Source organism: Lactococcus petauri (assembly GCF_023499275.1).
Classification (GTDB): Bacteria; Bacillota; Bacilli; order Lactobacillales; family Streptococcaceae; genus Lactococcus; species Lactococcus petauri.
In genome coordinates, this window is sequence record NZ_CP094882.1 from 1,267,760 (window position 1) to 1,383,102 (window position 115,343).

Here is a 115,343-nt window from a genome sequence, read left to right on the forward strand (position 1 = left end):
TGTCTTTGCTTGTTGCTCGCATTTTCGCGAAAATCGTGGGTATGAAGTTCAAGCAGTCCCTTTTCTTGTGCTTTCCCAACTATCGATTGGTTGAGTGAGTCGAACATATTTGGAAAAATGGTTAAAATATCAACTTTCATCCTAATCGTCCAAACCTTCCATAATTTCTACATCCACCCTTTTAGCTTGAAGATCAACATTCAATACAACAGGTGGAATATAAGGAAGAAGCAAGTCACGCTTGCCTTTACGTTTGACGACCCACACATCATTTGCACCTGGTTGAAGAATTTCGCTAACCTGTCCAATTAATTGATCATTTTCATATACATCTAAACCAATAATTTCATGATAATAAAATTCGCCTTCGTCCAAATCCTTCAACTTGTCCTCAGCTATTTTTAAAGTGAATTCCTTAAAGCCTTCAACATCATTAATATGATAAAAGCCATCAAATTTGACGATATAAAAATTCTTTTGTTTTCTAGATGATTTAACTTTCAAATCTTGGACATAATTTCCTTTTTTGTCAAAAAGAGCCAAAATTGTGTTTTTTGCAAAACGTTCTTCAGCAAAATCGGTAACTGAAATCACACGAACTTCTCCTTGAAGCCCTTGTGTGTTCACTATTGTGCCTACATTGTAAAATTTTGTCATACAGATATTTTACCATAATTCACGTATTATTTCCCTATATGCTTCTGTAAGTGTTTCTTCCTTTAAAAAAAGTTAGTTTTGAGGTAATTAACTTTTAATTAAAGTAAAAACCGATTTGATAAATCCTCAAATCGGTATAAAATTTTTAATTTTTTTCGCGCTTCGCACCATACAAAGAATAGATCACAATACCTAACAAAATCCAGATAAAACAGTATAGTTTCGCAAGTGAATCAAGATTTTCAAATACAATAATTGATCCTATCGCGCCCAGAGCTGGTAAAATCGGGTAAAATGGCATTTTGTAACTTGCTTGTGGTAAGTCTTTACCCTCACGCGGACGTAAAGCAAACATCCCGATCGAAACAAAGACAAAAGCAATCAATGTACCTGCGGAAATCAATTGTGCCAGGAAGGTAAATGGGAAAAATGCCCCAATAATTATTGCAACCGTAGTTAAAACAACCAAAGCATTGGTTGGATTCTCACGCTTGTCTACATCTCCCAATACTTTTGGAAGCATTCCGTCACGACCAAAAGCATAAATCAGTCGAGAACCCGCTAAAATCATTCCTAGTAAAGCAATAAACATTCCGGCATCAGCAACTATTGAAATCACTTGTGAAACCAAAGGAAAACCTGCTTCTGATAAAGCCCAAGATACAGGAGCTGCATTATTTGCATACTCAGTATAAGGATGCATGCCGACAAGAACAAGCGTGACTGCTGAAAACAGAACCACGGCAATGATGAGCGAGCCTACAATACCTAAAGGCATTGTACGTTTGGGGTTTTTAGCTTCAGCTGAATTAGCCGCAATCGAATCAAAGCCAATATAAGCAAGGAAAATCATTGAAACACCCGATAAAATTCCCGATAAACCTCCAAAGCCTGTAGTAGGATTGTGCTTAGGTATAAACGGTGTATAATTTTGGGGTTTAATCACTGTTAAACCTACAACAATAAATGTGATAATGGCAATAATTTTTAACACAACTAAGATTTGCGCAATTATTCCAGCATCATTAGAGCCCCGCCATACAAGAAGAGCGGCAATTAAAATAACAATTAAAGAAATAATATCAACGATACCACCATTAGTGCCAAGTGGATTAGCTAAAGCCGCAGGTAAATGTATATTAGAGGTTGCTAGAATATGCTGGAATGTAGCCGAGAAGCCCGAGCCTACAAAGGCTACGGCAATAAAGTATTCTGCAAGTAAGGCCCAACCCGCAATCCAGCCAAATCCCTCACCAAAGAGCACTGAAATCCATGAGTAGGCTGAGCCAGCAAAGGGCATAACACTGGCCATTTCAGCATAGGCCAATGCGACCATACCAGCAACAACTGCAGCAATCAAAAATGAAAATACAACAGCTGGTCCTGCAAATTGTGCAGCAACAATTCCTGGTAAAGTAAAGATTGAAGTAGAAATAATCGTTCCCACTCCTAAAGCCAAGAAGTCTTTAACCCCCAATGTTTTTTCTAATCTACTGTCCTTTTTACTGTAGGTTTCAAATTTTGCTTTTGTCGAAAATCCCAAATTTCTTTTTCTCCCTTCTTCTTATAGCTTATTTTTCCATGGATATAAGCTATAATTTAAAATATTAAAAATTTTAATTAGGTAAAATTGTACCATTTTATTTAAAATTATACAAACAATTATTGTGTTTTTTATTTTAAGTTGATGAATGAAAAATATTTTATATATATATTAGTTTGTTTATGATAGTATATAATTGTGGAATTTTTTAATAATATATTGGTTATTAAGAGACAATTGCAGATAGTTTATTGGAGGTTTTATGAATTTTTATGATATTGGTTTCTTGAAAACACAAGCGGGCTTAACAGATTACCTATGGTATATTTTCATTTTTGGTTCACTCATACTACTTATCGTTGTTTTTTCGTTATATTTGAAGCATCGAATCAAGACGAAATATCGAGATCTTAGTCTCATTTTTTTCTTGTTCCTCATCCTTTCTCTTGGAATACAGTATTCAAATTATCAGGTTAATCAGTCACGGCATTCTCAATCCTCTCAAATGGTCAATTTTGTTGAGCAATTTGCAGATAATATGAAGGTTGAGCAAAAAGACATTCTGGTAAGTTCAACTCAACTTACTGATGGAATCATTGTAAAAGTAAAAGATGATTTTTACACGGTCAATCTCAATGCCGATCAGCAATCCTATACTATCACCGAAACCCATCTGCTCAATAATAAAATCAATGTTATTTCTAAATAATAAGAAAGGTTAGCTATGCAATTATACAGTCCAATAATAATCAAATTTGCCCTCGGAATTGTTTGTTTAATTATCCAAATTAACATCATGGGAAAAGGTAATCTTGCACCCTCATCAGCAATGGATCAAGTTCAAAATTATGTCCTAGGTGGGATAATTGGAGGTGTCATTTATAATGATTCTATAACCGTCTTGCAATTTGTCCTTGTCTTAATCATCTGGACTCTTCTTGTACTTCTCCTAAAATTTGCTAAAGAACATAATCGTTATATTAAAGTCATCGTAGACGGAAAGCCACTTACTTTAATTCAAGATGGAAAAATAAAAGTTACGGAGTGTTTGAAAAATGGGATTTCTGCAAATGAACTTATGTTTAAGCTACGCTCTAATGGAATTTATGAAGTTCAAAATGTAAAGCGCGCAATTTTAGAGCAAAATGGTCAATTAACAATTATCGAATTTGGAGGAGAAAACATTAAATACCCGATTATTGTAGACGGACAAGCCAACTATGATGTTTTAGACATTATAAATAAAAACGAAGAGTGGCTTGAAACTAAAATCGTTGAAAACGGCTTTAATAAAATTACTGAAGTCTATCTAGGAGAATATATTTCGGGCGAATTAAAACTCTACGGCTATCATGATTAAACTCCACTCATATTAAAAAAGGATAATGAATAAATTTATTTATTTTTCTTTTCCAGTAATGTAAAACAAAAGCTCAAGAAAATAATAATTTTCTTGGGCTTTTACTTATACTTTTTTTGAATCGCGTTTAGTTTTTCTTTCGACTTAGGCATAAATCATGAATATAGTGCAAGGCATTATGCTTTATCGTCAATATTTGTCACATGGAATGTAAATCAGTTCGTAAACAACTTTGTGGTAATTTTTGCATGATTCTTGCACTCCAAAATGCTCGTTTATACGGCGTTCCAACTCCCGTTCACTGCATTCATCCTCAAAATACGCGTGGAAAAAGGCTTTTGAAATCATTTCTGTTTTTTCAAAAGTAAATTGTTGCACAAAAAATTCTTTCTTCTCTTTTTGAAGAAAGTTTTTGTAGTCTGCCATCCATTTTAACTCTGGGTTCACTTCTTGATCATAAGGAGAAAATAAGCTGTCCTCATCCTTAACCAATCGGAAGATAAGGCACCACTTTTGACTGAGTTGACACAATTTTTTTATCTTTTCAGGATGGTTCAAAGCAGGATTCATTGCGGAAAAAACAACTTGAAATTTTTTATTTGTTTTAATCATCGCCTCTTGGCTAATCCTAAGGAAATCGATATGCTCTGATTTTCTTTTCTCTCTTGCCAGTTCTAACATCTTTGGTGAAATATCCGCTAAAGTATATTTCTTAACTTGGTCCTGAAATACGGACAAGTAACGCCCGCTTCCTCCTGCAATATCTAAAAGTGTTTGACAAGGTAGAATTTTCTCTTGTACAAGGAACTTTCCTAACTCTTGAGCAATCGGGAAAGGCGATTCCTGTTGTATTTCTTCATATTCTTCAGCAAAACCATCCCAAAAATAGACGAGCTCTTGTTCTTCTTCAGTCAATTTCCTTTTTCCTCCTGATATGCATTTCTTGCTTATACAAGTTGTTCTTGATTTTCTTGTTAATTCTAAAACATTTTAGAATTATTGTACTATATCTCCCTGTATAACCATAGAAAAAAACCACCCAAAGAGTGATTTTTTATAAGAATTGTATTAATCTTTTGTTTTACCCAAGAAGAATGATACAACGGCTACCACAATAACGGCACCGATGATTGAGGGAATCAAAGCCATACCGGCCAATGAAGGCCCCCAGCTTCCGAGGAGGGCTTGACCCACAGCAGAACCAACTAAACCGGCTAAGATGTTAGCAATCCATCCCATAGATTTACCTTTACTTGTGATTGCTCCTGCTATCACCCCAATAATTGCACCAACAATAAGTGACCAAATCATAAAAATACCTCTTTCCTTTAAAATAATATTATAATTTCATAACAATTTCATTCTAACAAAATCATAATATTCAAGCAAACAACTTGTTTATTATTTTTAGGTAAGCTTAAGCTAGAGGTTAAATTGTTATATCATGTCACTAATTATTTACTCTGTTTCAGTGCTTCTTTAAAGATTTCAACATTTTCTTTAAAAATGTATTTACTCAATTGTTTACTTAGCATTGGACTAACATTACGATAAGCCATAGATGGTGTATTAGGGACACAATAGTAATAAATGCCTTTTTCTTTATAGATTGAGTCCTTCATTGTTGTGAAATGGTTCCCTTCAATAGTATTCCCCGCATCAGCTGCCGTATCTATGATGAAACTTCCTCTCTTCAGTTGTTTTTGATCCTCTAAGGATAAAATGGGGGCATTACCCGCTCCAACTTCGATACCATTGATGATAATATCGTAAGCGCAAAAAGTTTCCTTAAAAACCGGAAGTGTCCGTCGGTAGAACATTTTTACATTTGAAGAAAATTTTGAAACTGCATGAAAGGCGCCTTGTGAGACATTTCCTGAGCCAAGAACTGCTATTCTAGTGCTTTCATCTGGTAAAATGCCAAACTTCAGCAGAGCATCTAAAGTACCAGCATAACCAGCAAAAAAACTATTACGTTCCATAATACCTGATGGTATCTGTGTTTCGATGACTTTATCCTTATAATAAATAGCAGGGAAATTATTATCTAAATCAACAACAATAAGCTCTTTAGGAATGGCTTGTTCTTTCATAAAAGACTTACCAGAGCCATAAGGATGGGTCCAACCGATGATGATTTGGCCCTTTTTAATATAGTCATAGTCACTTGGCTGGATAAGTTTCAATGAAAAAATCGCTTCAGACTGTTTGAAGACTTCTTCTCTTGAAAGGATTTTACACCCTGCTTTTTCATATTCAACATCTTCAATATCTAAAAACTCTCCAAATCCAGTTTCAATCAGCAATTGATTATCAAAATCTGTAATGTCTTGTGGTAATAGTGGAACGCGACGTTCTCCTGGGAAATTTGCCTTAATAAAACCTAAAATCATAATTTTCTCCTTCTTTCTATTTTTTGAGATACAAATTGTATTATTTACCAATTTTGTATCCCCTTTCATTATTCTATCACTTTTATTTTTTAAATCCTATCAATATCTTTCTGAATTTTCGGAATATTACTCCATAAGTCAGATATATGTGCAATCTAAGCTCTTATTTTTTTGGAATAATGAAAAAATAATAAACCAATCATTTGAATCCGCTTTCCAGATGTGTTAGTTTAAGAATAGAAATGTATGTCAGCACATACTAGAAAAGAGGTATTTTATGATTTGGTCACTTATTGTCGGAGCCATCATTGGCTTAATTGCAGGAGTCATCACTAAAGGAGGCTCCATGGGCTGGATTGCCAACATCTTAGCCGGTTTAGTCGGTTCTGCTGTGGGTCAAGCCCTCCTCGGAAGCTGGGGGCCTTCATTGGCCGGTATGGCTTTGATTCCCTCAATCATCGGTGCCGTTATTGTGGTGGCCGTTGTATCCTTTGTTTTATCAAAAATGAGTCATTAATTTTTTCGTTAAAGCATCTAGAAAGGAGGCCTTGTGTCATCTGGAAAGAAATTTATTCTCATCGTATTTGATCTCCTCCTACTTTCTCTTGTAGTTCCTTCAGCTTGGGATTACTACAATTTAGTGGAGTATGGCGATATGACAAGTGCTTCAAGTCAAGTCGTCTATATCGGTGAATACGTACCTGTCTATCTATTCTGGGGAAATGCTATCTTGGCTGTTATTTTAATAATTGCCTTACTCATCATCGCATTTTATCCTCGTACCTATATTGATATTGAACTACCTACTCATGGTGGAAAACTCACTTTAAAACGTTCAGCTATTGAAGGACTTGTCCGTGAGAAAGTTCTCGAAAATGACTTTCTCAAATCTCCGCGCATTAATGTGACACTCTATAAAAAGAAAATAGACATTGATGTGAAGGGGGAAATCATTCCTCGGGTCGAAATTGCTGAAAAATCACGATTGCTCGAACAAGAGATTATTGATAGCTTAAAACTTTTCTTTGGTGTAGATCAACCTGTAAAAATAAAAGTTGAAGTAAATGCATTAAATAAAGAAACAAACAATAAACGCTCTCGCGTTGTATAGGAGGTGTCAATGGATTATCTGGAAAGATATCGATATCCAATTATTGGTGGCATTATCGGTGGTATAGCTGCCATTGCCATCTTCACTATTGGTTTTTGGAAAATGGTTCTACTGTTGATATTAATTGGCTTTGGTGTAATAGCAGGCTTATTTCTACAAAAGACTGGAATCATTGAACACTTAAAAAATCGGAAATAACTTAAAAATAAGGAGAATTAAATGGTACAAGAAAACATGAAACCCTTTGGAACAATGGCCGAAACTGAGCATACTGCTTCTAAGAATCACGAAAATACTCAGGATATCAAAGGAGAATTAACTTACGAAGACAAAGTAGTCCAAAAAATTGTAGGATTAGCTTTAGAAACCGTGGATGGCTTACTGGCTGTTGAAGGTGGCTTCTTCTCTAACTTAACTGGAAAACTTGTAAATACGGATGACGTAACTTCTGGAGTTGATGTTGAAGTGGGCAAAACACAAGTTGCAGTAGATTTGAAAGTTATCACAGAATACCGTAAAAATGTTCCAGAAATTTATAACCGCATCAAGGATGTTATCCGTAATGAAGTTGCAAACATGACGGACCTAGATGTTGTAGAAGTTAATGTAACAGTTACAGACATTAAGACAAAAGAACAACAAAAAGATGACGAAGTAACTGTCCAAGATCGTGTGGTTGACGCAGCGCAAACGACAGGAAAATTTACCTCAAAACAAGTCGATAAAGTAAAAGATAAAGTTGACGACATGACGCCTGAAAATGGGAGAGTAGAGTAAGTATTTCCGCTTCTTTCTTAAAATCTAACTTCTAAGTTGGCCTCTATGATAGGGGCCTTTTGGCTATCATATCTTGTTTTACTTTTGGAAGTGACTCTTTTTGGAGGAAAGTCAATGTTTAAATATAAAATCCTTAAAGCTTTAGAAGTTGCTGCTTCTAAAATAGCTCCCCTTGAAAGTGAAGAGGATAATACCTTATTTTACTTTTATCAACCTGACCGTCAATTTTTCAAACATCTAAATAATCAATATCAACAGGATCTCTCTTCTTTGTTTTATGATAAAAAAGAGGCTAACTATTTCTTTAATAAGGGAGAGAATGGAAATGGATATATCACTTTACTTCTTCTCTATCCAAGAGAGAGGGAGGAAGCTGAATTTGAGCATATGGTTGACTCTCTACTTATTTTAAAGCGTGAACATTCAGTAATAATCATTACTGAAGATAAAGAAGACTTCGTCTTAGAATTCCTTAAAGACTGCCAGAAGGAATTAAAAACCGAAGAAATTTTGGTTGGCTTGATTAATGCAGCTCTTGCTAAAATGACCGCAGATGCGCAAAAAATTAGGGATGAAATTATAAAACTAGAGACCTCGATTAATGATAATGGTCCTACACGCTCACTCTTCAGTCAATTACTTCAACTCAAAAAATATTTAATCAGTTTATCCCTAACCTATGATAGTGATGACAAAATAATAGAATTTTTTAAGCGTGAAAAAAATACTATGAGTTTAGACGAAAATGGACATAGCGGCATTATAAAACTTGAGGAAAATTTAGACAGTTTAAAAAAGCTTACTCAAGCCTATAATAAATATCTTGCTAGCTTAGATACAATGGTCAACAATCTAAGTTCCTTCCGTCTCAATACCATAATGAAAACTCTCACCGAAATTTCTATCGTTTTGACTATACCAACCATGATTTATGGCTTTTGGGGCATAAATCTTAAACTTCCCTTTGAAGAATTCTCCTTTGGTTTCCTATTGGTTTTGGCGATTTCGCTCGCCCTTAGTGGTGGTGTCTGGTATTGGTTGAGAAAAATAAAACTTTTATAAAAAGAAAAACATCCAACTTTAGGATGTTTTTTATTTCAAGTGAAAATATTTATTAAGCTTTTGCATATTTTGCAGATTCTTGGCCAGCTTGACGGCCAAAGATAATGATATCAGCGACTGCATTTCCTCCGATACGATTACCACCGTGCAAACCACCTGTAACTTCACCAGCGGCATATAAACCTTTTATTGGTTGACCATCTTCTTTTAGAACTTGTGTTTGTGTATTAATTTTGACACCAGCCATAGTGTGATGAATTCCTGGTGCAACTTTAATAGCATAAACCTTTCCAGAAATATCATTGGTCATCCCTGTTGTACGTCCAAATTCTGAATCCTTTTTATCGGCCACTGCTTTGTTCCATTTAGTCACTGTTGCATTAAGTTCTTCTGGTTTTATATCAAGTTTTTTCGCAAGTTCCTCAACATTATCTGCCTCAACAACCATATTTTTAGAAATATATTGATCTACAGCTTTAACTTTATCCTTTGTTCCTTCACCAAAAATGGCATAGGCATATTTGCCATCTTGTTTGAGCTCCGCTGCGGAAACTTTATCACGTGTATCCATTTCATTAAAGAAACGATTACCTTCTTTGTTTACGAGAATAGCTCCCTCACCACGAATTGACTCAGATACAAGATATCCTGTTTTTTGGAAAACAGTAGGGTGAATTTGAATTTTATCCATATCAACCAAAGCACCTCCAAGAGCGGAAATCATTTCAATCCCATCCCCAGTAGAACCAGCTGCATTAGTTGTGACATAGTCTTTCAAGTCAGGACGATATTTAGCAATCATTTTCTGATTGGCCCCAAATCCACCTGTTGTTACAACGACAGCTTTTGAGTCAACTTGTTTTGTTTCACCTTCGATTTTAACTTCGACACCTGAGACTTTTCCGTCTTTTTCATTTATTTTTGTCACATCACTATTAACAAAAACTGGAATATCACGTTTAGATATATTTTCTTCTAATCCTTTAACAAGATAAGCTCCGACAGCTGAACCATCATGTGGACGGTGTGTTCTAGAAACACTCATCCCACCTGTAGTCGTTAAATTATCAAGGACTATATCATTCTGTGCTAACCAATCTACTGCTGCTGCAGAATGATCGACAAAGTAACGAAGGAGTTCTTTATCATTTGTTCCTCCACCACCTTTAAGTGTTTCTTCATAAAATTTATCATTTGAGTCTGTAACACCTTGTGCTTTTTCGACAGATGTTTCCGAAGCGTTCAATCCAGCAGATGCTTTGGAAGTGTTTCCGCCAGCCATCGGCATTTTCTCAAGAATAACAGGATTCATTCCCGCATCCTTCGCCTCGATAGCTGCTGTCATCCCTGCACCACCAGAACCAACGATGATGACATCATAGCTTTTTTTCAAGCTTGACGGTTCTGCATAAGTCATAGTTTTGCTGGCGCCTGTTTTAGCATCAGTCTTTTCTGATGAACTAGAAGACGTACTTTTATTTTGAGCATTTCCTCCACATGCCGTCAATGAAAGGCCAACAATGGCAAGCAATCCTAATTTTGTCCAAATTTTCATAATCTCTCCTTGTGTTTGTATTCACATGAACAAATAGAATTCTACCATGTCCTATCTGGTTTGTCAAGTTTATATTAAAAAGTGTACAAAATATAAGAAATGTCTTTTTAAAATATTTATCAAAAAAAGTTCACATTTTTATGTGAACTTTTGACTATCTACAAATCATCAAAATCTAGATGATTTTTTCTACTTTAGTTATCTCTAACTCACTTGGAGTCACTCTGTCCATTTCAAGAATCCTTATCTGTAAATTATTCAAAACTTTAATACTCCCTACGTCAAATTCTTCTCTATTTTCCAGATAAGCATTAATAATATAACCACTGATAGTATTGCTTGCCGAAGGATTATCGAAATCAGTATCAAACTTATCTTCAATTTCAGATAAAGGAGTTTTCCCTTTGACATGATAAATTCCTGGTTCAACTTCGACAATATTTTCTTCTTCATGATCTTGCTCGTCTTGAATATCACCCACAAGTTCTTCCAGAATATCTTCAATCGTTACTAAACCGCTGGTTCCACCATATTCATCAGACAAAATTGCGAAATGTTTGTGTTCACTTTGCATTTGTGAAAGCAAGATTTTGACTGGGATAGTATCGATAAAGACAATGGGTTCCTGAGCAATCGTACGCACTTTTTGCATTGGCGACACAAGATACTCCTTAATAAGAGCTTGGAGAGTCACATATCCTAAGATATTGTCCTTAGATTTGCCAATGACTGGGAAACGCGTGTGTCCTTTTTCAATTGCAAACTCTAGCGCTTCTTTAATTGTTTTATCTGAAGCAATTGTTTCCATATCGAGACGAGGGACCATAATTTCTTTGGCTAATAAATCATCAAATTCAAAAACTTTGTTGAGATACTCGTATTCTTTTTCGTTAATTTCACCTTTAGCAAAGCTTTGGTTGGCTATCAAAAGGAGTTCTTCTTCCGAATGTGTTTCTTCTCCTTCTGATGCCAGGCTAAGATTAAAGAGTTTCCCAATAGAGCTTGCGGAAACATTCAACAGCCAGACAAAGGGATATGTAAGCTTGTAAAAATAGTGCAAAGGTCTTACGACTGCTAAAACAACAGCTTCTGTCTTCGAAATACTGAGTGATTTCGGAATCAATTCACCAATCACGACGTGAACAAAAGTAATCAGCAAGAAAGCTAAAACAATTGAAAAGCTTTCTGCAATCGTATTAGGCAGTGGAAAATAATGAATCAAAGGCGCAAGTAAGGCGTGAATTGTGCTTTCTCCGACCCAACCAATAGCCAAAGAAGTCAATGTAATCCCTAGCTGACAGGCGCTCAAGTATGAATCCAAATGCTCCACAACAACAATAGCTAATTTTGCTTGTTTGTTGCCCTCAGCTGCCAGTGTTTCTAAACGACTTTTACGTATTTTCACCAAAGAAAACTCAGATGCAACAAAGAAAGCTGTAAAAGCAATCATTAATACTATTATTATAAGATTTACCGTCAATAGATTATCCCCTTTATTTTTTAATCATTCTTAAAAATTCTCTCTTCTCTATTATAGCAAAAACTTTACCGGTCCTCATTGCGACACTGCTTGTTTAATAAAAAAGCACTAGAATTCTAGATGCTTTTTATTATACGCTCGTATTATCTCTGACTCTCAGACTTAACTTGACTACTTTTCACTTTTTGTAGCCAATCAAGTCGAAAGTTTTCTCTTTGGATGGCAAAATCTAAAACTAAAAAATGTCCATCTTTTTCTTTAGGATCATCTCCTCCAAAGATATGTGCTTGACGTTGCAGAAGATAATTCAGTTTTTTCTTATGTACTTCTATTTCTTCATTAATTAAGTCAATAATTCGGACATCGTCGTCATTCTTCAAAAAGTACAACCTTAACATAAATTCGTCCTTTTGAACAGCATAGAGTTCAGCAGGCGCTTGAATCCATTGGTCAAACATTTCACGCCCCTTATCTGTGATGTAGTACTTTTTTTTCTTTAATTTGGCACCAACAATTTCGACATCAAAATCGACTGCTTCAGCCTCAAAAAGTTTTCTTAAGGTCGGATAAATTTGTCCCGTATTTGCTTGCCAAAATTCGCCCACTTCGCTTTCGAAATTTTTCTTTAAATCATATCCTGTTAATGGTTCATGCTTCAACAAACCCAAAATAATATAAGACAATTTATCTTCACTGGCCATTTTATTTCTCCCTTATTCCATAATAACCCAATTTTTGAAAATTGTAAATGTAAACTCTATTATAACGGAATAATATTGAAATAAACACTCTCAGGCTATAAATGAAAAAAAGATGAATGAACTCATCTTTCTATTTCTTATTTGTTTACTTTTTGGTAGTTTTCATCAAAATACTTACCTTCACGAATATCATTTGGCAAACCTTCATATGGTGCTTGGGCAATGACATCTTCGTTGTCTGTTCCAGCATTAGCAATATACGTGATTGTAGCAAATTCTGGGACTAGGTATTTTGGATAAGTTTCGTATTTTTCACGTGATTCATGCATCACATCAATAAAGTCATTTTGGAAACATACCGTAATTTCTGGATGTTCGTGTACCCATTTTGGGAAGAAAATCATACCGTGCATTTTTTCTTCATTTGGCATGAAGTCTAAAGCAACATCTGTTCCTGTTGGTTCGGTCCAAGCAACTTTATAAATACCTTCTGTAAGCATCACGATGTCAACTTCTTGTTCTTTTACCCAACGACCAGCAACCATTCCGCCATGAATACGGTAATCGATTGTTTTCTCATTTTTAATATAAATTTCGTATTCCCAACCATTGTCATAGGTATAAATCATATGTGAGCCGATAAAGTCTTTTAATGTAGAGTATTTTTTCATTTTTAGTCCTTCTTTCTATATATGTAAATTAAACATGTTTTATTTACATATATAGATTACTCCTTTATTTAAAAATTGTCAAATAAAAAAATGCCGATTTTTAAATCAGCATTTTTATTTATAATTTTCTTTTTTTAGCAAAGTCTTCAATCATAACTTTCCGTACTTCTCGAGGCAAAAATTTTCGGATATCTTCTTCGTGGTAGCCGACTTGCAAATGGCTATTGTCTATGATTAATGGCTGACGAAGTAGTAGGGGGTTATCAACGATTGCTTGAATCAGTTCTTGAATCGTTAAAGAATAAAAATCATCTTTTAAATTTTGGATGGCTTTTCCTCTACGTGTAATAATATCATCAGACCCTTCTTCCGTTAAAGAAAAGATTGCAAGAACTTCTTCTTTTGTAAGTGTATCTTTGGTGAGATTGATTTCTTGGAACTCTAAGTGATGATCCATAAGCCATTTTCTTACCTTTTGTGATGATGAGTTGGCCGCCGCCGTATATAGCTTAATCATAGTTTATCCCTCTTATTCCCATTTTCAGAACCTTTTAGCGATTTTTCAAAGTCGTATCTTTAATATACTATTCTTTTCTTATTTGTGAGTTAACTGTTCCTTAAACCAAATTTAAAATTGTCTAGTTTTTTGCCACAAATCCAAGATATTAAATAAAAAAGCACAGATTTATGACCTGCGCTCTTTTATTTAATATCTTATTGATCCACCAAAAGGCGAACTTTTTTACCCTCAACGGGCACAAAGTAAACGACTGTACGAATTGCTTGAATGATACGTCCTTGACGGCCAATGATACGACCAATATCAGCTTCCGCTACTTCCAAATGGTACTCCATAAATTCTTCACCTTCGATAATTTCCAATGAAACAGCATCGGGTTCTGTGACCAAAGGTTTTACAATTGTCATTACAAGTTCTTTCACATCTTTTTGCATTTCTTACCTCTACTCTGACTAAAATCGTCCAAATTATTGTGAAATTGACAAAAAGCGGCTTAAGCCGCTTTTAATATTATTTGCTGAATTTTTGTTCGTGAAATTTTTTCATAACGCCAGCTTTTGAAAGGATGTTACGAACTGTATCAGATGGTTGTGCACCATTGTTAAGCCATTCCATAACGCGTTCTTCTTTCAAAGTTACTTGGTTTTCAGCTACAAGTGGGTTGTAAGTTCCAACTGTTTCGATGAAACGACCATCACGTGGTGAACGTGAATCAGCAACGTTGATACGGTAGTAAGGTTTTTTCTTTGAACCCATGCGAGTTAAACGAATTTTTACAGACATGTTATATTTCCTATTTCTATTTTTTATTACTTAACTATTATAGCATAAAATTTTTCCCTGTCAAGAAAAAAACTTGACAGCATTTTTATTACCATTCTTTCTGCTTTAGCAGATTAGAATGGCAATACGTAGGGAGCAAAGCGAGTTGTGAGCCTTGATTATTTGTTGTTCTGACGAATCTCTAGCAAAAGTTTTTCAGCTATCGCTTGATTCATTACTTTTTCTCGGCGAAGTTTTTCACTCAAAATAGTGATTTCTTCGTCTTTCGCGCCAACTGTCATTGCTAAGGCCCGAACTTGTAAACTCATATGTCCTTGCTGTATTCCCTCAGAAACTAGAGCACGCAAAGCAGCCAAATTTTGTGCCAAACCAACTGCAGCCATGACCTGTGCTAATTCTTTGGCTTCTGTAATTTCTAAGAGTTCTAAAGCAGCTTGAGCTTTTGGCAAAACTTTCACTGCCCCGCCAACCGTCGCCACCGGTAATGGTAGCTCAAGACTTCCCAAAAGTAAGCCATCCTTGACATCCCATTTCGCTAGACCTTGGTAGCTTCCTTCCTTGCTTGCATAAGCATGAATTCCAGAAGCCACAGCACGCGTGTCATTTCCTGTGGCAAGGACAACAGCGTTGATGCCATTCATAATGCCTTTATTATGTGTGGCAGCACGATAAGGATCAATTTTAGAAAAACGTGAAGCCGCCTGAATTTTTTCCGCAACTTCTTGCCCATTATTACCTTTACTCAGTCGTTCAACGGGAATTTCACAACTAACTTTAACCAAAGATTCCGTAGCATAATTGCTCAAGATACTGAATAATATTTTTTGCTCTGGAAACCATGTGCGAAAAAGATTAGCAACGCCTTCCAAAATGGCATTAACAATATTCGCTCCCATTGCGTCCTTCACGTCCACTTTAAAATCAACGGATACAAAGCCTTCTGCTCCGAAAGCTCTACTGCTCACCTGTCGTAAACCACCACCACGTTTAATAATGGAAGGATAAGCTTCTTTGGCAGCACGAAAAATACCTGCTTGATTTTCTTCGATAGTCTGCATTAAGTGGTCTGCCTGATCAACATCATAAAAAACAATCTGCCCTCGCATTAATCGTTCCGAAAGCACCGTTTGAAAATTTCCAGCTATTTTTGCGCCATTACTTGCAGCTGCAATCACGGAAGGTTCTTCGGTTACCATTGGAACAAGGAATTTTTTGCCATTAATGACAAAGTTTTGCGCCAAGCCCATGGGTAGCTCGAATTCACTGATTTGGTTTTCGATGAGATTATCTGCTAAAGCCGCATCAAGTACTGTTTCTTCTAGAATTTGTCGTGTTTCTGACTTTAAGTCAAGAAAATCCAGACGCTCTGCTGGACTCATTTGGTAAAATTTTTTCTTCATATTCATTGCTTACACTAAATTAGGGTTTTCCAAGAGGACAGCCAAACCGAGACCGCCACCAATACAAAGGCTAGCAATACCATAGCGCTTATTTTCGCGTTGAAGTGCATAAGCTAAAGTAGTCAAGACACGTGCTCCTGATGAACCAATAGCATGCCCTAAAGCAATAGCTCCACCATAAATATTCACTTTTTCTTCTGGAATATTGAGTTCTTGATTTACAGCAACACTGGAAGCCGCAAAAGCTTCATTGATTTCGAATAAGTCGATATCTTCAATATCCAAATCTGTACGATCAAGCAATTGGCGAATGGCTTTAATCGGGGAAACACCCATAATTTCAGGATCAATTCCAACTTCTTCACTAGCTAATAATTTTGCCAAGACTGGAAGCTCTTTGGCTTCGGCATAATCATCGTTTGCTAAAATCAAAGCAGATGCACCATCATTTACTGGCGATGAGTTACCTGCCGTTACACTTCCGTTTTCACTGAAGGCCGTACGTAGTGAAGAAAGCTTTTCTAATGACGAGTTTGCACGAATTGTCTCATCTTCTGCTAAATCTGAAAATGGTACAATTTCTTTTTCAAATGCACCCGCTGTACGTGCAGCTAGAGCCTTTTCTTGCGAACGTTGAGCAAAGCGATCTTGTTCTTCACGACTAATTTCAAATTGCTCGGCGATTGTTTCACCGATCAAACCCATAGACTCGCCATTAAAGGCATCTACCAAGCCCTCAGACATCATTGTAAGAACTTCTTCGCCAGATTTACGGTGACGAATGATTGGGGATTGAGACATGGATTCTGTTCCCCCAGCAATCACGACATCCGCTTCCTCAAGTTGTAAAAGTTGTTTAGCGAGAATCACTGCCTTCATACCTGAACCACAGACTTCATTAATCGTTGAAGCTGGAACATGGTGAGATAAACCACTATTGATTGAGATCTGACGTGCAATATTTTGCCCTGTACCAGCCTGTAGTACATTGCCAAAAATCACTTGTTTGACGTCATCTTTAATATCTTCATGGCGCTCAAGTAGATTTTTAACTACATGAACACCCAGTTCTGCAGCTGTCTTATCTGACAGAGCACCATCATATTTTCCGACAGGCGTACGAAGCGCATCGATAATTACTATTTCTTTCATAAGCCAAGTATAGCACATTTCTGCCCCAAATAGTCAAAAGTTTTTTCCAATTTTTAATCTTTTATGTTAAAATTGGAGCTTAAACATACAAATTAATAAAGCATATAAACTGGAGGATATATATGAATATTGGTATTGACAAACTTGCCTTTTTTGTTCCTGAAACTTATGTAGATATGACTGATTTAGCACTGGCGCGTAACATTGATCCTGCTAAATTTCATATCGGTATTGGACAAGACCAAATGGCAGTCAATCCGATCAGCCAAGATCTCATCACCTTTGCGACCAACGCAGCTGCTGAAATTCTGACTGAAGAAGATAAGCAAGCAATTGACATGGTCATTGTTGGGACCGAGTCTTCTGTTGATGAGTCAAAAGCCTCTGCTGTTGTTGTTCATGGTTTACTTGATATTCAACCTTTTGCGCGTTCTATTGAACTTAAAGAAGCCTGTTATGCAACAACTGCGGGCTTGCAAATGGCTAAAGACCATGTTTATCGTCACCCAGAGCGTAAAGTTCTCGTTATCGCAACTGATATTGCCAAATATGGCTTGAACACAGGTGGCGAACCCACACAAGGCGCTGGTGCTGTAGCCATGTTAATTGCAGCTAACCCTAATATCTTAGCACTCAATGATGACTCTGTCAGCTTGACACAAGATATTTATGACTTCTGGCGTCCTTTTGGTGATACTTATCCAACTGTTGATGGTCAGTTTTCAAATGCTACTTATATCGAGGCTTTTGCTAAAGTTTGGCAAGAGTATGCACGTCGTACTGGCCTTAGTTTCTCTGATTTTGCTGCCTTAGCTTTCCATACTCCTTATACTAAGATGGGAAAAAAAGCACTTCTTCCTCAACTTGAAAATGAAAGTTCTGAAGTTCAAGAACATCTTCTGGCGCAGTATGAGAAAGGAATTGTCTATAATCGTCGTGTAGGAAATCTTTATACAGGTTCGCTTTATCTCAGTTTGATTTCCTTGCTAGAAAATGCTGAAAATTTAAAAGCAGATGATAAGATTGGGCTCTTCAGCTATGGTTCTGGAACAGTTGCCGAATTTTTCTCTGGTCAATTAGTTGATGGCTTTGAGAAACATCTCCGTAAATCAGAGCACCAAGCTCTTTTAGACAATCGTAAAAAACTTTCTATTCCAGAATATGAAGAAATGTTCTCAGAAAGTCTGGATGCACATGTTGATCAAAAATTCTCTGATCCTATGCCCTATAGCCTTGCTGAATTAAAAAATTCAACACGACTTTATCGTAAATAAAAAACATTGGTTACGGCCAATGTTTTTTTGTTTATTTAAAAAATTGTCGGAACAAGCCCGCCATCCATACGAAGAGCTTCACCAGAAAAAGCACCTGCAAGAGCACTAGCGACATAAGCGACAAAATTACCAATTTCTTCAGGATGAATCAAACGTTGAATCGTTGATGTTGGACGATTGTTCAACATGAAGGCGCGACTTCTCTCTTCAACAGACTCTATATCTGGATAAAGTGAAGCCAATAAATTCTCAACACCTTCAGTTAATGTTGATCCTGGCATTACTGTATTTATTGTTACCGTAGTACCTACTGTTTCACGGCTTAAGGATTTCGCTAAAGACAGATTCATCGTTTTGGTCATAGAATAATGCGGCATTTCTGGACTTGGCATAATTGCTGCTTCTGATGCGATAAAAATGACACGCCCATTAGCATTTTTTGTCTTCATTTTAGGAAGATAAAATTGAGCTAAAGCAATCCCTGATATTGAATTAACCTCAAAGTAACGGCGCCATTCATCTAATTCGATGTCTTCAAACTTTGCATCGTTAAATATTGCCATATTATTGACTAAAATATCAACTTCTGGAAAAGCTTGAAAAAGAGCTTGTCGTTCATTTTCTATTGATAAATCATAGGCTGCTGGATAAAAAGTTTGGTTTGGATATTTTTTATTAAGTTCTTCAATTACTTTATCCACAACATCCGAAGTTCTGCCATTAATAATAACATCGGTACCTTCGGCCGCAAGACTTTCAGCAACCGCACGTCCAATACCTTTGGTTGATCCGGTAACTAAAGCAAGTTTATTTGTTAATTTTAAATCCATTTATTTGGTCCTTTCGTCATTAGCTTCACTTCTGTACTCTAATCATTATATAGCAGATTATCCTACTTGTATAGTACCTACTTTTGAGTAACTTAGGAACCTAAAAGTAAGTTTTGCCCTGTGTTTAGTTGTTAAAGATCACTGTCTCAAAGTTAAATGACTCAGGTAAATGACGGGCTATCGAATATTCAAAAATACGTCCATCATCAAGGTTAGCAACTTGCTCGACTTGCATCAGAAAATCCGTATCTGTAAGATGCATAGTCTGTTTTTCTAATGCGTTGGGACGTACACCTTTAACATTAAGAAATGAACTCTGAATAACAAGACCAAGTTCTTCCAAGATATATTTATAAATGGAACCCGTTAGATGGGAATATTTCAATTGTGGAATAATGGAAATGGGCATATAAGTGTACTCAATAATCGTTGGCACCTTTTTGACATACCTTACCCGTTCAATACGATATATGAAATCCCCTACATCTATGGATAATTTATGAGCAATATCCGCATTTGGATGCTCGACTTCAAAAGTTAAAACTTTAGATTCCATTTGTCCTAAATGACGCTTGGAAGAGCCCTCTACAGCATAGAGATGCGCTTTTTTGCCTTTGGTCCAATCTTTTACTATCGTTCCATAACCTCTTCGCCGGATCAAAAAACCCTCTGACACAAGAATATCCAATGCTTTTTTCACGGTCATTAAACTTGCATCATACTCTTGTACTAAGGCGTTACCATCTGCAATCCTGGAGTTGATAGGATAGTGACCAGACAAAATTTTTTCCTTAACATCTTCATAAATTACTAAATATTTTGGCTGTTTCTTTTTCATATACCGACCTCATAAACTGACATTCTCATTATTATTACACAATATCGTAGGAAAATAAAGTAAAAATCATAAGTTACTATCACTTATGATTTTTACTTTATTAGCGATTGGCTGAGCGCGCCATTCTCACATAAGTGTGACGTTTTCCTCGAATACTCATTGAAGCATGAAAAATATTTTCGGGAGCTGGCATTCCAGCTACGCCTGCATCTCCCAGCTCAAAGACATCTGCACCTGCACGTTTGGCCGCCAAAGCTAAACTTTGAATCGTACTTTTATCTGCACCTTCTTGCGAAGTTCCAACCACACAGTCCACCAATGTACCTGTTTTTCTAGTCGCAAAGGCTAATCGTGCGATTTGTTCTTCTGTGGTACCTGGTACAGCCCCCGGAGCAGGTAAGTCAAGCATATCAATTCCAGCATCAATATAGGCTTTTAAGTTTTCCCAAACCAAATCTGAGCCATGTGAGACAACGGGATTCAGCATTAAAAAGCCATTATAGAAACGACGTACCAGCTTAATATCCTCTACGATACGCTCTGGGCTTGCTTCAGGCGTAACATATGCTGTTAATGATAAGAAATTTATTCCTTTGCGAAGAACTTCCTTTATCGATGCTTCTGTCACTCTCTTATATTCAGGTCCGGTATCTTTGATAATTAAATTGACACCAACAGCGGTTCCTGTTAACTTCCGTAACTCTGAGAGGTCATTAACCTCCCCTAATCCAGGAATGACCATCTTTTGCACATCAATATCTTTCAAAAGTAATAAATCTGCACCAAAAGCTGCCGCCATTTCACCATTTGTAACCTCTGGATAGAGTGGTGCATTTTCTGCAGCTAGATCCACGAGTATTGTGCGTCCTTCTGCTTTTAAAATAGCTTCTTTGAATTCTTTTGATGTACTCTCTCGTGTAAAATCAGAAGCTTCATATCCTAAAATTCTTTTCATAGTGCTATATCTCCTAGTCCAACATGCTTAAACGGTAAACCGAAGGTGAAACTTGGTTAAAGCCATTTTCCAAAATCTCAATATTGGTGATAACTTCTTCATCTTTCACTAATTTTTCAACACCATTAATAATAGTATCATAGGCAGCGTCATAATAGCGACCATAATCGCCAACAGGTGTTTTTATTTGCTTTTCAATCCAGTCGCTATTTGCATTTTGATATTTAACAAGACCATAATTCATCGGACTATCTTCCCCAAATTCTGATACTTCAGGCATAATTCCAGCTTTCAAATCATTTTCTTGTTGATCCTCACCGTACTTAATAAAGGATCCTTTTGTTCCATGAACAATAAATCTTGGATAATCTTGTGCCACCAGATGATTTGTTTTTACTTTAACTTTTAATTGGTTTCCATAGTGCAAATCAACGTCAAAATAATTATCTACTGCTTCTGCAACTTCATTGTTTCTAATATCATAAGTTACTGCTTCAGGACGCCCAAAAAGTGCCACGAGTCTATCAATAGAGTGAATACCTAAACCATAAAACGCACCTGCTTCTTTTGGACCTTCTTCTGTTATTGATCCTGGACGATAATAATCAATGTGCGCTTCCACTTCAAGAATGTCTCCAAGTAAACCACGCTCAATAACCTGCTTTACTGCCAAATAATCCCCATCAAAACGTCTATTTTGGTAAGGGGCCACCATAACACCTTTTTCTTTCCCTAAGGCGAGCAACTCTTTGGCATGTTCCAATGTGTCAACAAAAGGTTTTTCTACGATTACTGATTTTCCAGCCTCAATTACTTTCTTAGCCAGCTCATAATGCGTGTGGGCTGGTGTACAAATTGTGATAAGTTGTATGTCATCATCCTTCAGCATTTCTTCTAAATCAGTTGTGAAATGCACGCCCTTTTCCAAATATGGTGCTGCAAGTTCTTCATTAATGTGTAAATCAAAAATTGTTTTAACCTTGATGTTTTCACGCAGAATAACATAAGGAAGGTGATAGCGATTTGCTGATTTCCCAAAACCGATAAATCCCATTGTAAGCATAAGATTCTCCTTAAATATATATGTTACTTTATAAAAGACTATACTTTTATATAAATTGAATTATACTTTTAAAAAATAGAATTGTCAAGAATATAAATTCCCAACTAAAATTAAGTAAATAAAAAAGCATTTATAAAAATGCTTTTTTATTTTAAACTGTTACTTCTTCCTTCATTGCTTTTTTAGCTGTTGCCATCATCAAACGAATACGATTGAGCTGGTTGACCGCAGAAACACCTGGATCATAATCAATTGGGCTAATGTTTGCACCCGGATATTGCCGACGTAACTCTTTCAGCATTCCTTTACCGACAATATGGTTGGGAAGGCAGCCAAATGGTTGGAGACAGACGATGTTTTGAACGCCTTTTTGCAACAGCTCAATCATTTCTCCTGTCAAGAACCAGCCTTCGCCTGTGTGATTACCTACTGAAACGATTCCTTCTGTATTGGCCGCTATTTCATAAATAGACTCAATACCGTCAAAACGGTCAGAAGCACGTAAAGCTTTATCCATCGGTTTTTCCAACATATTAATAATAGATAGTAGTGTTTTTGCCATCAATTTATTTTTCTTAGCAAAACCAATCTCATCTGTTTTCCAAATTTGGTTGTATAAAGAATAGTTCATAAAGCCAATCAAATCGAGAACTACTGCTTCAGCGCCTTCTTCTTCGATAATGCTCACAATGTCATTATTGGCAGTTTTGCTGTATTTAACCAGAATTTCACCGACAACACCCACACGAGGTTTTTGAATATCAAGGAGTTCGATATTATCAAAGTCCTTGATTATCTGTTTCATGTTCTTGTTGAATTCAAAAATAGAAGCAGATTTAACATTATGTTGTGCTTTTTCTAACCATTTCGCATGAAGTGCATTGACTGAACCTTTTTCAGCTTCATAAGGCCGCGTCCGATAAACCACGCGCTCAAACAAATCTCCATAAAGCACAGCAATCATAAAACGAGTCAAAAGTGGCACAGTAAACTTAAAGCCTTTTTCTGTCCCTTGGTTGCCCATGGATAAGCTTACCACTGGAACTTGGGGGAAACCTGCATCGACAAGTGCCTTACGAAGTAAAGGAATATAGTTTGTTGCGCGACATCCACCACCTGTTTGGGTCATCATGACGGATGTATTGTTTACATCGTATTCGCCAGATTGGAGAGCTTCGATGAGTTGACCAATCGTTATGATTGCAGGGTAGCAAGAATCATTATTCACAAATTTTAGTCCGTTGTTCACCGAGCTTTGGGTTTCTGGCAAAACAACTACATTGTAACCTGAAGCTGCAAAAGCGTTCTCAAGCAAGCCTTCTTGGTGAATTGGCGACAACATTGGCATGAGAAGCGTGTGTTTTTTAGCCATTTCTTTTGTAAAAACCGGATGTGTTTCAACAATTTCTTTGATTTGAATATTTTCTTCAACACCATGTCGACTACGTTCTGAAACTGCTGCCTTGAGAGAACGTAAACGAATACGCACTGCTCCCATATTTGAGCCTTCATCAATCTTAAGGACTGTATAGAGTTTATTATGGTTGCGCATAATTTCTTCGACTTGGTCTGTTGTCACTGCATCCAAACCACAACCAAATGAATTCAATTGTACTAATTCCAAATTTTTATTTTTACACACTACTTGCGCTGCAGCATAAAGGCGTGAGTGGTAAACCCATTGATTAACAACGCGCAGCCCAGCAACTTCTTCAAGATGTGCAATGCTGTCCTCTGTAAGGACGTGGAAACCTTCTTGCGTAATAATGTCAGCAATGCCATGATTAATCTCTGGATCCAAATGATAAGGACGACCTGAGAGAACTATAGCTTTTTCCTTGTTAAGGTTAATCTGCATGAGCAACTCTTCTGCCTTATCCCGAATGTCTTGCTTGAAGTTCTCCATCTCTTCAAAACCGTGGAAAACTGCAGCCTTCACTTCAGATAAATCCACTTTGAAACCCTGCCCAAGCAAAGCTTTATGGACATTGACAGCTACACCTTCCTGATCAGCTAGATTAATAAATGGATGAAGGTATTTAACTTTACCTTCTCGAATTTCATCAATATTGTTACGAATCACTTCGGGATAAGACTGAACAATCGGACAGTTATAATTATTTTCTGCTTGAGCCTGTTCTTTTTGTTCATAAAGCACTGAAGGATAAAAGATAGCCGGAACATCCTTTTGAATCAAGGACATAATGTGTCCATGTGATAGCTTGGCAGGATAACAAACTGTATCAGAAGGAATTGTTTCAATTCCTTTTTCAAAAAGTTCTTTATCAGACTTAGGGGATAATACTACTCGGAAACCTAGATCCGTTAACATGGTATGCCAGAGCGGATAATTTTCATACATATTTAGGACACGCGGAATCCCTATTTCTCCACGGGTCTGTTTTTTCTTGGTTAAGCTCCGGTATTTGAAAAGTTTCTTGTATTTATAGTCGACAAGATTAACCTTTTTATCACGTTTGTCAACTTTTACTTGTGTTGCTTTCTCTGCGCCTCGCTCACAGCGGTTTCCTGTAACAAACTTACTGCCGTCATTAAAGACGGTCAACGTCATTTTACACTGATTTTCGCAAAGGCCACAAACCATAAATTCTTTTTGTGTGCTGAATGCTTCCAAATCGTGCAAGTTCAGAATTCTTGATTTTTGCCCATACTCCTCCTTTTCTAGCGAAATTAAAGCACAGCCATAAGCGCCCATAAGTCCTGCTATAGAGGGACGGACAACTTCACGTTCGGAGATTTTTTCGAAAGCACGAAGTACAGCTTCATTATAGAAAGTCCCACCTTGAACGACAATCTTTGTTCCTAATTCTTCAGGACGTTTAACTTTAATTACTTTATAGAGGGCATTTTTGATGACAGAGTAACTTAAACCAGCAGAGATATCTCCTACAGTCGCACCTTCTTTTTGGACTTGTTTCACTTTCGAATTCATAAAGACTGTGCAACGTGAGCCCAGATTGACAGGATGTTTTGCTAATAGTGCAATTTCAGCAAAGTCACGCACATCGTATTTCAAAGAATGAGCGAAAGTTTCAATGAAAGAACCACAACCAGAAGAACAAGCTTCGTTTAAAGATATTGAACTTAAAGCACCATCGGTGATCCGCATGGCTTTCATGTCTTGGCCACCAATATCTAAAATAAAGTCTACACCGGGATTAAAATAATCCGCTGCCTTATAGTGCGCCATCGTTTCAACTTCCCCGTAATCGACTCGGAGTGCAGCTTTAATCAGGTGTTCACCATAGCCGGTCACAGTAGATTTGGCAATATAAACATCTTTTGGCAGTAAACGATAGACTTCTTTTAAGACGTCAATGACTGACTCTAAAGGTTCACCATTATTTGAACCATAATGATCAAAAAGAATATGTCCCTCACCATCAATGAGCACAATTTTTGTTGTGGTTGATCCAGCATCAATCCCTAAAAAAGTTGCTCCTTGATGTTCAGAGAGCTTTTTATAGCTTGCTTTTGCCTTAGCATGTCGTGCTCGAAAATCTGCTAACTCTTGTTCATTTTCAAAAAGACGATCCAACGTATCCTGCGGAATCAAGCTGTCGCTATTGTCACTTTCTAGATTATCAATTAAAGTACGAATCGTACTTGTTCTTGTTTCCTCAGCCAGAGCAGCACCCATTGCCACAAAAAGTTGAGGATTTTCCGGAAAAATAACATCCTCTTCTGCAATGTCCAAAGTTTCAATAAAACGTTTGCGCAATTCGCTCATAAAATAGAGCGGTCCACCGAGAAAAGCGATCTTTCCCGTAATCTTACGACCGGAAGCTAACCCAGCAATCGTTTGATTCACCACGGCTTGGAAGATTGAAGCAGCTATATCTTCTTTGCGTACTCCTTCATTGAGAAGGGGCTGAACATCTGTTTTGGCAAAAACTCCACAACGGCTAGCAATGGGGTATATTTTCTCATAGTCTTTAGCTAATGTATTGACACCCGCAGCATCTACTTTGAGTAAAGCCGCCATCTGGTCAATAAAAGCTCCTGTCCCACCAGCACAAGTCCCATTCATACGTAGCTCTTGGGTACCTGCGTCAAAAAAGGTCATCTTGGCATCTTCACCACCAAGTTCAATCATGACATCTGTTTCAGGAATAAATTTCTCGATAGTAATCGAGCTTGCGATAACTTCTTGGATAAAAGGGACATCAATTACATCTGCAAGTCCCATTCCCCCAGAGCCTGTGATTGCTAAGGTAAGTGAACACTCGCCTCTCTCTTCCAACAATTCTTTTAATACTTTTATCGTTGCCGTTTTTACATCTGAAAAATGACGTTCATATCGGCTAAAAAGGAGCTGATATTCCTCATCAAAAACAACGAGTTTTACTGTAGTAGAGCCGACATCAATCCCAGCCTTATAACTTTTCATAGTATTTTTTCCTTCTCTATTTGACAGGCTGTTGCTTATCTTATTCATTGTCTATTTTATCATTTATTCCTCATTTTTCAACCGTCAAGTTACAAGTTAATGTCATTTAAACAACATTTAGAAGTTGCGTGTCGTTTATGTCAAAAATGTTTTACATAGCTTAAATCGGTAGAATTTATCATAAAGGACTATAATAAACAACAGATACTACTATTATGTTGTTTAACCTACAAGTAAAGGGGAAATGTATTAATATGGCTAAAATAAATGATTTACGTGTCTTAAGAACACGAAAAATGATTACACAAGCTTTCTTTTCTTTGTTAAGAAATAAAAAATTTGAAAAAATTTCCATTCAAGAAATTGCAGATGCTGCAATGATAAATCGTGCAACTTTTTATGCACATTATGCCGACAAGCAAGATCTTTATGACAGTTTAATTGATACTTTTATCATGGATTTTATCAAAATTTTAGATGAACAAAATCCTGTAGATGGAACTGATGTTTATGTCAATGATATTGAAGAGATGTTGGCGCGCTTCTACGACTTTGTACGTCAAAATCCAGAAGTAGCACAAATTGTGATAGATAAATCACAGGACCAAACGATTATTAATCGTTTTATCGAGATATTAACCGAACGTTATACCGAACTTTTTGATAAGCTGGAAATTCGAGAACACGATGTATTAGTCCCAAGTGATTTTGTCATCAGCTATATTACTTCTATCTTAGCAGGCACACTTAAATGGTGGGTTTCTTCACCGAGTACCATGAAACCGAGTGATTTTGCACATCTTATCGTTAAATTAATTTCAAATGGTCACTTGACAGTTTTAGGTGTAAATATAAAATCATAATATTCGGCTGTAAGTATTTTTGTTTTATAGTGCAGATATAGTTTTCTCCCTTCTGCTACTTCTGATATAATTAAGATAATGAGAAGTATACAAGGAGCTCTACATGCAAGCAAAATACATTATGTCAATTGACCAAGGGACAACAAGTTCTCGCGCGATAATCTTTAACAAGCAAGGACAGCACGTCGGCAGTTCACAAAAAGAGTTACAGCAGCATTTTCCTCAAGCTGGATGGGTTGAACATGATGCCAATGAGATTTGGAATTCGGTACAATCTGTTGTCTCCGAAGCACTTATCCAATCAGGCATCAAACCTGCAGAAGTCGGAGCGATTGGTATTACCAATCAACGTGAAACTACCGTTGTATGGGATAAAAAAACAGGCATGCCCATTTATAATGCAATCGTCTGGCAATCTAGACAATCGGCAGCCATAGCTGATACTTTGAAAAAAAACGGCCATTCTGAACTTATCCACCAAAAAACTGGTCTTGTTATTGACTCTTACTTTTCAGCCACTAAAATACGTTGGATTTTAGATAAGGTTGACGGCGCGCAGGAACGCGCTGAACGTGGTGAATTGCTCTTTGGTACTATTGACAGTTGGTTAGTCTGGAAATTAACCGATGGTGAAACGCATGTAACAGACTATTCTAATGCAAGCCGGACCATGCTTTTTAACATCCATAATCTCCAATGGGACCAGGATATCCTCGACCTCTTGAATATTCCGGCAGCTATGCTTCCTCGCCCCGTTTCTAATTCTGAATGCTACGGTATGACCAAGCCCTATCATTTCTTTGGCTCAGAAATAGCTATTGCAGGGATGGCTGGAGATCAACAAGCGGCTTTATTTGGCCAAATGGCTTTTGAACCGGGAATGATTAAAAGTACTTATGGTACTGGTGCCTTCATCGTCATGAACACAGGTCAAGAGGCACAACTATCCAATGATCTTTTAACCACGATTGGTTACAGTATTAATGGTCAAGTTACCTACGCTCTTGAAGGGTCCGTTTTTGTTGCTGGCTCTTCTGTCCAATGGCTCCGTGATAGTCTGAAAATGATTGATAACAGTAAAGAATCTGAAGCAGCGGCTTTGGCTTCTAACAATAATGATGAAGTCTATGTTGTACCTGCTTTTGTGGGTTTGGGTGCTCCGTATTGGGATCAGGATGCTCGTGGGGCTATCTTTGGCATTACCCGAGGAACCAGCAATAACGACATTATCAAAGCTACCTTACAAGGCATTGCTTATCAAGTCAAGGACATTATTGATGCGATGCAAGAAGATTCAGGAATTGATATTCCATTACTGAAAGTTGACGGAGGTGCAGCTAATAATAGCTATTTAATGCAGTTCCAAGCGGATATTCTAAATATTCCCGTGCAAAAAGCCAAGGATCTTGAAACGACAGCTCTTGGTGCAGCTTTCTTGGCTGGTTTAGCAGTTGGTTTTTGGAAAGACATGAAGGAAATAAAAAGCTCTTATTCAGAAGGGCAAAGCTTCCAACCTCAAATGGATGAAAAACGACGACAAACACTTCATCAGGGTTGGAAAAAAGCTGTCGAAGCAACACGTGTTTTTAAATAAAAAAAAAGATCCAGAATTCTGGACCTTTTTTTATTTATTATATTATTTGCTCAACAAGGCCGCTGCTGCTTCATCTGCAATAACAACAACATCAGCATGTTTTTGCAAGATAGATGCTGGCATATCTTCAGTGATTTCACCTTCAACCATTCCTTTAATTGCTTCTGCTTTTGATTCGCCATAAGCCATCAATACGATTGATTTAGCTGCCATGATTGAAGCGATACCCATAGAAATCGCTTGACGTGGCACATCTTCTTCGTTTTCGAAGAAACGTGCATTTGCTTTAATTGTACTTTCTTGGAGATCGACAACGTGTGTTGTTTCTTCAAATGATGTTCCAGGCTCGTTGAAACCGATATGTCCGTTTTGACCAATTCCAAGAATTTGGAAATCAATCGGATGTTCAGCAATGATTTGATCATAAGCTTTTGTTTCTGCTTCTAAATCTGCTGCTTTACCATTTGGCAAGAAATTTTCTTTGAACGGTTTTTCATTGAAAAGGTGTTTGCTCATAAAGTAACGGTAAGATTGTTCATCTGAACCATCAAGTCCAACATACTCGTCCAAGTTTACTGAAGTCATATCTGAAAAATCAAGATCTGATTTAACGATTTGGTTGTAGAATTCTACTGGAGTTGAACCTGTAGCAAGTCCAAGTGTTTTTGCTCCATTATCCATTGCTTCTTTGAGTAAGTCAAAGCCGATTTTTGCGCCTTCAAGTTGGTTTTTTACTGTGATAACTTTCATGAGAGAGTCTCCTTTTTCAAATTGGTATATACACATTATAACGCTTATTCATTTTCTTGTCAATAGGAAAGTTCAATTTTCACCCAATTTTTTATCATGAAATTATAAATAAAAACGGCTAGCTGCCGTCTTTATTTTCCTTATTATTTTAAAGTATTTTCAAATTTATTTTTGACCTTGTCTAGCGTTTCTTGGGTAACAAGTTGGGTCTTGTTTCCTGGAATTTTAGTCGCATGAACGTTTATTTTACTTACCTTAAGCGCCTTATTATAGTGTTTAACCATATTCATAAAATCTGGAAAACTGATGTTAGTATTGACAACCTCAGGGAAGCTTTTCAGAATCGCTAAAGAGTGTCGCGCAAGAACAGAAGGTTTTTTCAAATTCTCAAATGTAGCAATGGCCACATCTTGTAGTCTATCTGTATAGCCTTTCTGATCATTAGAGTTAAGCAAGCTGAGATAAGCTGAAACTTCATCTGCTTTTTTTAACTCTACAGACCCTTGCTCAAATTTGAAGCCTTTGGATACAAAAGCTGCTGTATTCTGCACAACGATTCCCCCACTAGCCTCGACCAGTTTTCCCATGTTATCAAAGTTGATTTCCACTACTTTATTAGTTTCTGTACCAAAGGTCTCATTAAACTTCTTACTGACTGCTTCTGCTCCACCCTGAGTATAACTTTGATAGAGCGTTGTTTGATCTGGAAAAACTAAAAGAGGTTGGACATTGATCAGACTTGTTTTTTTGAGCTTCGCATTTGTAGAAGTAAGGCTGGAAGTCATAAGCACTTTCTCATTATCTACATGAGCTGTTCCAAGAATTAAAGTCGTAAATGTTTCTCCTTTCTTTAAGTTTACCGGACACGCTTCTGCAAGATGCAAAGTATTAGCCTTATTGATAGCTGTTTTTGAACTTTGATAGAAGAATACTCCTAAGCCAGTAAAAATAAATATCAAGACAAGTAAAGTAATACCGATAACTTTAGGAAACTTACTCTTTTTTTTAGTAGTTATTTTTCCCCTTGACCGTCTATAAGTTTCTTCTCCCATAACTCTCTCCTTATTTAAGAATGATAAAATCATTAACTGAGCGTTGATCCTGACTCGGGTATACTACTTCACCTTTAAAGGCCATTTGACTTGATCCGCCGCCATCCATAACAACTGCGTTTTTTAAATCCAATTCTTTAAACTTATCCATAATTTGATCGTATCCTGTACTTGTATCCGAAATAATAAGGTAAAGATTATTGTGAGCATCATTGGCTATGAAAGAGTGAATCATCCAATTCACTGAACCATCATTTTTTTGAATTTCACCATCACGGATTAATACCGAACCAAAACTGAAACTCATTTGCCCACCATTTTCAATGATTGTTGAGGCGGGTACAGAAGAGTCATAGATTTGACTACTACCGTCGTTATTGATAACAAAGGCAGTGTTAGCTCTCTTATCTGAACCCCAATCCTTAAAAAGTTTTCCATTGTTCATCTGAAACCCTGTGATGTGCATAGTGCTCATATTAAAACCAGAAGCATTCATGATTAAAGTCTCAGGATATTTTTGCATAATTTCTTGCAAGGTAAAAGCCGGAGCATCAACCGAAGTTGCCGTTTTTAATACTTCGACATTGTTGGCTTTATAAATTTTAAAACTGCCCGATGAAAGATCAGTAAACTTCTTGCCCCCCTCTTTCGAGTTTAGTTTTATCGTGCGGGCTTCTCCTGTATCTTTGACAATACTTTCAGAAGACTTGACTGCTTCTTTCGAACTGTTGGAGGCAATATAACCTGACTCTTGATCAGTATGTTGTACACTTTGAGCTTGACCATGGGGTTCTTCTTGTTTTTTAGGAGTCATAATTATAAATGCAGACCAGCCTACAATTAGTAGAAGGCCAAAGCTAATAAACCAACCTAACTTCTTTCGTTTTTTTATCGTTTTCATATCTCTACTTCCCTCATATTTTTCTCTACTGTTTTTTCAGTCATAAGATCTTCAATCACCTTAAGCACACGTTCTGTCGCTTTGCCATCACAATAGTTGTAGGTTTTCTTGAAAAAGAGAGCTCTTTCCTTTTGGTAGGATGTGCTATCCGTTGCCTGGAGCGCTTGGATAAGTTCACCTTCATTAAAAGTAACCTCTCCTGGAAATTCTTGCAAGTAATCGATTGTTAAACCTGGTTTTTTAGAGTAGCTTTTAAAGTCGGGCACATAAGCGATGATGGGTTTATCAAAGACCATCCAATCCACTGCAATAGCCGAATAATCGGTTATCAAAACATCCGTGACGCAGAAAATCGAGGAGATCGGTTCTTCTTCGATGAAAAGGACATGAGGATTATTCTCATAAGCCGAACCCGAAATAAGTGGATGCGCCTTGTAGATAATGACATAATCTTCACCCAAGGCTTGGTGCACGCGCGCCAAATCAATCTTGGCTTCTTTAAAATATGTACTGATCCGTCCACGAAATGTTGGGGCATAAGTAATGACTTTTTTATTAGCCAAAACAGGATACTTTTCAAGAAGTCGTACTTTGGTGTCTTGAACAAAATGGTCATCGAAGATTTTGTCATTGTTAGGAATACCTGTAACAAGGACATTTTCTTCAGGAAGATTGAAAGCTTGGGCATATACTCCTTTGTAAAAGTCGGAGTTGGCGATAGTATAATCGTAGTTTTTAATTTCGTAATCCCTTTGGACACAGTTGCCAAAGTTTTTTAGAGCTGCAGTGGCGTGCCAAATCTCTAGGACTTTGACTTCTTTACGATGGGGAAACTTGGAAATGACAAAGTTGTTATAGTCAATGATCACCAGTTTTGAACTTTGAAGAGCGAAAAGTTGCTGGATACAAGCCAGTCCATACTGAAGTTGTCCTAGGAAAGTGGGCTGGAACTTGAAAAGTAGAGTTTTTATCTCGTATTCTTGCTTTGCGCTTAACTCATCATGCAGAATTTTGAAATCCTTGGATAGGTTATCATGCTCAAGTGAAATGAAAGTGACACGGTTTTGATGCACACGACAGAGAAAAGTGAAGGGATAGAAGAGTGCCAAAATGAAGGTTAACACGATGGATTTAAGTTTCACTAAAAACCTCACTTACAATTTTTTCACAAGCACTGCCATCATTCCACGGATTAAATCTCTCGTTAAAAGCTCGCAGCCTTTGGTAGTCAAAATAATCATCTTTAATCATTTTTAGGAGTTCTTCTTCTGTTTTTACAAAATTATTAGGTAAATCATCAGGAACTTTAAGATAAAAACCTCGTAATTCTTTAGCATAATGTCCTAGATCATACATATAAAAATAAATAGGTCTTTCCAGTTGCGCATAGTCAAAAAATACACTTGAATAATCTGTAATCAGAGCATCGCTCACTAAGTAAGCATCACTAATGTCCTGATTTGGGTCCATTAAAAACACAAAATCGCTTAAATCTTGAGGTATATGATAAGTACTACAAATCAAGTAATGCGGTTTAAATAAAACAATATACTCTTCTCCAAGCACTCTTTTCCAACTATAGAAGTTAACCTTTAATTCAAAAGTATATCCCGCATTGTTATAAGAATTATCTCGCCATGTTGGAGCATAAAGAATTATTTTTTTATTTATAGGCAAATGATACTTCTTCTTTAATTCCGAAATCCGAGCAGGATCTGGCTGCACCAAACAATCAACCCGTGGATAGCCGACATTGAGCATTTTTTGCTGTGGAAAAGCAAATGCTGTTTCAAATACATGAGCGGAAAAAGGACTAGAAGCAATAAGATAGTCCCAATGCCTGCTGTCCTTATCATAGGATTTCACCATCTGTTTGTAGCTTTGTTTACTTCTATAATAAGTGGAACCATTATCAATAATATCGTGGCCTAAACGCTTCAGAGGAACACCATGCCAAGTTTGTAAGTAGACTTGGTCCGATTTTTTATAATAATAAGGTGCCATTTTGGAGTTAAAAATCCAATATTTGGCTTTAGAAAGATAGTAAAAATATTGAAATGAGTTAAACTTAACAGTCTTTGCTCCTGCGATTGATTTCACATCCTTGAAGGCCCATACTAATTGATAATCTGAAAATTCACCTGAATTTTTAATATATTCAAAAAGATATCTGGGATTACCAGAATAAGATTTTCCCTTAAAAGACGAGAATAATATTATTTTAGAATCTGTTTTTAATGTAACACCTAAAACACAAAGGAACGGATACATTATTATTCTAATGATTAATAGTCTTATTTTGGCTAGTAAAATCAATATTTCTCCCTTTTTTTCACTTTAAAACTACTTTACTGATACTTTTAATTAACTGGTTCATTGATAAATTTGTAGAAAACTCTTCTGAAATTTCATCAAATATTTTTTGATATGTATCTGCATTTTTTACTTTACTTAAAGCTTTTAGTAAAACATAAATATCTTTTTGTTCGGTTTCTCCTAAAATTGCTAAGCTTTTAGTTATAGACCTTTCACTTAAAGTTATTAAACTACATACCTCAGGTAGTTTTTCTACTTTAGAAAACTTATTTCCTTGAAAAACATACATACTACTATCAATTTTCAAATATAAGTCGGTTGTCTTTCGATCATTAGGGTAATTATTTTGGTTTTGCTTGAATAAATAATCGACTTGCTTCAATAGTTTAATTAATTTAAGCGGATTAATGACCAAGCCTAATTTTGTTAGAATTTTTTTTATATCGTTCATTTATTCTTTAATATTAGAAATATACATTTTTCCTAAATCTTGTTTGATACTTGACGATGAAGTTTTACCACGCGGAAAATACATGATTTTCAAATCAGGAAACTGTTCTTTCAAAAAGTCAAACTTTCCTTTCCAATCATCGCCCATGGCAAAAATATCAATATCAAACATTTCAATGTAAAGAGTTTTATCATCCCAGGACTGCTCTGGTACCACAAGATCTACATAACGAACAGACTCCAATATATACTTGCGTGTCATATATTCCTGATATGCTATTTTCCCTTTTTGGGCATTGAATTCATCTGTGGAAAGCATGACGATCAGCTTGTCACCAAGATTTTTGGCATTGCGTAACATATCTACATGGCTTTCGTGGAGAATGTCGAAGGTACCTGCGACAAGGATTCTTTTTTCTTTGTTCATTTATTTCCTATAAATCTTCCGTTCTTACAACATATATTTTCTTAAGTTAAAAATATATGAAAATATTATCGATTTTCTCAACTTTCGACGTAACTTGATATTAATTTCTTTCGGCAAATGAATATTTTTATCCTTAAACTGTCTACTATTTAATTTTGCGACAATATTATATATTCTTTCTGAATTATCATGATCTATATATTCTAGTATCAACTTTTTATTTGCTCTTACAAAATTTGATTCTTTAAAATCTTGTTCAATATATTTTGATATTAAATTAATGATTAAAGTTTCAGAATAAGCAATATCTCCTAAAAAGGTATCTTCTTTTTTACGTAGAATCCCATCTTTAAAAAACAAATCAAAATCAAAGTGGTAAAAAATATTCGGTTTAGACATGAAAGTCATATCATGTGTAACAGTGGAATAATCTGTCACACACAAAGATGAATCAATGAGTAGCTGTTGGACATTAATCTGACCTAGTTCAACTACTTCTATATAAGGATTAATATTCTTTTTAAATATATCTAAGTAAGGCTGCATCCTGTAATGAGGATAAAATAATATTTCAACATTATTTTTTCTACACTTTGATATAAAATCATCGTTGTTTAACAGAGAAGTCCATCTTATAAAGTAATCAGTATTTTCAAATTTAGTTAAAGGATTAATCCATTCTCTCCATGTTGGCATGACTAGAATTTTCTTTTGCTTTATTTCTTGGTGCAATGGCAACTTATCAAATCTAGATAATCCTGTTACAAATACTTCTTTATTATCATATCCAAAAGTTTTCTCGAGAAGATTTTTTTCTTCATATGAAGATACCGTAACACCATGAAAAGGATAATCATAGAATTTTTTATGGTATTCTGCCGGTTTTCGCCCCATCACCCCGTGTTGTAAGAAAAAACGTGCAGCAGATAAATTTTTGTTAATTTTAAAAGGTAAGATATAGTCCAAATCGTGACTACCTAAAAATGCAGAAGCTTTCAATGCTAACTCATAATGTTCTTCAGAATTTTTATATACATAATTTTCATTATAACTTGCTAAATTTTTCTCATCTTCTACTCCTCTTTCAATCACATAAAAAGGATTAACCTCATCTAATTTGTTTTTCATGAGAAATTCAAAAAATGCAAACCCCGTATCTTGAGCAGTATCCGGTCTTTCTCCAATAAGCCATACAGGCAATGCATTCATTGCTTTAGTATTCATTCTATGATTCTCTTTAAGTGGAGTATTTACTTCAATCTTGAGATTACCTCGAGGAGTTAAGGTTAAGTAATAAGTTTTTGATTTATCATTTATAGTTGCAATTACTCTATCTTTTTTATAAATATAGTCCACAAAACCTAATTTTCTATAAACATATCCTTTATTTTTTTTTGCTTCTACAAAGAAGTCATATAATCCATTTTTTAAAGCATATTTTGAAAAATCTAGCTCTATTTTTCTTTCGGTATTTCTGTATTTTGTTGTTTTATTAGAATATAAAACAGTAAACGGACTCTTCGCTTTCGTATGCTTTGTTGGAAGATATATTCTTTTACCAGTACATCTTTCTATAAGCAAGATGGAAAAATCTGTTTGCTCATTATAAGTTATACCTGCATCACATGTTAATTTTACTATTTTTCCTTCAACGTCTACTTCACTAATATTTCGAATAATTTTTGCCGGCTTGATTTTTAATCTAAGATAGTCTATACCAAAAACGTTCCAATACTGATACAATTCTTTTTTGTTACTAAAGTGATTTATTTCTTGATACTGATTCTTATATTTTAGTTTAAAAATACCCTTTTTACTTTCTAAACTGAAATCAAAGATTTTAGTGTTTTTGATAATTTCGCTCATAAATGCAGAAAAAAAGACACGATATCTTATTTCTTCAAACTTTTTATACCCTTTTATTCTCCTTATTACTTTCTTATTATCATATATAATTAAATCCATAGGTTGTATGTCATTAGCTACTACTATTTCAAAATATGTTTTCCTAAAGTAAATACTTTTCAAATAAATATCTTTTTGCATTCTTACAATCTTTTCTTTCTTATTAAATTCCATCTTACAAATAATCTGAAATTCTATCTCGAATCTTCATATGCATATTGGCTCCTATTATAAGTAAAATTACGAGCAACAATATAAAGCTCACATTGTACATTCCTTTTTCCCAAAACCATGCTCTTCCAAATGCTATATCTCTAAACCCTTCAATAAGGAAATAGAAAGGGTTAATCAATTGCGATTGAATCAAAAATTGAGGAATAATTTTAAAATGATCCAATGAAAAAATGACACCTGATCCATACATTAAAAATCTAAAGATATAATTCAAAAAGAATTTAAAATCAGGAAATACAACTTCGATTGAAGAACATAAAAGTGACATTGCTAAGGAAAAAATAATCAACATGGGGAAGTAATATAATAATTGCAACCAATACATGGATGGATAGTAGCCTGAAAACATTGCAATAATTAATCCCATTCCCACCATGATGTATAATTCTGTTAAAAAGCCAAACATTGATGCTGTAGGCATAATACTTACAGGGAATTTCATTTTCGCAGTCGTTTTAAATTGTGTAGAAACACTCTTTGCTCCAGTTACAATAACATGCTGCATAAAAGAGTACACGCCCATACCAATAAACATCCAAGGCAGTGGGGGAAGACCATCTGGAGCTGAGCGGTTCATCAATACACCAAAAATAATATAGTTGATAGCAAGTTGTACTAGAGGATCCAAGATTTCCCATATGCGTCCAAACTTATTTTGCATCGACGTGCTTTTGGTACTGTATTTTGATAAATTGATAGCTATAGGAAAATATTTAATCTGCTCTCTAAGGTAAAGAATTGCATCTTTCATTATTGAATTACCCCTTCATCTGGTTGCTCTGTGGTTGCATCGGCTGCTGTTGTTGGTAAATTTATAGTTTGACCTGGTTGGATAATATTAAAATCAATTCCTGGATTAAGCGCTTGAATTGCATCCACAGTTAAGCCTTTACTTTCAGCGATACTTCCTAGCGATTCCCCCGCTTGAATCATATATGTTGTTTCCTCTGATGAACTTGTCGCTGTGTCTGCCTCGCTTGTACTTGCAACAGTTTCACTTGTGCTTAATTCCGGAGTAGATTGAGAAGTAGCATCTTCATTTTCTGAGCTTGAAGAAACATCTATAGAACTCACTGTTGTTTTATTCCTTTGTTTATTTTTACTAGATACATCCTTCGGTTTAAAAATGTTTTGTGAGAAAAATTTTACGGGGTGTTGGACTGATTTTTTCAATGTCGTGTTACTCAAAGAGACGAGAGTAATCCAGAGAAAAACCAGCATACAAAGTGCCACTACTATTTTTGAGAAGAAAGATAGTTTGTGATTGTCTTTCTTCTTTTGCAAACTTTGGGTCACTTCACGATTAACACGACGACTTTTCGAAGAACTTTGACTAATAATTTCTTTTTTTAACTCCTCAACAGAGTAATCAAATTGGGCTTGACGTTGTTCTTGTTTATAAGCTTCTTGTTCTTTTTTTGATAAGGATTTAAACCAACGGACAAACTTTTCATACTCTGGTATAACTTCCTCTGGTGTTCCATATGCCTTGACTTCTCCGTAATTCAACCAAATAACGCGATCACTCCACTCTTTAACCGTGCGCATATCATGTGAAACCATCAAGATTGTTTTCCCTTGGTCCCGAAATTCAAACATTTTCTTTTTCGATTTGTCCACAAAGGTTTTATCCCCGACAGACAGGCCTTCATCAATAATCATGATGTCTGGATCTTGATGAACCATGATAGAGAAGCCCAGTTTTGCTTTCATACCAGAGGAGTATGTTTTAACAGGTTGGTCAATAAAAGGGCCAAGTTCAGAAAAATCAATAATATCCTGCATCTTGGCTTTTATTTCCTTATTTTTCATGCCGACCATCAAGCCCTTCAGACGGATATTTTCACGTCCTGAAAGATTGTTCTGCATTCCTGCATTAGCTGCAATAATTGAAACATCTCCATTTATTTCAACTTGCCCTGTAGTTTGCGCAATTTGACCGCTAATGATATTGGAGAGTGTTGATTTCCCTGCACCATTTAGACCAATGACTCCGACGCACTCTCCTTCATGTATTTCAAAGCTTACATTACGCAATGCCCAAAAGTCTTTCTGCCTTTTTTCATTTGCCCCTATTAAAGATTTTGCTTTGTTACGTGAGTTTTTTACCGGCAACATTTCAAACTTTTTAGACAAATTTTTGGCATTTATTTTACTAACCATCACTTGTGCACCGTTCTCCTTAGTCGTTTCTTTACAATTTCAAGACATTATTTAATATTAAAATACGTTTAGAACGTATTTTGGTGTTAAATAAATTCAGTGATTTTCTGCCTTACCTAATATTATTTCATCATAAGTAATGTTAAATAAAGCCAGAATTCTTTCCAATGTTTTTTTTGATATTTGAGAAGAATCTTCTTCTAAACCGTCTAGTTCATTGACTGTCAAGTTCAATTTATCTGCCAACAACTCCTTTGACAATCCTTCTTTTTCTCTCCAACCTCTTAAGGAATTCTGTTGCATAAAAACCTCTTTCTTAATTTGATCATAAATTAACACAATTATTTTAATTATAGCACGTTATAAATGAATAATCAAGACAAAACCGAACTATTTTTCTTGATTGCGTTTGAGTTTAACGCTATAATAAATATATGGATACTCAAGAACATCGTGCTATTATTGCAGCTAATATTAAAAAGTATCTTCAGATGAGTGGTATAAAGCAGAAAGATTTTGCTTCTAAAATCGGGATTGTTCCTTCTACTTTGTCAGATTACCTTAATATGCGAATCACACCTTCACAAGGTGTAATTCAAAAAATGGCAGATATTTTGGGAGTTGAAAAGTCTGATATTGATACTACCTATAAAAACAAACTCTCTCTCAATCTTGACAGACTAATTGATGAGGCTCTTTTCTATAAAAAAGAAGTAATTGAAGAGAAAGATCGTGAATTTTTAAAACGAACACTTGATGCTTATTTTCAATGTAAAAATAAGCATTAAGCTGGGAAAGCAAAAAAACTATCTCAACAAGGTAGTTTTTTTATGCGTAATAATTGTACTAATTGATAGATTCTTCTAAAAAGAAACAGGATTAATCTAAGCTTTCCATTTGTGATATAATATTGTAGTTATCTGTTCTCTACTTCTCGATAGAAAGAAAGTAGAAATTTTTACATTAAGGGTTAGTACTTAAGAGTAGAGTTTTTTTCTTTGAAAAGCTTTATATTTTCATTTTCCCTCAATATAGACAAATTAAAAATTGTAGAAAGTAGTAGAAAATATATTTTGAATATTAATGATTTTGATTTTAACTTACCAGAAGAACTTATCGCCCAAACACCTCTTGAAAAGCGTTCTGAGTCACGCCTTTTAGTCTTGGATAAAGAAAACCATTCAATGGAAGATAAACACTTCTATGATATTGTGGATGAGCTTAATCCTGGCGATGCTCTTGTTCTCAATAATACACGTGTCCTTCCTGCACGTCTCTATGGCGTTAAGCCAGAAACTCAAGGACATGTTGAACTTCTCCTTCTTAAGAACACTGAAGGTGATCGGTGGGAAACTTTAGCTAAGCCAGCAAAACGGATGCGTATTGGTCAAGAACTTTCTTTTGGTGATGGACGTTTAAAAGCAACCGTGGTTGAAGAATTGGAACACGGCGGACGTATCGTTGAATTTAGTTACGATGGTATCTTCCTGGAAGTTTTAGAAAGTTTAGGCGAAATGCCACTTCCGCCTTATATTCATGAAAAACTAGAAGATCAAGAACGTTATCAAACCGTCTTTGCAAAAGAAAACGGATCAGCTGCAGCACCAACTGCCGGCTTACACTACACACCTGAGCTATTAGACAAGATTCGTGCTAAAGGTGTTCATATTGTGGAACTTACTTTGCATGTAGGCTTGGGTACTTTCCGACCAGTGAGCGTTGATAATATTGAAGAACATCATATGCATAGTGAGTTCTATCAATTGTCTGAAGAAGCTGCGGCAACACTTCGTGCTGTTAAAGCCTCTGGTCATCGTGTAATTGCTTGTGGTACAACCTCTATCCGTACATTAGAAACGATTGGAACAAAATTTGATGGAGATATTCAAGCAGATTCTGGATGGACAGATATCTTTATCAAACCTGGCTATCAATGGAAAGTCGTTGATGCTTTCAATACTAACTTCCACTTGCCAAAATCAACACTTGTTATGCTGGTTGCTGCTTTTGCGGGGCAAGATTTTATCCTTGAAGCTTACCAACATGCAATTGATGAGCACTATCGCTTCTTCAGCTTTGGCGATGCGATGTTCGTAAAATAAATGAGTTTTCTTAATTTAGCACTCACTAAGGATTTTATTTCTGTGCTTTCAGATGGGCAAATTACCGAAAATGATCAAGCTATTCGTACGCATTTTAAAAAATTTTATGTGAGTCCCAATGGCTTTTTAGTCGGGATTACAGGTTTTCATAAGATAAGTGAAGAAATTCTGGTACAACTCCATTATCAACCGCAACTCATGCCCTTAGAAGCTCAGGAATTTCTTCTCAGCGCATTGCTCCGCTATAAGGACAAACGCTACGGTTTAACTAAAAAAGTAGCTTACAATGCTGTAATTGCCTTCTTTAGTGATGGGCAGCCACAAGCAAGAACCTATCATATTGAAGAAGGAATACTTTCAACGAAGGACTATCTTGGTTCAAGTTTAATTTCCTTTCCTCCTGATGATATTGACTTTGATCCTAATAAGCTGGTTAGCACTTATCTAAAAGATGGGCAATCTCTCCTACCTAAGATACAGTTGTTGCAGCGTAACGCCCTTTACCGGATTGCAGAAAACTCAAAGACTGTCAATAAAACAGTCTTCCAAGAAGTGATAAAAAAAGAGCCTCAGTCTTAATATTCTTATTAAGATTGAGGCTCTTTATTTTTTAGAAATTTTATAACGTGATACGAAGATTACAGTGCTTGATGAATAATGAGAGCAGGTCGAACACCACCTGAATCTACAGCTCCTAAATGTCTTGGTGGATGCCCTGTGAGATTACCACCTGGATTTCGAAGTGCTACATGGTCCGCCCCAGTAGCTACCTGCCAAGCTGTGTGGGGCGCCCCTGTTGTGCGCAACCACCACCAACCTATTGTAGTGAAGAGCGAACGCTCTGATAGGTTACGAAAACCTAGCCCTGGTCCAGATAGACGATTAACATCTGCCAATGATAGGGCAAAGGCACGCTCAATCCCGTTAGGAACAAGCTTTGTTTCATCTGCCGCAACAGCTGGTGGAAGTGTTTGAGCACGAAAATGCATTGTATCCAATTCTGCCTCTACTTGTGTTACACCATCAGAGGGAAAACTTTGAGCCACAGGTGCAACGATAGTTTTAATTTCACTGTTAAGTTCCTTTTCATACCAACTTTCTAATCGCTCTTCTTGGGCATTAAAGGTCGTATATCTCAACGTATCATTGAGAATAATCAGATGGTTGCCTTCCCCCATATTTTCAAGATATCGGAATTCATGTCCCGCCATAGTGAAGATGCGCCCTGGATTCATGGTTTCAAAATTAAAATCATTGACATGTGAATCAACATCGGAATCTGGGTTGTCATCTGCTTTGTCCACTGCATTATTACGTATACCTTTCAGTAATTTGCCTACACCACCACCATAGCCTTCTGTCGGTTCATCTTTAAATCGAAAATTTCCTAGTCCAATGAGCTCACTTTGTACATCAATAGCATAGTAATACCTGACCAAACTTACATCTTTACTCAGAACCCCCCTTTTGGCTTCGTCCAAAAAATAAGAAGTCGCACGACCTCGATGAAGCTGACTAGCCCAATACGCCCAACCTGTTTCATGGTCAACCACCCAGAAATTACCAATTTTTTCTTCATCTGGCAATTCATTCTCCCAATTATGTAAAGTCATCGGAGGTCTATCCTCAGGTAAAACTCCTCTAGTCGGATTAAGGGGGACGTCACCAATAATCCAGTCTTCATTGTTTTCGACAAAAAAACCAATAGTAAATCCAGGTCCAACACGGTGATTCCAGTAACCATCTGTTCCGTCTCCTGGATGCTTTCGACCATCTGTATTTGCATCAGTAGCGCCCCCACCGATAACATAGTCACGCGCATGTCCAGCAGCAGCAGTAATATTACTTTGAGGGTCACGGTTAAAGGTACGCAAATACCAAGGCGTATTATTGTTTCCTTCTTTCCAGCCGAAGTACAAGTCTGTGTAATGCTCAAAATAGTTGGAATTGTCGTTATCTGCTCGAACATTAATATCGTTTAAGCTGGGCTTCCATATTGTCCAAGATTCTATATTACTCCTAGAAGTGTTAGGGACAAGCGGTTTAACAGCTGTTTCTCCACGCTTTTTTATTTCCATGTACTCAGCCAAACGAATCCTTACCATAATCGGGTGCTCACTATAGTTTTCAACAAAAACATCTTTATTTCCAGTATCGCGATTATAATAGTCATGCACTCGTCCTCCTACAAAAGTATTATCCCCATCACGATCATTAAGCACGCGTTGATTAAAGTTGCTAAAAGCAAAAGCACCACTGATTAAAAGAACCAAAGTCAAAACTGCAATATTAACTATTCTTTTTTTGTGTTCCTTGTTCATCTAATATCCCCTTGTATATTTCAGTATATGAAAAAACATTAAGAATTCGCACCATAAATTACAAAATACCACTTACTTCTCGCTATGTTTTCATTTATATGTATATCATAATTTAATTTTAACTTAATACACATAAAATCCAAAATAATATTATAAAACAACCTGTTCAAGCGAACAGGTTGTCATTTTACCCATATCCACGGGATAATATGCCAAATAAATCCCAATAAGATTGAGAACATAATAATAAACAAGATATAAACAAAATATTCCATACCTTCTTCTACTTTTTTCCAAAACTTTTTCATTTGTTCGTTCCAATTCTCTATTTACTTCTAGATAAATCCCTGGTCTGTAGCTAGTTCTAACCGTCGGTACTCTCTTGGGAAGAATTGACGTAAATCATCCATGTTATAACCAACTTGGACTTTATTCTCATCTAAAACTATCGGTGAACGAAGTAGGTATGCATTCCGAGATAAATATTCTAGACCTTCGTCCAGATTCATTTCTAAAAGCATTTCTAAACTATTCTGTGTCTGTGGATTACTCATGCTCGACCGTTTAGTAATCGTCTCAATTCCTCCATCCATATAAGACAAAATTTTTTGCAAGTCTTGCTTAGAGATTTCACCTATTCTTTTCATATCTACATTTATTTTATACTTTTCAAACCATGACTTTGCTTTTTGGCTAGAACCACAGCCTTGTCTATAGTAAAATTTAATCATACTTTCCTCCTGTATTCTTTAAATAAGAAAATAGGAAGTGACTTATTTTTCTGTACAATGAGACTCTTCCGATATTTTTGAGTTATTTTATTTCTCATAATAAAAATTATATATTAATTCAATGAGAAAATAAGATAAAGCTTGGCAAATACAAAGCACCTTTCTTTATCTAAAAAAGCTTTCCTAATTAATTGGAAAGCTTTTTATAAATTATTATTTGGAAAAATATGGATTGGTTTTAAAAAGAACATCCAGAAGTGCAACACTAACTGCTGCTACAATCATCGCCTTAATAATTGCTCCTAAAATAAAAGGAGCAAAACCAATACCAAAGGCTGTTCCCCAAGGTGCACCAATAAAGAATTTCAGCCATACGGTACCAAGTACAAGAATCAAAAACTGAGCTAGAAGATTTGTCAATAAAATAGAGAAAAATTTGCGTTGAGTCTTCTGTAAAAAGTACGAAAGGAGAGGTGCTACGAGTACAAAGGAGAATAAAAATCCACCTGTTGGACCAAATAAAGCGCCAATTCCTGATCCTCCTCCTGCATAAACGGGCAAACCAACTGCTCCTAAAACGAGGTAAATCAGTAATGCAAAAAAGCTCTCACGAGGCTGTAGCAGCGTTGCAATAAGCCCAATAGCTAAAGTTTGAAGTGTTATGGGTACAATCCCCACAGGTATAGCCAAAGGAGAAAGTACTGCAATAATCGCGGCTCCTAAAGCGATCAGAGTAATAGAATATGTTTTAGAAATTTTCATAAAAATGTCCTTTTTGTTTTATAGATAAAATTATATCAACTTTTATAAAAGAATACAATCTTAAACTTTATGATTTATTAAAAAAACAGCCTTTTCAGCTGTTTTTTAATTTTAATATTTATCCATCATATCCATAAAGTCATCAAATAAATAACTTGCATCATGTGGCCCAGGAGCCGCATCTGGGTGAAATTGCACCGAAAAGGCTGGATAGCGTTTGTGACGTACTCCTTCAATGGATGCATCGTTTATTTCTACATGGGTAACCAAAAGATCTTCTGGTAGATCATCTGCGGACACAGCATAACCATGATTTTGGCTAGTAAAGTCAATTCGACCTGTTGCAATTTCTCTAACAGCATGGTTAAAGCCACGATGGCCAAATTTCATTTTATAAGTTGTTGCACCATTTGCAAGACTGAAGAGTTGGTGCCCCAAACAAATTCCAAAAATCGGAACTTTACCTTGAATCTGTTGAATCATTGTTACAGCTTCTGGTACATCTGTTGGATCCCCAGGTCCATTAGTGAGCATGACGCCATCTGGATTCATCTCTAAAATTTCTTCCGCAGTCGTACTATGGGGTACGACAGTAATGTCGCAATGTCTTTTTGATAATTCACGTAAAATTGAATGTTTAAGACCAAAGTCAACAACGACTACTTTTCTTCCCGTATTTGGGGAAGAGTATGCTGTTAAAGTGCTGCTTTTTTCCACTTGATTATTAGGTAAAACAGTTGCTTTAAGTTGACTCATTTGGTGCTCTATTTCATCTTTAGCATTAACCAAAGCAGCCTTCATAGTGCCATGTTGACGTATAATTTTCGTAAGAGCCCGGGTATCAATACCTGAAATCCCAGGGATATTTTTTGCTTCTAAGAATTCATCCAGTGACATCTGCATACGCCAGTTTGATGGACGGCGTGCTGCTTCACTCACCACGACTGCTTTACAGCTTGGATGAATTGATTCGTAGTCGTCTCGATTAACTCCATAATTTCCAACCAATGGATAAGTAAATGTCAAGATTTGTCCATTATAAGATTGGTCAGTGATGGATTCTTGATAACCGGTCATTCCAGTACTAAAAACAAGTTCTCCAGTGATATCTGTATTGGCACCAATTGCTTGCCCTTCAAAAATGGTTCCATCTTCTAATATTAACAGTCGCTTCATAGATTCCTCCAATAATTCTTCGCTTAGTCGCGTAATACTGCTTCTAAAATAGCCATACGAGTGTAAACACCGTTGGTCATTTGTTGGACGATACGGCTTTTCGCACATTCTACTAAGCTATCCGCAATTTCAACATCACGATTTACTGGCGCAGGGTGCATAATAATAGCTGTATCACGCAGTTTTTCGGCACGATCTACGGTTAAACCATAGCGTTCATGATAATCTTCTTTGGAAATAATATCTCCAGCTGTATGGCGTTCGTATTGAACACGGAGTAACATATGCACATCAAGTTCTGGGAGGATATCATCTAGATGCGCATAACTACCATAAGCACCGAATTCTTCTTCCTTGTACCATTTTTCAGGTCCAGTGAAATAGATTTGAGCCCCTAATTTCTGAAGCATCATCATATTTGATTTGGCAACACGAGAATGAGTTAAATCACCAGAGATGGCAATTTTTAAACCTTCAAATTTCCCAAATTCTTCGTAAATCGTCATCAAATCCAGCAAACATTGGCTTGGATGTTGTCCACTTCCATCACCACCATTTACAATGGCACAATGGATATTATCTGAATTGATCAACTGATCGTAGTAATGTTCCTCAGAAGAGCGAATCACACAAACTTCAACGCCAAGTGCGTCTAAAGTTAAAATTGTATCGTACAGTGTCTCACCTTTGCTCAACGCACTTGTTCCAACATCAAATTCAAGCACATCTAAGCCTAATTTACGTTCAGCGATATGAAAAGAGTTATGTGTTCGTGTGCTGTTTTCAAAGAACAGATTAGAAGTGAAAATTTGACGATTATTTTCAAATTTTGCTGTTCCCTTCTTAAACTCGGAAGCACGTTTAATCAAAGCCATAACTTCTTCTGTTGACAACACTTCCATGCTTGTTAAATGTGACAAGCTTACTAAACCATTTGTTACTGACATTATAGGTCTCCTTTACCCTAATCATGCTCTCTCTGTAGCATGATTTTTAAAAATGTTAATGAACGACTGTGATTTGTCCTTTGATGAGCAAATCGCTATATTAAGCTTCCTCTGGTAAAACCAGATTAAGCACAATACCAATAATTGTTGCAATAGCTACAGATGAAATTTGTAGATTTTGCGTGATATCAAGAACCATACCTCCGATACCAATAACCAGTACGACACTTGAAATTAACAAGTTACGTTTGATATCAAAGTTGATTTTATTTTCAACAATAATTTTCAAACCACTCGCTGCAATAACTCCGAAGAGGGCGATGGAAGCTCCACCGATAACTGGACTTGGGATAGAAGTTAGCAAAGCTGTCAATTTCCCAATAAAGCTGACTACTACCGCAAGAACAGCGGCACCGGCGATAACATAAATCGAATGTATCTTCGTAATAGCCATAACACCGATGTTTTCACCATATGAAGTTACTGGTGGCGCACCAATAAATGAAGCAATAACTTGTGCTACCCCATCACCTGCTAAAGTACGGTCAAGTCCTGGTTCTTTAAAATAATCCTTGCCTGTCAAGGAATTCAAAACCATAATATGTCCAAAGTGCTCTGTCATTGTGACAAAGGCGATAGGTGCCATCGTCAAGATTGCAGACGGATAAAAGGCCCATTTATAACTTAGGAATGGTATTTCCATTGTAGGAAGCGAGAGCCAACTTGCCTGGGAAACATTTGAAAAGTCCACAATGCTTTGACCAGTTACTTTCCCAATGATGATGGCTGCGATATATCCGGTGACAATACCGAGCAAAATCGGAACTACAGATAGGAAGCCTTTACCATAGATACTGAAAATAACGATTGCCATGACAGTAATCATAGAAATAGCTAAGAAAGGCAAACTATATCCTGTCATCGCTCCTGGATTAGTATACATAGAGTCATTGATAGCTACAGGCGCCAAGGAAAGACCGATGACCATAACGATTGGACCCACAACGATAGGTGGTAAAACTCGGTCAATCCAGCCTTGCCCAGCAAAGCGAACAATAATGGCAACAAGTAAGTAAACTAAACCACCCGTTAAAGCCCCTTGAGCAATTGCTGGCATTCCACCTTGCTTCATCAGAAGTTGCATTGCCCCAATGTAAGCAAAACTTGAACCCATATAAGCTGGGACTTTAAACCGTGTCACTGACATGTGTGCTAAAGTTCCTAAACCAGAACTAAGCAAGGCAATTGCAGGATCAATACCTACGAGGATTGGAACTAAAACTGTTGATCCAAACATGGCAAAAAGATGCTGGAAAGAAAGGCCAAACCATTGACCACCTTTCGGTTTTTCGTCAACTTTTAAAAGAATATCTGTATTGCTGGACACGATTAAGCCTCTTCTTTCTTGATTAAGATGCTATCTTCACCATCAACTTCTGACATGTTGACGATAATTTCTTCACCTTGGGATGTGGGGATATTTTTTCCAACATAGTCCGCACGAATCGGCAATTCACGATGGCCACGATCCACTAAGACTGCTAACTGAACACGCGCAGGGCGTCCACGGTCAACTAGCCCATCAATTGCTGCACGAATCGTACGACCAGTATAGAGTACGTCGTCTACTAAGACAATGTCTTTCCCTGTAATATCAACGTTAATTTCTGTTGTATCTTCTGTCGCTTTCTTATCATCACGGAATGGACGTGTATCAAGTTCGCCTAAAGGCATATCGATATTTTCCAACTGGGCCAAGCGCTCTTGGATTCGTTGAGCCAAGTACACACCGCGTGTCTTAATTCCGATAAGAACAAGTTTATCCAATTCTTTGTTTCGTTCAATAATTTCATAAGTAATACGTGTAATCGCACGTTTCATTGTGATTTCATCAATGATTTCTTTTTTTGCCATAAAACACTCCAATATAGAAAAATTCCCTAGTCCAAGGGCTAGGGAAGGTATCAGAAAATACTCTATAATATACTTTAATTAAGTTCATTCAAGATTCTGACCTTGCCTGCCTCTCTGGACACACTTAAAGGTTATAGTGATTATAGCAAATCCTTGATTTTTTTGCAAGAATTTACGACAGGTTCCCCTTTTAAAAATAAAATTATTATCAATATACAGAATATTTCCATACTTCGAGTAAATATTTTTGACAAATTAAAGACTTTAATATATTCTTGTACATAAGCTAAAAAACATTTTAACCCAGTAGGAAATAGTTTTCTTGTTCAGAAAGTCGGTGGTTGCTGCGAACCGATCAGAACTATTTGTTGAATTACACTAAAATGAGCTGAGAAAAAATAATAATTGAAATTATAAAGAAAAACACTCGCTGTTTTAAAAATAAGGTGGTACCGTGGAGAAATTCGCCCTTAGCTTCTTAAGCTGAGGGTGATTTTTTTATTTCAAAAGGAGGAAAGATATGAGCTCACAGAACATAAGTTATTTATCCTGTGGAGGAATTATCCGATATTGTTTAACAAAAGTTCATAAACAATTACAAAACACAAGTTAATCTACAAGGAAAAATATATGAAAAAAATAAAACAACCCAGCATGATGGAAGCCTGTCTCATGCTTACTTTAGTCATCGCAACAATTGCCATTTCCGTAATTGGCTTTAAGATTGCACCAAATATTGCCATTTTGTTTGCTATCGGTATTGTCATGATTTACATGTCTGCGAAACGTATGCCCTTTGATGCGATTCATGATGGCATAATCTCCGGAATAAAACCTGGCATCATCCCAATATTTATCTTTATTTTAGTAGGCTCCTTAATCGCTGTATGGATTCAAGCTGGAATCATACCTACTCTGATGGTTCTTGGTTTTAATATTATCAGTGTCAAATGGTTCGTACCTTCAGTCTTCATTGTCTGTGCGATTGTAGGGAGTGCCGTCGGAAGCGCCTTTACCGTGATGTCAACTATCGGTATTGCTTTCTTTGGTATCGGTGCAACGCTCGGACTCAATCCTGCTCTCATCGTAGGGGCGATTGTCTCTGGTGCTGTTTTCGGAGATAAAATGTCTCCACTTTCAGAATCAACAAACCTTACTGCTGCCGTTGTGGATGCGGATTTATTTAAGCACATCAAAAATCTTATGTGGTCGACACTTCCAGCATTTGTGGTTTCTTTAGTCTTATTTGCTATGTTAGGTGTCAGCAATCAAGCAACCAGTTTAGATAAGATTGCTGAAGTCACAAAAGTTCTACATGCTAATTTTTCAATTTCGGCCTGGGCCTTCATTCCTATCCTCCTCATGTTTGTTTGTGCTTGGAAAAAAATCCCCGCTATCCTTACTATTCTTTTGAATATTGGTATCGCTTTAGTAATGATATTTATTCATAATCCACATACAAAAGTTACTGACCTCGGTTTATTGATTGATTCTGGTTTTAAATCAGCAACAGGAAATCAAGAAATTGACCTCCTACTTTCACGTGGCGGAATTGAAAGCATGATGCCAACAGTATCACTCATCATTCTTACCTTATCTCTTGGCGGTCTCCTCATGAAAACAGGACTTGTTTCGACAGTCATGGACCGGGTTGCACATAAGCTTGCCTCACCAAAGAGTTTGATCACAACGACCTTGTTTACTAGTATCGGTGTAAATATCTTTATTGGTGAGCAATTCCTTTCGGTAATTCTTCCTGGAAATGCTTTTAAAGAGGTCTACAAAAAAGCCAATCTTGACCCCGTTGTCTTGGGACGTACGCTTGAGGATGGCGGAACAGTCATCAACTACCTTATTCCTTGGGGAATTGCAGGGAGTTTCGTTGCCAGTACTTTCGGCGTACCAACTCTGACTTACTTACCTTTTGTCTTCTTTAGTTTGTTCTCCCCTGTCTTTTCTCTTATCAGCGCTTTTACTGGCCTTGGGGTTAAAAAGATTTCCAGTATGAAAACAAAAGATGTTGTTTCTACAGCGCAAAGTTTGTAATAAAAAGCCATTAGAGAACTTCTAATGGCTTTTTTTCTTATACAAACACATTTAATATAAGTGCTCCAACGAGCCCAACAATGGCAATTAATGTTTCTAAAAGCGACCATGTTAACAGCGTTTCTTTGACTGTAAGATTGAAATATTCTTTAAACATCCAGAAACCTGCGTCATTGACATGACTAAAGAAAAGTGAGCCTGCTCCTGTAGCGATAACTAACAAAGCCGGATTTGTACCTGTAGCTGCCATTAAAGGTAAAACGAGTCCAGCTGCAGTTAAGGCTGCAACTGTGGCAGAACCCAAAGCTAAACGTAGAACAACAGCAATTAACCAAGCTAAAATCAAGGGTGACAGACGACTACCTTGGAAGATTTGAGCAACTGAGTCACCCACACCACCATCAATAAGGACTTGTTTAAAGGCACCACCACCACCAATAATTAGGAGCATCATGGCAATCTGTTTAATAGAAGCTTCTGCTGATGCCATTAAACGTTTCATTGGAATCTTACGGAAAATACCCATGGTAAAGATAGCGATAAGTAGTGAAAGAAGCATTGCCACATCCGGGCTACCAATAAAAGCAACTATATTATCTAGCGCACTTGGATTTTTTGGTGTTTTGCCTCCATGTGCCACCATCACGTATAAAGTAGAAATGGCCATCAAAAGAACTGGCATAAGTGAGGTAAGCGTTGCTGACAAGAAAGAGGGCGTTTCTTCAAGTCTGAACTCTTTATATTCTCCAACTGTTGACAAATTGCCTTTTCTTGAGAAGGCATCTGGGACCATCTTTTTCGCAAATTTTGTAAAGAGAGGACCCGCGATGAGAACTGTAGGTACGGCAATAATAAAGCCATAAAGAAGAACTAAGCCCATATTTGCCCCGTAAACACCTGCAATGGCTGTAGGTCCAGGGTGAGGTGGGAGGAATCCATGGGCAACAGACAGAGCTGCAACCATCGGAATACCCAAATAGAGAATTGGAATAGCGAGTTCTGCAGCAATCGCAAAGATAATTGGAATTAAAAGAACCATACCGACTTCAAAGAAAAGTGCGATTCCAATGATAAAGGAAGCTAAAACAACAGCAAGCTGAATCCTTTTATTCCCAAATTTGTCAATCAGAGTGTGCGCAATACGATAGGCACCGCCGGCATCTGAGACCAAGCGGCCAAGCATGGCTCCAAACCCAAAGATAATTCCTAAATGACCGAGCTGCCCGCCAATCCCTGTTTCGATAGAAGTTGGAATCTTTGCTAAATCAATCCCAAGAAGCATCGCAACAATAAAGGAAACGATAACCAGAGAGACAAAAGTATTCAACTTAGCTTTCCCAATCAAGAAAAGCAAGATCAATACTCCGACCAAAACGATAAGTAAATCCATAAAAATCTCCTAACTTTTATTTACGCTGATAGTCAGCTATAGCCTTATAACTTTCTTCAAAACTACGGGCCAATTGTACAAAAATGATTGATAATTCTCTATAAGCTTTAAAATTCTTACTGTTAGGCTTGTAGGTTGCATTAGATCCGATCATTTGCTCAACAACACCCAAATCATCAATCAATCCTAAGGCTTTTTCTGCCATTACCACAGCTGCTAAACAGCCTGCTTCCTTGCTTTCTGGCACATTAATTGGTTGTTCAAAAATATCAGCTAAAATTTGTGTCCATAACTCTGAACTGACAAATCCGCCTGTTGCTTGGATTTGCTTTAAATCTCCGGTCACTTCAATCAAACTTAGAGCCACCATGTAAAGATTGAACATTACACCCTCTAAAACGGCGCGGGCCATATGATCCCGATTATGTCCATGGTTTAAGCCAAAGAAGGAGCCTCTGGCATTAGCATCCCAAAGAGGAGCACGTTCCCCGCCCAAATAAGGATGGAAAAGCAGACCTTCTGCTCCCGCCTCTATCTGCGCGGCAATCTCAGTAATTTCGTCAAAGTTTAATTCCTCATCGAAAATTTGATCTCTTACCCAACGGAAAACATCACCACCAGAGTTAACTGGACCTCCGACTACCCAATGTTCCTTATCTAAAGCATAGGTAAATGTCCGTGCTTTAGCATCGACACGTGGCTTGTCTGTTACCACACGAATCGCTCCTGAAGTCCCAATAGTAATTGCAGCTACTCCTGGTTTAATGGCATTAACACCAAGATTAGAAAGTGGACCATCTCCTGCGCCCCAGACAAACTTAGTTGTCTCAGGAATGCCCATCTTCTTGGCAAATTCTGAAGGCATTCCCTCTTCAATCTCATAAGGTTCAACGACTTGTGGAAGTTGCTGTTGGGAAACTTTCACTAGTTTTAGAACTTCCTTGTCCCAGTTCAACTCATGAATATTAAAAATTCCTGTTCCAGTTGCGACCGACAAGTCCATCTTGTTCGTTTTAAAGAGACGATAGAAAATATAGCCTTTCAAATCAAGATAGTGCGCTGCATTTTCAAAAACTTCTGGGCGTTCACTTGCTAGCCATAAAAGTTTTGAGAGTGGCGCCATCGGATGAATCGGTGTTCCTGTTCGTTGATAAATTTCAAAACCTTGTCCTGAAGACTTCAGTTCATCTGTAAAAGCAACTGCTCGTGTATCTGCCCACGTAATCACTCTTGTCAAAGGTTGCCACTCTTGGTCAAAAGCAATAAGGGAGTGCAGTTGTGTACTGAAAGATACAGCTAAGAGCTCATCTTCCTCTTCTAGATGAATTGAAACCTCACGAATAGTAATCAAAACAGCTTCGAAAATGTCTTCCAGGGATTCTTCTGCCATTCCTGTCGAATCCCGATGAAGTTTATAGCCATGACTGCTACTAGCCACGATTTCTCCGTCTTTCTTAAAGAGAACTGCCTTAGTTGCAGTCGTCCCTAGGTCAAGACCAATCAAATATTCCATTTTTTCTCCTTACTTTTCTACTACTGCATGTCCACCAAAACCATTGCGCAAGGCAGCAACAACTTTCCCTGTCATTGTATCTTCTTGTAAACTACGATTTCGCATCATGAGTGAGAGAGCAATGATTGGGGCAGGGACTTCTAAATCTAGACTTTCTTCCACTGTCCATTTTCCTTCACCCGAAGCTGCAACTTTTCCTGCAATATCTTCTAATTTTGGATCTTGAGCAAACTGTGCTTCAGCCAATTCCATCAACCAGCTACGAATAACCGAACCATGATTCCATAGTTTTGCTACCGCCTCGTAATCATAATCATAAGGTGAAGCTTCCAAAATTTCAAAGCCTTCAGCAATAGCCTGCATCATGCCATATTCAATCCCATTGTGAATCATTTTGAGATAATGCCCGCTCCCTAATTTCCCAGTATAGAGATAACCGTTCTCTTGCGCCAAGGCTTTAAATAGTGGTTCAAGAACTTTCCAAGATGCCTCGTCATCTCCACCAATCATAAAATTTCCGCCAGAACGTGCACCAGCCATTCCTCCCGAAGTTCCAACATCGAAAAAGTGAATCCCCTTCTTTTTAAGTTCTTCATTTTGCTTCAAGTTGTCTTTATAATTAGAATTTCCGCCATCAATAAGAATGTCGCCCGCAGAGAGTTGTTCAGAAAGCTGTTCAATTGTTGAATTTGTCGCTTCTCCGGCTGGCAACATTACCCATACTATCTTAGGACTTGGAAGTTTACTTAAAAGATTTTCCAAGCTATGAGCTGCGGTTATTTTTTCAGAATATTTTTCTGCTTCATGCGCAATCGCTTCATTTTGATCAAAAGCCACCACTTCGATACCATGATCCACAGCATTTTGTACTAAGTTGTAGCCCATTTTTCCAAGACCGATCATTCCAAATTTCATTATATCTACTCTCCTTAAATTATCTGTCAATATTTTGATAACGCTTTCTTTTATTATAGGTAATTATTTTTCATTTGTCAACAATTTAAATGTAAATGTTTTTCTGTTAAAAGATGCACAAAAAAACCTTACTCCGATTGAAGTAAGGTGGTTTGTAATTTATTTAAGTTTAGCAACAAAGGCTTCATAAGGTTTGAGGACAATTTCTTCCACATTATCGATAGCCTCAGGATAGTTATGAATTACTTCCTCTTTTACTTCATATGAGGAAGAAAATTGATTTTTCTTAGTACTGAAATTAGCCACAATTAACCAGTTTTCACCTTTGTAAGATCGAATATAAGCAAAAACTTCTTCCGCTGTATCTTTAAGTAGCTCGAACTTGCCCCAGACGATGATTGGGTTTTCTTTACGTAAAGCAATCAACTTTTGATAAGTGTAAAAGATGGAATTTTCATCCTCTAAGGCTGCCTCTACATTAATTTTTTCATAGTTAGGGTTAATGGCTAACCAAGGATGGCCTGCACTAAATCCAGCTGATTTTTCATTGCTCCATTGCATCGGTGTACGTGCATTGTCACGTCCCTTTGCGTTGATTGACTGAAGAATATCCTCCTTACTGTAACCTTCATCCAATCTCACAAAATACATATTTCGACTTTCAATATCATCAATTTGTTCAATATCAGTTACAGGATTATTGGTCATGCCAATTTCTTCTCCTTGATAAATGTACGGAGTCCCTTTCATCATATGTAGGAGAATAGCTAGCATTTTAGCCGATTCTACACGGTATTCTTTATCATTACCCCAACGTGAGACAATCCTTGGCAGATCATGGTTATTCCAAAAGAGTGAATTCCAGCCTTCATTTCCTAATTCTGTTTGCCATTTACTAAAGACCTCCTTTAATTTTGGAATCTCTAGTGGCATCAAATCCCACTTGGTTTTTCCTTCAGCTTCATCTAAACCGATATGTTCAAATTGGAACACCATCGAGAGCTCTTTATTGGCTGGGTTAGAATATTGTTTCGCAATTTCAGGTGTTGCGCCCCAAGTTTCTCCTACAGTCAGCAGATTTTTATCCCCAAAAGTCGCCTGATTCATCTCCTTCAAATAATCGTGTAATTTTGGTCCATTTCCTGTAATACCTTGATTTGGTTGCTTCCCAATCAAATCGATGACATCCATACGGAAACCTCCAATACCTTTATCTATCCAAAAATTCATCATCTCATAAATGGCCTTGCGGAGTTTTTCATTTTCCCAATTGAGATCCGGTTGCTTCTTGCTGAACAAATGCAAATAGTATTGCTCTACAACTTCATCCCATTGCCAAGCAGGGCCTCCGAAGATTGACTTCAAATCATTAGGCAAACTGCCATCAGATGGTGCATCTCTCCAGATATAATAGTCGTGGTAGTTATTTTCTTTAGATTTTCTTGCTTCAATAAACCATGGATGCTCATCGCTGGTATGATTAACAACTAGATCCATAATAATTTTGATACCACGTTTATCTGCTTCAGAAATAAGGATTTCCATGTCTCTCATTGTGCCAAATTCGTCCATAATAGACTCATAATCTGAAATATCATAACCATTATCATCATTGGGAGACTGATAAACAGGACTAAGCCAAATACCACCAATACCTAGCTCAGCAAGATAATCTAAACGCGAAATAATACCTTTAATATCGCCTATACCATCTCCATTACTGTCTTGAAAACTTCTCGGATAAATCTGATACATCACAATTTCTTGCCACCAATTTTGTTGATTCATTATTTATTTCCTCTTTTTTCATTTTTTACGCAAGCGGTTGCTTAAAAATATGATAGCATTTTTAAACAAAATGAGCAACAAAAAGGTAAAGAATTTTTTGATCACATGAGGTATCATTTCTTCAAAGCTAATAAATGTGCGTATTCTAAATCATATTTTACTAAATCAAGTCCGAAAATTTTTTCTTGCTTTTCTAAATCATAGACAAGAAGATTTTTCCAAGTTAAAATCCAAACTTTACCATCTTTATCAAAGTCGACATTAATTAGCATATCTTCTGTAGAATAGTTCTCCATGAGTGATTCATCAAGTACTAACCGACGAATTTTTTGGCTATCTATATCGTAGAAACTTATTATCATTGAGGTATTAAAACTGTCATTCGCATGACTAATGGCTAAAATTTTTTCATCACTGGATACTGCTATTTTATGTGGTTCATCTTGCCCCAAGCTAACTTCCTTGCGTGCCAAACTCTCTTTATCAAGGATAACCAATTTATCTTGTGGAGTGGGTTCATAAGGATTACTCTTCAAGCGATTCCCTCTATTGGTCAGGTAAAATTTATTTCCTATTAGTTTTATATCCATAAAGCCTTCTGAGTTTGCTACGTTAGGACTTGTATTGGTGATTAACCTTTCATCTACTTTCGTTAAATTGTTTTTATCAAAAGTCACAAGATTGTTGTATGTATACTTTTCCCCCTCATTCGTCACATTATTCAAAACATAAAGATATTGCTCATCGGTTGCTGCAGCAGGCATCACGTTGTCAGCTGTATCTGGGAATTTATACTGTTTTTTTAGTGTTTTCGACTTATCATATTTATGAATAGATCCTCCCTTATATTGACTGGTCATAGGATAGTAAAACTTGCCATCAAATCCCGCTCCCGTGATTGGTCCTTCTGGGTATTCTGCTTTCGATAAGCTGCCTTTTTCAATATCTAAGCTAACGACTGTTTGTGGACCTCTTGGAAAAGGTCCTGGTGTGAAATCTTCAAAAACAAAGAAATGATTATTTTTAGAATCTGGTTGGAGATTATGGGTTGCGGTCTGCTCTCCTAGCTTTACTTTGTCTTCTGAGCGTTTCTTTGCCCCTTTATCTGTCCGCTCAAAACCTACAATCTTTTTATACGACATGATATAAAAGTCAGTTTTTTTACTCGTTTTAAAGGTCTGTTCTCCTTTAGGGAAGCTTCTATAGACTAAAAAGACGGCACCGAGCGAGAGTAAAACAGTAGCTAGGACTAGTAGTATTATTTTTTTCATTGTCCGATAGACATCCTTATTTTGCGCGATATATCAACTGGACTTTATTATTATAAAGCAACTCGGAAGGATGGATAGCACGTGCACCTGGGATATCGTAAGCGGAGGTATTGAGATTAACCTTGGCAACATCCATATAGGCTGCCCAAACCAGCTGCGAACAGTAAAAACTGTTCCTATTATTGGTTCTGTAGAAGTTATAATTATAAGGCTTGCCTACCTGTCTCCCCGCCCAATGACCCGCATGCCAATCTTGTGAGACAGTCGTTGACTTTACACCTGTTTGCCAGACATTATATTTTCCTACTTTTCCACGACCCTCAAAGTTATATTGAAGCTTAACCCCTGTTTTTGGGGAAGATTCTGCAGTAACCCATGATTTTTGTGGCGCTACTATTCCCGCATGCCAGCTCCAGAAATTCCATTGTTTGTCACAGCGATAACGCCATCACGCCAGGTCCATCTGCCATGTCGCGCACGTGTTCGCCCTGTCTTATCCGGAACTACTGGTAAGTTATCGATCTTTTCCATGATCTTATTTTCCTTCATTTCTTGATCAACCATCTTGAGATACATTTCTTCCAGTTCTTTTTCCATTTTTCTTGTTTCTTCGGAATCTGATGAGCGGCTACTCCTTTCTAATTTTTTGACATGTTCTGCCATCCTTGCTTTCAAGTCTTCCAAGGATTCGGCTTGGACTTGGCCCACTCCCCCTAAGGTTAATAAAACAAAACTCATCAGTCCGACTGATACTTGTTTTTTATTTTTCATCATAAATTTCCTCTTTTCCAATAATTTTTTCTTTCATCTTAACATAGATCTAACATCTATAATTTTTCTGTTTTATAAAGAAAAATTAAATCAAAGAAATAAATAGAAAGCTCTCGAAATGCTTTAAGCTTTCGCAATCAACACAAAGAAACCTCAATAAAATAGAAAAACTCCTGAACTATTAAGTTCAGAAGTCAATTTCAAATTGCCAAAAGAAATTTTTATCAAAGATCAAAAAAAGTCGCTTAAGCGACTTTTCTGGAGATTTTCTTACAAATCGTTGATGTCGAAGTCTTCACCAAGGAAGTCTGCGAGTGAGAAACCTTCTTGAGTTTCTGGAAGATCGTAGCTTGGTTTAGCTGCTTTACGTGGAGCACGTGGTTTACGGTCACGTTTTTCGCCATCTTCGTTATTACGAGCTGGGCGAGCTGGAGCTTCTTCCAATGCTTTGATTGAAAGTGAGATACGTTCTTCTTCAGGTTTCACGTCGAGAACTTTTACGTTCACAACTTGACCAACTTTAAGTACGTCTTTTGGATTTTCAACACGTTCCCAAGAGATTTGTGAAACGTGAACAAGTCCTTCAACGCCTGGGAAGAGTTCAACGAATGCACCAAAGTCAGTAAGACGTTTAACAGTTCCTTCAACAGTTGAGCCAACTGGTGCTTTTTCTTCAACTTGTTCCCATGGGCCAGCTTGTGTAGCTTTAAGAGAAAGTGAAAGACGACCAGCTTCTTCATCAAGTTTCAAGATTTTAACTTCAACTTTATCACCAGGTTTTACAACGTCTGATGGACGTTTAACACGGTTGTGGCTAAGTTCTGAAACGTGAACAAGTCCGTCAATACCACCAAGGTCAACGAATGCACCGAAGTTAGTAACACGTGAAACAGTACCTTCAACGATATCGCCTTCGTTCAATTGAGCAAAAGCTTCTTTACGCATTTCGATAGTTTCAGCTTCAACTACAGCACGACGGCTAAGGATGAAGCGGTTTTCAGAAGCGTTGATTTCGATAATTTTAGCTTCAATTTCTTGACCAACAAATTTCTTAGTATCTTTAACGAAGTATGTATCAATCATAGACGCTGGGATAAATCCACGAACACCGTTATAGTCTACTGAAAGTCCGCCTTTAACGTCTTTAGTAACTTTAACTGTAAGGATTTCGCCTTCTTTACCTTCAAGTTCAGTCCAAGCTTTACGAGCTTCAAGACGTTTCAATGAAAGAAGGTATACATTTGCACCTTCAGCATCTTTACCAACGATTTGTTTAATAACAAGCAAATCAAGAATATCACCAGGTTTTACGAATGTATTGATATCAGCATCACGGTCGTTTGTGATTTCGCGAAGTGTAAGGACACCTTCAACACCTGTACCAACGATAGCAACTGTTGCTTGCCCGTTTTCGATAGTAAGGATTTCACCCTTTACGACGTCACGTACTTTAACGTCCTCAACGCTGTTTAACAATGTTTCAAATTCATTCATTTGTAAAAAAATTCCTCCAACAATTTGACTGTCTACAGTCTTATGACTTAGTATATCACAACTATGAGAGAAATGAAAGCTTTTTAATACTTTTTTTCTTCTTTTTTATAAAGAATACCTTTAAATAGTCTAAAAGTTTATTTCGACTTGTCTTTACAGTATTTATCGCTAAAAAAATTAAGCCATTACAGCTTAATTTTCGTGATAGAAAACGTTTTCTTTTATTTGCTCTGAAGGGAGTACTGTTTGCGCAAATAAGAGACGATTTTTACTTGTATCACTCGGATCTGCTATATCTGAAACAACAACCGTGCCATCTTCTTGAAGCGTAGGAATTGGTTTTCCTGCTGGATAAAAATATAGTTTTGCCGAATGCCTATTGTCCGTCATAATATAAGGAATTCCGTAGTCATCATAACCACCTTTTATCATATAATATTCACGCTTACCAAAAAGAAATCGTGACCCATCGATTTCGTAATTCACACCACGCTCACTTTCCCATTTACCTTGTATACTTGAGTAATCTCCTTGAGCTATCTGCGCAACGAGTTGATTTGTTGTTTCTTCTTGATCAAAAATTGGTCTCAACCGTGGAAGTGTGATATTGTCAGCTAATAGTTTGCTTTGTTCTTTGTAATTTGTACTCCAAATAAATGCGAGGCTCGTTAACAATACTAAAGCAAGTAAAACAAGATTTCCTTTTCCAATTTTTTTCATATCCCCACCATTAAATAAATTTTTGATTATAAATAAATTATAACAAATTTAAAATTTAATCAAAAATAAAACGTGGGTTTCCCCACGTTTCTCTTATTTTATTGGTATTGCATAATTTGGCCGTTTTTATAAGCAAAGTCAATCAAGGCCCCGCCGAGACACTCTTCACCGTCATAAAAAACAACAGCTTGTCCTGGAGTGATAGCACGTACAGGTTCATCAAATTTGACAGCAACTTTATCTCCCTTAACAGAGATAGTTACACCTGTGTCTTCTTGACGGTAACGGAATTTCGCTGTGCAATGCATTTCAAATTCTTCAGGCATTGGACGAGTGAAGCTCAATTCACTGGCAGTTAAATTATCAGAGTATAAATGCTCATGATGGAAGCCTTGTCCAACATAGAGCGTATTTGTACTAAGATCTTTCCCTACTACAAACCACGGATCACTTGTAGTTTGACCATGTTGACCGCCAATTCCCAAACCACCACGTTGACCAATGGTATAATACATGAGACCGGCATGCGTACCCATTTCTACACCATCTAGTGTCATCATTTTACCTGAAGTGGCTGGAAGATAGTTTGTTAAAAATTCTTTAAAATTCTTTTCACCGATGAAACAGATTCCTGTTGAGTCTTTCTTCTTCGCTGTTGCAAGTCCAGCACGTTCGGCAATGGCGCGTACTTCCGGTTTTTCCAAATGACCAAGTGGAAACATTGTTTTCTTCAATTGGTCTTGTGACAATTGGCTTAGGAAATAAGTTTGGTCTTTATTATTATCCACGCCACGAAGCATATGAACTGTGCCATCTTCGTCTGTTGTTACACGCGCATAGTGGCCTGTTGCTACGTAATCAGCCCCGAGTTCCATTGCGTAATCAAGAAATGCTTTAAACTTAATTTCTTTATTACACATAACATCGGGGTTAGGTGTCCGACCTGCACGGTATTCGGCCAAGAAATATTCAAACACACGGTCCCAATATTCTTTTTCAAAGTTGACAGAATAGTAAGGAATACCGATTTGGTCAGCTACTGCTGCTACATCTTTGTAGTCTTCTGTAGCAGTACATACACCATTTTCGTCAGTATCATCCCAGTTTTTCATGAAAACACCAACGACATCGTAACCTTGTTCTTTCAGCATTAAAGCTGTAACTGAACTATCGACGCCACCAGACATACCGACAACGACTCTTGTTTTTGAATTATCCATTATTTGTTCACCATCTCTTTCTATTTTTATTAGATTTCCTATTTTTCTTTAGAAAAACAAAAAAGCTTACATTCAGTTGAAGGCTGAAGTAAATAATAGGTAACGATTTATTATACCAGTTTTTTCCAGAAATAAATAGACTGTGAAATGCTATAATAGAAATATGATTGAACACACAGATAATCCTTTAATTTTTAACATAGAAATCAATAAAAATAAATACGCAAACCTTGCTGAAACAAAGCGAGTTTGTCCTTTTTGCGATACACCCAATCTCAAAGATATTTTGGACAGACAAGGGCACAAAATTTGGCTTAAAAACAAATTTCCCACTGTCGAAAATTCTTTGATGACTGTGATTATCGAGTCAGATAAACACCTCGGAGATGTCTCTACCTACTCTGTTCAAGAAAATAGAGAAGTCTTTCGGTTTGCTTTTGAATGTTGGCAGAAGCTATTGGATAATCCCCAATATAAATCAGTACTTATGTTTAAAAACTTTGGCCCCCATTCTGGCGGAACATTACGTCATCCACACATGCAGATTGTTGGCTTGGAAGAGGCAGATGGTTATGAACATATCTCTCCTGAAAATTTTGAAGGTGTAACACTTAAAGAAAATAGTGTCGATATTACAATCTCTACTCGTCCGATTATGGGATTTGTGGAATTTAATGTTATCATTTCCCAACTTGAATATATCGATCATTTGGCTGATAAGGTTCAGCTTATTACACAGTATTTACTGAATGACTATATGAACGGACGCTGTGATTCTTACAATCTTTTTTTCTACAAAATGCCGGACAGCCAGCGTTATATTTGTAAGATTGTACCACGGTTTATCACTTCTCCTTACTACATCGGCTATAAAATACCTCAGGTCAACAAAGACAATCGCTTAGAAGAAATCGCAAAAGAGTTAAAAACAAAGCTGGACTAGTCCAGTTTTTCTTTTATAAATAAGAAATTAGGTTATAATAAGTGTATGTTTGATTTTATCAAGAAAAATATTTGGCTAATGCTCGGAAGTTTTATCCTCCCTGCTGGACTACTTGCGGTAGCTTTCGCCTTCCTCGGTATTTATTGGGGAAGTGACACTTCTATCCTCGCTGGTGATGCATATCATCAATATGTTGCTATTCACACGCTTTATCGGGATATTCTTCATAATAGTAACTTAGGCTTTCTCTATACTTTCACGAATGGTTTGGGGCTTAACCTTTATGCTTTCTCTGCTTACTACATGGGAAGTTTCTTCATGCCCCTTACTTATTTTTTCAATGTTCATACTATGCCAGATGCACTTTATCTGATTACACTTTTAAAGTTTGGAACGATTGGTCTCTCAAGTTTTGTTGCATTGAAAAACATGTATAAATCCATCCCCTCTCTTATCACGCTGGCATTATCCACATCTTTCACCCTGATGAGCTTCTTAACGAGTCAAGTTGAAATTATCATGTGGCTCGATGTTTTCATCTGGCTTCCTCTCATCATGTGGGGCTTGCACGGACTTCAAGATTTCGGCAAGCGTAAACTGTATTACATCAGCTTAAGCCTTCTATTCATCCAAAATTACTATTTTGGCTTTATGGTTGCAATTTTCTTAGTGTTATATTTTATAGCACGTTCAACATTTACCAAGTGGTCATGGAAAAAGTTTTTTGATTTTGCGATTACTTCTATGTTATCTGCTGTAACAAGTTTAGTTATGCTTCTTCCAATGTATCTTGATTTGAAAGCAAATAATACTCAAGCTGTTTCCCAGATCAATGATTTTTGGACACAAAATTCTGCCGTTTTTGATCTTTTTTCTAAAAACTTTGTGGGAGCCTATGATACAACACAGTATAATGCTGTCCCAATGATTTATTTAGGGCTCATCCCCTTCCTTCTTGCTCTTACTTTCTTCTTCCTTCCTCAAGTGAAATGGCAGACCAAAATAGCTTTTGGTGTCCTACTTGCATTTCTGACTGCCTCTTTTTATCTACAAGTTTTAGATTTGGCGTGGCAAGGGATGCATTCTCCAAACATGTTTTTACATCGTTACGCTTTCCTTTTCTCTCTTCTCATTTTACTTATGGCCTGTGAAGTTCTCACGCGCTTCAAGTCTTTAAAACTCTGGATGACTATAGTACCCTTTGTGCTGCTTTCCCTTGGTTTTATTGCTGCTGCTTTACTCGGGGATTATGCTTATCTCGATACGCTACAGCTTGCTCTGACTCTGCTCTTTGCCTTGGCTTATTTCTTGGTTCTTCTTACCTTCTTTAAAAAATGGCTCCCTTGGAAAGTTTTAGTTGCCATCCTTGCTTTGTTCATGTGTGCAGAAGCAGGTTTAAATGGATACTACCAGCTTGCAGGAGTTAAGAAAGAATGGAATTTTGCAAGCCGAGCTTACTACAATACCCAAACAAAATTCATTCAACCTCTCGTCCAAAATGTAGTCGAACGTTCTGGAGATACCTTTGTGCGTACAGAAAACACGGTCCCCGATACGGCAAATGATGGTATGAAATATAATTATAATGCCTTATCGCAGTTTTCTTCTGTCCGTAATAGTAATTCAAGCCGGGTCTTGGGACTTTTAGGGTTTCATACAGACAGCACCTTCCTTAATCTCCGCTACCCTGAAAACACGTTACTCATGGATTCACTTCTTTCCATAAATTATAATATCAATCAATTTCAACCTGAGAAATACGGTTTTAAGCAAATAAAACCTTCTTTATTTGAGAATCACAATGCACAATCGGTTGGAATATTTGTAAAAGATGGGTACCAAGATGCAGCTCTGAGCAGTTCAGAAAGAGCAACAATCAGTAATCAAGAAGCCTTTCTCCATCAATTGACGCACAGTAAAGAAAAATATTTCACGCAGATTTACCCAGACTCAGAAAACAGTAACAGTACGATAACCGGTGGTAAAGAACAAGTTACACTGATACGTAAAGTCGAAGAAGACGGCGGCGTTTCAGTGACCTATGAGCTTACCGTACCCGCACATAGTCAAGCCTATCTTGAATTACCTAATGTAAGCTACATTAATGATAATTCAAAAATGACTACGATTACGATTCATTCAGGAAAAAAAGTTCTTCATTCTTATAATGTCAATAGTAAAGATGTTGGTAACTTTTATAATTTGGGAACTTCTGAAAAGGAAACAAAACTAACAGTGAGTGTTTCCTTCCCAGAAAACTCACAAGTTTCCTTTGGCATAACAAGATTTTGGGCTTTGGATAACACCAAATACCAAGCAGCTATGGATACTCTAAAGCAAACACAGGTGAAAACCGAACAAGTAAAAAACGGACTTCGTTTGACTTATAATAGCAATACCTCTGGTGATCTTTTCCTCACATTACCTTATGATAAAGGTTGGTCAGCCAAACTGGATGGACATTCCGTAACCTTAGATAAAGCACAAGAAGGTTTCATGAAAGTTACTGCCCCTAGAGGTGAACATGTTGTCGAACTTACTTTCTTCCCTCAAGGCTTAAAAGCAGGGATAGCATGTTTTATAGGTGGAATCGCTCTCTTTGCTCTTTATGATTTCTTAAATAGAAAAAAACAGCTTTAAGTGCTGTTTTTTTCTATTTAACTTTAATGCTGGCGAATCAAAGTATTCTTGAAAGAATATTTATCCGCACGATAATAAGAAATATCGTATAAGATAGGTCGAGCGTCTAAAGCAAAAGCCGTGGAGTGTACGCGGAAAACTGGACTGTTCACTTTCACTTCCAGTAACTGAGCAAGTTCCTCTGTAGCCAGAATCGCCTCAATTTCTTGGTGCGAATAGCCAATTTCTATTTTTTTCTCAATCATGGAAAACAAGGATCCAGTCAATTCTTTCTCAGTTGCTCCCGTGATTAATTGTTCTGCAAAATAGAGTTTTTCTAAAGTCATGGGTTCATTATCAAGTAAACGCAATCGCTGTAATTCCACCAGTTCTGCTGTGGTGTTCAGTGCTTTTACAACTTCCTCTGGCACTTTCGTCAATTTTTTAAAATTTAGTAAACGTGTTTGCCCAACTTTTCCCATAGCCTCTGCTGCTTCGGTAAAGGACTTCAAACCCATACCTCCACTTTGAATCTTGGGTTGTTCAATCACATAGGCGCCTTTTCCTTTTTTCTTGATTACAATTTGTTTTGTCATCAAATCTTCCATGGCTTTACGTACGGTTAAGCGACTCACGCCAAACTCCAATGCCAAATCGTATTCGGATGGAAGTTTTTGAGCAGATACATAAGTGCCCTGCTCAATTCTTTTTTCTATTTCTTGAGAAACAACTAAAAACTTTGCTTTGCTTTCTTTTCGTTCAGTATTCATTACCTTTATTTTATCACGCTTATCTTCTTTTTAAAAGTTTCTTATTGACCAAGTCTTTCAATACTTTTCATATAAATTTCTATCATTTGTTTTAAATGTTCAATCTTTATATATTCATTTTCCTTATGGGCAATTCCTTTTTCCCCCGGAAAAGATGGCCCAAAAGCTACAATATTTGGCATTGACCGCGCATAAGTCGCTCCTGTAGTTGTGACGGGTTGACCATTTAATCCTGTCACTTCTTCATAAATATTTGATAAATCTTGTATTTCTTGCTTCATCTTGTCAACGTAGGTTCCGGGCAGACTGCGAATAATTTTGAAACTTGTGTCTGGGTAAAGATTTTCGCTTAAAGCATTAATGACTTGCTCCTCTGTCACAGTTACCGGATAACGAATACTAAGTGACAGATGAATAAGATTATTTTCTCTTTTGATTTTGTATGGCGTAAGTATTAAACGCCCACTTTCTTGGTCCGCAAAAGCAATACCTACTCCTTGACCAAAATGTTTTTCATGAAAACTATGGGTGAGCCATGAGAAATAGTGCCTCAGCTCCTTATTTTCTAAATTATTTTGAAGTAAGGCTGCCAATGCTGTAATTGCATTTTTCCCTAATTCTGGCGCATTGCTTGGCGTCCGCAATCCTTTGGCACTATAAGTTTGACGTCCACCAGAAAGTTGAATGTCATCAGGAACAAAGTCTTTAGCCATTGCACCATGAAAATCGCCCAGTGAATCCAATACACCGTGAGCAAATCTTGTCGTCAACTCAAGAGCAACAACACCTCGCTCCCCGTAAACTACTGGAAATTTGCAATCTGGTGTAAAACCAAAAACCGGTGCCTTTTCTTCTGACAAATAAAGAGGCACATCTGCTGATCCACTTTCTTCATCAGTTCCAAAAATAATGCGTATTGGTAGACGAGGTTTGAATTTTCTTTCCTTTAATAACTTCAAAGCAAATAGACAGGACAGAATTGGTCCCTTATTGTCTAACACACCTCGCCCATAGAAATAGCCTTCACGCTCCTCAAGCTTAAAGGGAGGCGATAACCAGCCTGGGCCCTCTGCAGCAACCACATCAAGATGTCCAACTACTCCAATATAATCCTCACCTTCCCCTAATTGAGCATAACCCATTGCATCTTTGACGATTTGTATTTCCAGACCATAAGATTGTGCTTTTTCCATGACATAAGCTAAAACTTGACGTGGCTCTGCTCCAAAAGGGGCACCAGCTTCGGCTTCGCCTTTGACACTGGGAATCGCAATTGCTCCTTCCAAAAGGGATACATAGTCCTCCCAATTTTGTTCAATTTCTGTCCTATACATTTTTTACCTCTTTAGAATGCTTTGCTGTTTAAAAAACGAACTGTTTATATGCTTCTCGTGACTTATTATTTTCCTTTGCCTGTAAAACTTTACAAATTGCCTTATAAGATTCATTAAGTCCGACACCACCTTTTTTTGGCATTTTTACAATATCAATTACTTCTTTGTAAGCAGAAATTAAAGCTTGGTTTTCTTCAGACATGGCACAAACTACTTTGAGAGATGTATTTTTTTGTATATCTTGAGCAAGCTCCAATGACATTTTGGAAAACTCAGGGTAGTTAAAGGAAGGTCCGCAAATCACGCCCTCAATATTAAGCCGTTGCAACATACCTTTTATCTTTCTTTGAACAACATCTGGTGCTTCCCTATAGGTTTGTTCTCCCATATAAATCGTAACCAGCAAATTTTGTTCATGCTCAGCAAGTAAGGGTTTCAAAGTCACTCCTGGTCCAATCACTTCTTTTGTAGCAGTAAGTGGAACTTTTACATCATCCTTTGTTCCCATTCCCGCTTGAATTTGATTTAAAATCATTACAAGTCTCATTCTATCCTCCTATAGATTATCAAAGCTCAACATTTCCTCTGTAATAGCTTCTAATTCTGCATCAGCAGCTTGTCGTTCTTCATTCATGTATTGTACATCCATAATTTTGATAAAAGGAATGTAGATAAATACACCAATAATAAGCAAAACGAGTTGCAAAAGTGCTCCGGCCCAGTTTGTTGCTAAGAAACCTGAAATAATAATGGGCGTAGTCCACGGAATCAAAACACCGTTGGTGATTGGCACAAGATGAAGGTTCATCATAATATAAGAAACAATAATATTAAAGGTTGGTACTAAGACAAAAGGAATAAAAATGAGAGGATTGAGTACAATAGGAAGACCAAAAATAATCGGCTCATTTATCCCAAATATACCTGGAACCAAAGCAAGCTTACCTAACTCCTTAATCCGTTTTGAACGGCAAACAATTAGCATTGCAATTAATAAAGAAAGTGTTGATCCAGCACCTCCAAAGGTTGCAAATAAGTCTTGAAATTGAGCATTTACAATATGAGGTGCTCCGGTACCATTTTTAAAATACTCTACATTTTCAAGAGAGAGTGTCAGCAGGATAGGATTAAAAACCGCACCCACGACTGAACTTCCGTTGACGCCGAAAAACCAGAAAACATGAAGAAAGATATAAGCAATAATCATCGCCCATACTGTATCTCCGAGATGGAGCAGTGGTATTTGTAAAAAGTTAAAAACTAAGTCAAAAGCATTTGTGCCAAAAATGTTCAATATCAAGTTCAGTGCAAAAAATATTAGCATGACAAAAGCGCCTGGAATCAAAGCAGCGAAGGAATCTTCAACCATTGGTGGTACACCTTCAGGCATTTTGATTACCCATTTTCTGTTCACAGCAAATTGATAAAGATTAACAGAAACAAAGGCACAGATAATCCCGATAAAAATCCCTTTTGCTCCGACCCAAGAAAGTGGGAGAGCTGTTAAGGTAGCTGATACAGGATTTGCCATCCCCTCAACTGTCACCTCTCCGGTCACAGAGTATGGCATCAGAAGAAACCAAGACATTAAAGTAACTGCCGCTCCAAAAATGGGGTTAGCCTTAATTTCTTTCGCAAAAGAATAACCTATCCCCACAACTGCAAACACGGCCATGATTGTAAAGGTCGCATCTGCAGGCTTGGTAATCATTTCAGCTAAGGTCGTCCCGGTCTTACTGTTAATAACCGTCGTTTCCAAAAAATTAATCCATTGAGGAATAGGGAAATTTGCTAAAAGTAAAAAGAAAGATCCCGCAATCAATAGTGGTGTTGAAACGAGAAAACCATTTCTTATTGCAATAAGATACTTGTTACGTCCTATTTTTTCAGCCAGGGGCAACATAATTTTTTCAAGCTTTGAAAACATCAATTTCTCCTTCTACCTATTCGATAGGTGCTTTAATTCTTGCTTCATAAGCATCTAACCATTCTTGGCTAATGGGCTCGATTTTTGTCTTGTGATTTGCTTCTGGGTGGGCGATAAAGATTCTTGGTTCTTGTTTGTGAGTGGCCACACTAAAAGTAAATTCTACATTAGTTGCAACGCCCCAGTTTCCTTCTTTATCCAGTGCGACAAGTGAAAAAGCTCCTGCTTTACCGTATCTTTCTTTCAATTTATCTTCAAAAGAATACACCGCCTGATCACAAGCCTCTTGGGGCGTATGGCCTTCAGACATGAGACGAACGATTTCATAGGATAAAATTCCTTTCATCAAATCTTCACCAAGTCCTGTTGCTGTAGCCCCTCCAACCTGACTATCCACATAAAAGCCGGAACCTGAGAGTGGTGAATCACCAACCCGGCCAGATTTTTTCATGAAGAGACCAGAACTTGAAGTTCCTGCCACCATTTTTCTACTACTGTCTAAGGCAACCATACCCACCGTATCATGTCCATCATAAGCCGAAAGACCTGTACGTTTCATTTCTTCTAAACGTCTCTCCCATATTTTTTTGGCGCGCTCTGTTAACATTTTTTTCTGCTTAAAGCCTGCTTCAATAGCATATTGTCTTGCGCCTGGACCGACTCGCATACTATTAAATTTTTCCTCAGATAAGGCTTTTGCTACTGCTATTGGATTAGCAATATCAGTAATGCCTGCCACTGCACCAATTTTAAAACTATCTCCATCCATATATGCAGCATCCATTTCTAAAATTCCTGCTTCATTTGGTAGTCCACCATATCCGACAGACTTATAATAAGGATAATCTTCAACCTCTTTTATAGCTTGTTCTAGTGCTTCTCCAGCCTCTCCTCCTTTGCTCAAAAGCTCTTCAGCTTTACAAACCCCATCATGAGCCATTCGCCACGTTGCAATAATTCCCCACATAAATACTCCTTTTTTATTTTATATACAATCTAGTATATACTATTTGCATACATTATAAATTAAACGCTTACATTTGTCAAGGCACAAATAAAAATAGAGAAAGACTCATGCTTCTCTATTTTTATACTATTCTTGATTATAGATGTTTAATGCCTCTAGGAACACATGACCATACTTTTTCAACTTCACTTGACCTACACCGGAAACTTCTAAAAATGTCTCTTCGTCTAAAGGCATAATTCTTGTCATGTCTTTCAATGAAGCATCGGAAAATATCATGAAAGGAGGAACGCCTTCTGACTTGGCAATATCGAGACGTAACATCCGTAATTCTTCAAATAACTCCAAATTAAATGTACCATTAGCTACAGACTGTTGCTTAGTAGTGCTTAAAGCTGTACGTCGCCAGACTTGCTCTCTACCTTGTAGAACAGCTATCCCACGATCAGAAACCCCAAGTAAGGGGAATTTGCCTGCGGAGACAGCTAAGTAACCTTCCCCCGCTAAAAAATCAATCAGTTCTCCAACTGCTTTTTGCGAATATCCCTTCATTATGCCAAAAGTTGAGAGTTTTTCAAAATTCCAACGTGCTAAGTTTTTATTTTTAGAGCCTACTAAAACTTGTGCGACTGCTGTTTTTCCGAAACGTTGTTCCATCCGAATAACACAAGACATAACTTTTTGTGCATCAAGCGTAACATCTGTACGCTCCCGGTCGTCTAAACAGTTTGAGCACTTATGACAGTCCTCTCCCGCATCACCAAAATACTGTAAAATATAACCCTGCAAGCAAGTTTCTGAGCTTGTATAAGCTTGCATCTGCCTTAGTTTTTCGTATTCTTGCTCCTTATGTTGCTCACTCCCTTCGCCTTGCTCGATCAAGAAGTTTCTGAGACGAACATCATTGGGCGAAAATAATAAGATAGCATCCGAATCAAGTCCATCTCTTCCTGCACGACCTGCTTCTTGATAGTAGGCTTCAATAGTAGCAGGCATCCCATAATGAATTACAAAACGAACATTGCTCTTATTTATCCCCATTCCAAAAGCATTGGTTGCCACCATAATAGGAACTTCATCATAAAGGAAATCTTCTTGGTTTTTTTGGCGCTCTCCCTCAGCTAAACCGGCATGATAACGTTTAGCAGGAAAATTATTTCGGTTTAACCATTCCGTAACTTCTTCTACTTCTTTACGTGTGTTGGCATAGATAATGCCTGATTCGTCAGTATGTTCTTTTAAGTAGGACTTTAAAAAGTCACGTTTATCTTTTCCTTTAACAACTTCAAAGCGTAAGTTTTCGCGTAAAAAACCTGTTTTAACAGTGTTGTCTTCAGAGATTTGTAATAAGTCTTGAATATCTGCAGATACCCGAGGTGTGGCTGTAGCTGTTAGTGCTAAGATTGTTGGTGAAGTAGGCAAATCAGCCAATCGTTTCGCAAAAGTAACATAAGAAGGTCTAAAATCATGTCCCCATTGAGAGATACAGTGTGCTTCATCAATTGCAACCAAATCAATAGGAAGGTGTTGCAAAAAATAGTTAAAAGATTCTAATTCAAACCGTTCAGGCGCAACAAACAAGATTTTAACCTCGCCATTTTCGATCTGTTGCATTCGGAAATAAGCTTCTTGCTCATCTACTGTCGAATTAATAAATGTTGCTGGTATATTTGCAATATTTAGCTGATCCACCTGATCCTTCATCAGGGAAATTAAAGGCGAGACCACAAGAGTAACGCCTTCTTGTAAAAGGGCAGGTAATTGATAGCAAATGGATTTCCCTGCACCTGTCGGCAATATCCCCAGGGTATCTTTTCCCTGTAGAACTTGCTCTATTATTTGTTTTTGACCTTGACGGAAACTTTCATAGCCAAATATTTCCTTGAGTTTTGCTTCTAAATTCATCTTTTCCTATTATACGTTTAATACTAAAAAAATTCACGAACAAAAGTGAATTTTTTTCTTTTATTTTTAGAGTACCTCAATTTTTTGTTTTAGTTAAAAGTAAGGAATTCAAAATTACGGAAACGCTAGACAAGCTCATTGCTGCTGCAGCAATCATTGGATTGAGTAATCCAAAAGCTGCCAGCGGGATACCAATAATATTGTAAATGAAGGCCCAAAAATAATTTTGTTTGATTTTACTTAAGGTTTTTCGAGAGATCTTAAAGAGATCGAGTAATTTATGGATTTTACCACCCATAATGGTCACATCTCCTGCTTCCATCGCAATATCTGAGCCTGTTGCCATGGCAACACCCACAGTACTACTTGCTAATGCAATAGCATCGTTTATTCCGTCGCCTACCATAATGGAATGTGAAGTTTCTTGGACAATTTTAGCTTTGTCTTCAGGTGATAGATTACTTCTTACTTCATCCAAATTGACAATTTCTTGGATTTTTTTAGCAGAATCTTCATTGTCCCCTGTCAACATCACAGTTTTAATGCCGGCTTTTTTCAGTGCAGCTACGGTCTGCACACTTTCTTGCTTAATTGAAGATTTAAAGGTTGCTGTAGCTATATGGCTTACATCATCCGCAAGATAAATAACAGTATCTGTGCTTGATGTGACATCGTACCCGTGCTCTTCCATAAGTTTTGCATTTCCTGCATAATATTGACGGCCATTTATTTCTCCTGAAAGTCCACGACCAGCAATTTCTTTAAGGTTTTCTACGGGGTAGATTTCCTCAGTTTTTACGGATTGAGCTAACGGATGGTGCGAATGACTTTCTAAACTTGCTAAAATTTTAAATGATTCATCGTTGCCCTCAAATTGAGACAACTCAAATTCACCTGTCGTAATCGTCCCTGTCTTATCAAAGAAAACTGTTGTCACGCTATTTGTCAGTTCTAAAGCATTGGCATTTTTCAACAGCAAGCCATTCTTAGCAGCAAGTCCTGTTCCTGAAATAATTGCGGTTGGTGTCGCTAAACCAAGCGCACATGGGCAAGCAATAACCAATGTTGCCACAGCATGCATAATGGCAGTCAATAATGTCCCAGTAATAGCCCATGTTGCTACAAAAGTCACAAGTGAAATGACCAAAACAATTGGAACAAAGACATTTGAGATTTTATCCGCGAATTTTTGAATATCAGGTTTTGAGGCTTGCGCTTCTTCCATCATTTCAACCATCCGAGAAATAGTCGAATCGTTAACATCTCGAACAACAACAGCTTTAATGGAACCGTCTAAATTCACAGCCCCTTCAAATAGTGTATCATCGTCTGCTTTGACAACAGGTAAAGATTCGCCAGTCAAGTGACTTTCGTCAAAAGATGCTTTACCTTTAAGGATCATTGCATCCAAAGGTACCTTCTCTCCCGGATAAATTTGAATAACATCCCCGATTTGGACTTCTTCAAGCGGGCGCTCACCTTCTTCTGTGTGAACCATTTTAACCCTGCTACTCATCAAGCTCGTGATTGCCTGACTTGTTTTTTCTTTAGCATTGTGCTCAAGTACTTTTCCTAAAACAACCAAGGTAATAATAACCATAGCTGATTCAAAATTCAAAGCATTCTCTTGTCCTAAAAATACCGCTAAAATTAAACTCGAAAAATATGCAACGCTAGTTCCAAGTGCTACTAGAACATCCATATTTGCATTTCCATTTTTCAATGCATGATAAGCGCCGACGTAAAAGCGCCAACCGATAATAAACTGAACAGGTGTTGCGAGAATAAGTTGTAAAACAGGATTGTGTAGAAACATCAAATAGTGTGTGCCCAATACTCCTTCAAACATAGCAAGTACTAAAGGCAGAGTCAAAATTACTGACACGATCAATGACAATCGTAAATTACGATTCCTTCTACGCGCTTGAGCTGCAATTTTTTCTTGATGTGCTTTATCGTTTACAATAGCACCATAGCCCACCTTTTCAACTATATTGATCACATCTTGATCATTAATGCTATCATCAAAAATGACTTTTGCTTTTTCGGTTGCCAAGTTAACTGTTGCTTCTTGGATTTTATTCGAGTTATTCAATGCTTTGGATACGGTATTCACACAGTTTGCACAGGTCATACCCGTGATGACAAAGTTTTGACTTCTCATTTTCTACTCCTTCATTAAATTTACAAATGTAAACATTGTGTTCCAGAGAAAACTGCCCCTAAGGACAGCCTTCTTATTTTACTAATTCGTAGCCAGCTTCTTTAACAGCCATTGCTAAATCTTCTACGGGTGTTGTCGCTGCATCGAATTTCACAAGTGCTTCATTCTTTTTTAAAGAGACTTTTGCGGATTTTACACCAGTAAGCCCTTCGAGTGCTGAAGTCACATGCATTGCACAGTGATCACAAGTCATACCTTTGATTACGAATTTTTCTTTTTCCATTATCTCTCCTCCATATTAGCTGACGTGTTGGCAGCTGCAAGAATTAAAATTTTCTAAACAAGTACAAGTTGTTTCTTGAACTGTTTCTTTATTTTTTAACGCTTCTTGCAAACTTGCTACATCTTCTGAAGTCAAGTTTGACAAGGCGATCATATCGGCTAAGAGCTTCACTTGTTTTGTTTCACAAACTTTTTCAAGTAAAGACTGTCCCATCATTTGAATAGCTGTACATTCTGCCATTAAAGGGCGATAAACAAACTTACGACCTTCTTTTTCAGTACTTAGCATTCCCTTTTTCACGAGGCGCCCCAGCAAAGTTTTAACTGTTGCTAGAGACCAATCCAAATCGGGCGAAATTTGACAAGAAATCTCATCAACTCGTGCTTCGCCGAGCGACCATATAACACGCATAACAATCAATTCTGCATTTGATATATTAAATTCTGTTTCGTTCATTGGCGCTCCTTACTTTATTTTTACTACAACTACAGTTTACAACTGTAAACTATAAATGTCAAGTCACAACTCTGTATTATAAATAAAAAAACCCTTTAAGGCAAGTATAGACTTTCAAAAAGGGTCGTTTATTTTCAATATTATTATTTTCCGTCACCAAAGATGCGTTCCATAATTTCACGTCCTGTTGGCGTTGCAGCAAGCCCACCTTCACCAGTTTCACGGTGAGCAGAGGGCAGTGAGCGTCCTACATTGTACATACATGTGATCACTTCATCAACAGGTATAACTGTTTTAACACCAGCTAAAGCCATATCGGCAGAAATCATCGCCTGAGAAGCCCCCATAGCGTTACGATGGACACAAGGAATTTCTACTAAACCTGCGACAGGGTCACAAATGAGGCCCAACATATTTTGGAGTGTCAAGGCTAAAGCTATTCCGGCTTGCTCGCCCGTACCTCCAGCCATGATAACCAAAGCGGCTGCGGACATGGCCGATGCCGACCCAACTTCTGCTTGACATCCTCCTTCAGCACCTGCAATCGTTGCATTGTTTGCGATTGCTAAACCAAAAGCACCAGCTGTAAAGATAAATTCTACCTGCTGCTCATGTGTAAGCCCTAACTTCTTCGTTGCTGCAGAGAGCACACCAGGTAGACATCCAGCTGACCCAGCTGTCGGTGTCGCACAGATGAGTCCCATCTGAGCATTGACTTCATTTACAGCTACGCCATCACGCGCTGCTCCTAAAATAACATCACCTGATATCGCTTTTCCTGATTTAATGTATTCATCCATCTTCTTGGCATCGCCACCTGTAAGTCCTGTTGTTGACTTATTCCCAAGTAGTCCTTCCTCAATTGATGACATCATTGTCGCCAAGTTATGTTCCATCATCTCAATGATTTGTTCACGGCTCGCACCGGTTTGTTCTATTTCTTCTGCAATCATCAATTCAGCAATTGATGGATATGCTTTTGCATCTTCAAGCAGTTCTTGTACATTTGAAAACATAATTACCCCTTATTTAAAGAAATTTACAGCAGAAAGTTTCGGAATGTGTTTCATTTCCTCAAAAGCTTCTTCGACATCGAAACTGTCTACTTCCATAATCATGATTGCTTTTTCACCTTTAGCTTCACGTGTCAAATTCATTTGTGCCACGTTAATATCATGCTTTTCAAAAATAGCTCCGAGACGCGCCAAAATACCTGGTGCATCTTGATGGACAATAACAAAAGTTGGCATCCCTGCTGAAATAGAAATATCGAAACCATTGAGTTCGGTCACTTGAATCAAGCCCCCGCCAATAGAAATCCCTGTGACGCTCATGTCACGGTCCCCTTTTTTCAAAATCAGACGCGCTGTGTTAGGATGGTCTGCCTTATCTTCTGGATGAGGCACATATGTCACTTCCATCCCTTCTTCGTGAGCAATGCGCGGTGCATCTCGTAAGCGAGGATCATCAGGATCCATACCTAAAACACCAGCAACCAAAGCAACATCTGTTCCATGTCCACGATAAGTTTTGGCAAAACTCTCATACAAATGAATCTCAACCTTCTCGGGCAATTCGCCAAAAATTGAACGAATAATCTTTCCTATACGGGCAGCACCGGCAGTGTGAGAACTACTGGGACCAACCATTACAGGACCAATAATGTCAAATACACTTTTGTAACGTAAATTTTCCATATTTCCTCCGCAACTTTGCTCAGCAAAGCTTTTCGTTCGAATTTTTTATATTCCAACGAAACAATTTATTCTTAAAATCATTATAACACTAATACGCTTTCATATCTATATAAAACTGGGGCTGTAGCAAAAAGATAAGTTTGCTAATTTTCCCATTTTACGTGGACTTTTCAGACTATTCTTTAATGATTAAAAATGCAAAAAGGACATTTTTTTCTCAATTCTCGCCGATAGTTTGTGATATAATAAACTTTAGAAAAATAGAAAGAGAGATTTCAATGAAATTCAATCACAAACCTCTGAATCTTTATGTAAATTTCAAAGAATCTGCTGAAAAGTTCCCCAAAAGTCGTTTTATTTTCGATAAAAAGTTAAACGCTTTCCCGGAATTAGAGCTTGAAACAAATTATCAAAGCGTTCACGAAGCAGTCTTGCAAAAAGCTTATAATTTGTCAGCCTTGGGAATAAAAAAAGAAGACAAGGTCATTATTTTTAAATCAAGTGCTTTTGACACTTATCTTCTTGCCGTTGCTGTGTCCTATCTGGGTGCTGTGCCTGCAATGATTTCCCATCACTTTTCTACACCAGTAATGGATACTCTTGCTGCACGCCTTGAAACTCCTTGGCTCATTTTTGATGAAGATACAGATGCTGTCGTTCAGGAATTAAAAAATGTAAACGAAGATCACAAACTCCTTGTTTCTGACTTTGCTTCAATCACTAATAGTCCTGAGGTAAGCAATCAACAATTAGCTACGGATGAGATTGCTTATCTCACACATACCTCAGGTACTACTGGAATTCCGAAACTGATTGCACACTCAGCTCAATCTATGGGCTGGCGTTGGGTCTTGCAACGTACAGTAATGGATTGGATGCCAGACAAATCTTCACTGTTGGCATTCCATATTTCACCTGTTCATTCCCGCTTTAACATTGGTATATCATCAGCCATGACCTTCGGCTTTGATCTTATGCCACTTTCTAATTTAGAAAAAAATACTGTGCTTAGCATGTTTGAAAAATATCGCCCTACAGCTTTTGAAACACACCCAAACCATTTTGTTCGTCTATCAAATGTTGTAAAGGAAACACCCGAGGCCTTTGCTTCTATTCGCTATCTCCACTCTACTTTTGATGCGATTAACAAAGATACGATGCATACTTTCCTTGCGGCTTCTAAAGAGGAAAATCCTGTTTTCTTGCAAATCTACGGTCAGTCTGAATGCGGTCCAATGATTTGGAAAAAACACCGCCTTAGTACCTTACCAAGTACAAATGCTCGTGAAATGGGCATCGGCATGCCTGGACTTTCCCAAGCGCGCGTAACAGATGCTGACGGAAATGTTGTTCCTGCTGGTACACCTGGTCATATTCATTTCCTCTCTAAAGGGCGTGCTCTTACTTATTATAAAGAGGATAGTCGTTTTGCTGAAGAAGTTTATGGCGACTGGTGGGATACAGGCGACTGGGGGATTATGGATGAAAATGGTGTGCTCTTCCTCTATGATCGTCAAGTTGATCTCATTGACAAGGTGGAGTCAAACTTAGCCATTGAAGATCTCCTCCTCGATCAACACGACTTTCTTGACGAAGTAATAATTATCCGCGATGCTTCTGGACATCCTCAACCTATTTTGGCGCTTGCCGAAGGTAAAGAAATGGACTGGAAAGCTTGGTGGTCTTCTATCATTGACATGCCATTCCTAAATGAGCCGCTTCTCATGGACTATGATGCGATACCTCGTACAGCCACAATGAAAGTTCAAAGATTAGCTCTTGAGCGTGAACTTGCAGCAGCTAAAAAATAAATATCATATACAAAAAAGGTAGTTCCCAAGAGGAAACTACCTTTTTTAAATTATTTTGCTACTGCTTGCCACAGAAGCGATAAAAGGAGAGAGAAAGCATAAGAGCTATTAAATAAAACCATATTTTTTAAAGAATAAACAAAGCTATGAGGCGCAGGAACTTCTGCTGCATGGTGTTTCAAGTTCTTCTGAATTATCGGAAAGGAAAGAACAGTCAATAATGTTGGCCATTCAAAAATTCCAATGAAAAAACCTAAAATAATGAAGAAATATGCACTGTACATAAGCAGTTGAAAAAGCTGAATACCTTGTTTACGTCCAATATAATAAACTAAAGTATAACGATGGTTTTTAATATCTGTATCCCAATCACGCAAGTTGTTAGCCAGCATAATATTTGCAATCGTAAAGACTAACGGTAAACTCGCAATTACCATTGCTATAGCACCAACTATATCTCCAGAAAGCGCAAAAGAGTTTGCCGCAAAGTTGAGATCAAGTTTAAAAATAGGATTTTCTGCACTATTGATGAGAATCACCATTGCAAAGATTCCAAATCCCATTGTTCCACCGGAAAAGATTTCACCCAATGGCATACGAGAAAGAGGTATCGGACCATAAGTATAAAAAACGCCGATAAAGAAGACGATGCCTCCCAGCACCAAAAAGAGCCAGCCCGTAAAATAAGCCAAAAGGAAACCCAAACCCAGGCTGACAAGAACCATGAATACTATCAAATTTCTAACAAAATGTGGTGACAGATTAGCTTTACCAATAATATTTTCTTGTTTTTGATAAATTTCATCTTTAGCTTTTTGAAAATCTTGATAATTGTTAATCGCTGTTACCGTCATATCAAAAATAAGCATAGCCAATAAAAAAAGAAACGATAGGCCAGCGTTAAATGTTTTAAAATAACTCAGACTGAAAAATAAGCCAATAATATAAGGAAATATACTGGCAATTTTGGTTTTAATTTCAACAAGTTCTAAAAATGTTTTAAATGTCATAAAGCGTTTGGGATATCCTTCACTATATTTTCTTTGGTTTTCAAACAATCAAACTTCCTAGATGTTTAATTCTTCTTAGGATGCTCATCTTTTCCAGACAGCATGAACACTCTATATTATAGCTGATAAATGCTCCAGAATCAATTTCCGAAGGAATTTATCAGAAATAAAAAATAGCTCTAATGAGCTATTTTTTAATTAACGTCCTTTATAAATTGAACGAGATTTACCATACCATACTTGGGTAAGTATTTTTTGAATCCAAGGTTGAACCCATTTATCTAAACCAAATGCGCGGCCTGAACCGTTCATTAAGGCAATTGCTACTGGAATAAACCAGATGTTTACCCAGAAGAACATACCAGATAGTGCGAACATCACTGTCAATGCTGCAGTTACAGCTGATGCAATCCAAGTAAAGAGACCAAAGATAATAGCAAGAGCAAGTAAAACTTCAACGATAGACATGAATTTTTGCATGAACAATGCAACATCACGATTTGGAATCATGAACTTAAAGATAGGTTCCATCCAATGTGGTACTTTTTCAAGTACTGGCATTGGCTCTGTACCATAAGCATATGAGAGACCCCATTCTGTCGCTTTGTGTGCAGCTTCTGCTCCACCACTAGCAGCAGCGCCAGTTGCACCAGCAGCAGCATCTGCAGCTTTAGTTGCAGCTTCACCTGTTGCGCCAGCAGCAGCATCTGCATGTTTAGGTACTTCTTGCAACCAAGCAAATGGGAATTTAAGATCGTCTGTGAACCAAGAACCTTTACCAAACCAAGTTGTAGGATTAAAGAATTGACCTTCACCAACAATTTTCTTCATTGCTTCTGTCAACCAAACAAGACCATAGAAGATACGAAGTGGCACAGCCCAGAGTACGTTACCTAAACGTGAAGTGTGACCACGCATGAAGTTACGATCATCTTTTGTACGGAAAACTTCATCCAAAGCATAACGCCAGAAATAATGAGCGGAACGGATTTGCAATGTGTAGATAAAGTAAACAATGTTTTTCATCAACATTGCCCAGAAACCTGTCAAACGCATGTTTCCGACTTTAGCAACACCCCAAGTTGAACCGATAGAAACCATTGTTCCTTGGTATTTGCTTTCGTGTTTATGTTTGCTTCCACCGTTAATATCTGCGATGATATTTGAAGCTGCTGTGTGCGCTGTTTGCTCTGCCGCTTCAACGATTTGTGGTGTTGGACGACCTGTATCAGGTTCGATATAACCTGATACATCTCCGGCTACATAGATACCTTTATCTTCAAAACCAACTGCTTCCATAAATTCATTGGCTTGGAGACGATGTCCACGTTCTGTTTCGTTAAGATTAGTCTGTGCTGCTGTATTCCCTTGAACACCTGTAGTCCAAATCAATGTGTGTGTTGGGATTTCTTTTGAAACTTTTTCTTCGTCTCGTCCACCAACATTTACTTTGATGTGATCTTCTGCAACTTCAACGATACCGTGATTTGTCAATACATTGACATTTTTCTTTTCAAGATATGCATGTGCACGGTCTGCTTGTTTGCGGTCCAATGTATTCAAGATTGTTGGCATCATTTCAACAACGTTGATTGTGATTTCTTCCTCAGGAATTTTCCAATCTGTTGAAACCTTCTTACGCCAGTCAATCAATTCACCAGCCATTTCAATCCCTGTGAAACCTGAGCCTGCAACAGAGATAGTCAAAAGTGCACGGCGTTTTTCATCGTCAACTTCTGTTGAACCATATTGAACAACAGTTTCAAGTTGACGTTTGATACGCATAGCATCTTCGAGTGACCAAAGAGTAAAACCATGTTCTTTAACACCAGGTACCCCAAAGTCGTTAGGTTCACCACCAAGAGCAACTACAACATAGTCATAGTCGTAGCTTCCTTGTTCAGTGATAACCTTTTTGTTATCTTTATCAAGACTGACAACAGCATCAGTTACAAGGCTCACATTTTTACGTTTTCCCAAAAGTTTTTGGAAGTCATATTGAACTGTTGTGAATGGCACACGTCCTGCTGCAACTTCATGAAGTTGCGTCATAGATGTATGATAACTGTGTTTGTCAATCAAAGTGATGTCAGCATTCGCTTTAAGCTTTTTCGAAAGCTCACGTGTTGCATGAACCCCAGCAACACCACCACCGATGACTACGATTTTTTTCTTAGTCATTTAAAATCGGTCTCCTACTAGTAATATAATAATGAAAAAAATTTCCATCTAACATTATATCGCTTTCATGCTGCTTTGTAAAGTCCGACATTGTGCTTCTACTAAGTAAGCGGACAAATAAAAGTTAGTTGACGAATTTATACATACCCTATCCTGTTTTTAAAGTCAAAATTAAAAATTTTATAAGAGTACCTAGCTTCTTTTTTCAAGCTGAATTGCTGCATATTCCCCTAGCTATGTAGTACAATAATTTTATGAAGCTTACATTTGATGATACTATCACCAAGCGCCTATTAGCGCTTATTGAAGATGAGCCTGCTGACTTTGTCTTAGACTTTGATCATACTTTAAGTAATGAGACACTCCCAAGCAGCTGTTGTGGCATTACACGTTATCGTATTGTTGCCGTTAATAAAGGAGAAGTTCCTAAAGTTTTTGATGGGAAAATCAGCTCACCTTTAGGTGATTTCTACTGCAAGGCTTGGGGTATGATGTATTTTGATGAAAATATGCGTGTCCGTGTTACGGCCAATCATTTGATTGAGATTATGGGCGATGGCGAAAAGATAGCCCCACATATTGAAATTGTTGACTATCGTCACCAATAAATAGTTATCCTATTTTTGTCCAAACTACAGAAATTTTCTGTGGTTTTTTCTTAAAATAATTGACAGAGTTTTCTAATGATATTACAATAAAAGGAACTACTTTATATCAAGTTACCCGAAAGGACATCTCGCCCATGGGAAAAATAAAAATCAACTGGAACCTTTGGCTTAACGGACTACTTTTTTTCGTTGTGCTTTTCTTACTTTTTAATGTCATTTCAAACATTACCCCTATTACAAAAAGCATTGGCAATTTTTTACAAATTCTCTCACCTCTGTTTCTCGGAGCAATCGTTGCATACTTTTTAGATAAACCTATTCATAAACTTAGCTTGCTTTTTAGACGTTTGAATGTAAAATTTATCCAACATCATGCAAGAAAATTTAGTATTTTTGTCACTTATATGATTTTCTTACTTCTCCTCTTTTTTGTTATTTATTATCTCTTTCCCATTGTGGTTCGTAACTTACTCGAGTTTCTACGCTTATTACCTACGATTTACCAAAATATTTATCAATGGCTCAGCAGTAATCAATTTCAAGAGTTAGATAATTTCTTACAAATCGAAGACTCTATTCGCTCTTTTGTCAATGCGTTTAGTGCACAAGACGCCGCACGCTACATTACCAGCGGCATTGAATCTCTGAGTACTTTTACTTTCACACTTGCTTCACAGCTTTTCCGTATTGTTGTTGGCATTATCATTTCAATTTATCTTTTGTTATATAAAGAAAGTATCTTACAGATTCTCTCCCGCTTTGGGAAGATTTCTGCTAAGCAGGAGCATCTCCAAGCAATAAAATATTATCTTCGCCAAACAGATATTATCTTCTATAAATTTATTTCCACACAATTCATTGATGCATGCATCATGTGGATTTCATCCACGTTCTTACTATTTATCCTCCACATAACGAGCGTTGCTCATAATCCCTTCTCAGTGGCCTTAGGTTTGCTTATTGGTATTTGCAACATGATTCCTTATTTTGGTTCAATTTTTGCTTCGATTGTCGCAATGATTATCGCTTTTTTTACCGGCGGTTGGGAAGCAGGGCTTGTTACGATTATTATGCTCATCATCCTTCAGCAAATTGATGGAAATATCATCGGACCAAAACTAATGAGTGGTGCTTTGAATGTTAACCCCATTATCGTTATTATCTCTATCTCGATTGGCGGCGCTTATTTTGGTATATTAGGCATGTTCGTCGCTGTACCTGTCGCAGCCTTACTTAAAATTATTTTTATGGAGTATTTAGAGGCTAAGGAAAGTAAACTTTCTCTCACTCCTCACGAAAAATAAAAAAGAGTTATTTCTAACTCTTTTTTTCTTGGACTTTTTGAATAAAATTAAGGAGTTTTTGGTTAAAAGCCTCAATATTTTCCACATGAAGAATATGACCACAATCTGCAAAAATACTTACCTCTGATTGTGCGTTATGTTGTAGGTTCCGTGCTGCCTGAGCATGTTCTGGAGGAAAAATAGGCGAACACCCACCAGCAAAGAACAAATGGGGAACCGTTTCGCGCATAAGATTCTGACGCCAATCTTGCGTAATCACATTTTGAAGCAAGGCTTGGTGCTTTTGAAAATTAAAGGGCAACATCCCTTTACCTAACACACGTTTTACTTGATCTGTCAATTGACGATGAGTTAATTTTGTGCGCGGAAAATCTTTAATAAAATCAGATAATTCACCAAGAGTTTTACCTGTTTGTCCATCTAACCAGTCCGGTGCTCTCATAAATGTAGGTGCTTGATCCTCTGTTACGATTGCTGTTAACTTTCCGTCTGTAAAAAGCTCTTCATATGCCATAATGGTCGCTGCTCCCATCGAGTGTCCAACCAATACAGGTAGAGAAAGTTGCAGAGCATTCATCAACTCTTCTAAATCAGTCGCCAAACGATGTAAGGTCATCCCATAATCTACTTCTTGGCTTTGTCCATGACTCCGGTGATCATAAGTGACTACACGATAACCTGCAGCAACAAAATAATCGACTTGAAAAGCCCAAGTAACTTCACTCGCAGAATAGCCGTTAATAAAAACGATTGCTTGATTTTCTGTTGCTCCATAGCTATGATAATTGATCTGAACTCCATCATTTGTTGTATAAAAAGGCATTGTTTCTTCTTTCTATTGCTCAATCTTTTACTGTACATATCTGACAGCAAAAACTATTCATATTGTAGCAAAAAAGACGACGAAATCCTGATTTTTTGCTTTAATGTTTGGTAATGAACAGAAAAAGAGCGAAATTTGCTCGCTCTTTTTAGATTATTTAACAACAATATTTACCAATTTATTCGGAATTGCGATAACTTTAACGATATTTCCTTCCACTTCGACTGCTTCTAAAGCTACTTTTTCAAGTTGGTCTTTTGGTAAATCTTTTTCAATCATGACTTTAGCTTTTAACTTACCGTTGATTTGAACGACAATTTCTATTTCATCTTCAACAAGTTTGCTTTCATCAAATGATGGCCACGCAACATACGAAATACCTGCCTCATTACCGAGTTCAACCCAGAGTTCTTCTGCAAGGTGAGGTGCAAATGGAGCTAAAAGTTGAACAAAGCCCTTCGCATATTCAAGCGGTAATGTTTTAGACTTATTGGCTGCATTTACAAAGATCATCAATTGAGAAATTGCTGTATTAAACAACATGTGATCCAAGCGCTCGGTAACGTTTTTAACTGTTTCATTATAAACTTTATCTAGGCTACCATCATTTTCTTCAGTGATTGTGCTATTGCTGAGCAAACGAACCACACGATCCAAGAATTTACGTGCACCTTCCAGTCCTTCTTCTGACCAAGGAATACTTGCATCTAAAGGTCCCATGAACATTTCATAAACACGTAAAGTATCGGCTCCGTAACGTTTAACGACATCATCGGGATTAACCACATTTTTCAATGATTTAGACATTTTAGCTGGAGCTTGCTCAAGCTCTTCGCCAGTCTCAACATTGTAATAAGAGCCATCACGTTTTTCAACCTTATCTGTAGCAACCAAAGCACCGCGACTATCGCGATATGAAGTTCCCAAAATCATCCCTTGATTGAAAAGCTTTTGGAAGGGTTCATTTGTTGGAACAACACCCAAGTCAAAGAGAACTTTATGCCAGAATCGTGCATAGAGAAGGTGAAGAACCGCATGTTCGGCTCCGCCGACATAAATATCAACAGGAAGCCATTCTTTAATCAGCTCTGGATCAGCAATAGCTTGGCTATTTTTAGGATCAATGTAGCGCAAGTAATACCATGACGAACCGGCCCATTGTGGCATTGTATTTGTTTCACGACGGCCTTTTACACCATCTTCGCGTGTCACAGTCAGCCAATCTGTTAAATTCGCCAAAGGTGATTCACCAGTACCTGACGGTTTAATATTTGAAGTTTTTGGTAAAACTAATGGTAGTTCTTCTTCTGGAACAGCAGTAGTTGTACCATCTTCCCAATGAATAATTGGGATTGGCTCGCCCCAATAACGTTGACGACTAAAGAGCCAGTCACGTAGACGATAAGTCACTTTACGAGAGCCGATACCTTTTTCTTCCAGATAAGCGACCATTTTTTCAATCGCTTCTTCCTTTTCCATACCATTCAAGAAATCAGAATTTATAATTTTTCCACCTTCTGTATGGCAGGCTTCTTGAACATTTCCACCATCAAAAACAGGAACGATTTCTAAGTCATAGACTTTAGCGAATTCCCAATCTCGTTCATCATGTCCAGGTACTGCCATAACGGCACCATGTCCGTAGCTTGCAAGAACATAATCAGCAATCCAGATAGGCATTTTTTTGCCACTTACTGGATTAATTGCGTATGCACCTGTCCAAACACCAGTCTTATCCTTTGCCAAGTCTGTACGAGCCAAATCTGACTTAAGGCTGGCTTGGTGTTTATAGTCTTCTACAGCATCAGCTTGTTCAGCAGTAGTAATTTTTTCTACTAATGGGTGCTCTGGTGCAAGAACAGCAAATGTTGAGCCAAAAAGCGTTTCTGGACGCGTTGTGAAAACCGTAAATTCTTCATCAGTGCCCTCAACTTTAAAGTTGATATCTGCACCGACAGATTTACCAATCCAATTGCGTTGCATTTCTTTGATAGATTCTGGCCAGTCGAGCTCTTCCAAATCATTAAGCAAACGCTCCGCATAAGCTGTAATCTTAAGCATCCATTGACGCATCGGCTTGCGAACAACGGGATAGCCGCCACGCTCCGAAGTGCCATCAGGGAGGACTTCTTCATTGGCGATAGCTGTTCCTAATTCTTCAACCCAGTTGACAGCTACTTCAGCTTCATAGGCCAAACCTTTTTCATACAACTTCGTAAAAATCCACTGTGTCCATTTATAAAATTCTGGATCTGTTGTATTTACTTCACGTTCCCAGTCATAGCTGAAACCAAGACTATTGATTTGACGTTTAAAAGTAGCGATATTTTTAGCTGTAAATTCGACAGGATCATTACCTGTATCAATCGCGTACTGCTCGGCAGGCAAACCAAAAGCATCCCAACCCATTGGATGAAGGACATTATAACCTTGCGCCCGTTTATAACGGCTCAGAATATCTGTTGCTGTATAACCTTCAGGATGCCCCACGTGAAGACCTGCTCCTGATGGATAAGGAAACATGTCTAGTGCATAAAATTTCGGTTTGTTTTTGTCTGTTCCTGTACGGAAAGTGTTATTGTCCGCCCAGTATTTTTGCCACTTGGCTTCAATGTCAATGTGTTTGTATTCCATATTTCATTCCTTAAAGTTTTTTATAAATTATATTTACAAATCTCAAATTCTATTATATCAAAAAAATCAAAAAAGCAGATCGCTGCTTTTTATCTGGAGCAGAAAATTATTCATGACCAATTAGACTAAATGCTAAAACTAAATCACTGCCTACAAGTTGTAAGCCATATTTCTGTTCATATTTTTTTACTTTATTGAGTAAGGTGTTCCGATGAACATAGAGCAGCTTTGCTGCAGCTGCTTGATTACCATATGTAGTATAAAGGGCACGCACTAGTTCCTTATCTTCCGGACTTTGCAGAAGCTCTTGTCTGACGTCATTCAATAATAAACTTTCGACATGCATGAGACCCTGAGCCAGAATAGACTCACTAAAGCTGGCTTTTTGCTGAAAAAACTGTGTTTCTTCTTGATAGACTTGCTCGAGCTCTTCGTTGGACACAAAGCTTCCGAGGTAATATTGAAGTTTCTCACCCATATCTTGAGACAAGACTTTTAGACTATCTGTAAGCTCTGATTTACTCAGATTATTCCCAGTATATTCTTCAATAACGAATTGTTTTTCAGCATTTTCTCGTATTACATCAGGTAAGATAAATTTTATATTTTCTACAAGTTCTGAAAAATCCGCAACAGCAAATTGCAAGATACGAAAACGTCCTAGAGGTAAAGACGAAAAGTCAGTAGTCTGCTCTGAAAGTAAGGCTATTAAAGTACGCTCTCGTTGATTAAGCTCTGCTTCTTCCACGTTGCGGTAAAGTTTTTTTATCTTTTCTATTTCCATTTTTCAAAAAAGTGACCTAAAGGTCACTCTGCTCTTAATTTTCCGTAGGGATGTGTAATTCGAAAAGTGGTGACAAGGGACGCTTCTCGTGAATACGGATGATGGCATCGGCAAGCAATGGTGCGATTGAAATCTCAACAATCTTATCACTGCGACGTTCATCTGGTATTTCAATAGTATCCAAAACTACCAACTTATTAATTCCTGAACTTTCGATACGTTCAATAGCTGGACCTGATAAAACAGCATGTGTACATGAAGCATAAACTTCAGTAGCACCAAGCTCTTTCAAGGCATTTGCGGCCAAAGTAATTGTACCAGCTGTATCAATCATATCATCAATCAAGATACACTTCTTCCCTTTAACATCACCGATAATATTCATAATTTCAGCAACGTTGGCGCGTGGACGACGTTTATCAATGATTGCGATTGGTGCTTTCAAGAAAGCCGCTAACTTGCGTGCACGGCCCACACCACCATGGTCAGGAGAAACGATTACTAAATCATCGCCATTGGCAAAGCCGTGACGACGGAAGTAATCAGCAATCAATGGTGAGCCCATAAGGTGATCCACAGGAATATTGAAGAAACCTTGAATCTGAGCAGCATGCAAATCAAAGGTAATCAAGCGGTCTGCACCAGCAATTTGAAGCATGTTTGCGACCAATTTTGATGTGATTGGTTCGCGTGCACGTGCTTTACGGTCTTGACGGGCATAACCATAGTAAGGCATTACCACATTGATTGAGGCAGCACTGGCACGTTTTAAGGCATCCATCATAATCAACAGTTCCATTAAGTTTTCATTAACAGGGGCACTTGTTGATTGGAGGATAAAGACGTGTTCTCCACGGATACTTTCATCGATTTTGACTTCGACTTCACCATCATTATAAGTGAGCACGCGTGATTTTCCAACTTGGATACCAATTTCTTTTGCAACTTTATGAGCCAACTTTTGGTTAGATGAAAGTGCAAATAACTTCAAATTTGAATACGACATGATAGCCTTTCTATATAAAACAGTTCTCTAATTAGACCTTTCCATTTTATCGTGAATTGTGTTTTTTTTCAAGTCCCGATAAACTATCCTAAAGCGAGGCTTTACCATTTTCATCCTAAAATTGAAAAAATGCCTATCTTTTACAGATAGACATTTTTTTTACTAGATGAGCTCCTTAAATAAACCACGTACAAAGAATTCTTCATCAAAGTCTGTAAGATCATTAATCCCTTCGCCCAGTCCGACAAGTTTTACCGGAATTTTCAAGCTCTGAACGATAGATAAAACAATTCCCCCTTTTGCAGAACCATCTAACTTGGTCAAAGCAATCCCCGTAATCGGTGTTACTGCGCTAAATTCTTTAGCTTGTTGAATAGCATTTTGACCTGTTGTTGCATCCAAAGCAAGAATCACTTCATGTGGTGCAGCAGGCAACTCACGCTTGATAATTTTTCCTATTTTTTCCAGTTCTTTCATCAAGTTATCTTTGTTTTGAAGACGACCAGCTGTATCAATCAAAAGAATATCATAGTTTTCTTCTTTTGCTTTTACGACAGCATCAAATACTACACTGGCTGGATCTGAACCTGCTGGTTTCGTGACAACAGGAACCTCTGAGCGTTTGCCCCACTCCACAAGTTGATCAATCGCACCAGCACGGAAAGTATCAGCAGCTGCAAGAAGGACTTTTTTACCTTCGTTTTTATAACGATGAGCAAGTTTACCGATTGTTGTTGTCTTACCTACACCATTTACACCAACAAAAAGGAAAACAGTGAGTTCATCTTGGATATTTAACTCAGACGGTACTTTTTCATCATCAAACTTATCTACAATTTTTTCAACAATTAATTGCCGTAATGCTTCTTGTGATTTTGCATTTGCCAATTTAGCTTCGTTTCGCAACTCTTCTGTAACCTCTAAAGCTAAGTCAACACCAACGTCTGACATAATAAGTGTTTCTTCAAGCTCTTCAAAGAATTCTTCGTCCACAGAACGGAAATTAGCTAAAAAGGCATTGAAACGTTGACCAAAAGTCTTACGTGTTTTTTCTAAAGACTTGTCGTATTTTTCTTCAATATTGGTAGTTTCTTCCTCTTGAGCTGGTGAATCTACTGCAACTTCATTCTCTTCTAAGACTTCTTCCTTTGAGGCAATTGCTTCGACTTCAGCTGCTTCAAGCTCTTCAATTTCATCTTCTAGAATATCAGATTCTTCTTGGAATTCTTCTTTTTCTTCGGCTTCTTCAGCTGAAGGTTCATCTGCAAATTCAGCTACAACTTCAGGCATCGTTTCTATTAAAACTTCTTCATCTGGCTCACTCTGAACAAGTTCTTCAGTTTCTACTTCTTCATCTACGACTTCCCCTGCTTCAACCTCTGGCTGTTCTTTTACTTCAACAACTTCTTCAGGAACATCTTCGATTTCCTTTTTCTTACCAAATAAACGATCAAATAATCCCATATTTCCTCCTACAAAACATATTCTTGAATGACTTCTGCAACTGCATGTTGGTCATTCGTAAAGTTTGAAATAATATTGGCTTCCTTCTTCACAGTCGGTACAGCATTTCCCATTGCAACACCATAACCAGCCCATGAAATCATGCTTAAATCATTTTCTTCATCACCCATCGCCATAACATTCTCAGGTGTGATATCCAATTGTTCAATCAGTTTTGATAAACCAAAGGCCTTGTTTATTCCTTTAGGCATGAATTCTAACAAAATATCACGTGTTTTAAAAATTTCAAACTGGTCAAATAATGTTTTGGGAAATTTAGGAATCTGTGCATCCAGAAAAGCCGCATCTGTACAAGAAACAATCTTATTATAAATTGCATCAGGAGCAAGCTCTTCAAATTTTACGGGGTGAAATTCCAAAAGGCTGTTGATAAAGCCATATTGAGATTGTCGTGCACTCTCCGTGACATAGACAATGTCATCACTTAAAACATCACATGGAATTTCCAAAGCTTGAGTTTCCTGCTTGATGAGGCGAACATCATCATAAGTCAATACTTTCTTTGAAAGAATTTCCCCTGTATTACGTTGCACTAACCCACCATTAAAGGTAATACTAAAGTCATTGAAATCTAGCATCTTCAATGTTTTCAAAAAAGGTTGAATTGCTGCAAGAGGGCGGCCAGTTGTTAAAACTACTTCTACACCGTTCTGACGTGCTTTTTGGATTGCTTCAATATTTGGAGCAGAAATCTCTTTTGCACTGTTCAGCAGTGTTCCATCAAGATCTAAAGCGATCAATTTTACATCATTTGTCATGTTTATATTATAACATACTCTGCCCTACGATAATTGCTCCCTAAGATGCATTTTTTTAGACCAGAAATTAAAAGAGTGAAAGGCATATTCTTTTTACGTATAAGAAATAAGGAAGGTTTTATGAGCTTTAACAGGAAAATTTTTGAAGTATTTTCCTTGAGATTTTAGCTCTCTAGGTACTTCAGAAGAGAGGAGGAAAAGTCATAAAACTCTAGAAAAACAGTAACATTAAACCATTTTCCATCAAGAACTCTCTAAAGAGAGTTAACCAAGTAATTAGACTGTGGCAAAAGCCACCTCAGTTTTAGTAAAGGAAACAACTATGACAAAAAAACTCTTTGTTCTTACTTCCATTTTATCCCTCACAATGGGTACAGTTCTCGTGGGCTGTGCAAGTGGGGATAGCAAGACGACAGATACTTCAAAAGAAAAAACAAATCAATCTAAAGAAAACGCCTCCTCCTTTAATTTTATCTCCAGTAAAAACCAACCTGAAACAGTGAAAGATTTTTTACCGCTATTTGCTCAGCAATTAAAAAAATATAATCAAGTCGCTGAAAAAATTTGGCCCAAAAATGCCGTAACTGGCATTCCTGTAGTTTTAGAAGATACAGAAAGTAAAAAAATGTGGAAAATAAATCCAGATGGACAAATCAGTGATTTTTCCGAAAAAGAAGCTAAGGAGCTGAATGTTGAACGCTCTGAAGCACCGGGGACTTGGGGGTATTATGGCAAGCAGTTTGATAAGTTTGGTGTAGATGCTCAATATAGCCTTGAGGGAAAAACTCTTGAAGGTGGTGGAATGTATTTTTCACTAGATAGCGCTGCACTCAAAAATAAAGAGATATGGAATCGCTATCCACACTTAGGATCATACGACGCTTTGGTCTTTGTCTTACATGAGAATTTCCATATATTTGAACAAACAAAATGGAATAAACTATCAGAAACAGAGATTGCTAAGATAGGTTCAGAAAAAGACCAACATCTAGGACAAACCGAAGCACGTATTATACGTTACCAATTAATTCAAAACTTGATGAAGGCTGTTACTCATCCAAAGGATAAGACCTTAGTTTTGCAAGCCATCGCAACATATAATGAATATAAAACAAAGCATAAAACTGACTTTGATAATGCACACTATTGGGATCGTACTGAAGGTTCTGCACAATATATGGAAATTATGACGGCTTTATATACCTACTTCCCAGATCAACTTAGCACCGATAAGGATATCACTCATGCAATCCAAACCTTAGGGAAGCAAACTAAAGGATACGGCAGTTCTACTGGAAATGTAGAAGAATCATATGATATTGGTGCTTTCGCAGGTTTATTATTGGATAATTATGATTCATCATGGAAAATGAAACTCATGAAAGATAAAGACACTACACCAATGAGTTTATTAGCTGATTATTTCCAAAATGAAAAACTTCCAGCTTACACCCCACTTAATGAAGAAGATAAAAACAAGCTTTTAGAAAAAATAACAGATAAGAAAAAAGAGCTCGTCACATATCATAAACAATCTTTAGAAGAAATGAAGAAAGAGCTTCATGCTGCCTCAGATCCCCAGCAAAAAGAGGCATTAGAAAAGGAAATCAAAGCTCTTGAGGCAAAGATCGCCGCATTAGAAAAGTAATATAAAAAATAAACCATATTCACTTATGAATATGGTTTTATACTGTCGTGATTAAAATAAAAATAATAATTTCAGCCCCTTGGTCAGCCGTGACACCTGTTTTCTCAAAAAATTATATAAATAAAAGTATATTAAAAAGCAAACAATCGCTTGATCCATTGTTTTTAATTCATTGAGATGACGAGTAGAATGACAAGAAGCAAAACTAATAATAAAAGTAACTCCCAAACCATTAGTGAAAGTAACGGGTTCAGACCTTTAATGTGTAAACGATCCGCAATCCCATCTAATATATTTTTATTCATATGTATAATATATCAAAAAGTTTAATAGTTTGCAACATAATTTCTTTGTTTTCTTTTAAATTACAAAAAGATTAATTTAAAATTCACTTCCCCAAAAACAATAACTAAAAAGTTATTGTTTTACTTCGCTTTCCATTTTTTCAAATTCTTTTTCAACAAAATATCCCGAGAGCCAAATAGCAAAGAGAATTCCAAGCATTCCTAAAAGCATTGATGCCATATCTGCCATAAGTAATTTAGAGTTTATTATCTCAGCAAAGCTATAATGTAGCCGAACAAACCAAAGAATAAGGCTTAGAGATGATCCTAACAAACCAAAAAAGAGTGTATTTACAGCAGTTCCTAGAATTTGCTGTGAAATTATAAAGCGTTGTTCCTTAAACTGCAGCAATGTCATCTGCTCATCTTGTTCTACAACTTCAGATAAACTAGCAACCAAAGCCATAGCTGCTTCTGCAACTGCACCCAACATTGAAATAACCATGACCACAATTGCAACGTTAGAAAAATTTAACCCTATTGCAAGGGATAATTCCTCTAACTCCTCTGTATCTTCGATTGCAAAACCTTGTAGGTTACCGACATACTGTACAAGCACAGCCAAAATGAGAAGAGAAAATACAACAATGAGACTTGTTTTAAAAGAAATGTTTGTTACCATATTATCATCAGAAGACATATATATGGCAATTGCCAAAATGAGTACTGAAACAACACTTAAGAGAACAAATGTGTTCATTCCCAAAGAAAGCAAGGTTATCATTGCAAAAATCAAAATGAAATTAAGCCCTAGTCCGATGAGATTTCTTATACCTTCAACACCCGAAACTAAAATCAGTAAGCCAGTCAAAATAATAAAGAGAACAATTAAACTATTCATTTCTTGCTTCCTTTCTTAGTCCAAAACTTGTCACTACAGCCGTAATCGGAACTGCAAGTACGATACCGATCGCAGAGATAATGGTTTGTAAAAGTCCAAGATTAAGAGCAGTTCCTGCAATATAATTCCATGTGTTCCCATTTCTTAGCAAGAGCAAAGTCATGGGAATCGTTTCTGCCATAAAAATCATAAAGAGCACATTTGTTAAAGTCCCAATAATCTCTTTTCCAATTTCCATGCCGGACTTAATATAGTCTTTTTGAGACATGTTTATTTCATTAAGCTGATTTTGACGATAAAGTCCAAATAAACCAGCAACGATATCTCCAGTACCATCCATAATTGCACCTAAGACACTGATGATTGCACCTACGAAAAAGAATAAAATCGGGTTTTGAGTCACATAATTCATCATTTCAAAATGAATACCTGAATTACCTGTAAGTTTTAAAACAGAAAAGGTCAGCAGAAATGTCAAAAGGCTAGTGAGAACTGTGGTGAATAGCGTAAATAACATTTGCCGTGTAAATCCTAAAACAAAACCTAGTGAGCTGATCGCAAAGACCAATGCTAAGCAAGAAAAAGTGATAAGCGCATTTACAGAAGTAAACTGAATATCAAAAGCAAGTGCTAAAACAAAGTATAAAAGGTTAAGTAGCAAGGACAACGTAAGGAAGAGTGTTGCACGCCATCGAATAAAGCTTAAGGTTAGTCCGATAAAAAGAACAGCTAAACTCACAATCAATGCATCTCGTTTCTGGCCAACGATCTGCATCGTTCCCGCACTTTCACGCAATAAAATCTTTTGATTTTTACGATAAAGCTGTCCAGTAAGTTGGGACTGATTAGAGATATTTTTTAGATTTAAAACCTGATTTTTTTGCCTAGTATTGAGCAGCCTAACTTTAAGATTTTGCTGCACTTCTGTATCTTTATTATTGAAGTTATCACTTAAAGCTGTCTTTTCCACGGTTTTTACGTCTTCAATAATCCCCAAAGGTTCATGATAAAATCGTGCATTATGATCGACGATAACAAAAGCTGCCACTGCAACCAAGCAGGGCAGAATAATTTTTTTCAGAAAGAATTTAATCATTATTTTTTACCACAGTCAAAATTACAAAATATCCTAAGATATAAATAACCGCAAAGGTGAGAATCAGTCCTAAGGAGAATTTTGTTTTTGGCTCATTTTGTGAAATAGAGAAACCAAAAGAAGCGTACTTGCTGTTGGACAGCTCAATCAGATGCGGATAGTCTAGATTTTCTGTATTGGTCATTAAGGCCAACGTAACAGGAACTTTTTGAATGTTTTCTACTCGCAGACGATAATGACCAACTGGCATTTCCGTCTTCAAAACAGTCATCGCATCTTCTGCCAGAATTGGGGTTTCACCAACTTCTTTCCATTGCTCAGCTTCTTTTTTCTCAAGAATCAATTTCATTTCCATATTCGCGTAAGAGTTGAAATCAATACGATTGGCTGATGTAGTTAAATCAAATGCTTGAGAAATACTTTTCCCTGCTCCTAAGTCGATACTGCCTTTGCTATAACCAAAGTGATTAACCGAATGTTGCTGCGCGTTCACGACAATTGCTTGTTTTGGTTGTTTTTGCATCAATGTTAGCATCAGCCCTAAAGACAACAAAGCCATAATTGGATAAGCTATCTTCAAGAGCTTGCTTCGCCCTTTTTCAGGTCTAAAGACAGTTTTTTCCGAAAAAATTTTATCAAAGCTGAGTGCAGCCGCAAGAATGATTAAAGCAAAGGTCATGAATTGGTAACGAGGTTTAACTTCCCAAAGTAAAGTATGAAAGAGTGTAATTCCCATCGTTGTTAAAATTGCTAGAGAAAAAACTGATATCTCCTCTTTTTTTGTCTTCCAAAGGCGGTAAACAATGGCAAAGAGGAATACGGTCATCAATGCTTTAGCATAAGTTGAGATAAAGATATTAATAGCACCAATATTATCAATGACCCAACCTGGAGCTTTCGTCCAATTGTAATACCCAGAAAAAAGCTGATAATCCGTAGCCGTTGCAAAAGTTCCACAAGACCAAAGTTGCCCAAACTTCGCCAATAAGAGTATTGGAATCATCCATGGATTTTTTCCTAAATGTACTAAACGCTCTTTGATTCCAGCAATATTAGCTTCTTTGGCCGTTTCAAAACCAAAGTGGTTTAGTGTATAGTCACGATCAACAGGTGTCCATTCGCCCATTGATTCTGTATTTAAGCCCTCATAAATCCAGTTTACTGTTGGAAAAACATCTGGTCCTTTTAAGTCATATTGCATAGCACTTGCTAAACCACGAGTTACTCCCATGGCCAAAACAATACCAACACAAGAAGCTAAAATGAGCTTAACTATTGAAAGCCATAATTTTTTATATTTTTTTCGTTGACTAAAGGCCACTAAGCCTAAAATTGCTAAAGCAATCAGAATAATAATCACATTGGGGCGCGCAAGGAAACCAAGAGTAAATAAGATTGCCGTACTGACAAATTGCCAAATACCGAATGAACTTGTACGTTGAGCCTTATCAAAACGCAGTGCAACAATCAATAAAACTAAAATCGCAAATCCATCTGAATATCCTACCCTCAATAAGAAGTCATAATTCATTGGAAGCATAAGCATCAGAAGGGCCACAAAGGTTGCTAAATCTGGTCTTTTTTTCCATAGGAAGCGAACCAGCAATACCCAAATACTTGTATTGATAAGGATATTAAAAGCATAAAAGACGAAGTAGTAAGAGATATGGAGTACTTCTGCAAGCTTCATAAATCCAACATTCAAAGCTACCAGAGGCACGAGGTTAGGATATTGCCTAATCCAAACATCCCAAACCATATCTCCTTGCATAATTCGTGTGGCTTGTGCTTGAATATGCCAGGGGTCTCCGAAAACCATCGTATGAATTTGAGTCACAGATAAAATCTGTAAGAGAAGAAAAACTGCAAAAAAGGCGAAAATAAATATTTTCAAGCCTTTTTTATTCATATTTTGAAATTTTCTATAGGCAAAACGGAGGATGAAAAAGAGCAAACCAGCACACAACACAACCGAAATAGGTTCGACAAAACCAGCATCCGTAAAAGGTTGCACAGCCATAATAGCTAGGGCTGCAATAAAGAGCCAAAGCAGAATACGATACATGCTTTTATTCAGAAATTCCATTTTTCCTCCTACTGCGTTGAATAAAGTCTACCAAGCCCATGGTTGCTAGAATAAGCATTATTGGTGCAAAGTTATAAAGGTAACGTGAATTAGCTTCCCAAAGTAATAAGAAGCCTGTCAAACCTGCCATTGAAAGTCCGACAATGAACCATTCTGTTTTATGCTTCTTGAAAATACCTAGGAAGATTTCATACCACATCAAGGGGACGATGGCTAACCAATAGAGTGTTTGTGCTGCTTTAATCAACAACCAGCCCGTAATATTCCCTTCTTCTGGCGCAAAGCTGGTCCAGTCAAAATAACGGAATATAAAGGGATTAGAATGACGATATGTATAGAAGAAATTACTCAAATCACCGTTAAACCACGTATACATGATTTTACGCCACAATTGAACCAGAACACCTGGAACACCCATTTCCTTGAGATTTTCAATAAAACGATGCTTTATCCCTTCTTTCTTTGATGCTACATCTGTAAATGATTGAGAGTAGGCTAAGACATCAGGATTGAAGCCTCCATACTTATTGATAGGATCAAAAGACATTGTTACCCAATGAATCATCGGCAAATTGTAACGGTCATTAGCTTGTTCTGAGAAAGCTGGTTCATTTGCGATAACTGCCTTAACACCTTGATGCACACCCACAAAAAGTAATGCTGCTACAGGAACCATAATGAGCAGTTTTTTCCATTTACGGTTAAGTACAAGGAAACAAAAGACAGCAATCATTGGGATGAAAACAGTAGGTTTAATACTATAGCCAAAGAATACAACAAGGCATGCTGCTATCCACCAGATAATCATCTTGCTGGTCTTCTCTGACTGAAGTGCATAAATCATAAAGAGTAAGCCAAAGATGACAAAAGGTAAGGTTGCTGTATCTGTGTAGAGCTGTGCTCCATAAAGATAGAAGGGTATAAAACCAAAAGCAACTAAATTGTAAATCAAAGCCATTTTAAGATTAGAAATCTTTTTAATGATTAATGAACCACCTAGAACAGAAAGACTTGTCAGAATTGCTGCTACTACAGTTGTCGCAATGATTCTCGATAAGTTGGTTGTGAAAGGAGCAAAAAGAGTGTTATAGACAATACCGAAAAACTGATTATTGGGATAACGTAAAAAATAGAGAAGTTCATCTTCAGTCATTGGAAGATGTGTAAATGAACGACCACCAAGCTGCATGGTATCTCTAAATATTACAAAGAAATCCCAGTCATGTGCTGTGTCAGGCACATGAATAATAAAGAAAAAAGGCACAAGCAATACTGCAAGCCCTAAAATCCACATTGACATTTTATAGTAATGTTGGATTTTACTTTCTGTAAGTGTGTCGATTTTCTTAACTGATCGATAAACGAAAACCATGTAAGCTGCTGCGATAAACATACAGATATTCCCGAGGATAAAAGCTGTGATGTACTTTTCATTCCAAACAGGTGTTTCCATGATTACATAGATATTTGTTCCAAGCCAGATGAGGCCAAAGATAAGTGACCAAAAGATCTTACACTTTCGCGGATCTTTTAAGTGTTGATGTAGTGTATTCAACATTATTTTCCTTTAAAACGTTTTGTAGTAGTTGATTGGATTTTCCCAATACAACAAAATGATATTCTTTTCCTATATAGATAAAACGAAGCGTTCTTGGCGTAAGTTTTACTGAGCTCATATAATTGAAGTCAATTTCAAGCATACCTAAACGAAAATCACGAGAAAAATGCAGTGCATTTTCTGCTGCAAAAAAGCGACGTTGTCTCACTAAGAAATAGAAAGCGAGAACCAGAAAGACAAGAATAGTTATTTGAAACCAATTCATTCGAAGATTGTTTTCATAGAAAAGAACTTGTTGGAAAGAAAGGAGAATAACCCACCACATCCAGGCTATTTTATAAATATTACTTAAAGGCTGAAAATATCCTGATTTCATAAAATATTACTTTCCTTTCTCATCTTTTTTGCTGGTGGAAGGTGCATTTTTTGCATCTTCTTTTTCTTTATCTTTTGCTTTTGCTGCTGCTTCAGCTTCTTCTTGAGCTTTTTTCGCTGCCAAGACCGGATCGTTAAAGAGATCAACTGTAGATACTCCTTGGTTTTCGGAAAGAAGAGATGTAGAACGTGCTTTCAAGACATCTTGTTCTTCTTTCAAACGATTCCTTGTTGAAGTGACATTGTAACTATAGTTACCCGGCTGTACCGGCTTAAACCCAGGCGGAGTGTAGAAACGAAGGAGATCTTCCGTATTGAAGGTATCTGACATGTCTAACATTTTATTAACTTTTTCTTGGATGCTATCCACATACTTCTGTTGACTTTCCGTTAACTTCAGAACTTCTCCGGTCTTTGTGTCATGGTAAACCGAACTTGTCGCACTTGATTTGGTGATTGTTGGTGTGACGAAACCACGATTTCGAAGTGCAACGAATTGTTCACGTTTTGGTGCAAAGACATCTTGTCCAAACTGGATATAATCTTTTGTTGAAATACCAAGCAAGTGCTCCAAGGTTGGCATAACATCGATTTCACCAATAAATTCATCACTGATGTGTCCAGATGTTTGACCAGGAATATCAATCATGAACGGTGTACGTTGCATCATTGTATTATCATACTCTGTCCAGTTATCTGCACTTTTACCAATGAATGGGGCATAGTATTTTGTATCTGAACCAGAAATTCCGTAGTGATCACCGTAAAGAACAATAACGGATTTTTCATAAAGTCCAGATTTTTTCAAGTAATCAAAGAAATCTTTAACCGATGAATCCAGATAATTAGCGGTAACAAAATAATTGTCAACGACTGAGTTCCCTGAACCACCTTCTAAAAGTTTTGGGTTCATCTCATAATCTTCAAGACCTGTATAAGGCGTATGATTTGTAACCGTCAAATATTTCGCATAAAAAGGTTGCTGTAACTGCTCAAGATATGGAATTGAATCGTTAAAGAAATATTTATCTTTAACGCCCCAAGCAGTAGAGTTCGTTGGCGTGAGATCATAGAAAGATTGGTCAAAGAAGTTTTGATAACCCATATTACGATAAACGTTATTACGACTATAAAATGAGCCAACATTCCCATGAAAAACCGCACTTGAATAGCCTTCTTTTTGTTGCAGAATGGCTGGCATAGCTTGGAAAGTTTGTGTACTTCCTAGACTTGAGAAGAGTGAACCAGATGATAAACCAAACGTTGAAGTTTCAAGCATGGTTTCTGCATCAGAAGTTTTTCCTTGCCCAACTTGGTTAAAGAAATTTGAGAAAGAATAAACAGAAGGATTATTGTTATAAAGTGAATTCAAGAAGGGAGTAACTTCTTCACCGTTTACCTTCATATTAATGACATCTTGTTGCAGTGATTCAAGGTGAATCACAATAACGTTACGGTTTTTCGCAATCCCAAACATCTTGGCATTTGGCGCAAGATAGCGATCTTCTTGAATGTATTTTTGAACTTTTGTAAAGTCTGTTTTAGAAGCCATAGCTCGAGTTTCGTTGGACACATGAGTATACCAGCTATTGGTCGCTAACCATGGGCCTAAGCCCAAATAACGGACAACATAAGTGGCATCGTATTGTGCTTGTCGTGAAACTAAACGATGCTCAGTGAGATCCGCCATCCAAAAGTTTAAGCCAAAAATCATGACAGAGGCACTGAAAACCTTAAAGGCAAAAATATTCGTAGGACGACGCTCATCCATTCTAATCTTCTTGGTAAGAAAAAGCACAAGAATAACAATAATGTCAATCCAGAACACGATGTCCACCCAAGAAATAGCGATTGAACCTAAGTCGAAACCTTTTCCGACCATCCCTGCTCCCCCCGTTAAGGTGTTAAGCGTAAGAAAGTCTGAAAACTCACGATAGTAAAGGATATTTCCGTAGACTAACAAGTTTCCAATCAAGTTCATTAATAGCATACCTAGATAGAAAAGCTGCTTTCTTTTAATAAACAGTATTAAGCTAAAGAAGATTGCTGTAAAGCCTATGGGATTCACAATAACCAATAGATAATCTGCAAGATTAGAAGAGTTCAAACCCTTAAAGACAGAAAAGTAAGCAATCATGGTTTTGACCCAAATAAAGAAGGTCGACCAGCATACTAAACCTAGTCGTGTATTAAAACTATTAAGTAATTTTTTCAAGGTAAACCTCAATTTATTTTTTATTTGCACAAGATTAAATTCCTTTTTTTACATTGGGAATAATTCTAACAAATGAGCCTTGAGCTAAGCTTAAGCTTTATATGGCTGACCTGTTTAAACTTCATCCTCTAATCGTACAGAAACGACCTTAGAAACCCCTGCATCAGCCATTGTGACACCATACATGGTACCTGCTGCTGCCATTGTCCCACGACGATGTGTGACAACAATAAATTGGTTGGAGTTATCAAAGTGATTCATGTAATCTCCGAAACGTTTAACATTCGCTTCATCTAATGCTGCTTCTACCTCATCCAAGACCACAAATGGAACCGTTCTAACTCGTAAAATAGCAAAAATTAATGCCAGAGCAGTTAAGGCTTTTTCTCCTCCAGACATGAGATTCAAGCTGGCTAATTTTTTACCTGGAGGTTGTACTTTGATTTCGACGCCAGCTTCCAATAGATTAGTGCTGGTTAACTCAAGATTAGCTTCTCCTCCGGCAAACATTTGTGAAAAGGTTAGTTGGAAACTTTCTCTAATTTGTTCAAATGTTGTCTTAAAGCGGATTTCTACCTCTTCATTCATCTCTTGAATCGTTTCGAGTAGCATATTTTTAGCTTCCAAGAGGTCATCCCGTTGGCCACTCAAAAATTCGTGACGTTGATATACTTCCTCATACTGAGTGATAGCATCCAAATTAATCGGACCAAGCGCACGGATTTGGCGTTCTAAAAGACTGAGCTGTTGCTCTGATTCAGAAAGATTTTCAAGGGTTTTAGCCTTCATTTTAGCTTCATCGAAACTCATTTCATACTCAGTAAAGAGTGTGGTTTGACGATTTTTCAAGAGCTTTTCTGATTGTTCAATCCTTACTTCCAAACGCGCTTTTTGATTATTTAGTACTTGATTTTGTTCCAATAGGTCCCGATTTTGCTCTTCAAATTCTTCTGCTTGAGCTTGAAGATCGTCCCTCTCAAAGCGTAAGCTCACTAACTTCACATTAGCTTCTTGAAGTTTAGCCTCAGCCTCCTTCAATTGGTGAGCATAAAGATTACGACTTGCTTCATCGGTCTGAGCTTCTCCAATTGCTTGCAACTTAGCTTTTTCAGTACCTAAAGCTTCATATTCTTGCCTTAAGCGCTCTTGCTCTGTTTGAGCAAAACGTAATTCATTTTTTAGACTGGACAGGAGTAATTTCGTTTCATGATAAGCACTATTTTTTTGTTCTTTAAGAGCATTGAAACTTTGACTGTTAGATTTAACTTCTTCAAGTTGATCATCTAAGGATTGTTTGTCCTCAGCAATTTTAGACAGCTGCTGTATCAGCTTTTCGTTATTCTTTGATAATTCTTGCAGTGCTTGGTGCGCTTCCGTATTTTCGGTATCCGCAACCAAAGCTTGCAGATTTGCTTTTTGTTCTGATAATTGCTTAATCTGCAACTGTAAGCTTTGTTCCGCAAGGCGTTTTTCTTGAATATTGGAACGTAAAGCTTCAAGTTGACCACTCAAAGTTTGACGTGAAAGCTGTTGCTTTTGTAATTTGTCTTCGACTGCTTTTAACTTACTTTCTGCTAAAGCGATAACTTCAGTCAGATGATCAATTTCTGTGCTGGTAAAAGTTGTATTGTTACGTTTTGCTGCACCACCAGAGTAAGAACCACCCGGATTAATCTGCGTACCATCCAAGGTGACGATACGAATAGTGTAGTTCATTGTACGTGCTATTTGACTTGCATGTTCGGCTGTATCAACAATGGCGGTAGTTGCCAACAAACTTGACATTGCTCTTTGCAATCGTGGTTCAAAATTAACCAAATTTAAAGCAGTATCAATGAACCCCTCCATTGTCACAAGACGTTCGTAATTTCGAAACTCCCGCGGCTTAATTGTTGTGAGCGGGAGAAATGTTGCACGACCCAAGCGTTTTTCTCTTAAATAAGCGATAGCTTTTTTGGCTGAGTTTTCATCTTCTACCACAATATTTTGACTGCCACCACCTAAGGCAATATCGATAGCTGTGGTGTATTTTTTATCAAAAGTTAAAAGGTCGGCAACAACGCCAACAATGCCACCAAGTGCAGCACTTTGTGTCATAACAGCCCGTACACCCTGATACAGGTTACTGTGACTGTCACGAATATTTTCCATGCTTGCAAGATTGGCCTTGTACTTGCTAAGCTGTTGCATCTGATCGTACATCACATTTTGACCTTGACGCTCTGCTTCAACATATTTTGCTTCTGTCGCGCTCTTTTCTTGCAGTTCCTTTTCAAGTTCTTGAGCAGTTTGAGTGAGCGCGCCTAACGCAGTTTCTGCTTTTGTAAGATCAGCAGAAATCGTTTGAAACTTTTCTGTGTTTTCTTTTGCGTTTTCATCAGATTCCACTAGGCGACGTGAAATATTTTCATATTCAGCCTTATTTTTAGTTAATTGATTAGAAAACTCTGCCTCTTGTTGCACCAATTGCAAATAGTCTTCGCGAAGTCGCTCTGCTAAAGTTTCTGGACTTTCAGCAAAACGTTCCAATTCTTTTTCTAACTGCTCAAGTTGTTCTTGGGCTGCCTTCTCTTTATCTTTGAGTTCCGCTTTTTTCTTTTCTGAAGTTTCTTTCTGTTGCGAAACTTCCTGTAATTTAACATCAAGTTCTTCAATACGCTCTTGACGTTCTGCAGCTGATTTTTGAGAAGAGGACTTTTGCAGATCGAAAACTTCTATTTTATGTTGTAAATCAGACTTAAGTTCTGTTAAGGACAAGCTGTCTTGTTGGACTTTCTCTTGCTCTTGTTCTACTTTCAAACGCGCTTTTTTAAGATTAGTTAGCTGCTCTTCGTAGCTTTCTTGTTGACTTTTTAAAGTACTAAGCTCAGTTTTTACTGCATTTAAGTCATCTTTCGCTTGTTCATACTTTTCCTTCTCCTCAAGAAGTTGAGCCACCAAAACAGAAAGAGCAAGCTCAGAGCGTTGTGCCTCTAAATCTTGAAAACGCAAAGCAACATCACGTTGGGCACGCAATGGTGTTAATTGACCATTAAGCTCAAAGATAATATCTTCGAGACGATCGAGATTATCTTGTGTGGTCTGTAGTTTGCTCTCTGTTTCAGCACGCCGCGTCTTGTACTTCAAAACACCAGCTGCTTCTTCAAAAATTGCTCGACGTTCTTCTGCTTTCGAATTAAAGACTGATTCGATACGCCCTTGGGAAATAATCGAAAGAGAATCACGCCCCAACCCTGTATCTGTGAAAAGTTCATGAATATCTTTCAAGCGGCACTTACGCCCATTAATCAAAAATTCCGAATCACCATTGCGATATAGGCGACGTGTAATAGTTACTTCCACGTCTTCTTCATAACCTGTAAGATACTGGTCTGCATTATCAAAAGTTACAATAACTTCAGTATAGTTTAGTGCCTTACGCTTTGCTGTACCTGAAAAAATAACATCCGGCATTTTCCCGCCACGAAGTGACTTAGCTGATTGCTCTCCTAAAGCCCAGCGTAGTGCTTCAACTATATTTGACTTACCGGAACCATTGGGTCCAACAACAGCTGTAACGCCTTGGTCAAATTCAATTTTCGTGCGGTCAGCAAAAGACTTAAAGCCGACAATTTCCATTTTTTTAAGATACATGAATCTGACCTTTTATTGCATTTTCCGCTGCTTTTTGTTCAGCAACTTTCTTTGATTTACCTCGCCCACGTCCAAGCTCTTTTCCATTATTATAAACTGCAGCGACGAATTCACGCGCGTGTGCTGGGCCTGTTTCTTCTAAAATTTTATATTCGATGATCGTCTCACCATCAACTTGCAGAACCTCTTGCAGGTTTGTTTTATAGTCAATGACTTTAAAATAATCGTCAGCTTTTACATGCGGAATAACCACTCGATTTATAAATCGACGAACTTCTTCCATACCTGCATCTAAGAAAAGAGCACCTAGAAAAGCTTCAAAGAGATTTTCTAGGTTGGTATCACGATTACGTCCGCCTGTTTTTTCCTCACCATTACCTAAACGTAGAAAACGTCCAAACTCACACTGACGCGAAAAATTAGCCAAAGATTCTGTGCGGACAATGCTAGAACGCATCTTCGATAATTCACCTTCAAGTTTATCTGGATAAGTACGATAAAGATATTCTGAGATGATTAAAGACAGAGCGACGTCTCCCAAAAACTCCAAACGTTCATTGTTTGCAACCTTTGGGAGGCGTTCTTCATTCGTGTAGCTCGAGTGAGTAAAAGCTATTTTTAACAATTCTTCATCAGCAAATTTTATACCAAATTCATTTTTAAGCTTATTTTGAAGCTCAAACATAAAAATTCCTCCTAAATTTTATTATTAACTTAGTTATTATACCAAATTTTTGTGCCTTTTTGGTGTAGACTACAAAGAAAAGAGCTTGCACAGGCAAACTCTTTTACACACTATCCATACGCGCTAATATAAAGGCTAGAACGAAACAGAGCCCTAATGGTAGAGCCACTACCATCACGTATAAATTTAGCATTGAAATTAAAATATAGAAACTTCCAATAACTAACTGATAAAGTTGCCATATTCCACCTGTTGGTCGATCCATTCGAATAAAGGAGACCCAATTTACAATCATGATTGACATAACAATGACAAACACTAAAGCAAAAAGTTTCAATAGAAAAAGGCCACTATGCCCTGCAATGGTCAGAGTCATTTCCAGATCTTTTTCTTCCCAGTTAATTATGAATCGAATAAAGGCAAACATCATTAATACAGCAATAAGGGTTGTAAAAACACTCCCAATCAAGGCACAAATTTTCGCTCGTTTCATCTTTTCTCCGTTGGTTTGATGACTGTATTTTATAACTATAAGCTTAAATTAACACTAAAGTAGTGCAGATATTCAAAAAGGAAAGCTCTCAAAAAAATTTTTAAGTTTTTCGTCCATCATTCCAATCTGACTGTAGGTAGAATGAACGCTACACATTAAAAACAATCAAAGATAATAAAAAACCATAACATTTTGTCATGATTTTTTAAACTCCTATATTATTTAAGTGCTTGAGCAGCTGTAATAATAGCAAGTTTATAAACATCTTCTTCGTTACTTCCACGAGAAAGATCAGAGATTGGTGCGTTCAGTCCTTGCAAGATTGGACCAATTGCTTCAAAGTTTCCTAGACGTTGAGCAATTTTGTAGCCAATATTACCAGATTGGATATCTGGGAAGATAAATACATTTGAACGTCCTGCCACTGGGCTATCTGGTGATTTTTGACGGGCAACTGCTGGAGAGAACGCTGCATCAAATTGAAGTTCGCCATCGATATCAAGCTCTGGATGTTCTTCTTTGACCAATGCTGTTGCTTCAACGACTTTAGTCACATCATCTGATTTACCTGAACCCTTAGTTGAGAAAGATAGCATTGCAACTTTTGGATCAATATCAAAGAGTTTTGCTGTTTCCGCTGAAGCCACGGCGATATCTGCCAAGGTATTTGCATCTGGATCAATGTTAATCGCACAATCGGCAAAGATATACTTTTCATTATCGTCACGGCCACGAACCATAATGAATGCACCTGATACGGATTTCACACCTGGTTTAGTTTTAATAATTTGTAGGGCAGGACGGACAGTGTCCGCAGTTGAATGAACTGCACCTGAAACCATACCATCAGCGATACCCATATGTACAAGCATTGTTCCAAAATAGTTTGAATCTTTAAGGATTTCGCGCGCTTGCTCTTCTGTTACTTTACCTTTACGACGTTCAACAAAAATTTCGACCATTTTCTCAAAACGTTCACAGTTCAATGGATCGTAGATTTGAAAACCATCTGGATTAATCCCACGTGAGATTAAAGTACCTGTTACTTCAGAGATATTCCCAATAAATACTGGGGTAATCAATTTATCTGCGTACAGACGGTTAGCTGCGCCTAATACACGCGCATCTGTTCCTTCAGGAAAGACAATTTGTAGGCCTTTGCCAGAAATTTTTTGTTTGAGCGATTCAAAGAGTTCCATAATACTTCCTTTTACTATTTTTAGAATTTCAATAATGATTATATCACAATGTCACAAAAAATGCCCACTTATGTAAACGTTTTTTTAATATTATGGATAGAAGAGTTTCTTCTGTACATTCTTTTTTCGAATAAAAAAACAATCTTGCGATTGCTTCTTACTCTCCATGCAAAATACTGGCGATTTTTGTAGTTAAGATATCTACCCCAACAGTATTTGAAACGCCTTCTGGAATAATGACATCCGCATATCGTTTCGTTGGTTCAATAAATTGATGATACATCGGTTTTACAGCATCCATATATTGTGTAATAACAGAATCTAAAGTACGCCCACGTTCTTCAATATCACGACGAATACGACGTAAAATGCGTACATCATCATCTGTATCCACGAACACCTTAATATCCATTAAGTTACGCAGCTTTTCGTTTTCTAAAACTAAGATTCCTTCTACAATCAAGACATCTACAGGTTCTTGTCGGTAAGTTTTTTCACTTCGTGTATGGTTGGCATAATCATAGGTTGGGATATCAACAGCACGACCATTTTGCAACTCTTTTAATTGGGCAATCAGGTAGTCTGTATCAAAAGCCAATGGATGGTCGTAGTTTGTCTTTGTACGTTCTTCAAATGTCAATTGTGATTGATCTTTATAGTAACTGTCATGTTCAATCATAGCAATATTTTCATCTTTAAACATAGATAAAATTGCTTGAGACACGCTGGTTTTCCCACTTGCTGAGCCACCTGTTACACCGATAATCAATGGTTTTTTCAAAATTACTTCTCCATATTTTATGTATCCACTATAACTTCAATTTCTTAGGGATATTATGTTATTCTCCCTATTTTATCATAAAACTGAACCAGCTTCAGCTCTAAAAACTATTTCAAACCAATCTTTTTTATCACTTAAAAAATTTAGTGACTTTTATTTTCACAGCTCATGCATTAGTTTTAAATGAGTTTTACCAAAAAATTTGCTATAATGGTTTTAATAAATTTTTGATAAGAAAAGGGGTGTATGATGCTTAAACTTGGAATTATCGGTACTGGGTGGATTAGTGGATCTTTTGTCGAAGCTGCCCATCTCACCAAAAAATATAGTCTTGAGGCTGTTTTCTCACGTAATCTTGAGAGTGCAGTATCTTTTACAGAAGACTTTGACGATATCGAACTTTACGATGATTTAGATGATTTTTTCAAGCATGATTTGGATATCATCTATATTGCCAGCCCAAATGCTATTCATTTTGAACAAGCGAAGGCTGCTATTTTAGCAGGTAACAATATCATCGTTGAAAAACCAGCGTTTTCAAATCCACAAGAATTAGCTGAAATTATCAAGTTAGCGGATGAAAATGACGTTCTCTTTTTCGAGGCTGCCCGAAACATCCATGAGCAAGCCTTTGAGACCATCAATTTATTCTTAGCAGATAAAAAAGTTGTTGGGGCTGATTTTACCTATTCAAAATACTCTTCAAAAATGCCTGCACTATTAGCTGGAAAACTTCCCAATAAATTCAACAGTAAATTTTCTGGTGGCCTCCTGGCAGATCTAGGTGTTTATCTCCTCTATGCAGCTGTTTATTGGTTTGATAAACCACAGTCTGCTTGCTACGATGCTGTCCTTCTGTCAAGTGGTGTGGATATTTCTGGTATTGGAAGCTTGGATTATGGTGATTTCAAAGTTGCAATCAAATGCGCAGGAAACCTCACAAGCTATCTCTCAAGTGAAATCTACACAGATCAAGGCACTTTGATTTTAGATGGTGTCAATGCTATAACCTCTGCAAAATTTATTCGTTTTGATGGAAGCAAGGAAGTTATCAAGGTTACACCACCAAAACATTCTCTCTTTGATGAAGCTCTCCACTTTGCTGAAATCATTGAAACTATTTCTACTCCTGCTGCTCGCTCACTCTACAAAGACTTGCACCAGTTGGCACAAGATGTTTCCGAAACAAGTTATATGATGCGCCAAAGTGCAGGAATCGTCTTTGAAGCTGATAAAAAATAAGATTTAATCATTGACTCCATATCGGAGTCTTTTGATCCCTTAGTTAAATTGGATATAACCCGGACCTCCTAAGTCTGAATCGCCAGTTCGAACCTGGCAGGGATCATTAAAAAAAGCTTCCTTAAGGAAGCTTTTTCTTTATACTTATTCAATTGAGGCATAAAACCTATAAAGGAGAATATGGGATTCGAACCCATGCGCGGTTTTACCCACCTATACACTTTCCAAGCGTACCTCTTCAGCCTCTTGAGTAATTCTCCAAATGTTAATTATCAATTTTCAAAATATATTATACCATATCCTCTGTCATAAATGCCAATTTATGTGTAGTTTGTTATAACAACAATTAAAAAACTCTTCCACATGACATGGAAGAGTAGGAGTTTTATGAAAAAATTTTATTGGAATAAATGTATTATACTGTTTGCTCCTTAAAAGGAGCTCAAGTCAAAATAAACTGAAACAGAAATATACTTTTACTTCTTTTAAAGTAGTCCTGCATCTTTAAGGATATCTTCAAGATAGGTACCTTTTATCTTCTTCAAACCAAATTTCAAAGATTCTTTTTTCAAAAGAGGCAAATCCATTTCCATCAATTTCTTTTTGTCTGAAAGATAATAAACCGAGCGAGCTAGTGTGCGCAAGTCGTAAGCCGAAGCAAAAACTTCAGGGACACCACGCTCTACATTTAGAAATTGATAAACAGCTTCCATCGCGGTACGTACCGAATACTCGGTTGTGAAGACCGTATCTCTCTCTGTCTCAGCAAAATTCCCAATAAAGGCAAGATTCACAGAATTTTCCGGAATCACTTGAGGACGATCCCCTGGCTCACGTAACATAAAGTAAGAGGTAATAAAGGGCATATAAACTGGAATCGTATTAGTATTTTCTTTAACAAATTCCTCTATTTCTGCTTCAGGCATACCCAAATGATAAAGGAGCTCTTGTGTTATTTCCTCACCGGTACATTTCTCAATTGGTTTTTTAATATAGTTCCCTGGTGTATTAGACAAGAGACCATAAACCCATGTCACAGTTTCACCATCTTTTTGTTCCTTAAAATGAGGTTGACGATGGGTAGTGAAACTCATCAGCCAGTTTGAATCCTTAATAGTGATAATTCCGCCTGTCACAACTTTACCTGAACGTAATTCACGATGAGTTAGTTTTTCAAAATAAGGTTGAATTTTGAGATTCTTCCAAGTCACGGTCGCCGATACAAACCAACTTTCATCAGGTAAGTTGTCATAAAAGACTTTTGGTTTCCCAAATTCGGGTGACTGCGCAGCCAGATTTTTCCAAAGTTTCCAAGAGCCACCTAAATCTTTTGTAATTGGCGCTGCTTCTGTTGGACTTCCTTGTGTTGAACTTTCAGTAATTGAACCATTCGTCACAAAAACAAGGTCATCTTCCGTCAAGTCTTGTACTTTTCCATCTGCAAATATAATTTTCTTAGCTACTTTTTTGTTGTTCGAAAAATCTACTTCAATATTTTCAACTTGTGCTTCATATTGGAAGATTACACCATGGTCTTTCAAAAAGGCAAGCAAGGGTTTTACTAAAGATTCGTATTGATTATACTTTGTAAATTTTAGTGCTGTGAAGTCTGGTAGTCCCTTGATATGATGAATAAATCGCATAATGTAGCGTCGCATTTCAATCGCTGAGTGCCATTTTTCAAAAGCAAACATTGAGCACCAGTAAAGCCAAAAGTTTGATTCAAAAAATTCTTCACTGAAAACATCTTCAATTTTTTTGCCTACCAAACTTTCTTCCTGTGCCATGAAAAGCTTCACGATTTCATCTTGAGCTTGTCGACTTAAGGTAAATTGTCCATCATCAGCAACACGTTCACCACGATTCGCAATAATACGACAATTAGAAGAGTTAGGATCATCCTTATCTAAATAGTAAAATTCATCTAAAACTGAAGCATTTTCAACTTCCAGACTTGGAATAGAATGAAAAAGATCCCAAAGACACTCAAAATGGTTTTCCATTTCACGTCCTCCACGAATCACAAAGCCATCATGTGGAATAAAGGAACCGTCTAAAGAGCCGCCTGAAAGAGAAAGTTCTTCTAAAATATGAATACGATTCCCTGGGACTTGGCCATCTCTGATCAGAAAGACAGCCGCAGCCAGTCCTGCAAGACCTGCTCCGACAATATAGGCAGACTTCTTATCAGCCTCTTGTGGTTTTCTTGGTCGAACAAAAGCTTCATAATTTCCGTTTGTATAACGCATATTCAATCCCTCTTTTCTAATTGTTCTTATAATTCGATTATATTCTTAAAAGAGAGCGATTTCAAATTTCTTCTGGCTCTTTTGGACAAGTCTATATTTTTTGAGTAAAAAAGAAACTCAAACAAAAACCAGCTCCTTATCTTGATATCACTTGCTTCATTTCACCTTGTATATTACCTTTTTACTAAAATCTTTTCCGTGTTTTCTCTTTATTTTTTGCACGATGTAATGCTCTAAGTTTTTGTCTCTTTTTAGCATGATAGATTGCCAAAGCATGTATGAGAATAGAGACAAAGAAGAGAAGAAAAATCTCTCTAAGTGTTATCCATTCAGAAAATAAAAGCAAGACAGAGAAATTCACCACAAATATAAAGACGTGATAAGCACGCTCTTTATTTTTATTCATAAGCTCTATGGGATAGGTACTGTTCGAGAAAGAGATACTCGTGGAAGGTGAACTCCAACGCTTCTGAATCTGGTTCTTGCTCTACATTCACATTACTCGCTTGAACTATACTAACGGCTGATGGCATTGATGCCGATAATAAAGTTAAACCTGAGATACTCATAATTATAACTTTTTTCAATTTCTTCTCCATAAGATTTTCCTTTTCTTAATCTAACGCTGAAGCACTTCATCCAGCACACTTTACTTGCAGTTTCCTTTTTAAAGTTTTACTCTCCTTTCATCAAAGGCCTTTTTATTTGATTAATAAAAGGTTAACAAGCTCATCTTAAGTCAAACTGAATTTTATATACTATTCTATTAATTTAATGAGCCATTTTTGGCTCACTTTATTTGAAGACCAAACTAATAAATTTTAAAACAAAAAAACACCCTAAGGAGGTGCTTTTTTTATGCTTAATGTGCTACTGGATTGCTAGCAATAATTTCCATATTACCTGAAAGTTGCCATTGCTCAATCCCTGTAGGGAGGATGAAGTGGTCGCCTTTCGATAATGCATACGTTTTATCAGCCACCGTAAGTTGTCCTTTTCCTTCAAGAATAGACACGAGCATATAGTCTGCTGTAGCTTCAAAGTCTTGTGTACCGTGAATTGACCATTTATAAACGTCAAAGAACTCTGATTTTACCAAAGTTGTTAAGTCTGCATTTTCTTCTTTAACAACTTGGACTTTATTTTCTGGTGTTTGATTCCCTGGTATGTGAAGCACATCAATTGATTGTTGTATGTGTAATTCACGAAGATTGCCTTGGTCATCCTTACGATCGAAATCATATACACGGTAAGTTGTGTCGCTTGATTGTTGCGTTTCCAGAATAACAATGCCCGCACCAATTGCATGCATTGTTCCTGCAGGTACATGGAAGAAATCACCTGCTTTGACTTTAACTTTGCGTAGTAAGTGATCCCAGTCTCCCGAATTAATCATTTCTGAAAGTTCTTCACGTGATTTTGCATTATGTCCATAAATAATCTCAGAACCTTCTTCTGCTGAAATGATATACCAACATTCTGTTTTACCAAGCTCGCCTTCATGCTTCATACCGTATTCATCATTTGGATGAACTTGCACTGAAAGCCAGTCATTGGCGTCCAAGATTTTTGTTAAGAGAGGAAATACTTCTTCTTTCGTATTGCCGAAAAGCTCACGGTGTTGGTCAAATACCTTGTCTAATTTTTGTCCAGCGAATTTTCCATTTTTAATTGTTGAAACACCATGTGGATGAGCTGAAATTGCCCAGTATTCACCGATTTTATCAGATGGTAATTCATAGCCAAAAGATTTAAGGTGATCACCACCCCAGAGTTTTTCTTGCAATACGGAATCTAAAAATAATGGTTCTATTGACATTTTTTCTCCTCATTTGTTTAATAATACTTCGTTCATTATAGCACAAAAGCGGTTTATTTTTCCTGTACAAGCAATCTTTTTGTATTTTTATAAAATAAAAAAGCTTCCTCTAAGGATTTGCTCTTTTATCTTGTATCAATCTTCATTTCAAAAAATCGCTTTTTAGTGTCAGTCAGTATTTAAAATTTATATGAGATAAAACATTCGGTATTTCAGCAACAAATAATGCAATAATCACAAATAAAATTGCAATCAAGGCAATTTCCCACACCATCAAGATAACCAATGGATGAACACCGTCAATATATAATTTATCTGCAATTTTGTCCATCCAGTGTTGTTTCATAAACATAATATATCAGATAAATTATAAAAACGCAATCGTTAGTATCCAATTTATTGATAATTACTCGCTTTAATGCTGATAATTATTATCAAATTCATCGACTTCAATATATATGTAAGACTTTTTATCCGGCAGTGCTTTTCGAATATCTTTTTCGATTGCATTAATAATTTCATAGCTGTGTGCTTCATACTCTGCTGGAATATCAATCTTTGCCGCAATTAGAATTTCAGTTGGACCGATGTGGATTGTCTTGATATCAATCAACTGTTTAACTGTTTCACGAATAAAGCTACGTGTTATTTTTTCTAAATCTGAAGCAGTGACACTTTCACCAACAATTAAACTATAGAACTCTCGCACCAAAAAGACTGCTGCTGCCATAAGCAATAAACCAATCAAGATTCCGGACAGAGCATCATACATGGGGTTTCCTGTAAGAAAAGTGAGAACTGTTCCTCCAAGGGCTAAAATTAAACCAATAATGGCACAGAAGTCCTCCGCAAAGATAACTAAAATCTCACTGTGTCGGCTCTCATGCAAAAATCTAAACAAGGGTAACTTTTCGGTATTGAGCTCTTTAATTTCTTTAAAAGCAACGCGAAGTGAACTGCCCTCTATAATCATGCCAAAGAGTAAGATAGCAATCAGAAGCAAAGGATTATTGACCTCATGAGCAGGGTGGACTAGCTTGTCATAAGCCTCCATTACACCAATAACGCCACCACCAAAAAACAGGAAAGTAGCGACCAACATGCTAAAAAAGTATTTTGCACGCGCTTCTCCAAAAGGATGGACCTGGCTTTGTGCTCTTTTGGCACGCTTATCACCAAAAAGCAACAAAACTTGATTTCCACAGTCAACTAAACTGTGTATGCTTTCGTTGAGCATTGCCGCACTACCACTTAAGGCATAACCTACAAACTTACTTATTGCCACTAGTACATTGGCAC

General features: G+C 37.2%; 106 protein-coding genes and 2 tRNA genes (2 of these 108 running past the window's edge). 23 read left to right on the forward strand and 85 right to left on the reverse strand.

Annotated elements, in window-relative coordinates:
* The 3 genes from trmD to lgb_RS06200 all read right to left on the reverse strand — a co-directional run.
* Positions 1-140 carry the 5' portion of a tRNA (guanosine(37)-N1)-methyltransferase TrmD gene (trmD, locus tag lgb_RS06190; protein ID WP_019292379.1) on the reverse strand. Its footprint begins 589 nt before the window's first position, so 140 of the gene's 729 nt are visible here — the first part of the coding sequence; the start codon lies at positions 138-140; its stop codon lies beyond the left edge, outside the window.
* 1 nt (position 141) lies between these two features.
* Complete coding sequence (rimM, locus tag lgb_RS06195) at positions 142-657, reverse strand: ribosome maturation factor RimM (RefSeq protein ID WP_017370130.1); 516 nt, start codon at positions 655-657, stop codon at positions 142-144.
* A gap of 145 nt (positions 658-802) precedes the next feature.
* Positions 803-2,200: an APC family permease gene (locus lgb_RS06200; RefSeq protein ID WP_019292380.1), complete on the reverse strand. Its 1,398-nt coding sequence runs from the start codon at positions 2,198-2,200 to the stop codon at positions 803-805.
* Between the two features lie 262 nt (positions 2,201-2,462).
* Between lgb_RS06200 and lgb_RS06205 the strand changes: the two genes are divergently transcribed.
* Complete coding sequence (locus lgb_RS06205) at positions 2,463-2,909, forward strand: DUF3290 domain-containing protein (protein ID WP_019293583.1); 447 nt, start codon at positions 2,463-2,465, stop codon at positions 2,907-2,909.
* Positions 2,910-2,924: 15 nt separating this feature from the next.
* Positions 2,925-3,560, forward strand: a complete 636-nt coding sequence (locus lgb_RS06210) for a DUF421 domain-containing protein (RefSeq protein WP_019293584.1) — start codon at positions 2,925-2,927, stop codon at positions 3,558-3,560.
* 189 nt (positions 3,561-3,749) lie between these two features.
* Here lgb_RS06210 and lgb_RS06215 read toward each other — a convergent pair whose 3' ends face one another.
* The 3 genes from lgb_RS06215 to lgb_RS06225 all read right to left on the reverse strand — a co-directional run bounded on the left by lgb_RS06215 (position 3,750) and on the right by lgb_RS06225 (position 5,953).
* On the reverse strand, positions 3,750-4,475 hold the full coding sequence (locus tag lgb_RS06215; protein WP_019293585.1) for a class I SAM-dependent methyltransferase: 726 nt from the start codon (positions 4,473-4,475) through the stop codon (positions 3,750-3,752).
* A gap of 153 nt (positions 4,476-4,628) precedes the next feature.
* A complete protein-coding gene (locus lgb_RS06220) occupies positions 4,629-4,871 on the reverse strand; it encodes a GlsB/YeaQ/YmgE family stress response membrane protein (protein WP_014024978.1) in 243 nt (80 codons plus the stop codon).
* A gap of 143 nt (positions 4,872-5,014) precedes the next feature.
* Complete coding sequence (locus lgb_RS06225) at positions 5,015-5,953, reverse strand: N(5)-(carboxyethyl)ornithine synthase (protein ID WP_019293586.1); 939 nt, start codon at positions 5,951-5,953, stop codon at positions 5,015-5,017.
* A gap of 277 nt (positions 5,954-6,230) precedes the next feature.
* Here lgb_RS06225 and lgb_RS06230 point away from each other — a divergent pair, with 277 nt between their 5' ends.
* The 5 genes from lgb_RS06230 (at position 6,231) to lgb_RS06250 (ending at position 8,903) form a co-directional block, all read left to right on the forward strand.
* The gene (locus tag lgb_RS06230; RefSeq protein ID WP_004256350.1) at positions 6,231-6,470 is read left to right on the forward strand and encodes a GlsB/YeaQ/YmgE family stress response membrane protein; all 240 of its coding nucleotides are present in this window, start codon (positions 6,231-6,233) and stop codon (positions 6,468-6,470) included.
* A gap of 33 nt (positions 6,471-6,503) precedes the next feature.
* A complete protein-coding gene (gene amaP / locus lgb_RS06235) occupies positions 6,504-7,064 on the forward strand; it encodes an alkaline shock response membrane anchor protein AmaP (protein ID WP_019293587.1) in 561 nt (186 codons plus the stop codon).
* 9 nt (positions 7,065-7,073) lie between these two features.
* Positions 7,074-7,262, forward strand: a complete 189-nt coding sequence (locus tag lgb_RS06240; protein WP_014024981.1) for a DUF2273 domain-containing protein — start codon at positions 7,074-7,076, stop codon at positions 7,260-7,262.
* A 21-nt stretch (positions 7,263-7,283) separates the two neighbouring features.
* Complete coding sequence (locus tag lgb_RS06245) at positions 7,284-7,841, forward strand: Asp23/Gls24 family envelope stress response protein (RefSeq protein ID WP_019293588.1); 558 nt, start codon at positions 7,284-7,286, stop codon at positions 7,839-7,841.
* Between the two features lie 114 nt (positions 7,842-7,955).
* Positions 7,956-8,903 (forward strand): magnesium transporter CorA family protein, encoded by a 948-nt coding sequence (locus lgb_RS06250; RefSeq protein WP_019293589.1) that lies wholly within the window; start codon positions 7,956-7,958, stop codon positions 8,901-8,903.
* A 52-nt stretch (positions 8,904-8,955) separates the two neighbouring features.
* On the opposite strand, the gene lgb_RS06255 is transcribed toward lgb_RS06250, so the two are convergent.
* The 9 genes from lgb_RS06255 to lgb_RS06295 all read right to left on the reverse strand — a co-directional run bounded on the left by lgb_RS06255 (position 8,956) and on the right by lgb_RS06295 (position 17,165).
* On the reverse strand, positions 8,956-10,458 hold the full coding sequence (locus lgb_RS06255; RefSeq protein WP_019293590.1) for a flavocytochrome c: 1,503 nt from the start codon (positions 10,456-10,458) through the stop codon (positions 8,956-8,958).
* Between the two features lie 175 nt (positions 10,459-10,633).
* Positions 10,634-11,938, reverse strand: a complete 1,305-nt coding sequence (locus lgb_RS06260; protein ID WP_019293591.1) for a hemolysin family protein — start codon at positions 11,936-11,938, stop codon at positions 10,634-10,636.
* A 143-nt stretch (positions 11,939-12,081) separates the two neighbouring features.
* Positions 12,082-12,639 (reverse strand): PadR family transcriptional regulator, encoded by a 558-nt coding sequence (locus tag lgb_RS06265; protein WP_019293592.1) that lies wholly within the window; start codon positions 12,637-12,639, stop codon positions 12,082-12,084.
* 137 nt (positions 12,640-12,776) lie between these two features.
* Positions 12,777-13,310 (reverse strand): phenolic acid decarboxylase, encoded by a 534-nt coding sequence (locus tag lgb_RS06270; RefSeq protein WP_019293593.1) that lies wholly within the window; start codon positions 13,308-13,310, stop codon positions 12,777-12,779.
* Between the two features lie 118 nt (positions 13,311-13,428).
* Complete coding sequence (locus lgb_RS06275) at positions 13,429-13,827, reverse strand: Spx/MgsR family RNA polymerase-binding regulatory protein (RefSeq protein ID WP_019292392.1); 399 nt, start codon at positions 13,825-13,827, stop codon at positions 13,429-13,431.
* 197 nt (positions 13,828-14,024) lie between these two features.
* Positions 14,025-14,264, reverse strand: coding sequence for a KH domain-containing protein (locus tag lgb_RS06280; RefSeq protein ID WP_004256341.1), 240 nt, complete (start codon positions 14,262-14,264; stop codon positions 14,025-14,027).
* A 76-nt stretch (positions 14,265-14,340) separates the two neighbouring features.
* Positions 14,341-14,613, reverse strand: a complete 273-nt coding sequence (rpsP, locus tag lgb_RS06285) for a 30S ribosomal protein S16 (protein ID WP_004256337.1) — start codon at positions 14,611-14,613, stop codon at positions 14,341-14,343.
* Between the two features lie 158 nt (positions 14,614-14,771).
* Complete coding sequence (locus lgb_RS06290) at positions 14,772-16,013, reverse strand: hydroxymethylglutaryl-CoA reductase, degradative (protein ID WP_029345761.1); 1,242 nt, start codon at positions 16,011-16,013, stop codon at positions 14,772-14,774.
* A gap of 9 nt (positions 16,014-16,022) precedes the next feature.
* Positions 16,023-17,165 (reverse strand): thiolase family protein, encoded by a 1,143-nt coding sequence (locus lgb_RS06295; protein WP_029343395.1) that lies wholly within the window; start codon positions 17,163-17,165, stop codon positions 16,023-16,025.
* Positions 17,166-17,287: 122 nt separating this feature from the next.
* Between lgb_RS06295 and lgb_RS06300 the strand changes: the two genes are divergently transcribed.
* On the forward strand, positions 17,288-18,439 hold the full coding sequence (locus lgb_RS06300; protein ID WP_019292395.1) for a hydroxymethylglutaryl-CoA synthase: 1,152 nt from the start codon (positions 17,288-17,290) through the stop codon (positions 18,437-18,439).
* 35 nt (positions 18,440-18,474) lie between these two features.
* Here the strand turns inward: lgb_RS06300 and lgb_RS06305 are convergent, their stop codons facing one another.
* From lgb_RS06305 to lgb_RS06325, 5 genes are all read right to left on the reverse strand, one after another.
* Positions 18,475-19,269, reverse strand: coding sequence for an SDR family NAD(P)-dependent oxidoreductase (locus lgb_RS06305; protein WP_249663179.1), 795 nt, complete (start codon positions 19,267-19,269; stop codon positions 18,475-18,477).
* 124 nt (positions 19,270-19,393) lie between these two features.
* Positions 19,394-20,107, reverse strand: a complete 714-nt coding sequence (locus tag lgb_RS06310; protein WP_064305319.1) for a GntR family transcriptional regulator — start codon at positions 20,105-20,107, stop codon at positions 19,394-19,396.
* A 100-nt stretch (positions 20,108-20,207) separates the two neighbouring features.
* A complete protein-coding gene (locus lgb_RS06315) occupies positions 20,208-21,062 on the reverse strand; it encodes a DUF7916 family protein (RefSeq protein WP_019293829.1) in 855 nt (284 codons plus the stop codon).
* Between the two features lie 13 nt (positions 21,063-21,075).
* The gene (locus lgb_RS06320) at positions 21,076-22,125 is read right to left on the reverse strand and encodes an oxidoreductase (protein WP_019293830.1); all 1,050 of its coding nucleotides are present in this window, start codon (positions 22,123-22,125) and stop codon (positions 21,076-21,078) included.
* Positions 22,126-22,276: 151 nt separating this feature from the next.
* On the reverse strand, positions 22,277-26,536 hold the full coding sequence (locus tag lgb_RS06325; RefSeq protein ID WP_019293831.1) for a 2-hydroxyacyl-CoA dehydratase: 4,260 nt from the start codon (positions 26,534-26,536) through the stop codon (positions 22,277-22,279).
* A gap of 254 nt (positions 26,537-26,790) precedes the next feature.
* Between lgb_RS06325 and lgb_RS06330 the strand changes: the two genes are divergently transcribed.
* On the forward strand, positions 26,791-27,399 hold the full coding sequence (locus lgb_RS06330) for a TetR/AcrR family transcriptional regulator (RefSeq protein ID WP_019292736.1): 609 nt from the start codon (positions 26,791-26,793) through the stop codon (positions 27,397-27,399).
* A gap of 103 nt (positions 27,400-27,502) precedes the next feature.
* A complete protein-coding gene (gene glpK / locus lgb_RS06335) occupies positions 27,503-28,993 on the forward strand; it encodes a glycerol kinase GlpK (protein WP_019293832.1) in 1,491 nt (496 codons plus the stop codon).
* A gap of 42 nt (positions 28,994-29,035) precedes the next feature.
* Here the strand turns inward: glpK and nagB are convergent, their stop codons facing one another.
* The 11 genes from nagB to lgb_RS06390 all read right to left on the reverse strand — a co-directional run bounded on the left by nagB (position 29,036) and on the right by lgb_RS06390 (position 39,494).
* Positions 29,036-29,743 (reverse strand): glucosamine-6-phosphate deaminase, encoded by a 708-nt coding sequence (nagB, locus tag lgb_RS06340; RefSeq protein WP_004256319.1) that lies wholly within the window; start codon positions 29,741-29,743, stop codon positions 29,036-29,038.
* Between the two features lie 143 nt (positions 29,744-29,886).
* Positions 29,887-30,795: an LCP family glycopolymer transferase gene (locus lgb_RS06345; protein WP_019293833.1), complete on the reverse strand. Its 909-nt coding sequence runs from the start codon at positions 30,793-30,795 to the stop codon at positions 29,887-29,889.
* A gap of 10 nt (positions 30,796-30,805) precedes the next feature.
* The gene (locus tag lgb_RS06350) at positions 30,806-31,696 is read right to left on the reverse strand and encodes a phosphodiester glycosidase family protein (RefSeq protein ID WP_019293834.1); all 891 of its coding nucleotides are present in this window, start codon (positions 31,694-31,696) and stop codon (positions 30,806-30,808) included.
* On the reverse strand, positions 31,693-32,838 hold the full coding sequence (locus lgb_RS06355; protein ID WP_131005684.1) for a CDP-glycerol glycerophosphotransferase family protein: 1,146 nt from the start codon (positions 32,836-32,838) through the stop codon (positions 31,693-31,695). The genes lgb_RS06350 and lgb_RS06355 overlap by 4 nt, the downstream gene beginning before the upstream one ends.
* Positions 32,828-34,012 (reverse strand): CDP-glycerol glycerophosphotransferase family protein, encoded by a 1,185-nt coding sequence (locus tag lgb_RS06360; protein ID WP_081252682.1) that lies wholly within the window; start codon positions 34,010-34,012, stop codon positions 32,828-32,830. The genes lgb_RS06355 and lgb_RS06360 overlap by 11 nt, the downstream gene beginning before the upstream one ends.
* A 16-nt stretch (positions 34,013-34,028) precedes the next feature.
* The gene (locus tag lgb_RS06365) at positions 34,029-34,463 is read right to left on the reverse strand and encodes a hypothetical protein (protein ID WP_019293137.1); all 435 of its coding nucleotides are present in this window, start codon (positions 34,461-34,463) and stop codon (positions 34,029-34,031) included.
* Positions 34,464-34,889: a glycerol-3-phosphate cytidylyltransferase gene (gene tagD, locus lgb_RS06370; protein ID WP_019293136.1), complete on the reverse strand. Its 426-nt coding sequence runs from the start codon at positions 34,887-34,889 to the stop codon at positions 34,464-34,466. It lies immediately after the preceding gene.
* 24 nt (positions 34,890-34,913) lie between these two features.
* Positions 34,914-36,968 carry a CDP-glycerol glycerophosphotransferase family protein gene (locus lgb_RS06375; RefSeq protein WP_019293135.1) on the reverse strand — a complete coding sequence of 685 codons (2,055 nt, stop codon included), beginning with the start codon at positions 36,966-36,968 and terminating at the stop codon, positions 34,914-34,916.
* A 1-nt stretch (position 36,969) separates the two neighbouring features.
* Complete coding sequence (locus lgb_RS06380) at positions 36,970-37,779, reverse strand: ABC transporter permease (RefSeq protein WP_019293134.1); 810 nt, start codon at positions 37,777-37,779, stop codon at positions 36,970-36,972.
* The gene (locus lgb_RS06385) at positions 37,779-39,194 is read right to left on the reverse strand and encodes an ATP-binding cassette domain-containing protein (protein WP_029345662.1); all 1,416 of its coding nucleotides are present in this window, start codon (positions 39,192-39,194) and stop codon (positions 37,779-37,781) included. Before lgb_RS06385 ends, lgb_RS06380 begins: the two co-directional genes overlap by 1 nt.
* Before the next feature lie 93 nt (positions 39,195-39,287).
* On the reverse strand, positions 39,288-39,494 hold the full coding sequence (locus tag lgb_RS06390; RefSeq protein ID WP_019293132.1) for a helix-turn-helix domain-containing protein: 207 nt from the start codon (positions 39,492-39,494) through the stop codon (positions 39,288-39,290).
* Between the two features lie 131 nt (positions 39,495-39,625).
* Between lgb_RS06390 and lgb_RS06395 the strand changes: the two genes are divergently transcribed.
* The 3 genes from lgb_RS06395 (at position 39,626) to lgb_RS06405 (ending at position 41,872) form a co-directional block, all read left to right on the forward strand.
* Positions 39,626-39,979: a helix-turn-helix domain-containing protein gene (locus lgb_RS06395; protein ID WP_019293131.1), complete on the forward strand. Its 354-nt coding sequence runs from the start codon at positions 39,626-39,628 to the stop codon at positions 39,977-39,979.
* Between the two features lie 285 nt (positions 39,980-40,264).
* Positions 40,265-41,293, forward strand: a complete 1,029-nt coding sequence (gene queA, locus lgb_RS06400) for a tRNA preQ1(34) S-adenosylmethionine ribosyltransferase-isomerase QueA (RefSeq protein ID WP_019293130.1) — start codon at positions 40,265-40,267, stop codon at positions 41,291-41,293.
* Positions 41,294-41,872: a hypothetical protein gene (locus tag lgb_RS06405; RefSeq protein WP_019293129.1), complete on the forward strand. Its 579-nt coding sequence runs from the start codon at positions 41,294-41,296 to the stop codon at positions 41,870-41,872.
* Between the two features lie 59 nt (positions 41,873-41,931).
* On the opposite strand, the gene lgb_RS06410 is transcribed toward lgb_RS06405, so the two are convergent.
* From lgb_RS06410 to pyrR, 7 genes are all read right to left on the reverse strand, one after another.
* Positions 41,932-43,614 carry a hypothetical protein gene (locus lgb_RS06410; protein WP_249663180.1) on the reverse strand — a complete coding sequence of 561 codons (1,683 nt, stop codon included), beginning with the start codon at positions 43,612-43,614 and terminating at the stop codon, positions 41,932-41,934.
* A 335-nt stretch (positions 43,615-43,949) separates the two neighbouring features.
* On the reverse strand, positions 43,950-44,345 hold the full coding sequence (locus lgb_RS06415) for an ArsC/Spx/MgsR family protein (RefSeq protein WP_019293126.1): 396 nt from the start codon (positions 44,343-44,345) through the stop codon (positions 43,950-43,952).
* Between the two features lie 213 nt (positions 44,346-44,558).
* Positions 44,559-45,107, reverse strand: a complete 549-nt coding sequence (locus tag lgb_RS06420) for a biotin transporter BioY (protein WP_019293125.1) — start codon at positions 45,105-45,107, stop codon at positions 44,559-44,561.
* Between the two features lie 111 nt (positions 45,108-45,218).
* Positions 45,219-46,283, reverse strand: a complete 1,065-nt coding sequence (locus tag lgb_RS06425; protein ID WP_019293124.1) for a carbamoyl phosphate synthase small subunit — start codon at positions 46,281-46,283, stop codon at positions 45,219-45,221.
* 23 nt (positions 46,284-46,306) lie between these two features.
* Complete coding sequence (locus lgb_RS06430) at positions 46,307-47,230, reverse strand: aspartate carbamoyltransferase catalytic subunit (protein ID WP_019293123.1); 924 nt, start codon at positions 47,228-47,230, stop codon at positions 46,307-46,309.
* 100 nt (positions 47,231-47,330) lie between these two features.
* Positions 47,331-48,617, reverse strand: coding sequence for a uracil-xanthine permease family protein (locus lgb_RS06435; RefSeq protein ID WP_017369180.1), 1,287 nt, complete (start codon positions 48,615-48,617; stop codon positions 47,331-47,333).
* Positions 48,618-48,619: 2 nt separating this feature from the next.
* Positions 48,620-49,144: a bifunctional pyr operon transcriptional regulator/uracil phosphoribosyltransferase PyrR gene (gene pyrR / locus lgb_RS06440; protein WP_004256286.1), complete on the reverse strand. Its 525-nt coding sequence runs from the start codon at positions 49,142-49,144 to the stop codon at positions 48,620-48,622.
* Positions 49,145-49,774: 630 nt separating this feature from the next.
* Here pyrR and nhaC point away from each other — a divergent pair.
* On the forward strand, positions 49,775-51,190 hold the full coding sequence (nhaC, locus tag lgb_RS06445; RefSeq protein ID WP_064305321.1) for a Na+/H+ antiporter NhaC: 1,416 nt from the start codon (positions 49,775-49,777) through the stop codon (positions 51,188-51,190).
* Between the two features lie 37 nt (positions 51,191-51,227).
* On the opposite strand, the gene lgb_RS06450 is transcribed toward nhaC, so the two are convergent.
* From lgb_RS06450 to mnmA, 10 genes are all read right to left on the reverse strand, one after another.
* Positions 51,228-52,580: a gluconate:H+ symporter gene (locus lgb_RS06450; protein ID WP_004256283.1), complete on the reverse strand. Its 1,353-nt coding sequence runs from the start codon at positions 52,578-52,580 to the stop codon at positions 51,228-51,230.
* 16 nt (positions 52,581-52,596) lie between these two features.
* Entirely contained in the window at positions 52,597-54,093 is a 1,497-nt protein-coding gene (gntK, locus tag lgb_RS06455; RefSeq protein ID WP_019293121.1) for a gluconokinase, read from the reverse strand.
* Between the two features lie 9 nt (positions 54,094-54,102).
* Positions 54,103-55,008, reverse strand: coding sequence for a phosphogluconate dehydrogenase (NAD(+)-dependent, decarboxylating) (gene gnd, locus lgb_RS06460; protein ID WP_019293120.1), 906 nt, complete (start codon positions 55,006-55,008; stop codon positions 54,103-54,105).
* Positions 55,009-55,167: 159 nt separating this feature from the next.
* Positions 55,168-56,796 (reverse strand): glycoside hydrolase family 13 protein, encoded by a 1,629-nt coding sequence (locus lgb_RS06465; protein WP_019293119.1) that lies wholly within the window; start codon positions 56,794-56,796, stop codon positions 55,168-55,170.
* A 113-nt stretch (positions 56,797-56,909) separates the two neighbouring features.
* Positions 56,910-58,067 carry a hypothetical protein gene (locus tag lgb_RS06470; RefSeq protein WP_019293118.1) on the reverse strand — a complete coding sequence of 386 codons (1,158 nt, stop codon included), beginning with the start codon at positions 58,065-58,067 and terminating at the stop codon, positions 56,910-56,912.
* A gap of 16 nt (positions 58,068-58,083) precedes the next feature.
* Complete coding sequence (locus lgb_RS10325) at positions 58,084-58,464, reverse strand: YiiX/YebB-like N1pC/P60 family cysteine hydrolase (RefSeq protein ID WP_080567244.1); 381 nt, start codon at positions 58,462-58,464, stop codon at positions 58,084-58,086.
* Complete coding sequence (locus lgb_RS06480) at positions 58,461-58,841, reverse strand: hypothetical protein (RefSeq protein ID WP_249663181.1); 381 nt, start codon at positions 58,839-58,841, stop codon at positions 58,461-58,463. The genes lgb_RS10325 and lgb_RS06480 overlap by 4 nt, the downstream gene beginning before the upstream one ends.
* A 267-nt stretch (positions 58,842-59,108) precedes the next feature.
* Positions 59,109-60,332: a 30S ribosomal protein S1 gene (rpsA, locus tag lgb_RS06485; RefSeq protein ID WP_004256275.1), complete on the reverse strand. Its 1,224-nt coding sequence runs from the start codon at positions 60,330-60,332 to the stop codon at positions 59,109-59,111.
* A gap of 192 nt (positions 60,333-60,524) precedes the next feature.
* Entirely contained in the window at positions 60,525-61,052 is a 528-nt protein-coding gene (locus tag lgb_RS06490; protein WP_019293116.1) for a DUF6287 domain-containing protein, read from the reverse strand.
* Between the two features lie 98 nt (positions 61,053-61,150).
* Positions 61,151-62,275 (reverse strand): tRNA 2-thiouridine(34) synthase MnmA, encoded by a 1,125-nt coding sequence (mnmA, locus tag lgb_RS06495; protein WP_029345661.1) that lies wholly within the window; start codon positions 62,273-62,275, stop codon positions 61,151-61,153.
* Positions 62,276-62,435: 160 nt separating this feature from the next.
* Between mnmA and lgb_RS06500 the strand changes: the two genes are divergently transcribed.
* Entirely contained in the window at positions 62,436-63,215 is a 780-nt protein-coding gene (locus lgb_RS06500) for a DUF4931 domain-containing protein (RefSeq protein ID WP_019293114.1), read from the forward strand.
* Between the two features lie 45 nt (positions 63,216-63,260).
* A complete protein-coding gene (locus tag lgb_RS06505; RefSeq protein WP_019293113.1) occupies positions 63,261-65,855 on the forward strand; it encodes a YfhO family protein in 2,595 nt (864 codons plus the stop codon).
* Positions 65,856-65,878: 23 nt separating this feature from the next.
* Here lgb_RS06505 and lgb_RS06510 read toward each other — a convergent pair whose 3' ends face one another.
* The 11 genes from lgb_RS06510 to sdaAB all read right to left on the reverse strand — a co-directional run bounded on the left by lgb_RS06510 (position 65,879) and on the right by sdaAB (position 77,337).
* Positions 65,879-66,604, reverse strand: coding sequence for a GntR family transcriptional regulator, LSA1692 subfamily (locus lgb_RS06510; RefSeq protein ID WP_019293112.1), 726 nt, complete (start codon positions 66,602-66,604; stop codon positions 65,879-65,881).
* A 41-nt stretch (positions 66,605-66,645) separates the two neighbouring features.
* Positions 66,646-67,938 (reverse strand): Sapep family Mn(2+)-dependent dipeptidase, encoded by a 1,293-nt coding sequence (locus lgb_RS06515; protein ID WP_019293111.1) that lies wholly within the window; start codon positions 67,936-67,938, stop codon positions 66,646-66,648.
* Between the two features lie 28 nt (positions 67,939-67,966).
* Positions 67,967-68,485, reverse strand: coding sequence for a GrdB-related putative oxidoreductase (locus lgb_RS06520; RefSeq protein WP_004256263.1), 519 nt, complete (start codon positions 68,483-68,485; stop codon positions 67,967-67,969).
* Positions 68,486-68,494: 9 nt separating this feature from the next.
* Complete coding sequence (locus tag lgb_RS06525) at positions 68,495-69,865, reverse strand: PTS sugar transporter subunit IIC (RefSeq protein WP_016170963.1); 1,371 nt, start codon at positions 69,863-69,865, stop codon at positions 68,495-68,497.
* Between the two features lie 16 nt (positions 69,866-69,881).
* A complete protein-coding gene (locus lgb_RS06530) occupies positions 69,882-70,832 on the reverse strand; it encodes a glycosylasparaginase (protein ID WP_019292696.1) in 951 nt (316 codons plus the stop codon).
* 126 nt (positions 70,833-70,958) lie between these two features.
* The gene (gene recQ, locus lgb_RS06535) at positions 70,959-72,737 is read right to left on the reverse strand and encodes a DNA helicase RecQ (protein WP_019293835.1); all 1,779 of its coding nucleotides are present in this window, start codon (positions 72,735-72,737) and stop codon (positions 70,959-70,961) included.
* A 76-nt stretch (positions 72,738-72,813) separates the two neighbouring features.
* Entirely contained in the window at positions 72,814-74,901 is a 2,088-nt protein-coding gene (locus lgb_RS06540) for a heavy metal translocating P-type ATPase (RefSeq protein WP_019293836.1), read from the reverse strand.
* Between the two features lie 73 nt (positions 74,902-74,974).
* Positions 74,975-75,184 (reverse strand): heavy-metal-associated domain-containing protein, encoded by a 210-nt coding sequence (locus lgb_RS06545; protein WP_004256251.1) that lies wholly within the window; start codon positions 75,182-75,184, stop codon positions 74,975-74,977.
* A gap of 15 nt (positions 75,185-75,199) precedes the next feature.
* Positions 75,200-75,640, reverse strand: coding sequence for a CopY/TcrY family copper transport repressor (locus lgb_RS06550; protein ID WP_004256249.1), 441 nt, complete (start codon positions 75,638-75,640; stop codon positions 75,200-75,202).
* Between the two features lie 143 nt (positions 75,641-75,783).
* Positions 75,784-76,656: an L-serine ammonia-lyase, iron-sulfur-dependent, subunit alpha gene (gene sdaAA / locus lgb_RS06555; protein WP_004256247.1), complete on the reverse strand. Its 873-nt coding sequence runs from the start codon at positions 76,654-76,656 to the stop codon at positions 75,784-75,786.
* A gap of 9 nt (positions 76,657-76,665) precedes the next feature.
* On the reverse strand, positions 76,666-77,337 hold the full coding sequence (gene sdaAB / locus lgb_RS06560; RefSeq protein WP_004256246.1) for an L-serine ammonia-lyase, iron-sulfur-dependent subunit beta: 672 nt from the start codon (positions 77,335-77,337) through the stop codon (positions 76,666-76,668).
* 278 nt (positions 77,338-77,615) lie between these two features.
* Here sdaAB and lgb_RS06565 point away from each other — a divergent pair, with 278 nt between their 5' ends.
* Positions 77,616-79,148: a class I adenylate-forming enzyme family protein gene (locus lgb_RS06565; RefSeq protein ID WP_249663182.1), complete on the forward strand. Its 1,533-nt coding sequence runs from the start codon at positions 77,616-77,618 to the stop codon at positions 79,146-79,148.
* Positions 79,149-79,198: 50 nt separating this feature from the next.
* Here lgb_RS06565 and menA read toward each other — a convergent pair whose 3' ends face one another.
* Entirely contained in the window at positions 79,199-80,158 is a 960-nt protein-coding gene (gene menA / locus lgb_RS06570) for a 1,4-dihydroxy-2-naphthoate polyprenyltransferase (protein ID WP_249663183.1), read from the reverse strand.
* 198 nt (positions 80,159-80,356) lie between these two features.
* Complete coding sequence (locus tag lgb_RS06575; RefSeq protein WP_019293839.1) at positions 80,357-82,339, reverse strand: FAD-dependent oxidoreductase; 1,983 nt, start codon at positions 82,337-82,339, stop codon at positions 80,357-80,359.
* A gap of 254 nt (positions 82,340-82,593) precedes the next feature.
* Between lgb_RS06575 and lgb_RS06580 the strand changes: the two genes are divergently transcribed.
* Both lgb_RS06580 and lgb_RS06585 read left to right on the forward strand, forming a co-directional pair.
* Positions 82,594-82,947, forward strand: coding sequence for an iron-sulfur cluster biosynthesis family protein (locus lgb_RS06580; protein WP_019293840.1), 354 nt, complete (start codon positions 82,594-82,596; stop codon positions 82,945-82,947).
* Positions 82,948-83,081: 134 nt separating this feature from the next.
* Positions 83,082-84,251 (forward strand): AI-2E family transporter, encoded by a 1,170-nt coding sequence (locus tag lgb_RS06585; protein WP_019293841.1) that lies wholly within the window; start codon positions 83,082-83,084, stop codon positions 84,249-84,251.
* 13 nt (positions 84,252-84,264) lie between these two features.
* On the opposite strand, the gene lgb_RS06590 is transcribed toward lgb_RS06585, so the two are convergent.
* The 6 genes from lgb_RS06590 to lgb_RS06615 form a co-directional block, all read right to left on the reverse strand.
* Positions 84,265-85,074, reverse strand: a complete 810-nt coding sequence (locus lgb_RS06590; RefSeq protein WP_019293842.1) for an alpha/beta fold hydrolase — start codon at positions 85,072-85,074, stop codon at positions 84,265-84,267.
* 153 nt (positions 85,075-85,227) lie between these two features.
* Entirely contained in the window at positions 85,228-87,708 is a 2,481-nt protein-coding gene (gene leuS, locus lgb_RS06595) for a leucine--tRNA ligase (protein ID WP_019293843.1), read from the reverse strand.
* A 106-nt stretch (positions 87,709-87,814) separates the two neighbouring features.
* Positions 87,815-88,492 carry a helix-turn-helix domain-containing protein gene (locus lgb_RS06600; RefSeq protein ID WP_019293844.1) on the reverse strand — a complete coding sequence of 226 codons (678 nt, stop codon included), beginning with the start codon at positions 88,490-88,492 and terminating at the stop codon, positions 87,815-87,817.
* Between the two features lie 34 nt (positions 88,493-88,526).
* Positions 88,527-89,498, reverse strand: a complete 972-nt coding sequence (locus lgb_RS06605) for a ribose-phosphate diphosphokinase (protein ID WP_004256224.1) — start codon at positions 89,496-89,498, stop codon at positions 88,527-88,529.
* Between the two features lie 162 nt (positions 89,499-89,660).
* Positions 89,661-90,962: a signal recognition particle-docking protein FtsY gene (gene ftsY, locus lgb_RS06610; protein WP_019293678.1), complete on the reverse strand. Its 1,302-nt coding sequence runs from the start codon at positions 90,960-90,962 to the stop codon at positions 89,661-89,663.
* 8 nt (positions 90,963-90,970) lie between these two features.
* On the reverse strand, positions 90,971-91,780 hold the full coding sequence (locus tag lgb_RS06615; protein WP_004256220.1) for a Cof-type HAD-IIB family hydrolase: 810 nt from the start codon (positions 91,778-91,780) through the stop codon (positions 90,971-90,973).
* 322 nt (positions 91,781-92,102) lie between these two features.
* Between lgb_RS06615 and lgb_RS06620 the strand changes: the two genes are divergently transcribed.
* Both lgb_RS06620 and lgb_RS10275 read left to right on the forward strand, forming a co-directional pair.
* Positions 92,103-93,428, forward strand: coding sequence for a hypothetical protein (locus tag lgb_RS06620; RefSeq protein WP_019293679.1), 1,326 nt, complete (start codon positions 92,103-92,105; stop codon positions 93,426-93,428).
* Positions 93,429-93,475: 47 nt separating this feature from the next.
* On the forward strand, positions 93,476-93,604 hold the full coding sequence (locus lgb_RS10275) for a hypothetical protein (protein WP_267134663.1): 129 nt from the start codon (positions 93,476-93,478) through the stop codon (positions 93,602-93,604).
* Between the two features lie 241 nt (positions 93,605-93,845).
* Here the strand turns inward: lgb_RS10275 and lgb_RS06625 are convergent, their stop codons facing one another.
* The 11 genes from lgb_RS06625 to udk all read right to left on the reverse strand — a co-directional run bounded on the left by lgb_RS06625 (position 93,846) and on the right by udk (position 108,734).
* Positions 93,846-94,613, reverse strand: a complete 768-nt coding sequence (locus lgb_RS06625) for a YibE/F family protein (RefSeq protein ID WP_019293680.1) — start codon at positions 94,611-94,613, stop codon at positions 93,846-93,848.
* Positions 94,606-95,709, reverse strand: coding sequence for a YibE/F family protein (locus tag lgb_RS06630; RefSeq protein ID WP_004256215.1), 1,104 nt, complete (start codon positions 95,707-95,709; stop codon positions 94,606-94,608). The genes lgb_RS06625 and lgb_RS06630 overlap by 8 nt, the downstream gene beginning before the upstream one ends.
* On the reverse strand, positions 95,702-97,795 hold the full coding sequence (locus lgb_RS06635) for a hypothetical protein (protein ID WP_019293681.1): 2,094 nt from the start codon (positions 97,793-97,795) through the stop codon (positions 95,702-95,704). Before lgb_RS06635 ends, lgb_RS06630 begins: the two co-directional genes overlap by 8 nt.
* Positions 97,779-99,353, reverse strand: a complete 1,575-nt coding sequence (locus lgb_RS06640; RefSeq protein ID WP_019293682.1) for an ArnT family glycosyltransferase — start codon at positions 99,351-99,353, stop codon at positions 97,779-97,781. The genes lgb_RS06635 and lgb_RS06640 overlap by 17 nt, the downstream gene beginning before the upstream one ends.
* Positions 99,307-99,729 carry an EbsA family protein gene (locus tag lgb_RS06645; RefSeq protein WP_004256207.1) on the reverse strand — a complete coding sequence of 141 codons (423 nt, stop codon included), beginning with the start codon at positions 99,727-99,729 and terminating at the stop codon, positions 99,307-99,309. The genes lgb_RS06640 and lgb_RS06645 overlap by 47 nt, the downstream gene beginning before the upstream one ends.
* Positions 99,730-99,735: 6 nt before the next feature.
* Positions 99,736-101,973, reverse strand: coding sequence for an LTA synthase family protein (locus lgb_RS06650; protein WP_019293683.1), 2,238 nt, complete (start codon positions 101,971-101,973; stop codon positions 99,736-99,738).
* Between the two features lie 84 nt (positions 101,974-102,057).
* Positions 102,058-105,576, reverse strand: coding sequence for a chromosome segregation protein SMC (smc, locus tag lgb_RS06655; RefSeq protein ID WP_019293684.1), 3,519 nt, complete (start codon positions 105,574-105,576; stop codon positions 102,058-102,060).
* The gene (gene rnc, locus lgb_RS06660) at positions 105,566-106,261 is read right to left on the reverse strand and encodes a ribonuclease III (protein ID WP_004256199.1); all 696 of its coding nucleotides are present in this window, start codon (positions 106,259-106,261) and stop codon (positions 105,566-105,568) included. The genes smc and rnc overlap by 11 nt, the downstream gene beginning before the upstream one ends.
* Before the next feature lie 103 nt (positions 106,262-106,364).
* Positions 106,365-106,754, reverse strand: a complete 390-nt coding sequence (locus lgb_RS06665; RefSeq protein ID WP_004256197.1) for a hypothetical protein — start codon at positions 106,752-106,754, stop codon at positions 106,365-106,367.
* 218 nt (positions 106,755-106,972) lie between these two features.
* Positions 106,973-107,953, reverse strand: coding sequence for a phosphate acetyltransferase (gene pta, locus lgb_RS06670; protein ID WP_004256194.1), 981 nt, complete (start codon positions 107,951-107,953; stop codon positions 106,973-106,975).
* A gap of 157 nt (positions 107,954-108,110) precedes the next feature.
* Positions 108,111-108,734 carry a uridine kinase gene (gene udk / locus lgb_RS06675; protein ID WP_003135541.1) on the reverse strand — a complete coding sequence of 208 codons (624 nt, stop codon included), beginning with the start codon at positions 108,732-108,734 and terminating at the stop codon, positions 108,111-108,113.
* Between the two features lie 249 nt (positions 108,735-108,983).
* Here udk and lgb_RS06680 point away from each other — a divergent pair, with 249 nt between their 5' ends.
* Together lgb_RS06680 and lgb_RS06685 are read left to right on the forward strand one after the other, a co-directional pair.
* Positions 108,984-109,976 (forward strand): Gfo/Idh/MocA family protein, encoded by a 993-nt coding sequence (locus lgb_RS06680; protein WP_029345777.1) that lies wholly within the window; start codon positions 108,984-108,986, stop codon positions 109,974-109,976.
* A gap of 33 nt (positions 109,977-110,009) precedes the next feature.
* Positions 110,010-110,082, forward strand: a tRNA-Arg gene (locus lgb_RS06685).
* A gap of 66 nt (positions 110,083-110,148) precedes the next feature.
* On the opposite strand, the gene lgb_RS06690 is transcribed toward lgb_RS06685, so the two are convergent.
* The 7 genes from lgb_RS06690 to lgb_RS06720 all read right to left on the reverse strand — a co-directional run.
* Positions 110,149-110,236, reverse strand: a tRNA-Ser gene (locus lgb_RS06690).
* 225 nt (positions 110,237-110,461) lie between these two features.
* On the reverse strand, positions 110,462-112,225 hold the full coding sequence (locus lgb_RS06695; RefSeq protein ID WP_019293686.1) for an oleate hydratase: 1,764 nt from the start codon (positions 112,223-112,225) through the stop codon (positions 110,462-110,464).
* Between the two features lie 184 nt (positions 112,226-112,409).
* Complete coding sequence (locus lgb_RS06700; RefSeq protein WP_019293687.1) at positions 112,410-112,631, reverse strand: hypothetical protein; 222 nt, start codon at positions 112,629-112,631, stop codon at positions 112,410-112,412.
* A complete protein-coding gene (locus lgb_RS06705; RefSeq protein ID WP_019293688.1) occupies positions 112,624-112,824 on the reverse strand; it encodes a hypothetical protein in 201 nt (66 codons plus the stop codon). The genes lgb_RS06700 and lgb_RS06705 overlap by 8 nt, the downstream gene beginning before the upstream one ends.
* A 263-nt stretch (positions 112,825-113,087) precedes the next feature.
* The gene (gene manA, locus lgb_RS06710) at positions 113,088-114,044 is read right to left on the reverse strand and encodes a mannose-6-phosphate isomerase, class I (protein ID WP_019293689.1); all 957 of its coding nucleotides are present in this window, start codon (positions 114,042-114,044) and stop codon (positions 113,088-113,090) included.
* A gap of 172 nt (positions 114,045-114,216) precedes the next feature.
* On the reverse strand, positions 114,217-114,390 hold the full coding sequence (locus tag lgb_RS06715; protein ID WP_153925191.1) for a hypothetical protein: 174 nt from the start codon (positions 114,388-114,390) through the stop codon (positions 114,217-114,219).
* A 69-nt stretch (positions 114,391-114,459) separates the two neighbouring features.
* Positions 114,460-115,343, reverse strand: the 3' portion of a protein-coding gene (locus lgb_RS06720; RefSeq protein ID WP_019293690.1) for a cation diffusion facilitator family transporter. It continues 49 nt past the right edge of the window; the window shows 884 of its 933 coding nt (coding positions 50-933); its start codon lies beyond the right edge, outside the window; it ends in the stop codon at positions 114,460-114,462.

Coding starts and splice junctions, on each gene's coding strand:
- rimM (WP_017370130.1), bottom strand. CDS start 657: ATGACAAAATTTTACAATGTAGGCACAATAGTGAACACACAAGGGCTT.
- lgb_RS06205 (WP_019293583.1), top strand. CDS start 2,463: ATGAATTTTTATGATATTGGTTTCTTGAAAACACAAGCGGGCTTAACA.
- lgb_RS06210 (WP_019293584.1), top strand. CDS start 2,925: ATGCAATTATACAGTCCAATAATAATCAAATTTGCCCTCGGAATTGTT.
- lgb_RS06220 (WP_014024978.1), bottom strand. CDS start 4,871: ATGATTTGGTCACTTATTGTTGGTGCAATTATTGGGGTGATAGCAGGA.
- lgb_RS06225 (WP_019293586.1), bottom strand. CDS start 5,953: ATGATTTTAGGTTTTATTAAGGCAAATTTCCCAGGAGAACGTCGCGTT.
- lgb_RS06230 (WP_004256350.1), top strand. CDS start 6,231: ATGATTTGGTCACTTATTGTCGGAGCCATCATTGGCTTAATTGCAGGA.
- lgb_RS06240 (WP_014024981.1), top strand. CDS start 7,074: ATGGATTATCTGGAAAGATATCGATATCCAATTATTGGTGGCATTATC.
- lgb_RS06245 (WP_019293588.1), top strand. CDS start 7,284: ATGGTACAAGAAAACATGAAACCCTTTGGAACAATGGCCGAAACTGAG.
- lgb_RS06250 (WP_019293589.1), top strand. CDS start 7,956: ATGTTTAAATATAAAATCCTTAAAGCTTTAGAAGTTGCTGCTTCTAAA.
- lgb_RS06255 (WP_019293590.1), bottom strand. CDS start 10,458: ATGAAAATTTGGACAAAATTAGGATTGCTTGCCATTGTTGGCCTTTCA.
- lgb_RS06265 (WP_019293592.1), bottom strand. CDS start 12,639: ATGGCCAGTGAAGATAAATTGTCTTATATTATTTTGGGTTTGTTGAAG.
- lgb_RS06270 (WP_019293593.1), bottom strand. CDS start 13,310: ATGAAAAAATACTCTACATTAAAAGACTTTATCGGCTCACATATGATT.
- lgb_RS06275 (WP_019292392.1), bottom strand. CDS start 13,827: ATGATTAAGCTATATACGGCGGCGGCCAACTCATCATCACAAAAGGTA.
- lgb_RS06280 (WP_004256341.1), bottom strand. CDS start 14,264: ATGCAAAAAGATGTGAAAGAACTTGTAATGACAATTGTAAAACCTTTG.
- rpsP (WP_004256337.1), bottom strand. CDS start 14,613: ATGTCTGTAAAAATTCGTTTAACTCGCATGGGTTCAAAGAAAAAACCT.
- lgb_RS06290 (WP_029345761.1), bottom strand. CDS start 16,013: ATGAAGAAAAAATTTTACCAAATGAGTCCAGCAGAGCGTCTGGATTTT.
- lgb_RS06295 (WP_029343395.1), bottom strand. CDS start 17,165: ATGAAAGAAATAGTAATTATCGATGCGCTTCGTACGCCTGTCGGAAAA.
- lgb_RS06300 (WP_019292395.1), top strand. CDS start 17,288: ATGAATATTGGTATTGACAAACTTGCCTTTTTTGTTCCTGAAACTTAT.
- lgb_RS06305 (WP_249663179.1), bottom strand. CDS start 19,269: ATGGATTTAAAATTAACAAATAAACTTGCTTTAGTTACCGGATCAACC.
- lgb_RS06310 (WP_064305319.1), bottom strand. CDS start 20,107: ATGAAAAAGAAACAGCCAAAATATTTAGTAATTTATGAAGATGTTAAG.
- lgb_RS06315 (WP_019293829.1), bottom strand. CDS start 21,062: ATGAAAAGAATTTTAGGATATGAAGCTTCTGATTTTACACGAGAGAGT.
- lgb_RS06320 (WP_019293830.1), bottom strand. CDS start 22,125: ATGCTTACAATGGGATTTATCGGTTTTGGGAAATCAGCAAATCGCTAT.
- lgb_RS06325 (WP_019293831.1), bottom strand. CDS start 26,536: ATGAAAAGTTATAAGGCTGGGATTGATGTCGGCTCTACTACAGTAAAA.
- lgb_RS06330 (WP_019292736.1), top strand. CDS start 26,791: ATGGCTAAAATAAATGATTTACGTGTCTTAAGAACACGAAAAATGATT.
- glpK (WP_019293832.1), top strand. CDS start 27,503: ATGCAAGCAAAATACATTATGTCAATTGACCAAGGGACAACAAGTTCT.
- nagB (WP_004256319.1), bottom strand. CDS start 29,743: ATGAAAGTTATCACAGTAAAAAACCAACTTGAAGGCGCAAAAATCGGC.
- lgb_RS06345 (WP_019293833.1), bottom strand. CDS start 30,795: ATGGGAGAAGAAACTTATAGACGGTCAAGGGGAAAAATAACTACTAAA.
- lgb_RS06350 (WP_019293834.1), bottom strand. CDS start 31,696: ATGAAAACGATAAAAAAACGAAAGAAGTTAGGTTGGTTTATTAGCTTT.
- lgb_RS06365 (WP_019293137.1), bottom strand. CDS start 34,463: ATGAACGATATAAAAAAAATTCTAACAAAATTAGGCTTGGTCATTAAT.
- tagD (WP_019293136.1), bottom strand. CDS start 34,889: ATGAACAAAGAAAAAAGAATCCTTGTCGCAGGTACCTTCGACATTCTC.
- lgb_RS06375 (WP_019293135.1), bottom strand. CDS start 36,968: ATGGAATTTAATAAGAAAGAAAAGATTGTAAGAATGCAAAAAGATATT.
- lgb_RS06380 (WP_019293134.1), bottom strand. CDS start 37,779: ATGAAAGATGCAATTCTTTACCTTAGAGAGCAGATTAAATATTTTCCT.
- lgb_RS06390 (WP_019293132.1), bottom strand. CDS start 39,494: ATGCAACAGAATTCCTTAAGAGGTTGGAGAGAAAAAGAAGGATTGTCA.
- lgb_RS06395 (WP_019293131.1), top strand. CDS start 39,626: ATGGATACTCAAGAACATCGTGCTATTATTGCAGCTAATATTAAAAAG.
- lgb_RS06405 (WP_019293129.1), top strand. CDS start 41,294: ATGAGTTTTCTTAATTTAGCACTCACTAAGGATTTTATTTCTGTGCTT.
- lgb_RS06410 (WP_249663180.1), bottom strand. CDS start 43,614: ATGAACAAGGAACACAAAAAAAGAATAGTTAATATTGCAGTTTTGACT.
- lgb_RS06415 (WP_019293126.1), bottom strand. CDS start 44,345: ATGATTAAATTTTACTATAGACAAGGCTGTGGTTCTAGCCAAAAAGCA.
- lgb_RS06420 (WP_019293125.1), bottom strand. CDS start 45,107: ATGAAAATTTCTAAAACATATTCTATTACTCTGATCGCTTTAGGAGCC.
- lgb_RS06425 (WP_019293124.1), bottom strand. CDS start 46,283: ATGAAGCGACTGTTAATATTAGAAGATGGAACCATTTTTGAAGGGCAA.
- lgb_RS06430 (WP_019293123.1), bottom strand. CDS start 47,230: ATGTCAGTAACAAATGGTTTAGTAAGCTTGTCACATTTAACAAGCATG.
- pyrR (WP_004256286.1), bottom strand. CDS start 49,144: ATGGCAAAAAAAGAAATCATTGATGAAATCACAATGAAACGTGCGATT.
- nhaC (WP_064305321.1), top strand. CDS start 49,775: ATGAAAAAAATAAAACAACCCAGCATGATGGAAGCCTGTCTCATGCTT.
- lgb_RS06450 (WP_004256283.1), bottom strand. CDS start 52,580: ATGGATTTACTTATCGTTTTGGTCGGAGTATTGATCTTGCTTTTCTTG.
- gntK (WP_019293121.1), bottom strand. CDS start 54,093: ATGGAATATTTGATTGGTCTTGACCTAGGGACGACTGCAACTAAGGCA.
- gnd (WP_019293120.1), bottom strand. CDS start 55,008: ATGAAATTTGGAATGATCGGTCTTGGAAAAATGGGCTACAACTTAGTA.
- lgb_RS06465 (WP_019293119.1), bottom strand. CDS start 56,796: ATGAATCAACAAAATTGGTGGCAAGAAATTGTGATGTATCAGATTTAT.
- lgb_RS06470 (WP_019293118.1), bottom strand. CDS start 58,067: ATGAAAAAAATAATACTACTAGTCCTAGCTACTGTTTTACTCTCGCTC.
- lgb_RS06480 (WP_249663181.1), bottom strand. CDS start 58,841: ATGATGAAAAATAAAAAACAAGTATCAGTCGGACTGATGAGTTTTGTT.
- rpsA (WP_004256275.1), bottom strand. CDS start 60,332: ATGAATGAATTTGAAACATTGTTAAACAGCGTTGAGGACGTTAAAGTA.
- lgb_RS06490 (WP_019293116.1), bottom strand. CDS start 61,052: ATGAAAAAAATTGGAAAAGGAAATCTTGTTTTACTTGCTTTAGTATTG.
- lgb_RS06500 (WP_019293114.1), top strand. CDS start 62,436: ATGATTGAACACACAGATAATCCTTTAATTTTTAACATAGAAATCAAT.
- lgb_RS06505 (WP_019293113.1), top strand. CDS start 63,261: ATGTTTGATTTTATCAAGAAAAATATTTGGCTAATGCTCGGAAGTTTT.
- lgb_RS06510 (WP_019293112.1), bottom strand. CDS start 66,604: ATGAATACTGAACGAAAAGAAAGCAAAGCAAAGTTTTTAGTTGTTTCT.
- lgb_RS06515 (WP_019293111.1), bottom strand. CDS start 67,938: ATGTATAGGACAGAAATTGAACAAAATTGGGAGGACTATGTATCCCTT.
- lgb_RS06520 (WP_004256263.1), bottom strand. CDS start 68,485: ATGAGACTTGTAATGATTTTAAATCAAATTCAAGCGGGAATGGGAACA.
- lgb_RS06525 (WP_016170963.1), bottom strand. CDS start 69,865: ATGTTTTCAAAGCTTGAAAAAATTATGTTGCCCCTGGCTGAAAAAATA.
- lgb_RS06530 (WP_019292696.1), bottom strand. CDS start 70,832: ATGTGGGGAATTATTGCAACGTGGCGAATGGCTCATGATGGGGTTTGT.
- recQ (WP_019293835.1), bottom strand. CDS start 72,737: ATGAATTTAGAAGCAAAACTCAAGGAAATATTTGGCTATGAAAGTTTC.
- lgb_RS06540 (WP_019293836.1), bottom strand. CDS start 74,901: ATGAGAAGTCAAAACTTTGTCATCACGGGTATGACCTGTGCAAACTGT.
- lgb_RS06545 (WP_004256251.1), bottom strand. CDS start 75,184: ATGGAAAAAGAAAAATTCGTAATCAAAGGTATGACTTGTGATCACTGT.
- lgb_RS06550 (WP_004256249.1), bottom strand. CDS start 75,640: ATGAACGAAACAGAATTTAATATATCAAATGCAGAATTGATTGTTATG.
- sdaAA (WP_004256247.1), bottom strand. CDS start 76,656: ATGTTTTCAAATGTACAAGAACTGCTTGAAGATGCAAAAGCATATCCA.
- sdaAB (WP_004256246.1), bottom strand. CDS start 77,337: ATGGAAAATTTACGTTACAAAAGTGTATTTGACATTATTGGTCCTGTA.
- lgb_RS06565 (WP_249663182.1), top strand. CDS start 77,616: ATGAAATTCAATCACAAACCTCTGAATCTTTATGTAAATTTCAAAGAA.
- menA (WP_249663183.1), bottom strand. CDS start 80,158: ATGACATTTAAAACATTTTTAGAACTTGTTGAAATTAAAACCAAAATT.
- lgb_RS06575 (WP_019293839.1), bottom strand. CDS start 82,339: ATGACTAAGAAAAAAATCGTAGTCATCGGTGGTGGTGTTGCTGGGGTT.
- lgb_RS06580 (WP_019293840.1), top strand. CDS start 82,594: ATGAAGCTTACATTTGATGATACTATCACCAAGCGCCTATTAGCGCTT.
- lgb_RS06585 (WP_019293841.1), top strand. CDS start 83,082: ATGGGAAAAATAAAAATCAACTGGAACCTTTGGCTTAACGGACTACTT.
- lgb_RS06590 (WP_019293842.1), bottom strand. CDS start 85,074: ATGCCTTTTTATACAACAAATGATGGAGTTCAGATCAATTATCATAGC.
- leuS (WP_019293843.1), bottom strand. CDS start 87,708: ATGGAATACAAACACATTGACATTGAAGCCAAGTGGCAAAAATACTGG.
- lgb_RS06600 (WP_019293844.1), bottom strand. CDS start 88,492: ATGGAAATAGAAAAGATAAAAAAACTTTACCGCAACGTGGAAGAAGCA.
- lgb_RS06605 (WP_004256224.1), bottom strand. CDS start 89,498: ATGTCGTATTCAAATTTGAAGTTATTTGCACTTTCATCTAACCAAAAG.
- ftsY (WP_019293678.1), bottom strand. CDS start 90,962: ATGGGATTATTTGATCGTTTATTTGGTAAGAAAAAGGAAATCGAAGAT.
- lgb_RS06615 (WP_004256220.1), bottom strand. CDS start 91,780: ATGACAAATGATGTAAAATTGATCGCTTTAGATCTTGATGGAACACTG.
- lgb_RS06620 (WP_019293679.1), top strand. CDS start 92,103: ATGACAAAAAAACTCTTTGTTCTTACTTCCATTTTATCCCTCACAATG.
- lgb_RS06625 (WP_019293680.1), bottom strand. CDS start 94,613: ATGAATAGTTTAATTGTTCTCTTTATTATTTTGACTGGCTTACTGATT.
- lgb_RS06630 (WP_004256215.1), bottom strand. CDS start 95,709: ATGATTAAATTCTTTCTGAAAAAAATTATTCTGCCCTGCTTGGTTGCA.
- lgb_RS06635 (WP_019293681.1), bottom strand. CDS start 97,795: ATGGAATTTCTGAATAAAAGCATGTATCGTATTCTGCTTTGGCTCTTT.
- lgb_RS06640 (WP_019293682.1), bottom strand. CDS start 99,353: ATGTTGAATACACTACATCAACACTTAAAAGATCCGCGAAAGTGTAAG.
- lgb_RS06645 (WP_004256207.1), bottom strand. CDS start 99,729: ATGAAATCAGGATATTTTCAGCCTTTAAGTAATATTTATAAAATAGCC.
- smc (WP_019293684.1), bottom strand. CDS start 105,576: ATGTATCTTAAAAAAATGGAAATTGTCGGCTTTAAGTCTTTTGCTGAC.
- rnc (WP_004256199.1), bottom strand. CDS start 106,261: ATGTTTGAGCTTCAAAATAAGCTTAAAAATGAATTTGGTATAAAATTT.
- lgb_RS06665 (WP_004256197.1), bottom strand. CDS start 106,754: ATGAAACGAGCGAAAATTTGTGCCTTGATTGGGAGTGTTTTTACAACC.
- pta (WP_004256194.1), bottom strand. CDS start 107,953: ATGGAACTCTTTGAATCGCTCAAACAAAAAATTTCTGGCAAAGGCCTA.
- lgb_RS06680 (WP_029345777.1), top strand. CDS start 108,984: ATGCTTAAACTTGGAATTATCGGTACTGGGTGGATTAGTGGATCTTTT.
- lgb_RS06695 (WP_019293686.1), bottom strand. CDS start 112,225: ATGCGTTATACAAACGGAAATTATGAAGCTTTTGTTCGACCAAGAAAA.
- lgb_RS06700 (WP_019293687.1), bottom strand. CDS start 112,631: ATGAATAAAAATAAAGAGCGTGCTTATCACGTCTTTATATTTGTGGTG.
- lgb_RS06705 (WP_019293688.1), bottom strand. CDS start 112,824: ATGGAGAAGAAATTGAAAAAAGTTATAATTATGAGTATCTCAGGTTTA.
- manA (WP_019293689.1), bottom strand. CDS start 114,044: ATGTCAATAGAACCATTATTTTTAGATTCCGTATTGCAAGAAAAACTC.
- lgb_RS06715 (WP_153925191.1), bottom strand. CDS start 114,390: ATGAAACAACACTGGATGGACAAAATTGCAGATAAATTATATATTGAC.